115 protein-coding genes and 1 pseudogene (2 of these 116 only partly in view) are annotated in these 111,403 nt (G+C 61.5%); 53 read left to right on the top strand and 63 right to left on the bottom strand.

Annotated features, from left to right (window positions below; all coding sequences use genetic code 11):
• From EEQ99_RS25695 to sdhC, 18 genes are all read right to left on the bottom strand, one after another.
• Positions 1-387: the 5' portion of a cytochrome b gene (locus EEQ99_RS25695; RefSeq protein ID WP_047615571.1), read on the bottom strand. It extends 114 nt beyond the left edge of the window; 387 of the gene's 501 nt are visible here — the first part of the coding sequence; it begins with the start codon at positions 385-387; its stop codon lies off the left edge, out of view.
• Between the two features lie 105 nt (positions 388-492).
• Entirely contained in the window at positions 493-1,899 is a 1,407-nt protein-coding gene (gene lpdA, locus EEQ99_RS25700; protein ID WP_127431283.1) for a dihydrolipoyl dehydrogenase, read from the bottom strand.
• Positions 1,900-1,996: 97 nt separating this feature from the next.
• The gene (locus tag EEQ99_RS25705) at positions 1,997-2,749 is read right to left on the bottom strand and encodes an SDR family oxidoreductase (RefSeq protein ID WP_097543605.1); all 753 of its coding nucleotides are present in this window, start codon (positions 2,747-2,749) and stop codon (positions 1,997-1,999) included.
• Positions 2,746-3,273, bottom strand: a complete 528-nt coding sequence (locus EEQ99_RS25710) for a hypothetical protein (protein ID WP_097543604.1) — start codon at positions 3,271-3,273, stop codon at positions 2,746-2,748. Before EEQ99_RS25710 ends, EEQ99_RS25705 begins: the two co-directional genes overlap by 4 nt.
• The gene (locus EEQ99_RS25715; protein ID WP_097543603.1) at positions 3,270-4,019 is read right to left on the bottom strand and encodes a DUF4241 domain-containing protein; all 750 of its coding nucleotides are present in this window, start codon (positions 4,017-4,019) and stop codon (positions 3,270-3,272) included. Before EEQ99_RS25715 ends, EEQ99_RS25710 begins: the two co-directional genes overlap by 4 nt.
• 13 nt (positions 4,020-4,032) lie before the next feature.
• Positions 4,033-5,295 carry a 2-oxoglutarate dehydrogenase complex dihydrolipoyllysine-residue succinyltransferase gene (gene odhB, locus EEQ99_RS25720; RefSeq protein ID WP_047615577.1) on the bottom strand — a complete coding sequence of 421 codons (1,263 nt, stop codon included), beginning with the start codon at positions 5,293-5,295 and terminating at the stop codon, positions 4,033-4,035.
• Positions 5,296-5,334: 39 nt separating this feature from the next.
• Entirely contained in the window at positions 5,335-5,643 is a 309-nt protein-coding gene (locus tag EEQ99_RS25725; protein WP_047615578.1) for a YciI family protein, read from the bottom strand.
• A 15-nt stretch (positions 5,644-5,658) separates the two neighbouring features.
• Positions 5,659-8,643, bottom strand: coding sequence for a 2-oxoglutarate dehydrogenase E1 component (locus EEQ99_RS25730; RefSeq protein ID WP_063473907.1), 2,985 nt, complete (start codon positions 8,641-8,643; stop codon positions 5,659-5,661).
• A gap of 172 nt (positions 8,644-8,815) precedes the next feature.
• On the bottom strand, positions 8,816-9,718 hold the full coding sequence (sucD, locus tag EEQ99_RS25735; protein ID WP_063473779.1) for a succinate--CoA ligase subunit alpha: 903 nt from the start codon (positions 9,716-9,718) through the stop codon (positions 8,816-8,818).
• Between the two features lie 13 nt (positions 9,719-9,731).
• Complete coding sequence (locus EEQ99_RS25740; protein WP_127431284.1) at positions 9,732-10,223, bottom strand: DUF1579 family protein; 492 nt, start codon at positions 10,221-10,223, stop codon at positions 9,732-9,734.
• A gap of 8 nt (positions 10,224-10,231) precedes the next feature.
• Positions 10,232-11,425 (bottom strand): ADP-forming succinate--CoA ligase subunit beta, encoded by a 1,194-nt coding sequence (gene sucC / locus EEQ99_RS25745; RefSeq protein ID WP_047616019.1) that lies wholly within the window; start codon positions 11,423-11,425, stop codon positions 10,232-10,234.
• A 34-nt stretch (positions 11,426-11,459) separates the two neighbouring features.
• Entirely contained in the window at positions 11,460-12,422 is a 963-nt protein-coding gene (gene mdh / locus EEQ99_RS25750; RefSeq protein WP_007822364.1) for a malate dehydrogenase, read from the bottom strand.
• A gap of 177 nt (positions 12,423-12,599) precedes the next feature.
• Positions 12,600-13,763, bottom strand: coding sequence for a cell division protein ZapE (gene zapE, locus EEQ99_RS25755; RefSeq protein WP_047615585.1), 1,164 nt, complete (start codon positions 13,761-13,763; stop codon positions 12,600-12,602).
• Positions 13,764-13,810: 47 nt separating this feature from the next.
• Positions 13,811-14,329 (bottom strand): protease inhibitor Inh/omp19 family protein, encoded by a 519-nt coding sequence (locus tag EEQ99_RS25760; RefSeq protein ID WP_063473782.1) that lies wholly within the window; start codon positions 14,327-14,329, stop codon positions 13,811-13,813.
• Between the two features lie 383 nt (positions 14,330-14,712).
• Positions 14,713-15,492 carry a succinate dehydrogenase iron-sulfur subunit gene (locus EEQ99_RS25770; RefSeq protein WP_003567268.1) on the bottom strand — a complete coding sequence of 260 codons (780 nt, stop codon included), beginning with the start codon at positions 15,490-15,492 and terminating at the stop codon, positions 14,713-14,715.
• Between the two features lie 18 nt (positions 15,493-15,510).
• A complete protein-coding gene (gene sdhA, locus EEQ99_RS25775) occupies positions 15,511-17,352 on the bottom strand; it encodes a succinate dehydrogenase flavoprotein subunit (RefSeq protein WP_047615587.1) in 1,842 nt (613 codons plus the stop codon).
• A 7-nt stretch (positions 17,353-17,359) separates the two neighbouring features.
• The gene (gene sdhD, locus EEQ99_RS25780) at positions 17,360-17,740 is read right to left on the bottom strand and encodes a succinate dehydrogenase, hydrophobic membrane anchor protein (protein ID WP_047615588.1); all 381 of its coding nucleotides are present in this window, start codon (positions 17,738-17,740) and stop codon (positions 17,360-17,362) included.
• A gap of 10 nt (positions 17,741-17,750) precedes the next feature.
• The gene (sdhC, locus tag EEQ99_RS25785; RefSeq protein WP_047616030.1) at positions 17,751-18,146 is read right to left on the bottom strand and encodes a succinate dehydrogenase, cytochrome b556 subunit; all 396 of its coding nucleotides are present in this window, start codon (positions 18,144-18,146) and stop codon (positions 17,751-17,753) included.
• A 315-nt stretch (positions 18,147-18,461) separates the two neighbouring features.
• Here sdhC and EEQ99_RS25790 point away from each other — a divergent pair, with 315 nt between their 5' ends.
• A complete protein-coding gene (locus EEQ99_RS25790; protein WP_047615589.1) occupies positions 18,462-18,956 on the top strand; it encodes a hypothetical protein in 495 nt (164 codons plus the stop codon).
• A 160-nt stretch (positions 18,957-19,116) separates the two neighbouring features.
• Here EEQ99_RS25790 and EEQ99_RS25795 read toward each other — a convergent pair whose 3' ends face one another.
• From EEQ99_RS25795 to EEQ99_RS25820, 6 genes are all read right to left on the bottom strand, one after another.
• On the bottom strand, positions 19,117-19,470 hold the full coding sequence (locus EEQ99_RS25795; RefSeq protein ID WP_097543624.1) for a RidA family protein: 354 nt from the start codon (positions 19,468-19,470) through the stop codon (positions 19,117-19,119).
• Positions 19,471-19,645: 175 nt separating this feature from the next.
• Positions 19,646-20,515, bottom strand: a complete 870-nt coding sequence (locus EEQ99_RS25800; RefSeq protein WP_174824500.1) for a LysR family transcriptional regulator — start codon at positions 20,513-20,515, stop codon at positions 19,646-19,648.
• Positions 20,516-20,647: 132 nt separating this feature from the next.
• The gene (locus EEQ99_RS25805) at positions 20,648-21,712 is read right to left on the bottom strand and encodes an ABC transporter ATP-binding protein (protein WP_063473783.1); all 1,065 of its coding nucleotides are present in this window, start codon (positions 21,710-21,712) and stop codon (positions 20,648-20,650) included.
• Between the two features lie 10 nt (positions 21,713-21,722).
• A complete protein-coding gene (locus tag EEQ99_RS25810; RefSeq protein WP_047615593.1) occupies positions 21,723-22,562 on the bottom strand; it encodes an ABC transporter permease in 840 nt (279 codons plus the stop codon).
• On the bottom strand, positions 22,559-23,443 hold the full coding sequence (locus EEQ99_RS25815) for an ABC transporter permease (RefSeq protein ID WP_127431285.1): 885 nt from the start codon (positions 23,441-23,443) through the stop codon (positions 22,559-22,561). Before EEQ99_RS25815 ends, EEQ99_RS25810 begins: the two co-directional genes overlap by 4 nt.
• 93 nt (positions 23,444-23,536) lie before the next feature.
• Complete coding sequence (locus EEQ99_RS25820; RefSeq protein WP_027682553.1) at positions 23,537-24,613, bottom strand: extracellular solute-binding protein; 1,077 nt, start codon at positions 24,611-24,613, stop codon at positions 23,537-23,539.
• A gap of 260 nt (positions 24,614-24,873) precedes the next feature.
• On the opposite strand from EEQ99_RS25820, the gene speB reads away from it, so the two are divergent.
• The 5 genes from speB to lhpI all read left to right on the top strand — a co-directional run bounded on the left by speB (position 24,874) and on the right by lhpI (position 29,399).
• On the top strand, positions 24,874-25,935 hold the full coding sequence (gene speB / locus EEQ99_RS25825) for an agmatinase (protein WP_063473786.1): 1,062 nt from the start codon (positions 24,874-24,876) through the stop codon (positions 25,933-25,935).
• An 84-nt stretch (positions 25,936-26,019) separates the two neighbouring features.
• Entirely contained in the window at positions 26,020-26,817 is a 798-nt protein-coding gene (locus EEQ99_RS25830; protein ID WP_047615601.1) for a transporter substrate-binding domain-containing protein, read from the top strand.
• Between the two features lie 140 nt (positions 26,818-26,957).
• Positions 26,958-27,626 carry an amino acid ABC transporter permease gene (locus EEQ99_RS25835; RefSeq protein WP_047615602.1) on the top strand — a complete coding sequence of 223 codons (669 nt, stop codon included), beginning with the start codon at positions 26,958-26,960 and terminating at the stop codon, positions 27,624-27,626.
• Complete coding sequence (locus EEQ99_RS25840) at positions 27,623-28,270, top strand: amino acid ABC transporter permease (protein WP_027682549.1); 648 nt, start codon at positions 27,623-27,625, stop codon at positions 28,268-28,270. Before EEQ99_RS25835 ends, EEQ99_RS25840 begins: the two co-directional genes overlap by 4 nt.
• A gap of 157 nt (positions 28,271-28,427) precedes the next feature.
• A complete protein-coding gene (lhpI, locus tag EEQ99_RS25845) occupies positions 28,428-29,399 on the top strand; it encodes a bifunctional Delta(1)-pyrroline-2-carboxylate/Delta(1)-piperideine-2-carboxylate reductase (protein WP_127431286.1) in 972 nt (323 codons plus the stop codon).
• Between the two features lie 136 nt (positions 29,400-29,535).
• Here lhpI and EEQ99_RS25850 read toward each other — a convergent pair whose 3' ends face one another.
• Positions 29,536-30,219, bottom strand: coding sequence for a GntR family transcriptional regulator (locus tag EEQ99_RS25850; RefSeq protein ID WP_063473790.1), 684 nt, complete (start codon positions 30,217-30,219; stop codon positions 29,536-29,538).
• Between the two features lie 112 nt (positions 30,220-30,331).
• Between EEQ99_RS25850 and EEQ99_RS25855 the strand changes: the two genes are divergently transcribed.
• From EEQ99_RS25855 to EEQ99_RS25900, 10 genes and pseudogenes are all read left to right on the top strand, one after another.
• Positions 30,332-30,985 (top strand): GntR family transcriptional regulator, encoded by a 654-nt coding sequence (locus EEQ99_RS25855; protein ID WP_174824501.1) that lies wholly within the window; start codon positions 30,332-30,334, stop codon positions 30,983-30,985.
• Between the two features lie 115 nt (positions 30,986-31,100).
• A complete protein-coding gene (locus EEQ99_RS25860) occupies positions 31,101-31,937 on the top strand; it encodes an ABC transporter substrate-binding protein (protein WP_127431288.1) in 837 nt (278 codons plus the stop codon).
• Between the two features lie 77 nt (positions 31,938-32,014).
• Positions 32,015-32,707: an amino acid ABC transporter permease gene (locus tag EEQ99_RS25865; RefSeq protein WP_127431289.1), complete on the top strand. Its 693-nt coding sequence runs from the start codon at positions 32,015-32,017 to the stop codon at positions 32,705-32,707.
• A gap of 15 nt (positions 32,708-32,722) precedes the next feature.
• On the top strand, positions 32,723-33,613 hold the full coding sequence (gene dapA / locus EEQ99_RS25870) for a 4-hydroxy-tetrahydrodipicolinate synthase (RefSeq protein WP_063473794.1): 891 nt from the start codon (positions 32,723-32,725) through the stop codon (positions 33,611-33,613).
• On the top strand, positions 33,610-36,558 hold the full coding sequence (locus EEQ99_RS25875) for an FAD-dependent oxidoreductase (protein WP_127431335.1): 2,949 nt from the start codon (positions 33,610-33,612) through the stop codon (positions 36,556-36,558). The genes dapA and EEQ99_RS25875 overlap by 4 nt, the downstream gene beginning before the upstream one ends.
• On the top strand, positions 36,555-37,283 hold the full coding sequence (locus tag EEQ99_RS25880) for an amino acid ABC transporter ATP-binding protein (RefSeq protein ID WP_063473796.1): 729 nt from the start codon (positions 36,555-36,557) through the stop codon (positions 37,281-37,283). Before EEQ99_RS25875 ends, EEQ99_RS25880 begins: the two co-directional genes overlap by 4 nt.
• An 11-nt stretch (positions 37,284-37,294) precedes the next feature.
• Complete coding sequence (hydA, locus tag EEQ99_RS25885) at positions 37,295-38,728, top strand: dihydropyrimidinase (protein ID WP_063473797.1); 1,434 nt, start codon at positions 37,295-37,297, stop codon at positions 38,726-38,728.
• Positions 38,725-39,138: a DUF3830 family protein gene (locus tag EEQ99_RS25890; RefSeq protein WP_063473798.1), complete on the top strand. Its 414-nt coding sequence runs from the start codon at positions 38,725-38,727 to the stop codon at positions 39,136-39,138. The genes hydA and EEQ99_RS25890 overlap by 4 nt, the downstream gene beginning before the upstream one ends.
• Before the next feature lie 476 nt (positions 39,139-39,614).
• Positions 39,615-39,785: pseudogene (locus EEQ99_RS25895) on the top strand (bifunctional Delta(1)-pyrroline-2-carboxylate/Delta(1)-piperideine-2-carboxylate reductase); the annotation flags it as partial.
• A 163-nt stretch (positions 39,786-39,948) separates the two neighbouring features.
• Positions 39,949-41,751, top strand: a complete 1,803-nt coding sequence (locus EEQ99_RS25900) for an adenine deaminase (protein ID WP_127431290.1) — start codon at positions 39,949-39,951, stop codon at positions 41,749-41,751.
• 83 nt (positions 41,752-41,834) lie between these two features.
• On the opposite strand, the gene EEQ99_RS25905 is transcribed toward EEQ99_RS25900, so the two are convergent.
• The 5 genes from EEQ99_RS25905 to tsaD are packed head-to-tail and all read right to left on the bottom strand — an operon-like array spanning position 41,835 to position 45,293.
• Positions 41,835-42,482, bottom strand: coding sequence for a class I SAM-dependent methyltransferase (locus EEQ99_RS25905; RefSeq protein WP_127431291.1), 648 nt, complete (start codon positions 42,480-42,482; stop codon positions 41,835-41,837).
• Complete coding sequence (locus tag EEQ99_RS25910) at positions 42,479-42,910, bottom strand: EVE domain-containing protein (RefSeq protein ID WP_127431292.1); 432 nt, start codon at positions 42,908-42,910, stop codon at positions 42,479-42,481. The genes EEQ99_RS25905 and EEQ99_RS25910 overlap by 4 nt, the downstream gene beginning before the upstream one ends.
• A gap of 2 nt (positions 42,911-42,912) precedes the next feature.
• Complete coding sequence (locus EEQ99_RS25915; protein WP_127431293.1) at positions 42,913-43,206, bottom strand: YciI-like protein; 294 nt, start codon at positions 43,204-43,206, stop codon at positions 42,913-42,915.
• A 9-nt stretch (positions 43,207-43,215) separates the two neighbouring features.
• On the bottom strand, positions 43,216-44,199 hold the full coding sequence (locus EEQ99_RS25920) for an NAD(P)H-dependent glycerol-3-phosphate dehydrogenase (RefSeq protein WP_127431294.1): 984 nt from the start codon (positions 44,197-44,199) through the stop codon (positions 43,216-43,218).
• Positions 44,196-45,293, bottom strand: a complete 1,098-nt coding sequence (gene tsaD / locus EEQ99_RS25925) for a tRNA (adenosine(37)-N6)-threonylcarbamoyltransferase complex transferase subunit TsaD (protein ID WP_127431295.1) — start codon at positions 45,291-45,293, stop codon at positions 44,196-44,198. Before tsaD ends, EEQ99_RS25920 begins: the two co-directional genes overlap by 4 nt.
• Before the next feature lie 72 nt (positions 45,294-45,365).
• Here tsaD and hemC point away from each other — a divergent pair, with 72 nt between their 5' ends.
• The 6 genes from hemC (at position 45,366) to EEQ99_RS25955 (ending at position 51,217) form a co-directional block, all read left to right on the top strand.
• Entirely contained in the window at positions 45,366-46,295 is a 930-nt protein-coding gene (hemC, locus tag EEQ99_RS25930) for a hydroxymethylbilane synthase (RefSeq protein ID WP_127431296.1), read from the top strand.
• Positions 46,296-46,303: 8 nt separating this feature from the next.
• Positions 46,304-47,011 (top strand): uroporphyrinogen-III synthase, encoded by a 708-nt coding sequence (locus EEQ99_RS25935; protein WP_127431297.1) that lies wholly within the window; start codon positions 46,304-46,306, stop codon positions 47,009-47,011.
• Positions 47,012-47,079: 68 nt separating this feature from the next.
• The gene (locus EEQ99_RS25940; protein ID WP_174824502.1) at positions 47,080-48,351 is read left to right on the top strand and encodes a COG4223 family protein; all 1,272 of its coding nucleotides are present in this window, start codon (positions 47,080-47,082) and stop codon (positions 48,349-48,351) included.
• A gap of 4 nt (positions 48,352-48,355) precedes the next feature.
• Positions 48,356-49,972 (top strand): heme biosynthesis protein HemY, encoded by a 1,617-nt coding sequence (locus tag EEQ99_RS25945; RefSeq protein WP_127431298.1) that lies wholly within the window; start codon positions 48,356-48,358, stop codon positions 49,970-49,972.
• A 17-nt stretch (positions 49,973-49,989) separates the two neighbouring features.
• Positions 49,990-50,475, top strand: coding sequence for a tellurite resistance TerB family protein (locus EEQ99_RS25950; protein WP_028757788.1), 486 nt, complete (start codon positions 49,990-49,992; stop codon positions 50,473-50,475).
• The gene (locus EEQ99_RS25955) at positions 50,444-51,217 is read left to right on the top strand and encodes a glutamine amidotransferase (RefSeq protein ID WP_127431299.1); all 774 of its coding nucleotides are present in this window, start codon (positions 50,444-50,446) and stop codon (positions 51,215-51,217) included. The genes EEQ99_RS25950 and EEQ99_RS25955 overlap by 32 nt, the downstream gene beginning before the upstream one ends.
• Before the next feature lie 31 nt (positions 51,218-51,248).
• On the opposite strand, the gene EEQ99_RS25960 is transcribed toward EEQ99_RS25955, so the two are convergent.
• A complete protein-coding gene (locus tag EEQ99_RS25960; RefSeq protein ID WP_127431300.1) occupies positions 51,249-52,484 on the bottom strand; it encodes an MFS transporter in 1,236 nt (411 codons plus the stop codon).
• Between the two features lie 140 nt (positions 52,485-52,624).
• Between EEQ99_RS25960 and EEQ99_RS25965 the strand changes: the two genes are divergently transcribed.
• Together EEQ99_RS25965 and EEQ99_RS25970 are read left to right on the top strand one after the other, a co-directional pair.
• Positions 52,625-52,915, top strand: a complete 291-nt coding sequence (locus tag EEQ99_RS25965; protein WP_028757791.1) for a YggT family protein — start codon at positions 52,625-52,627, stop codon at positions 52,913-52,915.
• Positions 52,912-53,223 (top strand): DUF167 domain-containing protein, encoded by a 312-nt coding sequence (locus EEQ99_RS25970; protein WP_028757792.1) that lies wholly within the window; start codon positions 52,912-52,914, stop codon positions 53,221-53,223. Before EEQ99_RS25965 ends, EEQ99_RS25970 begins: the two co-directional genes overlap by 4 nt.
• Positions 53,224-53,227: 4 nt before the next feature.
• Here the strand turns inward: EEQ99_RS25970 and ppa are convergent, their stop codons facing one another.
• The 4 genes from ppa to EEQ99_RS25990 form a co-directional block, all read right to left on the bottom strand.
• Positions 53,228-53,764, bottom strand: a complete 537-nt coding sequence (gene ppa, locus EEQ99_RS25975; protein ID WP_028757793.1) for an inorganic diphosphatase — start codon at positions 53,762-53,764, stop codon at positions 53,228-53,230.
• 182 nt (positions 53,765-53,946) lie between these two features.
• Positions 53,947-54,453, bottom strand: a complete 507-nt coding sequence (locus EEQ99_RS25980; protein ID WP_127431301.1) for a GNAT family N-acetyltransferase — start codon at positions 54,451-54,453, stop codon at positions 53,947-53,949.
• Between the two features lie 205 nt (positions 54,454-54,658).
• On the bottom strand, positions 54,659-56,479 hold the full coding sequence (typA, locus tag EEQ99_RS25985) for a translational GTPase TypA (protein ID WP_018243938.1): 1,821 nt from the start codon (positions 56,477-56,479) through the stop codon (positions 54,659-54,661).
• 157 nt (positions 56,480-56,636) lie between these two features.
• Positions 56,637-58,724 carry a M3 family metallopeptidase gene (locus tag EEQ99_RS25990; protein WP_127431302.1) on the bottom strand — a complete coding sequence of 696 codons (2,088 nt, stop codon included), beginning with the start codon at positions 58,722-58,724 and terminating at the stop codon, positions 56,637-56,639.
• 229 nt (positions 58,725-58,953) lie between these two features.
• Here EEQ99_RS25990 and EEQ99_RS25995 point away from each other — a divergent pair, with 229 nt between their 5' ends.
• Positions 58,954-59,385, top strand: a complete 432-nt coding sequence (locus EEQ99_RS25995) for a hypothetical protein (protein ID WP_127431303.1) — start codon at positions 58,954-58,956, stop codon at positions 59,383-59,385.
• Positions 59,386-59,411: 26 nt separating this feature from the next.
• Here the strand turns inward: EEQ99_RS25995 and EEQ99_RS26000 are convergent, their stop codons facing one another.
• Positions 59,412-60,053, bottom strand: a complete 642-nt coding sequence (locus tag EEQ99_RS26000) for a LysE family translocator (RefSeq protein WP_028757797.1) — start codon at positions 60,051-60,053, stop codon at positions 59,412-59,414.
• 349 nt (positions 60,054-60,402) lie between these two features.
• Between EEQ99_RS26000 and EEQ99_RS26005 the strand changes: the two genes are divergently transcribed.
• The gene (locus tag EEQ99_RS26005) at positions 60,403-60,903 is read left to right on the top strand and encodes a GFA family protein (protein WP_127431304.1); all 501 of its coding nucleotides are present in this window, start codon (positions 60,403-60,405) and stop codon (positions 60,901-60,903) included.
• Positions 60,904-61,126: 223 nt separating this feature from the next.
• Here the strand turns inward: EEQ99_RS26005 and EEQ99_RS26010 are convergent, their stop codons facing one another.
• The gene (locus EEQ99_RS26010; RefSeq protein ID WP_127431305.1) at positions 61,127-62,350 is read right to left on the bottom strand and encodes an argininosuccinate synthase; all 1,224 of its coding nucleotides are present in this window, start codon (positions 62,348-62,350) and stop codon (positions 61,127-61,129) included.
• A gap of 177 nt (positions 62,351-62,527) precedes the next feature.
• Between EEQ99_RS26010 and EEQ99_RS26015 the strand changes: the two genes are divergently transcribed.
• On the top strand, positions 62,528-63,379 hold the full coding sequence (locus EEQ99_RS26015) for an SDR family NAD(P)-dependent oxidoreductase (protein ID WP_127431306.1): 852 nt from the start codon (positions 62,528-62,530) through the stop codon (positions 63,377-63,379).
• A gap of 85 nt (positions 63,380-63,464) precedes the next feature.
• Complete coding sequence (locus EEQ99_RS26020; RefSeq protein WP_028756603.1) at positions 63,465-64,106, top strand: LysE family translocator; 642 nt, start codon at positions 63,465-63,467, stop codon at positions 64,104-64,106.
• Positions 64,107-64,139: 33 nt separating this feature from the next.
• On the opposite strand, the gene EEQ99_RS26025 is transcribed toward EEQ99_RS26020, so the two are convergent.
• From EEQ99_RS26025 to EEQ99_RS26045, 5 genes are all read right to left on the bottom strand, one after another.
• The gene (locus EEQ99_RS26025) at positions 64,140-64,934 is read right to left on the bottom strand and encodes an ABC transporter ATP-binding protein (RefSeq protein ID WP_028756602.1); all 795 of its coding nucleotides are present in this window, start codon (positions 64,932-64,934) and stop codon (positions 64,140-64,142) included.
• The gene (locus tag EEQ99_RS26030) at positions 64,931-65,809 is read right to left on the bottom strand and encodes an ABC transporter permease (protein WP_127431307.1); all 879 of its coding nucleotides are present in this window, start codon (positions 65,807-65,809) and stop codon (positions 64,931-64,933) included. The genes EEQ99_RS26025 and EEQ99_RS26030 overlap by 4 nt, the downstream gene beginning before the upstream one ends.
• A gap of 121 nt (positions 65,810-65,930) precedes the next feature.
• The gene (locus EEQ99_RS26035) at positions 65,931-66,884 is read right to left on the bottom strand and encodes an ABC transporter substrate-binding protein (protein ID WP_028756600.1); all 954 of its coding nucleotides are present in this window, start codon (positions 66,882-66,884) and stop codon (positions 65,931-65,933) included.
• A gap of 93 nt (positions 66,885-66,977) precedes the next feature.
• The gene (gene rlmN, locus EEQ99_RS26040; RefSeq protein ID WP_097543589.1) at positions 66,978-68,204 is read right to left on the bottom strand and encodes a dual-specificity RNA methyltransferase RlmN; all 1,227 of its coding nucleotides are present in this window, start codon (positions 68,202-68,204) and stop codon (positions 66,978-66,980) included.
• A gap of 348 nt (positions 68,205-68,552) precedes the next feature.
• Complete coding sequence (locus EEQ99_RS26045; protein WP_028756598.1) at positions 68,553-69,062, bottom strand: invasion associated locus B family protein; 510 nt, start codon at positions 69,060-69,062, stop codon at positions 68,553-68,555.
• 336 nt (positions 69,063-69,398) lie between these two features.
• Here EEQ99_RS26045 and EEQ99_RS26050 point away from each other — a divergent pair, with 336 nt between their 5' ends.
• On the top strand, positions 69,399-69,959 hold the full coding sequence (locus tag EEQ99_RS26050) for a sigma-70 family RNA polymerase sigma factor (protein ID WP_097543588.1): 561 nt from the start codon (positions 69,399-69,401) through the stop codon (positions 69,957-69,959).
• Positions 69,960-69,980: 21 nt separating this feature from the next.
• Here EEQ99_RS26050 and EEQ99_RS26055 read toward each other — a convergent pair whose 3' ends face one another.
• Both EEQ99_RS26055 and EEQ99_RS26060 read right to left on the bottom strand, forming a co-directional pair.
• On the bottom strand, positions 69,981-70,373 hold the full coding sequence (locus tag EEQ99_RS26055; protein WP_127431308.1) for a YkvA family protein: 393 nt from the start codon (positions 70,371-70,373) through the stop codon (positions 69,981-69,983).
• A gap of 66 nt (positions 70,374-70,439) precedes the next feature.
• The gene (locus tag EEQ99_RS26060) at positions 70,440-70,745 is read right to left on the bottom strand and encodes a 4a-hydroxytetrahydrobiopterin dehydratase (RefSeq protein WP_028756595.1); all 306 of its coding nucleotides are present in this window, start codon (positions 70,743-70,745) and stop codon (positions 70,440-70,442) included.
• A 35-nt stretch (positions 70,746-70,780) separates the two neighbouring features.
• Between EEQ99_RS26060 and EEQ99_RS26065 the strand changes: the two genes are divergently transcribed.
• On the top strand, positions 70,781-71,281 hold the full coding sequence (locus EEQ99_RS26065; RefSeq protein ID WP_080759901.1) for a low molecular weight protein-tyrosine-phosphatase: 501 nt from the start codon (positions 70,781-70,783) through the stop codon (positions 71,279-71,281).
• Here the strand turns inward: EEQ99_RS26065 and thpR are convergent.
• Both thpR and EEQ99_RS26075 read right to left on the bottom strand, forming a co-directional pair.
• Positions 71,188-71,781, bottom strand: coding sequence for an RNA 2',3'-cyclic phosphodiesterase (thpR, locus tag EEQ99_RS26070; protein WP_028756593.1), 594 nt, complete (start codon positions 71,779-71,781; stop codon positions 71,188-71,190). The two genes, EEQ99_RS26065 and thpR, sit on opposite strands and share 94 nt — an antisense overlap.
• 68 nt (positions 71,782-71,849) lie before the next feature.
• On the bottom strand, positions 71,850-72,494 hold the full coding sequence (locus EEQ99_RS26075) for an arylesterase (RefSeq protein WP_028756592.1): 645 nt from the start codon (positions 72,492-72,494) through the stop codon (positions 71,850-71,852).
• Between the two features lie 72 nt (positions 72,495-72,566).
• On the opposite strand from EEQ99_RS26075, the gene EEQ99_RS26080 reads away from it, so the two are divergent.
• From EEQ99_RS26080 to EEQ99_RS26095, 4 genes are all read left to right on the top strand, one after another.
• Positions 72,567-73,274, top strand: coding sequence for an ABC transporter ATP-binding protein (locus EEQ99_RS26080; protein ID WP_127431309.1), 708 nt, complete (start codon positions 72,567-72,569; stop codon positions 73,272-73,274).
• A complete protein-coding gene (locus EEQ99_RS26085) occupies positions 73,271-75,814 on the top strand; it encodes an ABC transporter permease (RefSeq protein ID WP_127431310.1) in 2,544 nt (847 codons plus the stop codon). The genes EEQ99_RS26080 and EEQ99_RS26085 overlap by 4 nt, the downstream gene beginning before the upstream one ends.
• Before the next feature lie 180 nt (positions 75,815-75,994).
• Complete coding sequence (locus EEQ99_RS26090; RefSeq protein WP_028758043.1) at positions 75,995-76,723, top strand: Bax inhibitor-1/YccA family protein; 729 nt, start codon at positions 75,995-75,997, stop codon at positions 76,721-76,723.
• 107 nt (positions 76,724-76,830) lie between these two features.
• Positions 76,831-77,388: a GNAT family N-acetyltransferase gene (locus EEQ99_RS26095; RefSeq protein ID WP_127431311.1), complete on the top strand. Its 558-nt coding sequence runs from the start codon at positions 76,831-76,833 to the stop codon at positions 77,386-77,388.
• Between the two features lie 6 nt (positions 77,389-77,394).
• Here EEQ99_RS26095 and EEQ99_RS26100 read toward each other — a convergent pair whose 3' ends face one another.
• From EEQ99_RS26100 to acnA, 3 genes are all read right to left on the bottom strand, one after another.
• The gene (locus EEQ99_RS26100; RefSeq protein ID WP_127431312.1) at positions 77,395-77,796 is read right to left on the bottom strand and encodes a DUF2794 domain-containing protein; all 402 of its coding nucleotides are present in this window, start codon (positions 77,794-77,796) and stop codon (positions 77,395-77,397) included.
• Positions 77,797-78,179: 383 nt separating this feature from the next.
• Entirely contained in the window at positions 78,180-78,920 is a 741-nt protein-coding gene (locus EEQ99_RS26105) for a DUF1223 domain-containing protein (RefSeq protein WP_028756587.1), read from the bottom strand.
• 324 nt (positions 78,921-79,244) lie between these two features.
• On the bottom strand, positions 79,245-81,935 hold the full coding sequence (acnA, locus tag EEQ99_RS26110) for an aconitate hydratase AcnA (RefSeq protein WP_028756586.1): 2,691 nt from the start codon (positions 81,933-81,935) through the stop codon (positions 79,245-79,247).
• Between the two features lie 262 nt (positions 81,936-82,197).
• Between acnA and ccmA the strand changes: the two genes are divergently transcribed.
• Genes ccmA through EEQ99_RS26135 form a run of 5 tightly spaced genes read left to right on the top strand, consistent with a single transcriptional unit; the run spans position 82,198 to position 85,143 of the window.
• A complete protein-coding gene (gene ccmA, locus EEQ99_RS26115) occupies positions 82,198-82,845 on the top strand; it encodes a heme ABC exporter ATP-binding protein CcmA (RefSeq protein WP_097543584.1) in 648 nt (215 codons plus the stop codon).
• 52 nt (positions 82,846-82,897) lie between these two features.
• Positions 82,898-83,557 (top strand): heme exporter protein CcmB, encoded by a 660-nt coding sequence (ccmB, locus tag EEQ99_RS26120; RefSeq protein WP_127431313.1) that lies wholly within the window; start codon positions 82,898-82,900, stop codon positions 83,555-83,557.
• Positions 83,558-83,605: 48 nt separating this feature from the next.
• Positions 83,606-84,367 carry a heme ABC transporter permease gene (locus EEQ99_RS26125; protein ID WP_127431314.1) on the top strand — a complete coding sequence of 254 codons (762 nt, stop codon included), beginning with the start codon at positions 83,606-83,608 and terminating at the stop codon, positions 84,365-84,367.
• A gap of 3 nt (positions 84,368-84,370) precedes the next feature.
• Positions 84,371-84,538 (top strand): heme exporter protein CcmD, encoded by a 168-nt coding sequence (gene ccmD, locus EEQ99_RS26130; protein WP_127431315.1) that lies wholly within the window; start codon positions 84,371-84,373, stop codon positions 84,536-84,538.
• Positions 84,535-85,143 carry a DsbE family thiol:disulfide interchange protein gene (locus EEQ99_RS26135; protein WP_127431316.1) on the top strand — a complete coding sequence of 203 codons (609 nt, stop codon included), beginning with the start codon at positions 84,535-84,537 and terminating at the stop codon, positions 85,141-85,143. The genes ccmD and EEQ99_RS26135 overlap by 4 nt, the downstream gene beginning before the upstream one ends.
• 12 nt (positions 85,144-85,155) lie before the next feature.
• Here the strand turns inward: EEQ99_RS26135 and EEQ99_RS26140 are convergent, their stop codons facing one another.
• The 6 genes from EEQ99_RS26140 to EEQ99_RS26165 all read right to left on the bottom strand — a co-directional run bounded on the left by EEQ99_RS26140 (position 85,156) and on the right by EEQ99_RS26165 (position 90,524).
• Positions 85,156-85,743 carry a DUF2585 domain-containing protein gene (locus tag EEQ99_RS26140; protein WP_097631148.1) on the bottom strand — a complete coding sequence of 196 codons (588 nt, stop codon included), beginning with the start codon at positions 85,741-85,743 and terminating at the stop codon, positions 85,156-85,158.
• Positions 85,740-86,384: a septation protein A gene (locus EEQ99_RS26145; protein ID WP_028756579.1), complete on the bottom strand. Its 645-nt coding sequence runs from the start codon at positions 86,382-86,384 to the stop codon at positions 85,740-85,742. Before EEQ99_RS26145 ends, EEQ99_RS26140 begins: the two co-directional genes overlap by 4 nt.
• A 78-nt stretch (positions 86,385-86,462) precedes the next feature.
• Positions 86,463-88,028: a signal recognition particle-docking protein FtsY gene (gene ftsY, locus EEQ99_RS26150; RefSeq protein WP_127431317.1), complete on the bottom strand. Its 1,566-nt coding sequence runs from the start codon at positions 88,026-88,028 to the stop codon at positions 86,463-86,465.
• A 16-nt stretch (positions 88,029-88,044) separates the two neighbouring features.
• The gene (mtaB, locus tag EEQ99_RS26155) at positions 88,045-89,319 is read right to left on the bottom strand and encodes a tRNA (N(6)-L-threonylcarbamoyladenosine(37)-C(2))-methylthiotransferase MtaB (RefSeq protein WP_028758036.1); all 1,275 of its coding nucleotides are present in this window, start codon (positions 89,317-89,319) and stop codon (positions 88,045-88,047) included.
• Positions 89,316-90,221: a diaminopimelate epimerase gene (dapF, locus tag EEQ99_RS26160; protein WP_127431318.1), complete on the bottom strand. Its 906-nt coding sequence runs from the start codon at positions 90,219-90,221 to the stop codon at positions 89,316-89,318. The genes mtaB and dapF overlap by 4 nt, the downstream gene beginning before the upstream one ends.
• A gap of 78 nt (positions 90,222-90,299) precedes the next feature.
• Positions 90,300-90,524 carry a hypothetical protein gene (locus EEQ99_RS26165; protein ID WP_028756611.1) on the bottom strand — a complete coding sequence of 75 codons (225 nt, stop codon included), beginning with the start codon at positions 90,522-90,524 and terminating at the stop codon, positions 90,300-90,302.
• Positions 90,525-91,004: 480 nt separating this feature from the next.
• Here EEQ99_RS26165 and ffh point away from each other — a divergent pair, with 480 nt between their 5' ends.
• The 11 genes from ffh to EEQ99_RS26225 all read left to right on the top strand — a co-directional run bounded on the left by ffh (position 91,005) and on the right by EEQ99_RS26225 (position 99,660).
• A complete protein-coding gene (gene ffh, locus EEQ99_RS26175; protein WP_097631152.1) occupies positions 91,005-92,585 on the top strand; it encodes a signal recognition particle protein in 1,581 nt (526 codons plus the stop codon).
• A 16-nt stretch (positions 92,586-92,601) separates the two neighbouring features.
• Positions 92,602-92,922: a chorismate mutase gene (locus tag EEQ99_RS26180; protein WP_027682490.1), complete on the top strand. Its 321-nt coding sequence runs from the start codon at positions 92,602-92,604 to the stop codon at positions 92,920-92,922.
• A gap of 49 nt (positions 92,923-92,971) precedes the next feature.
• Complete coding sequence (gene rpsP / locus EEQ99_RS26185; protein WP_028756609.1) at positions 92,972-93,343, top strand: 30S ribosomal protein S16; 372 nt, start codon at positions 92,972-92,974, stop codon at positions 93,341-93,343.
• A 115-nt stretch (positions 93,344-93,458) separates the two neighbouring features.
• On the top strand, positions 93,459-94,028 hold the full coding sequence (rimM, locus tag EEQ99_RS26190) for a ribosome maturation factor RimM (protein ID WP_028758033.1): 570 nt from the start codon (positions 93,459-93,461) through the stop codon (positions 94,026-94,028).
• A gap of 4 nt (positions 94,029-94,032) precedes the next feature.
• Positions 94,033-94,734, top strand: coding sequence for a tRNA (guanosine(37)-N1)-methyltransferase TrmD (gene trmD / locus EEQ99_RS26195; protein ID WP_047615647.1), 702 nt, complete (start codon positions 94,033-94,035; stop codon positions 94,732-94,734).
• 214 nt (positions 94,735-94,948) lie between these two features.
• Positions 94,949-95,503 (top strand): 50S ribosomal protein L19, encoded by a 555-nt coding sequence (rplS, locus tag EEQ99_RS26200; protein ID WP_028758031.1) that lies wholly within the window; start codon positions 94,949-94,951, stop codon positions 95,501-95,503.
• Between the two features lie 163 nt (positions 95,504-95,666).
• Positions 95,667-96,464, top strand: a complete 798-nt coding sequence (locus EEQ99_RS26205) for a basic amino acid ABC transporter substrate-binding protein (protein ID WP_063473818.1) — start codon at positions 95,667-95,669, stop codon at positions 96,462-96,464.
• A 21-nt stretch (positions 96,465-96,485) separates the two neighbouring features.
• A complete protein-coding gene (locus EEQ99_RS26210; protein WP_028828302.1) occupies positions 96,486-97,298 on the top strand; it encodes an amino acid ABC transporter permease in 813 nt (270 codons plus the stop codon).
• 46 nt (positions 97,299-97,344) lie between these two features.
• On the top strand, positions 97,345-97,509 hold the full coding sequence (locus tag EEQ99_RS26215) for a hypothetical protein (RefSeq protein WP_164735970.1): 165 nt from the start codon (positions 97,345-97,347) through the stop codon (positions 97,507-97,509).
• Between the two features lie 75 nt (positions 97,510-97,584).
• The gene (leuC, locus tag EEQ99_RS26220) at positions 97,585-98,994 is read left to right on the top strand and encodes a 3-isopropylmalate dehydratase large subunit (RefSeq protein WP_028757783.1); all 1,410 of its coding nucleotides are present in this window, start codon (positions 97,585-97,587) and stop codon (positions 98,992-98,994) included.
• A gap of 312 nt (positions 98,995-99,306) precedes the next feature.
• On the top strand, positions 99,307-99,660 hold the full coding sequence (locus EEQ99_RS26225; RefSeq protein ID WP_127431319.1) for a cell surface protein: 354 nt from the start codon (positions 99,307-99,309) through the stop codon (positions 99,658-99,660).
• Positions 99,661-99,741: 81 nt separating this feature from the next.
• On the opposite strand, the gene EEQ99_RS26230 is transcribed toward EEQ99_RS26225, so the two are convergent.
• Positions 99,742-100,572, bottom strand: a complete 831-nt coding sequence (locus EEQ99_RS26230; protein ID WP_127431320.1) for an aldo/keto reductase — start codon at positions 100,570-100,572, stop codon at positions 99,742-99,744.
• Between the two features lie 131 nt (positions 100,573-100,703).
• Complete coding sequence (locus EEQ99_RS26235; protein WP_127431321.1) at positions 100,704-101,225, bottom strand: L,D-transpeptidase family protein; 522 nt, start codon at positions 101,223-101,225, stop codon at positions 100,704-100,706.
• 166 nt (positions 101,226-101,391) lie between these two features.
• Here EEQ99_RS26235 and EEQ99_RS26240 point away from each other — a divergent pair, with 166 nt between their 5' ends.
• A complete protein-coding gene (locus EEQ99_RS26240; RefSeq protein ID WP_003582964.1) occupies positions 101,392-102,075 on the top strand; it encodes a response regulator transcription factor in 684 nt (227 codons plus the stop codon).
• Between the two features lie 97 nt (positions 102,076-102,172).
• Positions 102,173-102,628: a cyclic nucleotide-binding domain-containing protein gene (locus EEQ99_RS26245; RefSeq protein ID WP_028757779.1), complete on the top strand. Its 456-nt coding sequence runs from the start codon at positions 102,173-102,175 to the stop codon at positions 102,626-102,628.
• 33 nt (positions 102,629-102,661) lie between these two features.
• Here EEQ99_RS26245 and EEQ99_RS26250 read toward each other — a convergent pair whose 3' ends face one another.
• The 6 genes from EEQ99_RS26250 to tesB all read right to left on the bottom strand — a co-directional run bounded on the left by EEQ99_RS26250 (position 102,662) and on the right by tesB (position 110,278).
• A complete protein-coding gene (locus EEQ99_RS26250; protein ID WP_026230959.1) occupies positions 102,662-103,465 on the bottom strand; it encodes an exodeoxyribonuclease III in 804 nt (267 codons plus the stop codon).
• A 133-nt stretch (positions 103,466-103,598) separates the two neighbouring features.
• Positions 103,599-104,267: an outer membrane lipoprotein carrier protein LolA gene (locus tag EEQ99_RS26255; RefSeq protein ID WP_028757777.1), complete on the bottom strand. Its 669-nt coding sequence runs from the start codon at positions 104,265-104,267 to the stop codon at positions 103,599-103,601.
• Positions 104,268-104,406: 139 nt separating this feature from the next.
• Entirely contained in the window at positions 104,407-107,097 is a 2,691-nt protein-coding gene (locus EEQ99_RS26260) for a DNA translocase FtsK (protein WP_127431322.1), read from the bottom strand.
• A gap of 280 nt (positions 107,098-107,377) precedes the next feature.
• Positions 107,378-108,805 carry an ammonium transporter gene (locus tag EEQ99_RS26265; protein WP_028757775.1) on the bottom strand — a complete coding sequence of 476 codons (1,428 nt, stop codon included), beginning with the start codon at positions 108,803-108,805 and terminating at the stop codon, positions 107,378-107,380.
• Positions 108,806-108,832: 27 nt separating this feature from the next.
• Complete coding sequence (locus tag EEQ99_RS26270) at positions 108,833-109,183, bottom strand: P-II family nitrogen regulator (protein ID WP_003543684.1); 351 nt, start codon at positions 109,181-109,183, stop codon at positions 108,833-108,835.
• Positions 109,184-109,393: 210 nt separating this feature from the next.
• The gene (tesB, locus tag EEQ99_RS26275; RefSeq protein WP_127431323.1) at positions 109,394-110,278 is read right to left on the bottom strand and encodes an acyl-CoA thioesterase II; all 885 of its coding nucleotides are present in this window, start codon (positions 110,276-110,278) and stop codon (positions 109,394-109,396) included.
• 84 nt (positions 110,279-110,362) lie between these two features.
• Here tesB and EEQ99_RS26280 point away from each other — a divergent pair, with 84 nt between their 5' ends.
• On the top strand, positions 110,363-111,403 hold the 5' portion of the coding sequence (locus tag EEQ99_RS26280; protein ID WP_127431324.1) for a ubiquinone biosynthesis hydroxylase. The gene runs 174 nt beyond the window's last position; only the first 1,041 of its 1,215 coding nucleotides appear in the window; its start codon is at positions 110,363-110,365; its stop codon lies off the right edge, out of view.

Genomic DNA, 111,403 nt, shown 5'->3' on the forward strand with positions numbered 1-111,403 from the left:
GTGGAACGAACCGGCGGGAACGATGCCGAAGTAGTAGGCGGCGATGCCCGAAAGCGGCATCGCGAAGATCAGGATGTAGAGGCCGGCATGGGCAAGCCTGGCGGCAAGACGGAAGATCGCCGGCTCCTGCGCGACCTCGGCCGGCACGCCCTTGCTAAAACGCAGTCCCAGCCTGAGAACGGCAAGCAGCAGGATGGCGATGCCGACATAGGCGTGGATATTCGCCGACGAAATCTGTTCCGGCGTCGGCACCTCGCCTCTGCGTATCAGCCGACGCCAGGTATTCATGCCATCGGGAAACAGCAGGTTGAAGAAAATCAGCAGCGCGATCGCCCAGTGAAGAAAACGCTGGCTCAGGCTGTAACCCGCAATGGACGGCTGCTCCATTTTTCCTCACCTTCGTCCGATATTTGAATTCTGCAATGCGCAACAATTAAAACAGCCGCCTACCTCACGGCAAGCGGCTGCATGCTTTGTTACGAATATGTAAGATTACATATGGATCGGCTTGAAGAAGGTCGCGAGCGCAGCCTCCTTGACCGCTTCCGACATCGTGGGATGCGCATGGCAGGTCCGGCCGAGATCTTCTGACGAACCGCCGAACTCCATCAGCACGGCAATCTCGTGGATCATCTCGCCGGCGCCGAAGCCGACGATATGGCCGCCGAGCACCCGGTCGGTTTCCTTGTCGGCAAGGATCTTGACGAAGCCGTCGGTTGCCAGCATCGCGCGGGCGCGCCCGTTCGCAGTGAAGGGGAACTTGCCGACCTTATAGGCGACGCCTGCCGCTTTCAGCTCTTCCTCGGTCTTGCCGACGGAAGCGATTTCCGGCTGGGTGTAGACGACGCTCGGAATGACCTCGTAGTTCACATGGCCATGTTGCCCGGCGAGGATTTCGGCAAGCGCCACGCCCTCGTCTTCCGCCTTGTGCGCGAGCATCGGACCCTTGACCACATCGCCGATCGCATAGATGCCGTCGATATTGGTCTTGAAGTGACCGTCGATCTCCACGCGGCCGCGATTGTCGAGCACGACACCGGCCTCTTCCAGCCCGAGACCCGCCGTATAGGGCTTGCGGCCGGTGGCGATCAGCACGACTTCGGCGTCGAGTGTCACCTTGTCGCCGCCCTTGACCGGCTCGAACGTGACCTTGGCGCCCTTGTCGCCCTTTTCGACGCCGGTGACCTTGGCGCTGAGATTGAAATCGATGCCCTGCTTGGCGAGCATGCGCTGGAACTGCTTGGAGACTTCGCCGTCCATGCCGCCGAGGATGTTGTCGAGATATTCGACCACCGTCACCTTGGCGCCGAGGCGCGACCAGACCGAACCGAGCTCGAGGCCGATAACGCCGCCGCCGACGACGATCAGCGTTTCCGGCACCTTCTCCAGCGCGATGCCGCCGGTGGACGAGATGATGGTCTTTTCGTCGATTTCGACCTGCACACCGGGAATGCCGGCGACGTCCGAGCCGGTGGCGATGACGATGTTCTTACCCTCGATCTCCTGCACCTTGCCGTCGTCGGCGGTGACGGAAACCTTGCCGGCCGAAACGACCTTGCCGGTGCCCTGGAAGGCATCGATCTTGTTCTTCTTGAAGAGGAAGGCGACGCCGTCGACATTCGCCTTCACCGTCGCATCCTTGTGGGCCATCATATTGCCGAGGTTGAGCGTCGGCGCCGAGACGTCGATGCCGAGAGCGCCCATCCCGTGGCCGGCTTGATGGAACATTTCGGAGGCATGCAGCAGCGCCTTCGACGGAATGCAGCCGACGTTCAGGCAGGTGCCGCCATAGGTCGCCCGCTTTTCGACGACGGCGACCTTGAGGCCGAGCTGGGCTGCCTTCACAGCGCAGACATAGCCGCCCGGGCCGGTTCCGATAATGATCACATCGTAGGACATTGTTTCTTTCCCTTTGGATTTTTCGTTTAATCGGCCGCGCGCGACGTCAGGCCGAGGAATTCGAGAATATGCTGCATGCTGTTTTCACCCTGTCGCTCTAACGGCCGCCGCTCACATTGAGGATCGCGCCGGTGATATAGGAAGCCGAAGGTGACAGAAGATAGAGGATCGCATCGGCCACCTCCTCGGGCGTGCCCGCCCGCTGCATCGGGATCGACGGCGCCAGCTCGCGCGGGCGATCCGGCAAACCGCCGGAAGCATGGAGGTCGGTTTCGATGACACCCGGCCTTATGGCATTCACGCGGACGCCCTCGGCGGCAACCTCGCGCGCCAGCCCGACGGTGAACGTGTCGATCGCCGCTTTCGAGGCGGCATAATCGACATACTGCGTCGCCGAACCGAGCACCGCCGCCATCGACGAGATATTGACGATCGCGCCGCCCTGGCCGCCATGCCGACTCGACATGCGGCGTATCGCTTCTGCGGCGCAGAGGATGGAGCCGGTCACATTGACGCGCAGCATGCGCTCGATCCGCTCCACCGACATCTCGTCGATCCGCTGGGGATAGTCGACGATGCCGGCATTGTTGACGAGCCCGTCGAGGCGGCCGAAATGCCGGTCGACCGCCGCAAATATCGAGACGATATCCGCGGCCTTGCCGACGTCACCCTGGATCGCCACGGCCTCGCCGCCGGCCCCCGTGATCGAAGCCACGACGGCATCCGCGGCTTGACGGTTGGCGGCGTAATTCACCGCGACACGCCAGCGCTGGCGCGCGGCGAGCCGTGCGGCGGCAGCACCGATACCCCGACTTCCGCCGGTAATGAGAACAACAGGGGCATCGCTCATGTCGCACACTCCTTGAAAATCAGCACGTCCCAGGGGGCCACCATAGCCTTGCCCTCGCCCCAGGCGCTGGATTCGCGAATGGCGGGACCAAGGCCGGGGAGAACGACCTTTTCGGCCGCCGCGGCGCCCTCGGGCTGCAGATTGTCCATCTCGCCCTCGGCATCCATGCCATAGACGGCGCCCTGCCAGACCGTGCAGGCATTAAGATCGGCGCCGGTCGCATCACCCTCTGGGCAGTTGAACATCAGGATGCCGATGGCCCGCACCGGATCCTCCGATGGCATGACATAACCTTCCATCACGACTGACGTCTTGAGCGCGCTGATCTTGAATTGGTTGCTGGCGGCAGCCGACGGAGAATTCAGCGGCGCAAAGCGCAATTCATAGGCGCCGTCGCGATCGACGTAGACGGCTCGTTCCTGCTTGCAGGCGGCAGCAAAGGCGGACACCGGAGCGGCGAAAAACGCTGCGGCTGCGATTGCAGCCACGCCTTTCCCCGCCGTGATCCCGACCTTTCCGCTCATTGCAGCTTCGGCTCCTTCCGCCCGTCGGCATTCTCGACAACGCTGAAATCCGTCAGCAGCACCAGCGCGCGGCCGTCCTTGTCGAGGCCCCAAAAGACCGGATAAAAACCGTCGCCCCAGCCGCTCCAGAACACCGCGACATTGCCCTTCTTGCCGGCAACCGGCCGATGCAGCGCATAGGCGCCCTTGTTGGCATCGAGGTCCGAGGCCAGCACGTCGTCGTAATAATTGACGTCGGCATCGGTTTTTTGCGCCTGCGCCTGCGCTTCGCGCTCTCCGATCAGATCAAGCGTATCGGCATCCATGTAGCAGCCGAGGCCGGCATCGACGGGATAGCCGAAAATCTCTCCGTCCTTCAGCGTCGCCGGATCCTGCCCGGCCAGGACCGCAAGCTCCCAATGATCCGGCTTGCCCTCGGCAAACCGCATGCTGGCGGCAGCGATGCGCCCGAACGCCTGGTAGAGCGTCACCGGATATTCGCCCGGTGCAACCGTTCTGGCGAGCGCCGGACGATCGGGCTGGGCGAGCGGATCGGCCGCGACGATGCGCCCCGACGTCAATTCGACATTGCCCATATGGATCACGCCAATCGATCGGCCGGAGAGTTCGGCATCGGTGAGCGCCACCAGGTCGAAATTGCTGCTTGCCTTGCTGATGTCCCAGCCGGCGGCCGATGCGGAGACCGGGACATGCGCGGCGGCAGCGCAAAGAAGAAGGCGCGCCGCTCGCATGATCCGGTTCCGCATCGAAAGCGCTCCCTTAGAGATCGAGAACCAGACGTTCCGGATCTTCCAGGCTTTCCTTGACGCGCACGAGGAAGGTGACCGCTTCCTTGCCGTCGACGATGCGGTGATCGTAGGACAGCGCCAGATACATCATCGGACGGATGACCACCTGGCCGCCGATCGCGACCGGCCGCTCCTGGATCTTGTGCATGCCGAGAATGCCGGACTGCGGCGCGTTGAGGATCGGCGAAGACATGAGCGAACCGTAGACGCCGCCATTGGTGATGGTGAAGGTGCCGCCCTGCATGTCGGCCATGGAGAGCGAGCCATCACGGGCTGCCTTGGCAAGACGGCCGAGTTCCTTCTCGATTTCGGCGATCGACATCTGGTCGGCGTCGCGGATGACAGGAACGACGAGGCCCTTGTCCGTGCCGACGGCCATGCCGACATGGCAATAGTTCTTGTAGATGACGTCGGTGCCGTCGATCTCGGCATTAACAGCCGGCAGTTCCTTCAGCGCATGCGTCACCGCTTTGGTGAAGAAGCCCATGAAGCCGAGCTTGACGCCGTGCTTCTTCTCGAAAATGTCCTTGTACTTGTTGCGCAGATCCATGACCGCCTTCATGTCCACCTCATTGTAGGTGGTGAGCATGGCGGCAGTGTTCTGCGCGTCCTTGAGGCGCTTGGCGATCGTCTGGCGCAGGCGCGTCATCTTCACGCGTTCTTCGCGCGAGGCATCCTCGACCGTCGACGGGCCGCGTGCAGCAGCAGGGGCGGCGGGTGCGGCCGCCGGAGCGGAAATGCCCTTGGCGACGGCGGCGATGACATCGCCCTTCAGCACCTGGCCGCGCTTGCCGCTGCCGTCGACCTGGTCGGCGGAAAGATTGTTTTCAGCCAGCATCTTCGAAGCCGCCGGGGCCGGCGGCATGGTGGAGACGGAGGCGCTTGCCGACGATGCCGCCGCAGCGGCAACCGGTGCCGGCTGAGCGGGAGCAGCCGGGGCCGGCTGAGCAGGCGCGGCGGCCGGTGCAGCAGCAGCCGGCGCGGCAGCAGCGGCAGCGCCTTCGGCGATCTGGCCGAGCAGTGCGCCGAGACCGACGGTTTCGCCGGCGGCAGCGACGATTTCCGAAAGCGTGCCGGAGGCGGGTGCCGGAACTTCGATGGTCACCTTGTCGGTTTCAAGCTCGAGAATCGGCTCGTCGGCCTTGATGGCGTCGCCGACCTTCTTGAACCAGGTGCCGACGGTTGCCTCGCTGACGGATTCACCGAGAGTTGGAACGCGGATTTCTGTGGCCATTGTTCAAATCCTGATTTCGTGTGTTTTCGTTTATGCGTTTCAGACGGCGGGTGGCCGCGAGATGATCGAGGGCATCGGCAGGATATCGAAACGGAAACCGAAACCGGAAGCGATGATCGGATCGCCGTCGGCGAGGGCCTGTGCCGCCGCCTGATCCTCGACTTCGACGATTGCCATGCCCCAGGCGCCTTCACCCTCGAAGACGGGGCCGACTATAACAGCCGATCCCGCAAGGGCGTGCCGATGCCAGTATTCGACATGGCGTTTCATCGCCGCCATTTCCTCCCCGGTCCCGTCATGCGGGAAAGTGGGGCGCGGCGGCAGCAGTCTCAGAAAGAAATAAGCCATTGCGCCCCCCTAATTTTAGCCGCCCAATGCATCCTCGAGGAATGCGGCGAGCTGCGACAGATGCTTGGACATCAGGCCCGTCGCCGGCGAGGCGGCGGCCGGACGGCCGGTATAACGAACGCGCTGATACTTCGCGTCGATATGGGCGAGCACCCATTCGAGGAAGGGGTCGATGAACGACCATGCGCCCATGTTTTTCGGCTCTTCCTGGCACCAGACCATCTCGGCATTGCGGAAGCGCGACAGCTCGTTGATCAGCGCCTTTGCCGGGAACGGATAGAGCTGCTCGACACGCAGGAGATAGATGTCGTCGATGCCACGCTTCTCACGCTCTTCCAGAAGATCGTAATAGACCTTGCCGGAGCACATGACGACACGACGGATCTTGTTGTCCTTCTGCAGCTTGATCGGGCCGTCTTTGATCACCTCGGCATCATCCCAGAGCAGGCGATGGAAGGCGGATTCGCCGGCCATTTCGGCAAGGGTGGAGACTGCCCGCTTGTGGCGCAGTAGCGACTTCGGCGTCATCAGGATCAGCGGCTTGCGGAAGTCGCGCTTCAGCTGCCGGCGCAGGATGTGGAAGTAGTTCGCCGGCGTCGTGACGTTGGCGACCTGCATGTTGTCTTCGGCGCAAAGCTGTAGGAAACGCTCGAGGCGGGCCGAGGAGTGTTCCGGACCCTGGCCCTCATAGCCGTGCGGCAGCAGGCAGACGAGGCCCGACATGCGCAGCCACTTGCGTTCGCCCGACGAGATGAACTGGTCGAAGACCACCTGCGCGCCGTTGGCGAAATCGCCGAACTGCGCTTCCCAGAGCGTCAGCGCATTCGGGCGGGCGAGCGAATAGCCGTATTCGAAACCGAGCACGGCCTCTTCCGAAAGCATCGAATTGATGACTTCGTAGCGCCCCTGCGTCGGCGAAAGATTGGCGAGCGGGATGTAGCGCTCTTCGGTTTCCTGATCGTAGAGAACCGAGTGGCGCTGCGAGAAGGTGCCGCGTTCGCAATCCTGGCCGGACAGACGGATCTTGCTGCCTTCGACGCAGAGCGCGCCGAAAGACAGCGCTTCGGCCATCGCCCAGTCGATGCCCTCGCCGGTGGCGATCATGTTGGCGCGGTTTTCCATGAAGCGCTGGATCGTCCGGTGCACATTGAAGCCGGCCGGGATCTCGGACAGCTTGCGGCCAATCTCCTTCAGAGTCTTCATCGGCACGGCGGTCTTGCCGCGGCGCTGCTCGTCGGCATTGTCGGCCGTGCGCAGGCCCGACCACTCGCCGTCCAGCCAGTCGGCCTTGTTAGGCTTATACTGCTGGCCAGCCTCGAACTCCTGCTCGAGGTGGAGGCGCCAATCAGCCTTCATCTTCTCGACTTCGCCTTCAGTGAGCAGGCCCTCGGCGACGAGGCGGGCTGCATAGAGCTGCAGCACGGTCTTGTGGGCGCGGATCACCTTGTACATCTTCGGCTGCGTGAAGGACGGTTCGTCGCCTTCATTGTGGCCGTAGCGGCGATAGCAGAACATGTCGAGCACCACAGGCTTGTGGAACTTCATGCGGAATTCGGTGGCGATCTTCGCGGCATAGACCACCGCTTCCGGATCGTCGCCGTTGACGTGCAGGATCGGCGCCTCGATCATCTTGGCGACATCGGACGGATAGGGCGACGAGCGCGAGAAGGCCGGGTTCGTGGTAAAGCCGATCTGGTTGTTGATGATCACATGCATGGTGCCGGCGACGCGGTGGCCGCGCAGACCGGAAAGGCCGAGGATTTCGGCAATGACACCCTGACCGGCAAAAGCCGCGTCGCCGTGGATCAGCAGCGGCAGAACCTTGGCGCGTTCGGAAAGCGGGATGATGTCACCGTCCCAGACCGCGGCATTCATGTCCTGCTTGGCGCGGGCTTTGCCCATGACGACGGGATCGACGATTTCGAGATGCGACGGGTTCGCCGTCAGCGAAACGTGGATCTTGTTGCCGTCGAATTCGCGGTCTGAGGAGGCACCGAGATGGTACTTGACGTCGCCCGAGCCCTCGACCTCGTCGGGAGCGGCCGAGCCGCCCTTGAATTCGTGGAAGATCGCCCGGTGCGGCTTGCCCATGACCTGGGAGAGCACGTTCAGGCGGCCGCGATGGGCCATGCCGAACACGGCTTCCTTGAGGCCGAGATGGCCGCCGCGCTTGAGGATCTGTTCCAGCGCCGGGATCAGCGATTCGCCGCCATCGAGGCCGAAACGCTTCGTGCCCTTGAACTTGACGTCGAGGAACTGCTCGTAGCCTTCGGCTTCGACAAGTTTGGCAAGGATCGCCTTCTTGCCTTCCGGCGTGAAGGCCACGCCCTTGTCCGGTCCTTCGATGCGCTCCTGGATCCAGGCCTTTTCTTCAGGATTGGAGATATGCATGAATTCGACGCCGAGCGTCGAGCAATAGGTGCGCTCGAGGATTTCGATCATCTCACGGATGGTCGCGTATTCCAGGCCGAGCACGTTGTCGATGAAGATCTTGCGGTCGTAATCGGCGGCCGTGAAGCCGTAATTCTCCGCCGACAGCTCGCGATAATCGTCAACCGGAGCGGCGATGCCGAGCGGGTCGAGCTTGGCATGCAGGTGGCCACGCATGCGGTAGGCGCGGATCATCATGATGGCGCGCACGGAATCGCGCGTCGCCTGCAGCACCTCGGTGCTGTCGGCAGGCTTGCCCGCAGCTTCGGCCTTGGCCTTGACCTTGGTCTCAATCACCTTCTCGACGATGCCCCAGTCGCCATCGAGCGCCGAGACGAGATCGCCGCTTGCCTGCAGCGGCCAGTTCTTCTTGCGCCAGGAAGCGCCCTTGGCCGCCTTCTTCACATCGTTCGGATCGTCTTCCAGCGCCTTGAAGAAGGACCGCCACTGATCGTCGACCGAGTTGGGATCGTCTTCATAACGGGCGTAGAGCTGCTCGATATAGGCAGCATTGGCGCCATCCAGAAACGAGGTGATCTGAAATTGCTCGTTGGCTTCTTGCCGTGCCATGGTGATATGCGGACGCTTCCGTCCGCCTCCTGACTTTGATGAATTTGCCGGCTCGATCGCCGGCTGCCGCATTCCGATTGCCGCCTGTCCGCGGCGCATCTGCTGGTCTCGTACCGTCAAGGCCGGGCGGAAGGCGCAGATGCCGTTCCTCCGCCCGGGTCTTTAAGTGGTTTTAGCCTTTGAGGACTTCAACCAGCGTCTTGCCGAGGCGGGCCGGAGACGGCGACACTTTGATGCCTGCCGATTCCATCGCCGCGATCTTCGATTCCGCATCGCCCTTGCCGCCGGAAACCACAGCACCGGCGTGGCCCATGGTGCGGCCCTTCGGCGCCGTACGGCCGGCAATGAAGCCAGCCATCGGCTTTTTGCGGCCCTTCTTGGCTTCGTCCTTGAGGAACTGCGCAGCATCCTCTTCAGCCGAACCGCCGATTTCGCCGATCATGATGATCGACTGGGTGGCTGCGTCGGCCAGGAACATTTCCAGGACGTCGATGAACTCGGTGCCCTTGACCGGGTCGCCGCCGATGCCGACGGCCGTCGTCTGGCCGAGGCCTTCGTTTGACGTCTGGAAGACGGCTTCATAGGTCAGCGTGCCCGAGCGGGAAACGATACCGACCGAACCCTTGCGGAAGATCGAGCCCGGCATGATGCCGATCTTGCACTCTTCCGGCGTCAGGATACCCGGGCAGTTCGGGCCGAGCAGGCGCGACTTGGAGCGGTCGAGGCGCGCCTTGACGCGCACCATGTCCATGACCGGGATACCTTCGGTGATGCAGGTGATGAACGGGATCTCGGCGTCGATCGCCTCGATGATCGCATCGGCAGCACCAGCCGGCGGAACATAGATGACGGTCGCGTCGGCGCCGGTCTTTTCCTTGCCTTCGGCAACGGTTGCGAAGATCGGCAGGCTTTCGCCCTTTGCGCCGGTCCAGGTTTCGCCGCCCTTCTTCGGATGGATGCCGCCGACCATCTGGGTGCCGTAGTAAGCGAGCGCCTGTTCGGTGTGGAACGTGCCGGTCTTGCCGGTTAGGCCCTGAACGAGAACCTTGGTGTCTTTGTTGACGAGAATGGACATGCGAGGCCTTTGTTTAGGAGAGGTTGGAAGACGTGGAGGACGCGCGACGATAGACGCCGCTGACGACCTCCTGCCAAGTATCGCTGCCTGCAGGCGAAAAGCTGACGCCCATCCGGTAGCAGTCTTCATTTTCAAACGTGAATACGGTGCGCTGGCTGCCGCGCGGCGAAGTCTTCATCAGCACAAGCTCACTGCCGTTCCACTCGCCGGACGCCGGTACAGGCGGCGCAAAACCTGCGGAGTCGAACTGGTAGAGTTTGTAGGTCTGGTCCGAAGCATCGAAGCCGAAAATATTTCGCGCCTCGAACGAAACAGCACCATCCCGCGTCTGGCGATAGCGCTGCTCGAGGAAGAATCCGCCGAACAACGCCTCGCCGGAAAACTCAGCACTGGCCTTGCCTTCGCTCGTCCACGCCGACGCCGCGACGCGCTCGTCCCCTTCCCACACGCCGGCGAAGGCGTTGAGGCGGAAATGAGCAGCGGAGGGCGTGGACTGGAAGGCCATGATCGTCCTCAGCCGTTGATCGCCGCGACGATCTTCTTGGCCGCATCGTCCAAGTCGTCAGCCGCCGTGATCGCGAGACCCGACTCGTTCAGGATCTTCTTGCCGAGCTCGACATTGGTGCCCTCAAGGCGCACGACGAGCGGAACCTTGAGACCGACTTCCTTGACCGCGGCAATCACGCCCTCGGCGATGACATCGCATTTCATGATGCCGCCGAAGATGTTGACGAGAATACCTTCAACCTTGGGGTCCGCGGTGATGATCTTGAAAGCCGCTGCCACCTTCTCCTTGCCGGCGCCGCCGCCGACGTCGCAGAAGTTGGCCGGCTCCTTGCCGTAAAGCTTGATGATATCCATGGTCGCCATGGCAAGGCCGGCGCCGTTGACCATGCAGCCGATATTGCCGTCGAGCGCGACATAGGCGAGGTCCCACTTCGAGGCCTCGATTTCCTTGGCATCTTCTTCGGTCTCGTCGCGCAGCGTCTTGACGTCGTCGTGACGGAAAAGCGCGTTGCCATCGAAAGACATCTTGGCATCGAGGACGCGCAGATGGCCATCCTTCATGACGATCAGCGGATTGACTTCCAGGAGAGCCATGTCCTTTTCGCCGAAGGCCTTGTAGAGCGCCGGGAAGAGCGACTTCGCATCTTCGGCGGCAGCGCCGTCAAGCTGAAGCGCCTTGGAGATCGCGGCAACGTCGGCAGCCGTCACGCCGGCTTCCGGATCGATGGCGATCGTCTGGATCTTTTCGGGTGTGTCGTGGGCGACAGCCTCGATGTCCATACCGCCTTCGGTCGATACGACGAAGGCAACCCGGCCGACCGAGCGGTCGACCAGCAGCGAGCAATAGAGCTCGCGGGCGATGTCGGCGCCGTCTTCGATGTAAAGGCGGTTGACTTGCTTGCCGGCTTCGCCGGTCTGCGCGGTCACCAGCGTGTTTCCGAGCATTTCCTTGGCGTGGGAAACGACTTCCTCGATCGACTTGGCGAGGCGAACGCCGCCCTTGGCATCCGGACCGAGTTCCTTGAACTTGCCCTTGCCGCGGCCGCCGGCATGGATCTGGCTCTTGACCACGTAAAGCGGACCGGGAAGCGACTTGGCGGCAGCCTCGGCTTCTTCGACCTTGAGAATGGCCACACCCTCGGCAACCGGCGCGCCATAGCCCTTCAGCAGAGCCTTGGCCTGATATTCATGAATGTTCATGGGTCTATCCCTGTTTCGATTACTTCAGCGCCGATTACTTGAGGGCAGGCGCGATGTTGATGCAGGCCTCGCAGAGACCGGCGACGGCGCCGACGGACTTGTCGAAGGCTTCCTTCTCGGTCTTGTTGAGGTCGATCTCGATGATGCGCTCGACGCCGCCGGCGCCGATGACGGTGGGAACGCCGACATACATGTCCTTGACGCCGTACTGGCCGGTGAGATGGGCCGCGCAGGGCAGAACGCGCTTCTTGTCCTTGAGGTAGGATTCGGCCATCTCGATCGCCGAGGCGGCCGGCGCATAATAGGCCGAGCCGGTCTTCAGCAGGCCGACGATTTCGGCGCCGCCGTCACGGGTGCGCTGGATGATTTCTTCGAGGCGTTCCTTGGTGACCCAGCCCATGGTGACGAGATCGGTGAGCGGAATGCCGCCGACCGTCGAGTAGCGGGCGAGCGGCACCATCGTGTCGCCATGACCACCGAGCACGAAGGCCGTGACATCCTGGACGGAGACGTTGAATTCCTTGGCGAGGAAAAGACGGAAACGCGAGGAGTCGAGAACGCCGGCCATGCCGACGACCTTGTTGGCCGGAAGGCCGGAGAATTTCTGCAGCGCCCAGACCATGGCGTCGAGCGGGTTGGTGATGCAGATCACGAAGGCGTTCGGCGCATACTTCTTGATGCCGGCACCGACCTGCTCCATGACCTTGAGGTTGATGCCGAGAAGGTCGTCGCGGCTCATGCCAGGCTTGCGCGGAACACCGGCGGTGACGATGCAGACGTCAGCGCCCTCAATCGCCGAATAGTCGCTGGCGCCGGTCAGATTGGCATCGAAGCCTTCGACCGGAGAGGACTGTGCGATGTCGAGGCCCTTGCCCTGGGGAATACCGTCCGCGATGTCGAACAGGACGATGTCGCCCAGTTCCTTCAGGCCGGCGAGGTGCGCCAGCGTGCCACCAATCATGCCAGAACCAATGAGTGCGATCTTGTTACGCGCCATTTCGCTGTTTCCTTTGCGATCAAATTCGTCGGACGGACGCAACAAGGCACCGCCCAATGACGCAATCGCATAGACCCAAAGCCAAAAAATGGCAATCCATTAATTTTGATGCAGCGTTTTCAATCGTTTAGATACAAAAATTCTTACGTAAACGTAAAACATTCTGTCACCGGATTGTTACTCGGCGGCGCGTTTCTCATGGTGCAGCGCAAGATATTCAGCACTGCGCATCTCGAAAAGCCGCGACGTCGTGCGGTCGAATTCGAAACCTTCGGTACCCTTGCGGTGCACCAACAGTTCCTCCGGCATCGCCGCTGCGGAGATGTAAAGCCGCACGGCATGATCGTAGAGCGTATCGACCAGAATGATGAACCGTTTGATCTGGTTCCGCTTTTCCGGCCCGAGCAACGGAATGTGATCGACGAAGACCATATCGAAGCGTTCGGCGATTGCCAGAAAGTCGGCTGCTCCGAGCGGCTTGTCACAAAGATCGGCGAAGGAAAACCGCGCCATCCGGTCGACGGCGAGCGGCACATGGATGTGGCGCCCCTTCATCGGGATATCCAGCGGCTGCGCCTTGCGCCCATGCAGCGCCTGCGTCCAGGACGCATCCATCGCCATGTCATTATGCTCGTTGATCGGCACCAGATAGACCGGCTGGCTGTTCAGCTTCTCCATCCGGTAATCGGTGGGCGAATCCAGCGTTACGACATCGACATGCTGCTTGAGTAAGGTGACGAAAGGCAGGAAGAGGCCGCGATTGAGGCCATCCTTATAGAGATTGTCGGGCTCGACGTTCGAGGTCGCGACCAGCACGCATCCGCGTGCGAAAAGCTCGGAGAACAGCCGCGACAGGATCATCGCATCGGCGATATCGGTGACCGTGAACTCGTCGAAGCAGAGAAGCTCGGCTTCCTCGTAAAGCGCGGCGGCGACGGGCGGCATCGGATCGGCCTGCTTCGTCTCGCCGTTCTTGAGCTTCAGCCGGTGCGCGGCGATGCGGTTATGCACATCCGCCATGAATTCGTGGAAATGCGCCCGGCGCTTCTTCCTGCACGGCGCCATCGAGAAGAACATGTCCATCAGCATGGTCTTGCCGCGCCCGACGCTGCCGTGGATGTAAAGCCCCTTGTGGCCGTCGACGGATTTCTTCTTGGCGGCAAACAGCCAGCCAAGCGCGCTCGATTTTGCCGCCGGCCGCCGTTGCTTGAGCCCCGCAAGCACCCGGTCGAGGCTCTTTGCCACGTCCATCTGTGCGGAATCGACCTGAAGTGCCCCCGATGCGGTCAGCGCTTTAAGCTGTTCGCAGACGCTGAGCGCATAATCCGGCATTGGTTGCATGAGGGCATATCCGCCTGTCAGTCGTCGCAGCAGAGCTGCCGGAACATTTACCGGCTGAGGCTGATCGGCTGACCCGTGTTCGTCTGTCCGTCAAAGCGGTTGTCGGCCGTCTTGTAGACGCTGCCGATCTGGTTGCCCGAACGGTCCTTGAGCAGCACCTGCTTGCCGGAAACTTCCCAGGACCCCATTGCCGTCAGCTCGCCGACGCAGCCGCGGGTACCACCGCGCGAACCGCTGCCGAGATTGGTCAGCGTCAGGAACATGTCGCAGCCGCCGTTGACGCGCCAGCTTCCGACCATCGATTCCTTGGTGACATCAAGCGCATTCGCCGCCATTGCGCCAGGCTGAGCGCCCGGCATCGGCGCCGTCGCCGTCGGCGCGGCCGGAAACTGCGAACTTCCGGTCGGTGGCGGAAGCTGCCCCCCCTGTACCGAGGGCACCGGCTGCGCCGTCAGCGGCGCCGGCGTGGCACTGGCGTTGTTGGAGCTGTAATCATATGCCGTACGCTGACAACCGGCTAGCGACAGAACCACCACCAGACCTGTCATCGCATATCGCAACTGCATCATCATACTCCTGAATTCGGCTATCGCCGTAGAGAAACGGGCGTGAGACAAGTCCGATTATCGTAATTCGCTTTGGTTAATCAAGTCGGGCTGCACAAATTGCCCGTGACAACAACTAACCGAAAAACGATACAGTTCAACTGTCCCGCTGCAAAACTTCCTGCACATAGAATTTGTCAGCAAGGTGTTGCGCGCGTTCATCTCTGTCAGGATGCCTGTCGAACTCGCGCAATGTCTCGGAAGAGCGCTCCAGCGAACTCAAGAGAATTGCACCATCACCATGATGCGAATGCCCTGTTCGTGCACAGATGCAAAGCCGCGACCTGATCTCTGTGACGGCTTCGGGATCGAAGCCGTCTATTCCGTCGTGGCATGCATGCTGATCAAACCCGGCGCTCGACCATCATCTTCTTGATTTCGGCGATCGCCTTGGCCGGGTTGAGGCCCTTCGGGCAGGTCTGCGCACAGTTCATGATCGTGTGGCAGCGATAGAGACGGAACGGATCCTCGAGATTGTCGAGGCGTTCGCCGGTCGCCTCGTCTCTGGAATCGATCAGCCAGCGATAGGCCTGCAACAAAACGGCCGGACCGAGATAACGGTCGCCATTCCACCAGTAGCTCGGACAGGAGGTCGAGCAGCAGGCGCAGAGGATGCATTCATACAGGCCGTCGAGCTTCTGCCGGTCCTCGTGGCTCTGCTTCCATTCCTTGGCCGGCGCCGGCGACACCGTCTTCAGCCACGGCTCGATCGAACGATGCTGGGCATAGAAGTTGGTGAGGTCGGGAACCAGATCCTTGACGACGGGTAGATGCGGCAGCGGATAGATCTTCACCGCGCCCTTGATATCGTCGAGGCCCTTGGTGCAGGCGAGCGTGTTGGTGCCGTCGATATTCATCGCGCAGGATCCGCAGATGCCCTCGCGACAGGAACGGCGCAGCGTCAGCGTCGGGTCGATCTTGTTCTTGATGTAGAGCAGACCGTCGAGCACCATCGGCCCGCAATCGTCGACATCGATGTAGAACGTATCGATCGACGGGTTCTGGCCGTCATCCGGGCTCCAGCGATAGACGCGAAACTCGCGGGTGTTCTTGGCACCCGCCGGCTTCGGCCAGACCTTGCCTTCGCGCATCTGAGAATTCTTGGGGAGAGCGAGTTCAACCATAGCGGGTTCCTCTTGAGATCAGTACACGCGAGCCTTCGGCGCGATCTTCTGCGGATCGATGCCTTCGGCGATGAGCTCGGTGTGAACCGGCCGGTAGTCGAGTTTCACGTCGCCGGCCTCGTTGACCCAGGCGAGCGTGTGCTTGCGCCAGTTGACGTCGTCGCGGCCGGCGAATGCACCCTCGGTATAGTCCTCGCGCGCATGCGAACCACGGCTCTCCTTGCGGGCCTCGGCGCCGTAGATCGTCGTGATGGCGTTGGCCATCAGGTTCTGCAGCTCGAGTGTTTCCACGAGATCGGAGTTCCAGATCATCGAACGGTCGGTGACCTTCAGATCGCCCATTTCCTGCCAGATCGCCGAAATGCGCCGGCAACCGGATTCCAGCGATTCCTGCGTGCGGAAGACGGCGGCGTCTTCCTGCATGGCGCGCTGCATCTTCTCGCGCAGTTCCGCCGTCGGCGTGGCGCCGCTGGCGTGGCGCAGACCGTCGAAGCGGTCCATGATCCTGTCGCAGGCTGCGACGTTGAGATGCGGGACCGGCGCTGCGCGGTCGATCACCTCGCCGGCGCGGATCGCAGCGGCGCGGCCGAAGACCACGAGGTCGATCAGCGAGTTGGAGCCGAGGCGGTTGGCGCCGTGCACCGAAGCGCAGCCGGCTTCACCCACGGCCATCAGGCCGGGGATGATCCGTTCCGGATTGGCGCTGTCGGCGTTCAGCACTTCGCCCCAATAATTCGTGGGAATGCCGCCCATATTGTAATGAACGGTCGGCAGAACCGGGATCGGCTCGCGCGTGACGTCGACGCCAGCGAAGATCTTGGCGCTCTCGGAAATCCCCGGCAGGCGTTCATGCAGAACGGCCGGATCGAGATGGTCGAGATGCAGGAAGATGTGGTCCTTGTTCTTGCCGACGCCCCGGCCCTCGCGGATCTCAAGCGTCATGCAGCGCGAAACGACGTCGCGCGAGGCAAGGTCCTTGGCCGAAGGCGCGTAACGCTCCATGAAGCGCTCACCCTCGGAGTTGACGAGGTAACCGCCTTCGCCGCGGGCGCCTTCGGTGATCAGACAGCCCGAACCATAGATGCCGGTCGGGTGGAACTGCACGAATTCCATATCCTGCAGCGGCAGGCCGGCACGCGCCACCATGCCGCCGCCGTCGCCGGTGCAGGTGTGGGCCGAGGTTGCCGAGAAATAGGCGCGGCCGTAACCGCCGGTCGCCAGCACCACCATCTTGGCGGCGAAGCGATGGATCGTGCCGTCGTCGAGGCACCAGGCGACGACGCCGGTGCAGCGGCTGCCGTCTTCCGACATGATCAGGTCGAGCGCGAAATACTCGATGAAGAATTCGGCATTGTTGCGCAGCGACTGACCGTAGAGCGTATGCAGGATGGCGTGGCCGGTACGGTCGGCAACGGCGCAGGTGCGCTGGACCGGCGGGCCTTCGCCGTAATTCTGCATGTGGCCGCCGAACGGGCGCTGGTAGATCTTGCCTTCCTCGTTGCGCGAGAACGGCACGCCGTAATGCTCGAGCTCATAGACCGCCTTCGGCGCTTCCATGGTGAGATACTGCATGGCGTCGACGTCGCCGAGCCAGTCGGAACCCTTGACGGTGTCGTAGAGGTGCCACTGCCAGCTGTCCGGCGTCATGTTGCGCAGCGAGGCGGCGATGCCGCCCTGGGCCGCGACCGTATGCGAGCGGGTCGGGAATACCTTGGTGATGCAGGCGGTGCGGAAGCCCTGCTCGGCCATGCCGAGCGTGGCGCGCAAGCCGGCGCCGCCGGCGCCGACGACGATCACGTCGTAGGAGTGATCGACATACTTGTAGGCCTTGCCATTCTGGGCGGGTGAAGTCGGTGCCATATCAAGCTTATCCTACGAATGCGATTTTCAGAATGGCGAAGAGACAGAGGCCGGCGATCAGGATCGCAAAGAACGTGTTCAGCATCAGCAGCGCGATCTTGCCGAACTCGCCATGCACGTAATCCTCGATGATGACCTGCATGCCGAGTTTCATGTGGATGACGCCGGAGATCACCATCAGCCCCATGACAACAGCGACGAAGGGGTTCGACAGCGCGCGAACCACATCCGCATAAGGCGCGCCGGCATAGACGAGCATGAAGATGAGAAAGAAGAGGATGAGCGGAACATTGGCGACGGCCGTCAGCCGCTGGCGCCAGAAATGGTCCGTGCCGTCCTTGGCGGAGCCGAGCCCGCGAACCTTGCCGAGGGGGGTGCGCATATCCATGAGAGGACCTTCAGAAGCGAATGAGGAAGCCGATCACCCAGACCAGCACGGTCAGACAGAGCGACCCGATGATGTTGGCGATGGCGAGCTTGGTCGAGAATTCCTTCCCGAAACCGTAACCGAGATCCCACATGAAGTGGCGAAAGCCGCCGAGCATGTGGTGCAGCAGCGCCCAGGTGTAACCGAGAAGCACGAGCTTGCCGAGAAGGCTGCCGAGCACCCAGTTGGCCCAGTCATAGGAGCCCTGGCCGCTTGCCGCCGCGATCAGCCACCAAGCGACGAGCAGCGTGCCGACGTAGAGCGCGCCACCGGTAATGCGGTGGACGATGGACATGATCATGGTGGGAATAGGTTTGTAAATCTGCAGATGCGGCGATAGGGGCCGGTTATTTGTCACGTTCGCCATCAGAACCTCGCGGCGGCTTCTCTGCGCTCCCGGATTTCGGAGCATGCTCAGTCAACCACACGAATGACAAAATTCTCTGTGTGCGTTGCATCAATTGCGACGTTTAATCACCGGAAACGCCGACGACAAGCACAATCGCTGTCTGCTTTTAATTTAATCGATTCGCGTTACCGGGAAGTTTGCAGGCTAAAGAAACTGGTCTCTTCCGCTCAAATTTGATGCCGATGCTCGGACCTGAATGGACAAGCTTCGGCTTTTGGCGCAATCTGGCGTTAACGATTTGTTAAGGATCGGAATTCCGGAGGCCGGCCACCCATGTTTCGCAGTTTGTCCGCAGTCACCCTGCTTGCCCTGTCCGCACTTGCCGCCTTGCCCGCCGAAGCCGGCGACCGCCGCAGCGATCATCGCTTTCCCGGCCATCGCCACGCTGTCCACGGCGGATTGTTCCTCGGCGAACGTGTCGGCTGGCGCGATCGCGGCATCCGTTTCGACAATGCCTATCGGTATCGCAACCGCAAAGAGCGGATGCCGTTCCTGAAACAGTTTTCATCGCCGGCGACAAATCGCATCGCCCGCAGCAATCTCATCTTCGTCCTGCCCCAAGCGCAGGGTGGCGACAGCGGCGGCACCTATGCCGGCTCTTCCTATGCCTATCAGGTCGATGGCGGAACCTATGTCGGCGGCGACGGCTATGGTTTCTATCCGGCCCCGCGGCCTGAACAGCTGGCGCCGAAGGCGAAGGTCATCGACGTCGCCGTGCAGGACGATCCCTGCGCCTACGAGGCCAATGTCTGCATCATCCGGCCTTAATGCATGTCGCCCAAAAGTGTACAGCGGTTTTGGGACAACGACATGCATAAAACAATGACTTAAAGCGCGTCGCATGATTCCGATTTGACGCGACGCGCTTTAGAGCCTTTCCCTGGTCAGCTTTGCTGACAGGAATATGAAGATGACGAACGCCGGCGGCTCAAATTTGCCCGGCCCCACTCTTTCGCGACGCGGCTACGTCAATACGGATGGCGCACATCGGCGGGAGATTCTTGTCCTCAAACGTCGCCCGCCGTGGCGTTCCGCTATCCGGCATCCAAGCATCCCAGGCTCTGTTCATTTCCTCGAATGAGGCAAGGTCGCTGAGCCAAATGTTGGCGAGAATGATCTCCGCCTTATCGGTCCCTTCGCGCAGCAGCATGTCATCGATGCGCTCCAGTATTTCGTTGGTTTGCGCCGTCACGCTCGCTCCTCTCGTCAGGTTTGCGACCTGACCGGGCAGATAGGCGGCATCTGCGAGGAGAGTTTCGTCAACTTTGGCTTGCCCCATCATCGTATTCGCGACTTCCATGAATGCTTGAGATTGGGCCGTTCGACCCTTCATTGGAATCACTGTGGGGCTTGGCTGGCCATTCCGGTAGAGGGAATTAAGTTGAGCCGATATAATAGAAGCTGAACGCTCCTAAAGCCTTCCTGGTCAGATTGAAGCATTCTGTTGGCTCAAGGCTTTAGCTGGACAAAATGGCCGTATGCCGCGAAATGAAGTCCACAAGGTAGCGCGCGCCCTCGGCCGTCTCGGACTGAGCATAGAGACCGATCTCGATGCGCACCGGCCCGGGCAGATCCGCCGATTTGTCAAGCGTCCGGCAGCCCTCCGGTTTCGTGTTGAGCATCATCGGTGCGATACCGATACCGACGCGAACCGCGGTCGCCATGGCCACCAGCGTCGATGCGACGCACGCCGTCTTCCACTTGATGTTCCGCTGAGACAGAGCGGCAATCGTCGGGAGCGTCCAGGGACACTCCTCCTCAAACATAATGATGGGAAGCGGTTTTTCCGCATCCGCCACAAAGTCGGATCTGACCGTCCACATCAAATATTCGGTCCAGATCAGGGTCGGTTTTCGCGAGAGGCAGGTGATGTCGCAAACCACGAGATCCAGCTTCCTGTCTTCAAACAGGCTGGCGAGGCGGCGATTCGGCTCGACGATGATATCGATCTCGACCTTCGGGTTCTGGGCTCTGAAGTCGCTAAGAATGTCGATCAGGTGGCCGGCTGCGAAGTCCTCAACGACGCCGAGGCGGATGCGGTCCTCGATCATCTTGCCTGTCAGCCTTTTCTCGACCTCGTCGCTGAGGGCGACCATTTCGCGGGCATAAGCCAGCATGATCTGCCCATGGCTCGTGAGCTCGAGGCCTTTTGACGAACGCGAAAACAGCGTAACGCCGACAAGCTCCTCCAGCTTGCGGATCTGCATGCTCACCGCCGCCTGCGTTCTGTTCAGCTTGGCGGCTGCTCCATTGACGGTGCCGATCTCCGCGACGGTCAGAAATGCACGAAGCAGATAGGAATCAAGATCAAGCATCAGGAGCCGCATTCCATACTTTGTGGCGCTCGAGAGCCGAGGGCCTCTCTGCCGATAAGCAGATATTGGACGAACCATGTTCTTACGGCAACCGGCGATCCTTTGCCCGGGGCGCAGCGCAAGCTGCGTCCCGTCAATGCCAGCTTATCGCGCGAAGAGGACGCATGCCTCCGGCGGAATGGAAACGCTGATCTCCTGCCCGCGAGTAAAGGCTATGTCTGGACGGTTAGGGCAAGCCGAGATTATGCGGTCACCGCTGACGAGGTCCAGAACGATATGCCTGAACGCACCGAGTGTCACAACGTCGGCAACGCGTCCGGGCATGGCCCCGGCTCCCGGAGCGCCGGACGATATCTCGACGCTTTCCGGCCTCACGCAAATCTCGGCGGCACCGGAAAGGCTTCCCGTGGACGCGACCGGAAACTCCCAGCCGGATTCGGAGCGAAATTTGCGCGCCGATCCGCCCGCGGCCAAAATCGAGCCGTGAATCCAATTCGTCCGTCCCATGAAATCCGCGACGAAACGCGAGTCTGGACGCCAATACACATCATCCGGCCTGCCGGATTGCATGATTGCTCCACGGTTCATCACGAATATGCGCTCTCCCAGGCTCATCGCCTCTTCCTGGTCGTGGGTTACCACGATTGCGGTCGAGCCGACCGCGGCGAGCACATCCTTCAATTCGGTGCGCAACTCATGCCGAAGCTTGGCGTCGAGGGCCGACAAGGGCTCATCCAGAAGAACAAGGCTCGGATGGGTGGCAAGCGCCCGCGCCAGCGCAACACGCTGCTGCTGGCCGCCGCTCAACTGGTGCGGCCGCCGCTGTCCGAAACCGACGAGCCGGACGAGCTCAAGCATCTCGGCAATGCGGCGAGGTATTTGCTCCGGCGGATGGTTGCGATGGCGAAGTCCGTAGCCGATGTTCTGTTCGACGGTCATATGCGGGAAAAGAGCGTAATGCTGGAACAGCAGCCCGACATTGCGCTCATAGGGTTTCAATCCGGCCATCGGCTCGCCGTCGATCAAGATCGAGCCTTTGTCGGGCCGCTCGAATCCGGCAATGAGCCGAAGAATGGTGGTCTTGCCGCAGCCGCTTGGTCCGAGCAGTGCGATTGTTTCACCTGGATTCACCGAGAAGGAGATATTACCGAGGGCGACGGTTTCGCCAAAGCGCTTGCTGACCCCTTGAAATTCCACGGCAGAAATCATCGTATTGTCCTCAAGAACGAAACAAACCCTGGCCGACGACAGTGTCGAAGCCGACGACCCGGTCCAGCACGACGATCAGCAACGCGGTGACGGCAATCAGGACCACGGCCGCCGCAGCGATCGTCAGGTCGAAAGCCGCCCGCATGTTGCTGACCAGCGTAACAGGCAAGGTCGTTGCGGACGGATCGCTCAGAAAGAGACTGATCGATACGTCATCTATTGAAATGGCGAAGGCGAAGATCGCCCCGGTGACGACGCCCGTCCGCATGAGCGGCAGGGTAATGGTCCAGAAGGCCTGGCGCTCGGTGGCGCCGAGAACCATTGCGGCTTCCGTCAATCGTTGATCGCTGCCGAGAAGGCTGGCGAGACTGGTCCTTATGCAATAGGGCAACGTCACGATCACGTGGCCGAGGAGCAGGCGCGCCATACCATTCGTGATGCCGGCCTTGGAAAGAAAAAGCAGCAGGCCGAATCCAATGACGACGGGCGGGACGATGAGTGGCGAGAGAAAGGCCGAAGTCAGCGCCGCCTTTCCTGGAAAATTGCCACGGGCAAGGCCAACAGCCGCCGCAGTTCCAATCGTGACGGACAGAACCGTCGTGAGTACCGCCAAGATGAGGCTGGTGCGTAGGCTGGTAAGGATATCCGCCTGGGAAACCAGCCGTTCGAACCAGTGAAGCGACAAGGCAGGTGGCGGCATTGGACCAAGGTAGGTCCTGGCGTCAAAAGCCATGATGCATGTTATCACCAACGGGATGGCGAGGAACGCCAATCCAAGGCCGATGACACCGTAGGCAAGGGAAACGGCGATCCGGTCTCCGGTTCGCGCTGCAAGAGACTGTCTGCTCATCGGGAAACCTTCCAGGCCTGCGCAAACGTTATGACAGCGACCACCGCCAACGCCGCCGCAAGCATGACGAGCGAGATCGCCGCGCCGCTCGGATAGTTGGCGATATCGCTGAACCGGGTGTAGATGACGTTCGATATGAAAAGCACCCGGCCCCTCCCGAGCACCATGGGAATGACGAAGGCGCTGATCGCGAAAGTCAGCGAGACAAGCGTGCTTGAGATCAGAGCCGGGAAGCTCAGGGGAAGCGTGATCGACAGATGGGCTTTCCATCCCGGCGCGCCGAGCGACTGGGCTGCATCGAGCAGACGCGGATCGATCGATTGCATCGCGCCAATCAGCGTCAGCGTTGCGACCGGTATGATCGAGTGAACCAGACCCGCAGTCACGACGATATTGATATATTCGCGGCTGTTTGGCGAAAGGCCAAGTGTCAAGAGGAAGGGGCGGAAGATGCCGACCGACCCGAAGGTCAGTTCGATCGCATAGGTCTTGATCAGGACGCTGGAGAGAACAAGCGTAATCAAAAAGCCGAGAGTGAGCGCCCGCATCCGCGGGGGAATGCGCCGTACGATGAAGTAGGCCAGCGGGAATGCCACGAGCTGGCCGATGATCGCGGCAGCTCCACCGATCCAGAAAGTCGTCAGCAGGACGCTCGCAAACGCCTGGTTTGCAAGCTCGTAGTAGTTTTGAACTGTCGCCGCGGCATTTTCAACGGAACCGACGCGCCCCGGCGTAAACTCCTTGAAGCTTTCGATTGCCAGATTGACCAATGGCGACAGAAAACCGAAGGCGAATACCAGGAGGGCTGGTCCGAGCGTCAGGGCGACATCTCGGCGATCAGGAATAGAAATGGCAACGGGTTGCCGCATTGCTTTGGTCATGGTGGAACAGCCTTTTCCTCGCCCTTGCGGGGCATGAGAAAGGGAGGTTATCGAAGCCCGCGCCGCGCCTTCGATAACCTGCCCGGAGGTGCTTTAGAGCAACGGGGCGATGTCCTGTTCCCAGCGTTTGGACCAGGCATCCTGCTGTTCGAGAACGACATTGTAGTCCGGCACATAGACGAAGCTCGAAAACTCGTCCGACGTGAAGGACAGATGCTTGAGATTGTCGGGCGTGACAGCTTTGCTGTTCAACGGCGCTTCGCCCGCCACCTTGGCGTAGAGCGAGTTCATGTCCGGGCTGATCGCGAAGTTGACGAAATCGAGCGTTGCCTTGGTGTTCGGCCTATTCTTCAGCACGCCGAAACCGCTCTGGTAGAGGAAGGCCTTGAAGTTGCTGTCCTTGGTGAAACGCGTAACCGGGAAGTTCTTCGCCACGGCCGCCCAGCCGGGCTCAGCGAAGAAGCCGACGGAGGTCTCGCCCGACGTCAACGAATTGGTGAAATCGATATCGGTGATGGCGACGCGGCCGATATTGCCGGATTTCGCCAGTTCCGTCATGAGCTTCCACCCGGGTTCCATATTCGTTTCACTGCCGCCGGCGTGAAGGGCGAGCGCGACGATCTGGAGCATCATGCTCTGTGTCGGGCCTGGCCAGCAGATCGCCCCCTTAAGATCGGGGCTCAGCAGATCATCGATGGTCTTCACAGCGATCGGAGCCGTGTCGGTTCGGGCGCCGAAATACATGCCGCCAACGGCGCGTGGGACCGCTTTGATATTCCCCTTGCCGTCCCGAATGATGATTTTCTCGGGAATATTCGCAAGGTTGGGAACATCGGCAGGATTGATGGTCTCGAGCCAATCCTCCTTCACCATGCTGTTGAATGAGCCCTCCCAGCCGGCGACGTAGTCGTAGTCGACATTCGGCCAGACGGCCTTGATCTTTGGCAGGATCGCGCCCGCGCCGCCCTGATGGAGAACCCAGTTGAACGTCGCCGCATTCTGGTCGGCGGCAATCTGCTTCATGGCCTCGACGACATCGCCGCCCCATTCAACGGCGGTCAGATTGCCGCTGCCGGCTGCGGCGGATCTCGCAAACCCGGTCATCGTGCCGGCAATCCCCGCGGCAGCGGCGGATCCGAGGAAGCGGCGGCGTGTCATATCGTGCAACATGGTAGGTTCCCTTTGTTGTCGGCCCTCTGCCGGACCGTTCGTATCGGAGACTGCTGGGAGGTTGCCGACCGCGGTAGTGGGAAAATTCTCGCCGGGTTATAAAGTTTTCTGAACATACCGATGAATGCACAACCCGCATCGCGGCGCCTCGGCGGATCCGAGCTATCAGCAATCGTTATATCCCCTCTCGAATTTTCGCGGTTCCAAGAGAAGCGTGCGGCGCTGATGATGACGGCTGCATCAATACGTGGGAGCCTGCCTTGACCATTGATCGGGATTTTCTGGAAAACTTGAGAAAGCGCTTCGGCAGCGCCGCAGGCGGGGAGATGGAAGATCCGCACTTCCGCGCCGTGGCGGCGAGCGTGTTCAAGGACGGCGACAGCCGCAAATGGCCCTTTGCCGATCCTGCGACCTTTCTGGACGCCCGTTTCATCGAGAACGGCTTGCGGCCCGAGGTGCTTGAGGCGCTTGACGTGGCTCTGATCGGCGTGCCGATGGACCTCGGCGTCACCAATCGCGCCGGCGCGCGGCTGGGGCCGCGGGCCGTCCGGGCGATCGAGCGTGTCGGCCCCTACGAGCATGTTCTGCGTGTCGCGCCGATGGGAGGGTTGAAAGTCGCCGATGTCGGCGACGTGCCGATGCGCAGCCGGTTCGGCCTGGCCGAATGCCATGCCGATATCGAGGCCTGCTACCGGATGATCGCGGCAACCGGGGTTATTCCGCTGTCGGTCGGCGGCGACCATTCGATCTCCGGCGCCATTCTCAAGGGCCTGGCGGCCAGCCGGCCGGTAGGCATGATCCACATCGACGCTCATTGCGACACCGCAGGTCCCTATGAGGGCTCCAAGTTCCATCACGGCGCGCCGTTCCGCGAGGCGGTTCTGGCGGGCGTGCTCGATCCGAAGCGGACGATCCAGATCGGCATCCGCGGCGGCGGCGAATATCTCTGGGAGTTCTCCTTTGCCTCCGGCATGACCGTCATCCACGCAGAAGAGGTGGCGGAGATGGGTCTCAAGGCCGTGATCGCAAAGGCTCTGGAGGTTGTCGGCGCCGGTCCGACCTATCTCAGTTTCGACGTGGACAGCCTTGATCCGGCCTTCGCTCCGGGAACCGGCACGCCAGAAGTGGGCGGGCTTCAGCCGAGGGAGGCCTTGACCCTGCTGCGCGGCTTCAAAGGCATCAACCTCATCGGCGGCGACGTCGTGGAAATCGCGCCGCAATACGACAACACCACCAACACCGCGCAGATCGCCGCGCAGGTCCTGTTCGAACTCCTGTGCCTCGCGATGTTCAGTCCCGCGGCCAGGACAAACGTGACCTGAGAACCAGCTTCACACCGGCAGCGTGCCTCGTGTCCGCTGCCATCCATCACCTGTCGCACAAGACGTCTCAAAAAGGGGAACGACATGACTGCTCTTATGAAATTGCGCTACGCCGCCACCGCAGCAATTGCCGTGTTCGGCATCCTGGCAGGGGCCGCACAGGCCGACGAACTTGCCGATATCAAAGCTGCAGGCGAGATCAACATCGGCATCTTCTCCGATTTCCCGCCCTTCTCTTCGGCAAGCGCCGATATGAGCATCAAAGGCTATGACGTCGACGTCGCCCAGAAGATCGCCGACGGGCTCGGCGTGAAACTCAATCTCGTGAGCGTGACTGGTCAGAACAGGATCGCCTACCTGAACGACGACCGCGTCGATCTGCTGATGAGCGTCGGCTATTCGAAGGAGCGTGCCGAGGTTATCGATTTTGCCGCCCCGTACGCCCCCTACTATATCGCCGTCATCGGTCCGGCTGCGCTGAAGGTGAGCGGCAAGGAAGACCTTGCCGACAAGACCGTCGCCGTCAATCGCGGGACGCTCGAAGACACCTCGCTGACCGCCGCCGCCCCCGGCTCGGCTGCGATCCAGCGTTTCGAGAACTACAATTCGGTCATCCAGGCCTTCATATCCGGCCAGACCCAGTTGATGGTCGTTGGCAACGATGTCGGTGCGCAGGTTCTGGCACGACAGGACGAACTGAAGCCGGAGCAGAAATTCCAGCTCCTCAGCTCTCCCTCGCACATCGCGCTCCGCAAGGGCGAGGAGGGCCTGAAGAAGGCCGTCAATGATAGCGTCGCCGCAATGATTGCCGATGGTTCACTCGACGCAAGCTCGAAGAGCTGGCTGAAAGCACCGCTCAACCCTGAAAACCTGAAGGACTGAGGTCGGCCTCCCCTCACCAGAGCATGATGTCGAAAACCGCAAGCGATTCCGGTGGCATCATGCTCCAATTCTTTGGTTGAGAGGCGGATCGAGATTTCGGGCCGACCCAGCCCAGGTCATCCGGCTCCAAAGGACAAGCGATGAGATACAGCCTGGATTTCAATTGGCTTTGGGACGGAATGGGCGCTCTGGCTTATGGCGCAGGCACGACGCTTGCACTGACGGCCTCCACATCGGTCCTCGGCATCGTTCTCAGCGTTCTCGGCGCGGCGGCGCGCCGGGGACCTTATCCATGGTTGCGCAAGGCCGTCGGCCTGTATGTGGAAGTCATGCGCAATACGCCATTCCTGGTGCAGCTGTTCTTCATCTTCTTCGGCTTGCCCAGCCTCGGCATTCGCCTTGATCCGATCTCTGCCGCAGTTCTTGCCATGACACTCAACATGGCGGCCTACACGATCGAGGTGGTCGGGGCCGGGCTCGATGCCATACCGAGAGGCCAGAAAGAGGCGGCGCAGGCACTCGGCCTCAGGCCTCGGCTGGTGTTCTTCAAGATCATCCTGCCGCAAGCGCTCGCCATCATTTTTCCGGCGCTGACGAGCCAGATCATCATCATGATGCTGGAATCGGCGGTGGTTTCGCAAATATCCGTCCGCGAGCTGGCGCAGGAGGCCGATCTGCTTCAGTCGCGCACCTTCCGCTCCTTCGAGACCTATCTGGTGGCGACGTTGATCTACCTTTTGATGTCCGCCGCTCTTCGCCGGCTCCTTTTCGCCGGGAAACGCCGTTTTCTGGGAGCCGGTCTGGCATGATTGAGTTCACCTTCTGGGACATTCTGCGCAATCTTGTCTTCGCAACACGCTGGACCCTGTTGCTTTCGCTCGCAGCCTTTGCCGGCGGCGCCATCGTTGGCCTGGCGATCCTCTCTGCACGAATATCGAAAACGCGCTGGCCGCGCAGCTTCGCGTCCGGCTACATTGCCCTGTTTCAGGGAACACCGCTCCTCATGCAGCTCTTTTTGATGTTCTTCGGCCTGCCGATGCTCGGTTTCCGCATCGAGTCATGGACTGCCGCCGTCTGCGGCCTGACGTTCTATGCCAGCGCCTATCTGGCCGAAATCTGGCGGAGCGGCGTCGAGGCGGTGCCGCGCGGGCAATGGGACGCCGCAGCCAGCCTGGGTTTGCACCGTCTCCTCGAACTTCGCCTTGTCATCCTGCCGCAGGCTTTCCGGATCACGCGCGCGCCGACCGTCGGGTTCTTGGTTCAGTTGATCAAGAGCACCGCACTGGCCTCGATCCTCGGCTTCGAAGAACTGCTGAAGACCGCAAACGCCATCAACAACGCGACCTTCGAACCGTTCAAGGTCTACGGTCTCGTCGCCGTGATCTTCTTCGCCCTGTGCTATCCGCTGACGCAATACGCCAGAATTCTGGAGAAGAAGGCGGCGTTTGGCTGAGCGGTGCCGCGTTGCCCCGCATTCCGATCGCAACGGAATGTCCAAAGGGCCGATGCCGGTTGAAAAGCTGGTGCGCCGCGCAGCGGCGACGCGGCCTCGTTCAATCACACAGAACTCGCTTTATCCAGCAGTCAGAACTCACTGAGAGATCGCTTCAATGACCGACTCACAAATCCGTATTCTCGATGCCCGGACAACGGGCGAGCTTCTCCCTTTCGACGCGCTGGTTGCGACTTTGCGGCAAGCATTTGCCGAAGGCTGTGTTGTGCCGGTACGGCATCACCACACGATAGCCAATAGCGGCGAGCCGGATGCGACCCTGCTTCTCATGCCGGCCTGGCACGAAACGCACCGGTCGGAGCGCTACCTTGGCATCAAGATCGTTACTGTCTTTCCCGGCAACACGGCGCGCGGCATTCCCGGTTTGACCTCGACCTATATGCTCTATGATGGCCGGACCGGGATGCAGCTTGCGCTCCTTGACGGTAACACGATCACGGCGCGCCGTACGGTGGCGGCATCGGCCCTTGCCGCGGACTATCTCGCTCGAAAGGACGCGCACCGTCTGCTGGTGATCGGCGCAGGCCGCGTCGCGAGCCTCATACCCGATGCCTACCGCGCCGTCCGGCCGATCGCGCATGTCGATATCTGGGATATCGATCCCGCCAGCGCGGAACGGCTGGCGCAGAGCCTCCGGCAACGCGGCCTCCAGGCCACCGCCGTCACGGATCTGGAAGCCGCGACGCGGCAAGCCGATATCGTCAGCGCAGCGACGCTGGCGACCGCACCGCTTATCCGAGGCGAATGGCTGAAGCCGGGCACCCATGTCGATCTGATCGGCGGCTTCACGCCGGCGATGCGCGAGGCCGATGACGAAGCGCTTCGGCGCTCCTCGGTCTATATCGACACGCACGAAGCCCTTCACGAAGCAGGCGATCTGGTTCAGCCGATCAGGGCTGGCGTCATGTCTACAGATGCAGTGCGTGCGACCCTTGATGAGCTGTGCCGCCGGGATATTCCGGTGCGGACGTCCAACGACGAGATCACTCTCTACAAGGCAGTCGGAACGGCGTTGGCTGATCTTGCCGCCGCGACGATGGTGTATGAAGCCGCCTTGATCGCCGGCTGACGTCTTTTGGTCCGGGCGATGCCCAGCGAAAAGAAGATGGCTGATCGAGGCATCGAGGACTTTGACTCGAACAAAAGCCTCTGATTGAGGCTCCATCATCGTTTCACCGGGCTTGCTCCTACGGTCCACTCGATCGCTAGAGGTCAGCGACGTGTAGATGCATCCGGGTAAATGCGATTAAGCTTTCGATGTGGTGGGCGACAGCTCGGCGAGTTTCCTCGACGTCGCCCCGGTCGATCGCCTCGATGATAACGAGGTGTTCCGTGGAGTCCGGCTTCAGGCGATCTTTCAGGCGGTCGATTTCGAAGAGACGCGTGGTCGCCCGAAGCTCCCGCAATACCTTGGCCATTACCGCGTTGCCGCAATGATCGATGATCATATTATGGAGATTGTCGTCCGAGAACCAGTGCGCGTCTGTGTGATACGCCGTGGCGTCCAGAAGGTCGTGGATTTCCTGCCGGACGCTCATCAAAAGTCGTCGCGGAATAGCGTTTATCGACAGTACTGCTGCTTCAGGTTCGATCAACAACCTCAGTTTCAAGCTTTGAAGATACTCGCCGACATCCACCTGTCGCACGACGTAGTTTCGGCCGTCGCCCTTGCGAACCAGGCCTTCGCCCTCCAACCTCTGCAGCGCTTCCCGCAGCGGCGTCCTCGAAATCCCAAGTGTCTCGGCAAGCCTTGCCTCAACGATGACATGCCCGCCTTTCAGCCGGCGATGCCGGATCATGTCGGACACGGCCTTGTAGGTCAGCGATGCAAGATTATGCTGCCCTTTCTCCGCAATTTTCCGACCCGAGGCCTCTAAGGCGTCTGTCACCGTTTGCCATTTCCTTGTTCTTTAGGTCGTTGGCCGCTCGACGCGGCATCGTGCTTTCCTTACGCGATCACTTGTTACATATGATAGCCGATTTGGAAAAGGACTGGAACGAGTGCAGATGGACGATGGTCTGAATGAAGTTGGCGACTCCAGCCTTGCTGACGAAACCTACCGTTCCCTGCTGGCCGATATTCTATCAGCCAGGCTCGCGGGGGGATCGGTCGTCCAGCAACGTCGCCTGGCGACCAAACATGCTGTTTCGCGTTCTCCTATGCGTCACGCGCTGGGACGTCTCGAAGGGGAAGGACTTCTTGTCAGAAACGAAAAAGGCGTTCTCTCGGTCAGGGTCATCAGTCTCAAGGACTACCTTGACAGCCTCACCATGAGGATGCTGCTCGAACCAACTGCGGCCGCGCTCGCCAGTCCCCACGTTTCGCGACTTGAACTGGACGCTTTGACAAGGATGCTTGACGAGATCGAGGACGACCCCGAACCTGACCCTGAGGCAGTCTGGGCGTTTGACGATGCGCTTCACAACTATATCGCAAGCGAGAGCCGCAACCCCTTTATGGCAACCACGATCGCGGAGATGCGGCGCTACACAACGATCTTCGAGCGACAGCTGCCTGTCGTACGCGCGAAGCCGGGCGTGCGAGAACATCGAGCGATCCTGCTTGCCTTGGCCTCCAGCGATGCCGAGGCGGCTCGCCAAGCCATGACCGATCATCTCGAAGTCGTACGTCAGGGCGTCCTAGCAAACTACTGAATCGATGAATTGAGAATGCACTTGCATCAACGGTGAACTTTTGTATAAAAGTGGGATCCCACTTGAATGCAAGGTTGGGATCCAACGATAAAGAACCGAACTCCAGAGGCTCTCCATGCTCCGTTCACACTTCTCTCGCAGCATTCTTTCCGCGTCCTTCCTGTCGATCACAGCGTCTTTTGCCTTCGCTCAATCCTGCGAACCAAAAGTGGCGGCAGGCGAGTTGATCAAGCCCGGCACGCTCGTCATGTCGACCAATCCAACGCTTCCGCCGCTCCAATTCATCGACTCCACGGGTGATCTGAAGGGCATGCGCATCGACCTCGGCAAAGAGATCGCCAAGCGCCTTTGCCTTGAGCCCGAATATGTCCGCATCGAATTCTCCGCGATGGTTCCGGGCCTGCAGGCTCGCCGCTGGGACATGATCAATACGGGCATTTTCTTCACCGAAGAACGCGCCAAGATCATGCAGATGATCCCCTATGAAGATCAGGCCATCAGCATCTCCGTGGCACCAGATTCGAAGAAAAACGTCGCCGCAAAAGATGATCTGGCCGGCATGACGATCGGTGTCGAAATTGGTGGTTTCGAGGAAACAAAGACACGCCTTCTCGACAAGGAACTGCGTGACGCTGGCAAAGAAGGCTTGACCATCCAGACGTTCGATAATTTCGCCCTGGCCTACCAGGCTCTGCGGGCGGGCCAGGTGCAGGGTGTCGTGTCGATCGACGCCGTCGCCAAGGAGTACGATTCTCGCGGGGACTTCAAACGGGCAATCAGTGGCCTCTACCCCGCTCCGGTTTCTGTCGCATTCAAAAGCCCGGCTTTGGCTGATGCCGTGTCTGCGACTTTGAAAGACATGAAGGCGGATGGATCTCTGAAGGCGCTCTTTGACAAATACGGTCTGCCGATGGTCGCGGGTGACTATTCGGTCAAAGGCCCCGGTCGCTGAACTGATTTCAAAGATCGTTTAGAGATGAGGCGGGACGCGACCACGTCGCGCCAAACCTCTCGCAGAAAGTCGTCTTCATGTCGCTTTGGAACTGGTCTGGTTTTTTCGGGTATCTGTTCAACCCCTTTATACTTGGCGGGGTGTTCACGACCGTTTGGCTCACCATCGTCTCGTTGGTTGCGGGGCTTATTCTGGGCTTTGCTCTTGCATTGATGCGGCGATCGTCGCGGCGGGTGCCATACTACATTGCCAAGGCGTATATCTGGCTTTTTCGCGGCACGCCGCTTCTCGTACAGTTGATTGCGATCTATACGGCGCTTCCGCTGTTCGGCATCAAGTTCACCGTCATAGAAGCGGCGTTGCTCGGATTGGCTCTCAACGAGGCAGCTTATCTCGCGGAGATCATTCGCGCCGGTATCGAAGCCGTGCCGGAAGGCCAGACCAGGGCAGCGCGCGCGCTCGGCATGACGGAGCGTCAGATCATGCGCTACATCGTGATGCCGCAAGCCTTCAAAGTGATTGTTCCGCCTCTCGGCAATTCGGTGAACGGTCTCTTGAAAACGACTTCTGTCACCTCCGTCATCTCGGTCGAAGAACTCCTTCGCCGGACTCAGGTTCTCATCCAGGAGCGGTTCATGGTGCTCGAACTGTTTGCTGTCGCGGCGATTTATTACCTCCTCCTCACAACACTCTGGGACTTCTTCCAGAGCCACATCGAAAAGCGTCTCGGTCAAGCCGGATCTCGGCTTTCCATTAACGAGAAGCGCTAGAACCAGGATTTTCAAATGCAGAAGACGTTCCGCGGTGTCTACACCGTGATGATTACGCCCTTGGATCCCAGCGGCGCGGTAGATCTGAAGGGGCTGGCTGCCTTTACCGACTGGCAGGTCAAGGAAGGTATCCATGGCCTGATCCCTCTTGGATCGACGGGTGAGTTTCTATCGCTCAGCGAGGATGAGCGCGATAGTGTGGCGAGGATCGTCATAGAAACTGTCGCGGGACGAGTGCCTGTTCTGATCGGCACGGGAGCGGAAGATACGCGGGAGTCCATTCGCCTTAGCGTCAAGGCCGAGGCAATGGGAGCTGACGGTGTCATGATTATTCCGCCGTTCTATTCCACCCCAACGGATGACGAACTCGTTCATCACTACAAGAGCATTGCGTCTGCCGTGGCCATCCCGATTATGGTCTACAACAATCCCGCGACCGCAAACGTCGACCTGACGCCGGAGTTGGTCAAGCGCATCGCCGAAATCGACGGCTGCGACTATATCAAGGAGTCCACCCTCGAAGTGACACGCGTGCGCGATATCATCCGGCTGGCTGGCGACGATATGACTGTGTTTGGCGGTATTCTCGGGTTTGAGTCTTTCGTTATGGGTGCGCAGGGCTGGGTGGCAGTGGCTTCAAATGTTGCGCCAGGACCGATGGCGCGGATCTTCGAACTTGTTGCAAATGAGAAAAAGTTCGATGAGGCAAGAGAGCTTTACCTCAAATGGTTGCCCGTCATTCAGGCGGTCGGCGGCCAGGCCTATGTCGCAGGAACGAAGTCACTGCTGACCCACATGGGATTTGGCGCAGGCCTGCCGCGGCCGCCGCGCCTACCGTTGCCGCCCGCGCAGGACGCCGCCATGAAGACGCTGGTGGCCGATTTCGGTCTGACGTTCGGCGCCTGAGGAATTCCATGATGCCCGTCGCTTCCATAAACCAGAGCTTGAGACCCGACGATGCGCGGGTCAGGCTCTCGGTCGACGGTCTGCAGATATTTGCCGAAAAGGGCATGTCTGTTGCCGCTGCCATCGAGGCGACGGGGCGGCATGAATTTTCCCGAGGCATCAAAGGCGAAGGCCGTGGCCTCTTCTGCGGAATGGGTGTCTGTCACGATTGCCTCGTGACGATCGACGGGAAAGTCAGCCAGCGGGCCTGCATGACCATCGTCGGCGAGGACATGCAGGTCCTGCGTCCTGCTGCGCGGCCCGACCTTGCCACTGGTCAGATTGCCGATCTCTGCAGTGTGCCGCATTCCTTAGCGACAAGGACGATGGACGTTCTCATTGTCGGAGCGGGGCCTGCGGGACTGGCCGCAGCTAAGGTCCTTGCTGCGGCCGGCGCCAAGGTGACTGTCATTGATGAACGGCCGTCTGCCGGCGGGCAGTATTTCAAGCAACCCTCGACACGCAGCGCCGCCGAGCGATTGAGTGGCGACGAGCAGGCTTTATCCGGCGCAGCACTTATAGGGGAAGTGCGCGACCATGGCGTGACATTTCTAACCGCTACAGTGGTGTGGGGTGCCGCACGTGACGACGACGGTTCGCCTATTATCGCCTGCTATGGGTCCGGCCATGCGTTTTACTGCAAGCCGAAAATACTCATCATCGCGACGGGGGCCTACGAACGCCCAACGCCAGTGAGGGGTTGGACACTTCCTGGTGCGATGACAACAGGGGCCGCCCAGACGTTGCTGAGGAGCTATGGAACCGTTCCCGGCCGAAGGATCATCATCGCCGGAAACGGTCCTTTGAATATGCAGGTCGCAAACGAACTTCGAAAGGCGGGAGCCTCCATAGTCGCTTTGCTGGAAGCAGCACCGCCACCGTGGTCTCGGCCTGTCGCAGCCCTCGGCCTTCTGACAACGGATCCCGCTCTCGCCCGTCACGGATTGCGCCAGATATCAACGCTCAGGTCCGCGGGCGTCAAGATAGGCTGGAATAGCGTGCTTGCCTCGATCAACGGTTCTCAGTGTGTGGAGAGCGTCACCTTCGCCGGACCAAGCGGTGAGACCAATCTCGAAGCTGACACGGTCCTTATCGGCGGCAATTTCGCATCCTCCAATGAGCTGTCCCGGCTGCTCGGCTGCGGCCATGAGGTCGTCGGCGGCGATCTGCGGGCAGTGCGAGATCTCGACGGTCAGACAACGCTTGCAAACGTGCATGTTGTCGGTGAAGCGGCGCATTTCGGCGGCGCGCATGTTGCGATGGCAGAAGGGCAGATCGCCGCCGCGGCGATTGCGCGAAAACTGGGCCTCCTTGTCCAAACTGACGAAAGCGTGGTGAAAAGGCTTGCCCGCCATCGACGGTTTCAAGAAGCCCTTTGGCAGGTCTTTGCGCCGAAGGACGATGCAGGGACAAAGACGGCAATTCTGCCAGACGATGCATTGATCTGCCGTTGCGAAGGGGTGACTTACGGTGTCTTGAGGACGCTCAGCGCAAATAGTGCGCAGGACATTTCGACATTAAAGCGCCTGTCGCGTGCGGGCATGGGGCGATGTCAGAGCCGCTACTGCGGCAAAGCGATCGCTGACGTCACGAAAGAACGGCACCTCACTGGCGAAACAGGCGGTTTTCTGGCTCCGCAAATGCCACTTCGACCTATTCCGCTGGCGGCGCTTGCGATCGAAAAGCCGGAATGGGGCGGCCACAAGCGCGCACTTTTGCCGGAAAAACCCCCAGTGGCGAATTCTCAAGCTTTGCCGGTGACGGAAACGTCCACGCTGGTAATCGGCGCAGGCATTGCGGGCCTTTCGACGGCGCTCTTCCTTGCCAGGGAAGGCGAGGACGTTGTGGTGGTGGAGCGCGCTTTTGCGAACTCGCTGGCATCTGGAGGTAATGCAGGAAGCCTTCATGCCCAGTTGCTTTCCTTCGACCACGGTGCCCGTGCCGAAGGTGGCGGCGGAGCGGCCGCTCAAACACTTCCCCTCCAGCGTGATTCAATCGCTCTTTGGGCCGCGCTGCAAAGCGAGCTCGGACAGGATTTCGAGATGAAGGTTACAGGCGGCCTCATGGTGGCCGAAACCAATGACCACATGCGTTTTCTGGCGGAAAAGGTCAGGGTGGAGTGCGCGGCCGGGATCGATTGCCGCTTGATCGGGCAAGAGGAACTGCGCTGCCTGGAGCCTGCTCTGTCTTCTCATTTCGTCGGCGCTGCCTACTGCTCCCAGGAGGGCAAGATCAATCCTCTCGTCGCTACGCAATATATATTGGAGGCGGCACGGCGAGACGGCGCGCAAGTCTTCGAAAATTGCGAGGTCACCGGAATAAGAACCTCGGACGACGGGTTCGAGGTCAAGACATCGAGGGGCATCTTGCGGACAAGACGCATCGTCAATGCAGCCGGAGCCTTCGCTTCAAGGATCGGCGCGATGCTCGGTGTCGACGTGCCGGTCTTTGGTGCTCCGCTGCAGATGGTGGTTACCGAGGCCGCAGCACCTTTGATCTCGTGTCTCGTCGCCCATGCCGACCGCCATTTGACCCTGAAGCAGGCGGCAAACGGGAACTTCATCATCGGCGGTGGCTGGACCGCAGGCCTCGATCCCGTCCATCAACATCCACGCCCGCTGCTGTCGAGCCTTGAGGGGAACCTTTGGGTTGCCCAGCACGTCGTTCCTGCTCTGCGCAAACTTCACGTCATCCGAAGCTGGGCGGCGATGAACATCAACATCGACGGTGCGCCGATCCTCGGCGAACATCCGTCAATGCCGGGGTTCTTCAACGCCGTCACTTCAAACGGCTATACGCTCGGCCCGATCGTCGGCCAGTTAACATCTCGGCTCGTTCTCGGTCGCGAGACCGATAGAGCCTTGCAACCCTTTTCCATCGCGCGTTTCCAGAAAGGCCGGGCATGATTGAGATCACTGGCGTTACCAAATATTATGGACAGTTCGCTGTCCTTAAGAACTGCTCGGTGAACGTCGAACGCGGTGAGGTCGTGGTTGTCTGCGGTCCCTCGGGGTCGGGCAAATCGACATTGATCAAATGCGTCAATGGGCTCGAGCAGTTTCAGGAAGGTTCGATCCGGGTGCATGGTATCGAAGTCGGCGACCCGAAGACCGACCTGCCGAACCTTCGCACGCGGGTAGGTATGGTCTTCCAGAACTTCGAGTTGTTTCCTCATCTGACGATCATCGACAATATCATGCTGGCGCAGAAGATTGTCATTGGCCGCAGCGAAACGGCAGCTCACACCAAGGCCATGGCGCTTCTTGATCGCGTCGGGCTGACGGACCACGCGAAAAAATATCCAAGTCAACTCTCCGGCGGGCAGCAGCAGCGCGTGGCGATCGCGCGGGCGCTCGCGATGGATCCGCTCGCCATGCTCTTCGACGAGCCGACCTCCGCGCTTGATCCAGAGATGATTTCCGAAGTGCTCGACGTCATGACCGGACTGGCAAAGGACGGCATGACGATGATGGTCGTCACCCATGAGATGGGATTTGCCCGCCGGGTGGCGACACGCGTGATTTTCATCGATCAGGGCGAGATCGTCGAGGATCGTCCGAGCGAGGAGTTTTTCGCGGGAAAACACAACCCACGAACCGAAGCCTTCCTTGGCAAAATCCTGCAACACTGAAGGTCAGGCTTGTGAGCAACTACGATCTCATCATTCAGAACGGCACGGTGGCGACTGCTGCGGATGTTTTCCAGGCGGATATCGGCATTAAAGACGGCAAGATTGTCCAGATCGGGCAAAGCCTGTCGGGTGCTGCGCACACGATCGACGCCTCGGGCAAATATGTCCTTCCAGGCGGCATCGACAGCCATGTCCATATCTCCCAGCCTTCGGGCGACGGGATCGAGATGGCGGACGACTTCGAGAGCGGAACGCTGTCGGCGGTGTTCGGCGGCAATACGACCGTCATGCCGTTCTGCCTTCAGGAAAAGGGCAAGTCGCTGCGAGAGGTGCTAACGGCCTATCATGCGCTCGCAGAGGGCCAGTGTTATACCGACGTCAGTTTTCATCTGATCATATCCGACCCGAGCGACGCCGTGCTGGGGCAGGAGCTGCCAGCGCTTGTGGCCGACGGCTATCCGTCGCTGAAGGTTTTCATGACCTATGAGAGCCTGCGCCTTGATGACGCACAGATCCTGAAGACGCTCGATGTCGCGCGACGGACGGGCGCCACCGTCATGGTCCATTGTGAAAACGAGGACGCAATCAGGTTCCTGATCGAAAAACACGAGCTGGCGGGCGACGTTGCCCCACGCGCTCATGCCTCCACCCGTCCGGTCGCCGTCGAACGCGAAGCTACGCACCGCGCCCTGACGCTGGCCGAAATCGTGGACGTTCCCGTTGTCATTGTGCATGTCTCGAACGGCGAGGCCATGGAAGAGATCGCTCGCGCAAGGATGAGAGGCGTCAAAGTCGTCGGGGAAACCTGCCCGCAATATCTGACGCTCACCGCCAAGGACCTCGACGGCATGGATTGGGAGGGCGCCAAACTTGTCTGCTCTCCGCCGCCGCGCGATGAAGATGCTCAGAAGGAATGCTGGCGCGGGATCGAGACCGGGGCATTCGAACTCTTTTCATCCGATCATTGTCCATTCCGTTACGACGACCAGCACGGGAAGCTTAATCCCAAAGGTCGCATGAATTTCAGGCACATCCCCAATGGCATTCCAGGCGTCGAAACCCGCCTTCCCATCCTATTTTCGCAAGGGTTCATGGCCGGGCGCATCGATCTGCCGCGCTTTGTCGCCCTGACATCAACGAACCATGCAAAGACCTATGGCCTCTATCCACAAAAGGGAACGATTGCCGTAGGGGCGGATGCAGACATCGCGATCTGGGATCCAACCATCGAGCGGACCATCCGTCATGCGGAACTGCATGATGGCGCAGACTATTCGCCCTACGAGGGGATCGAGATCACCGGCTGGCCGATAACGACAATTGTCGCCGGAAAGCCTGTCGTCGAAAACGGCGTCCTAGTGGGTACTAAGGGCCACGGGCAATATCGGAAAGCCGCGGCGAGACAAATCAACAAACGGTCAAATCTAACAAGAGCGACATCATGAAACTGAAAATTACAGCAGGGCCATTCATCTTCGACGCTGTCCTGGAAACTGCCAGAGCGCCCAAAACCTGTGACGCATTCATCAAGCAGATGCCGTTCGATGGTAAAATCGTGCACGTTCGCTGGTCTGGCGAGGGCGTTTGGATTCCGCTTGGCGACCATGATTTCGGCGTCGGTTATGAGAACCATACGAGCCATCCGGCCCCCGGTCATATCATCCTTTACCCAGGAGGCATTAGCGAAACGGAAATCCTGCTTGCCTATGGAGGTGTCGATTTTTCATCGAAAATGGGCCAACTGGCTGGCAATCATTTCATCACAATCACATCCAATCTCGACCAACTCGCCGAAATAGGGCGCCTCACGCTGTGGGAAGGCGCGCAATCCATTCGATTTGAGGCCGTATCCTAGAGCATGATGCCGAAAAGTGTGGGCGGTTTTCGGATGACATCATGCTCTAACTATCTAATTTAGAACAGGATTCAGATTTTAGGCCGACGCGGCCTAAAATCATCCTGTTCTAGGCGCAATAGCGCGAGACGACAGGGTTGACGCCGGCGTGCCAGCACCGCCTAACGTAGCGGTTGGCACGTTTCCTGCATTCTAGTCTTCGAGATTTCCAAATGGTGGACGAGGCCCGAAATGTCTTTTGATTTTGACTTCGAACTTGCGAAAAGAGCGGCGCAAGAACTGCCTCCGCCGCAGAAGCAGCCAAAACCGCGTAAGATGTCTCTTCTACAGAGACTCATGGCTTCGCCGCCAAGTCCTCCTCGTCCGTCTCTCAGTATTCCGCGCCCATATAGAGGTGGTGATGCGCGATGACGCTGTGATACCCCTGTTGAGCAGATAAGGCGGTGCTGTGCACACGGTTCTATTCCCGTCAAGGCGGTGTCCTTTCCACAGATGTGGTGCGTGCAACACTTGACGAGCTGTGTCGCCGGGATGTTCCAGCGCGGACGTCCAACGACGAGATCACTCTCTACAAGGCAGTCGGAACGGCGTTGGCTGATCTTGCCGCCGCGACGATGGTCTATGAAGCCGCCTTGATCGCAGACTGACGCCTTCTGGCCCGGGCGATCGCGCATGATCGGAACGCGGCTGTTGCCCGGTTCCAGCAGCCAGGGACCCGCGCCAGAAGCAAGAACTATTCGTGCTTCCCTCCCCCGACGGCGTTCCCTACACTCTGGCCTGTCCTCCCCGAGTCCTGGAAATGAGGTTTTCATGAGCACGCTTACCCGCTTCTCCGTTCAGCCGCTCTCGACCATGACCCGCCGTCTTGCGGATGTCGCCTCAGCTCGTCGCGAACCCGACCTGGTCATCCAGGGCGCGCGCGTCCTGTCTACCTATTCGGAGCGCTTTCTCGACGGACGCGAAATCTGGATTTCGGGGGGCCGCATTGCAGCCGTCAAGCCGGCCGGCAGCTACAGAGGCGGGAGCGCCAAGCTCTACGACGCCAGAGGCGGCATCATCGCCCCCGGCCTGGTCGATCCGCATATCCATATCGAATCCTCGATGGTCACGGCCTGCGCCTATGCGGAAGCGGCACTCCTCAACGGCACGACGACGATCTTCTGCGACAGCCACGAGATCGGCAACGTCATGGACGTCGCCGGCGTCGAGGCCATGCTCGAGGATGCGCGGCAGGCGCCGCTGTCGATCTTCCTGACCGTGCCGAGCACCGTGCCGGCGACGACGCCGGACCTGGAAACAGCCGGCGGCGACCTGACGCCGGACAAGATCGCCGCCCTGTTCGACAAATGGCCGGAAGCCGTGGCTCTCGGTGAGAAGATGGATTTCGTCCCCGTTGCGATGGGCGACGAGCGCAGCCATGCGATCCTGGCTGCAGCACTCGAGCGCGGCAGGCCGGTGTCGGGCCATGTCTACGGACGAGAGTTCGTTGCCGCCTATGCCGCATCCGGCGTTACCGACACGCATGAAGCCATCGACCGCGATATTGCCGACGACCTGCTGGAAGCCGGCGTGTGGATCTTCCTGCGCGGCGGCCCGCCGACGACTCCCTGGCATTCGCTGCCGCAGGCGATCAAGACGATCACCGAGCTCGGCGCCTCCCACAAGCGCGTCGCCGTCTGCACCGACGACCGTGATGCGGAAGATCTGCTCGCCTTCGGCCTGGACTGGGTAACGCGCGAAGCCGTGAAATACGGCATGAGGCCGGAAGAGGCCTGGGCGATGGGTTCGCTGCACGGCGCGACGCGGTTCGGCATGGAAGGCGAAATCGGCGGTCTGGGCGGCGGGCGCCGGGCCGATCTGGTGCTTCTCAGCGACGACCTTACGCCGGTCAGCACCTGGTATGGTGGCGAACTCGTCGTCGACGGCAAGAAGATCACGCCGATCCTCGACGAAGCTCTGTCGAAACCGTACCGCTATCCGGATGCCGCCTACCACACGGTCAAGCTGCCCAAAAATCTCAAGCTGACACCGGACCTGCCGACGGAGACGGTCGTCGCTCATACGATCAAGACGGAGCTGCCCGGCATTACCCTCGGCCACGTCACCGTCACGCTGGAGCCGGCCAATGACTGGCAGGCGCATTTCGACAGGCACGACCTCTGCTTCGTGACGGTGGTGGAGCGCCACGGCAAGTCAGCCGGCAATGTCGCCCACGGACTGCTCAACGGCTTCGGGCTCAGACAAGGCGCGGTCGCATCCTCGGTCGGCCACGACAGCCACAACATCATCGTCGCCGGCACCAATGCCGCCGACATGCAGGTGGCGCTGGACGCGATCGAAGAAAGGCAGGGTGGCGTCTGTGTCGTCATGGACGGCAAGGTGACGGCCATGGTGCCGCTGCCGATCGCCGGGCTCTTGTCCGACCAGCGCGTGCACCAGGTCGCGGACGAAGTAAAGGCCTTGAAGCTCGAATGGGAAAAGGCAGGCTGCACCATCGCCTATATGGGCTTCAACCTCATCCCGTTGTCGGTCATCCCGGAAATCCGGATAACCGACAAGGGCCTGGTGCTGGTGCCGGACATGGTGATCTCGCCGCTCTTCGAAAAGGCTTGACCGGCAAAAACCAGCCGGCGAGTGCTTGCTGGAATGCCAACATAGAATAGCCCGCGTGATCGAAACCTGAATGTCGGCCCGACCTAGGGAGCGAAACGCCACACCGTCGTCCTCTTGATTTCGCTGTCCTCTAGCGCCCGCGTCACCGGCACCTCGTAAACCGCGCAAAATTCCAGCCGATCCCGCGGCAGGTAACTGCGTCCGGGATCGCCGACCAGCACCGCCTTGCCCTCGGCCGCCAGCATCGCGAACCAGGGAACGAGCGCATCGGCGAAAGCGCGGTCGTAGAAGACGTCGCCGGCAAGCACGATATCCGCATCGACGGCCTGGCCGATCAGATCGGCGCCGGTAAATCCGAGCAAAACGCGATTGGCCTCGGCATTCATCCGGACTGCGGCTTGCGCCCAGGGATCGATATCGCAGGCGGTGACCTTGCGGGCACCGGCCATCACAGCCGCAATGCCGACAAGGCCGGAACCGCTGGCGAAATCGAGCACGCGCTTGCTGCGCACCGTTTCCGGTTGGTCGAGGATGTAGCGCGCCAGTCCCTGACCGCCCGCCCAGGCAAAAGCCCAGAAGGGTGGCGGCAGACCGATCGCCTCCAGCTCCTCCTCCGTCTTCAGCCAGAGTTCATGCGCCTCGCTCGCCAGATAGAGCGAAATCTCCGGCACATGCGGCGGCGGCATCAGGCTGGTATTGGCGCGGATGAAGGCTTCGGGATCGGTCTTCAATGCGGCGGATTGTCCAGCCCGCCCATGCGGCAGACTTCGAGATATTCTTCTTCCGTCACCGGCTGCACCGACAGCCGCATCGAGGTGACGAGCGCCATCTTGGCAAGCTTCTCGCTCGCCTTGACATCCTTCAGCGTCACCGGCTTCGGCATGTCCATGACGGCGCGGATATCGACGCAATCCCACTTCGGATCGCCCTTGGCGGAAGAATCGGGATGGGAGAGGGCGCAGACTTCGACGATGCCGACAATCTCCAGCCCGTCATTGGAATGATAGAAGAAGCCTTTGTCGCCGATCTGCATCGCTCGCATATTGTTGCGCGCCAGATAGTTGCGGACGCCGGTCCATTCCGTGCCCTTTTCGCCGGCAGCCTTCTGCTGCTCCCAGGACCAGGAGGCGGGTTCGGATTTATAGAGCCAGTGCGCCATGCTCACGCCTCCGGTTTGTTGAAGACCCAGTTGTAGGCCTGGACCTCGACGCTTTCGAACAGTCCGGCCTTGGCGTAAGGGTCGGCATCGGCAAGCGCCCGCGCCGCCTCTTTCGATTCCGCCTCGACGATGATCAGGCTGCCGCAGGGCTTGCCGTCATCGTCGAGAAACGGGCCGGCGATCTTCAGCGTGCCCTCGGCATTCAGCTTGTTCAGATGCTCGACATGCGTCGGACGCGTATCCATGCGCACGTTCAGATGTCCCGGTTTGTCCTTGCAGAGAAGGGCGAAAAGCATGTCTGTCTCCTATTCGGTGGTGATCGGACGCGTCATCAGCTGCTCGATCGCCTCTGATATATCGAGCCTGCCGTCGATGATGGCGGAAACGGCATCGGTGATCGGCATGCTGACCTTCAATTCCGCCGCAAGCCGCGAGGCGACGGAGGCGGCAAACGCGCCTTCCACCAGCGCACCATGCAGGGGATCGGTTTTGTCGCCGCGCCCGAGTGCGATGCCGAAGCGCAGGTTGCGCGATTGATGGCTGGTCGCCGTCAGCACCAGATCGCCGAGGCCGGAAAGCCCGCGCACCGTATCCGCCTGCCCGCCCTTGGCGACGACGAAACGCGACATTTCCGCAAGCCCGCGCGCAATCAGCGCCGCACGCGCGGAATCGCCGATGCCGCGGCCTTCGACGATGCCGCAGGCGATCGCCAGCACGTTCTTGAGCGCGCCGCCGAGCTGCACGCCGATCCGGTCGCTGGAGGCATAGAGCCGGAAGGTCCGGCCTGATATCGCCTGCGCCAGCCGCTCCGCCGTCTCCATGTCGGCTGCCGCAATCGCCATCGCCGTCGGCAGGCCCTTGGCGATATCGGCGGCAAAACCCGGGCCTGAGAGCACGGCGACGGAATGGTCCGGCAGTTCCCGTTCCAGCATGTCGGTCAGAAGATTGCCCGTCGCCCGCTCGATGCCCTTGGCGCAGGTGACGACGACGGCATCTTTGGCAAGATAGGGGCCATATTGCCGCGCCGCATCGGCCTGCGCCTGCGATGGCATCGCAAAAAGCACAATGGAGGCGCCGGTGATTGCATCCGCCTCGGCGGAAAATTCCAGCGTGTCAGGCAGAGAAATGCCGGGCAGCACCGCATCATGCAGCCGCTCGCTCTTCAGATCTTCCATCAGCGCCGGATTGCGCCCGACAAGCGTCACCGCACTGCGCCCGGCAAGGGCGATGACGGCGGCAAGCGCCGTGCCGAAAGCCCCCGATCCAACGACGGCGATGGTCTCGCTCATGCCTTGGCTCCTCTTTTTCCGAAACCGACCAGCCTTTCCGCGTTGGAATCGAGCGGCCAGCGCGACCGCGGCTGTACGTCGAGCGCATCCGGCGCGGCACCCGCTGCCATCCGCTCCAGTCCCGCCCAGGCGATCATCACGGCATTGTCGGTGCAGAGGTGCAGCGGCGGTGCAATAAAACGGAAGCCATTCTTGTCGCACAGCGCCTGCAGCGTGCCGCGCAGTTCGAGATTGGCGGCGACGCCGCCGGCAACGACGAGCGCCGGCTTTTCGCTTGCAGCAGGGAATTCCGTCTTGAACCGCTGCAGGCCGCGGCCGATGCGATCCTTCAGCGTCCGCGAAATCGCCTTCTGGAACGAGGCGCAGATATCCGCCACGTCCTGATCGCTGAGCGGCGCGATATCCTGTGCCGCCTGCCGCACGGCCGTCTTCAAACCGGAGAAGGAGAAATCGAGCCTTGCCTCACCGACCAGCGGCCGCGGAAAATTGAAACGATCGGGATTGCCGTCCCGCGCCATGCGCTCCACCGCCGGTCCGCCGGGATAGGACAGGCCGAGCAGCTTTGCCGTCTTGTCGAAGGCTTCGCCGAGCGCATCGTCGATCGTCGTGCCCCAGCGCTCGTATTGCCCGACGCCGCGCACCAGGATGAGCTGGGTATGGCCGCCGGAGACGAGCAGCATCAGATAGGGAAAGGTGAGCCCGTCCGTCAGCCGCGCCGTCAGCGCATGGCCTTCGAGATGGTTGACCGCATAGAGCGGCTTGCCGGCGGCTCTGGCGATCGCCTTGCCGGTCATCAGCCCCACAAGCAGCCCGCCGATCAGCCCCGGCCCCGAGGTGGCGGCAATGGCGTCGACATCGCCCAGCGACACATTGGCGCGCTTCAGCGCCTCTTCGATCAGCTCGTCCAGCGCCTCGACATGGGCGCGCGCGGCGATCTCCGGCACCACGCCGCCATAGGCGCTGTGCTCGTCGAGCTGCGACAGCACCACGTCCGACAGCACGTTGGAATGCCCCTCCGCATCGCGCTCGACGACGGCGGCGGCGGTCTCGTCGCAGCTTGTTTCGATGCCAAGGATGCGTAGAAAGGGAACCATGAAGCCTGTTCGTTGATTGCGATGGGATGGAAACCCGTTTACGAGAACTCCGGTAACAACGGAATTGAGCGGATGCAAACAAAACCTTTCCGGATCGGCACGCGGGGTAGCCCGCTGGCGCTTGCCCAAGCGCATGAGGCCCGCGACAGGCTGATGGCGGCGCATCATCTGCCCGAAGAAATGTTCGAGATCGTCGTGCTGACGACCAAGGGCGACCGCATCACCGACCGGTCGCTTTCCGAGATTGGCGGCAAGGGCCTCTTCACCGAAGAGCTCGAACAGAAGCTTGCCGCTGGCGAGCTGGATTTCGCCGTGCACTCCGCCAAGGACATGCCGACGCACCTGCCCGAGGGCCTTCATCTTTCCGCCTATCTGCCGCGCGAGGATATCCGCGACGCCGTCATCGGTCGCACCGCGCGCAAACTGATCGACCTGCCGCATGGCGCCACCGTTGGTTCCTCGTCGCTGCGCCGCCAGGCGCTGATCCGCCGCATGCGGCCTGATATCAACGTCATCACCTTCCGCGGCTTGGTGGAAACGCGCCTGCGCAAGCTCGAGGAGGGCCAGGTGGACGCGACCCTGCTGGCGCTGGCCGGCCTGAAGCGTCTCGGCAAGGTCGATGTGGTGACCGATATCCTCGATCCCGACACCTTCCCGCCGGCGCCGGCGCAGGGGGCGATCTGCATCGAAAGCCGCATCGGCGATGCCAGGGTCGACGATCTGCTGGCACCGGTCAACGATATCACGACTTTCGACACTGTCTCCTGCGAACGCGCCTTCCTCGCCGCACTCGACGGCTCCTGCCGCACGCCGATCGGCGGTTATGCCGTCTGCGAAGGCGACCTGATCCGCTTCTCCGGCCTCATCATCACCCCCGACGGCCGCAGCCAGCATGCCGTGACGACCGACGGCCACCGCCGCGACGCGGCAGCACTCGGCACCCGCGCCGGCCAGGACGTGCGCGCAAGGGCAGGCAGCGCCTTTTTCGACGATTGGCACTGAGGCGGCTGATGCGCGTGCTCGTCACCCGCCCCGCCCATTCGGCGACGAGAACCGCACAACGTTTGCGCGATATGGGCCACGAGCCCTTGCTGCTGCCGCTGCGTCAGCCGCTGCACGACAGCGCCGCCGCCGCAGCGGCCCTGGCGACCACCAGCGGCGCAATCGCGGTGACCAGCGCCGAAGCGATCAGGGTCGTTTCCGCCCTCGGTGAGCAGCTTCGTGCGCATCTTACCCGCCCGTTTTTCGCGGTCGGAGAGACGACGGCGGGAGAGGCGCGCAGCCTTGGCTTCCGATATGTCGCCGCATCCGCGGGCAACGGCCGCGATCTTGCCGATCTCATCGCGGCGCAGGGAGCCGACGGGTTGCTCTATCTTGCCGGCACCCCGCGTGCCGAAACTTTCGAAGGAAGATTGCGCGAACTTGGCATCCAATTTTCCGTCGCCGAATGTTATCGCATGCAATCGGCCGTCCCCGATTCTGCCGAGGTCGACGCGATCTTCGCTGACGGTGGCCCGGACGTCATCCTCTTCTATTCCCGCCAGACGGCTGAGGATTTCTTTCGTCTGCCGGAGCCGCGGTCCGCCCTACCGAAGCGCAGCACAATTCGCCTCCTTTGCCTGAGCGAGGCGGTGGCGGGGGCCGTTCCGGCAGTACTCCGAAAAAACGTGACGATTGCGCCAATGCCGGATGAGAGAAGCCTTTTGTCGCTGCTTTGAAGGCTCTAACTGCCCAAATTTGATCTAACCTCTTCCCTTAACTGGGATCACTGTCTAGTTTCGTTGCAATGCAGGATAAAGAGGACCTCATGGTATCGGGAAACCCGCCACGCCATTCGAAGAGCGCCGACGAGCCGGTCACGATCGACCTCGATGCACAGGAATTCGCCTCCGCAGCCGATACCGAAAAGCCGGTAGAGAGCCCAGCCGGTGATGCCGACACTACCGCCGCCACGGACGACGGCCTGACGCCCGAAACCGAAGCTGCCTCGCATGCCGAATATGAAGAAAAGCCTGCGGCGGAGGCGCTTGAGGAGGAACCGGTAGCTTCGGAACCGTCCTACACCCCTCCTCCCGAACAGCCCGCGCCGAAGAGCGCCGGCACCTCCGGTCTCATTGCCGCCGGCATCTTCGGCGGCCTCGTGGCGCTGCTCGGCGCCGGCGCCATCCAGTATGCCGGTTACCTCCCGAGCTCGTCTGCGCCACAGGCGACCTCGCCGGAGACCGCCGAGCTTTCCGGCGAGATCGACGGCCTGAAACAGGCCGTCGCCAACCTTGCCGCCAACCCGGCGAGCACGGATGACGGCGCGCTCGAGAAGCGCGTCGCTGCGCTGGAATCGGCGGCGAAGGCTCCCGCAGCCGGTGCACCGGCCGATTCGGCAAATGTCGAGGCGCTCAACCAGAAGATTGCGGAACTGACCGGCCAGGTCGATCAGCTGCGCGCCACACTTGCCCAGTCTTCCGAACAGCAGACGACGAACGGCGCCGATATATCCAAGCGCCTCGAAGAGGCCGAAAAGAAGCTGAACGAGCCGCGCGAGGACGTCGCCGTCGCCCGGGCGATCGCGGCCGCCGCCCTTAAGGCGGCGATCGATCGCGGCGGTCCGTTTGTGGCCGAACTCGACACTTTCGCCGGCGTCGCGCCCGACGATCCTGCTGTCGCCGACCTCCGCGCCTTTGCCGAGACCGGCATTCCCTCACGCGCCGAACTGGTGGCAGCGGTTCCCGATGTCGCCACCGCGATCGTCGAAGCCGTCAACCAGCCGGATCCGAACCAGAGCTGGTCGGACCGGCTGATGTCGAGCGCCAAGTCGCTGGTGAGCGTTCGCCCCGTCGGCAATATAGAGGGTGAAAGCGTCGAAGCCATTGCTGCCCGCATGGAGGACAAAGTGAAGAGCGGTGACCTGCCCGGCGCTTCCGCCGAATGGAACAATCTGCCCGCCCTCGGCAAGCAGGCGTCGACCGCCTTCAAGCAATCACTCGAAGCGCGCATCCGCGTCGAGGAACTGGTCGGGGGCGCGCTGTCGAAAGCCGTTTCCGGCACCGGCAAGGAAGGATAAGGCCATGCTGATCCGCCTTGTCGCCTTCGCCCTCTTCGTGCTGCTTCTCGCCTATGGCTTCTCCTGGCTTGCCGATCGCCCCGGCGATCTCTCGCTGATCTGGGAGGGCCAGATCTACCAGACGAAGCTGATCGTTGCCGCCAGCGCCATCATCGCTCTCATCGCCGCCGTGATGATCGCATGGTGGTTCGTCCGCCTGGTCTGGACTTCGCCGCATTCGGTGACGCGATATTTCCGCGCCCGCAAGCGCGACCGCGGTTATCAGGCGCTGTCCACCGGCCTGATCGCCGCCGGCGCCGGCAATGCCCTGCTTGCCCGCAAGATGGCCGCCCGCTCGCGCGGCCTCATCCGCGCCGATCAGGAACCGCTGATCAACCTGCTCGAAGCTCAGGCCGCCCTGATCGAGGGCCGCCATGACGAGGCGCGCGCCAAGTTCGAGGCCATGGCCAACGATCCCGAGACGCGCGAACTCGGCCTGCGCGGCCTTTATCTCGAAGCCCGCCGTCTCGGGGCCAACGAGGCGGCCCGCCAATATGCTGAAAAGGCGGCCGACAACGCGCCCTATCTGCCTTGGGCCGCCCAGGCGACGCTCGAATATCGCAGCCAGGCCGGCCGCTGGGACGATGCGATCCGCCTGCTCGAACAGCAGAAGGCTGCCCGCGTCGTCGAAAAGGCCGAAGCCAACCGTTTGCACGCCGTCCTGCTGACGGCGCGCGCCGGCGAGAAGCTGGAAAGCAACCCGGCCGGTGCCCGCGACGACGCCCAGCAGGCGCTGAAGCTCGCCGCCGATTTCATTCCGGCAGCTCTCGTCGCTGCAAAGGCGCTGTTCCGCGAAGGCGGCGTGCGCAAAGCCGCCTCGATCCTCGAACAGGCATGGAAATCGGCACCGCATCCGGAGATCGGCCAGGCCTATGTCAGGGCTCGCAGCGGCGATTCCACGCTCGACCGGCTGAAGCGTGCCGAACGGCTGGAAGGGCTGCGCCCGAACAATGTCGAATCCCTTCTCGTCGTCGCGCAGGCGGCACTCGACGCGCAGGAATTCGCCAAGGCGCGCGCCAAGGCGGAAGCGGCGGCACGCATGCAGCCGCGTGAAGCCGCCTTCCTGCTCTTGGCCGACATCGAAGAGGCCGAGACCGGCGACCAGGGCCGCGTGCGCCACTGGCTGGCCCAGGCGCTCAAGGCGCCGCGCGATCCGGCCTGGGTGGCGGATGGTTTCGTCTCCGACAAATGGCTGCCGATATCGCCGGTGACCGGCCGTCTCGACGCCTTCGAATGGAAGGCGCCTTTCGGCCAGATCGAAGGTTCGCTCGAAGACGGTTCGACGCCGGCCTCGATCGAAACAGCTCTGAAGACGCTGCCGCCGCTGCGTGACGTCAGGCCGGAAAGCCCCGTCAACGACCATCGCATCATCGAGCTGGAACGCGCTGCGACGATTGCCGAGGCTGTGCGCCCCACGCCGGCACCAGCGCCGGCAAAATCGAAACCCGTCGAACCGGCCGTGAGCGATAAAGCGCCGGCGCCGAATGAGGCAAAACCTTTCTTTGGCGGGTTGCCGGATGATCCCGGCGTTCGCGATCCCAGGGTGGAACCGGAACCCAAGACACGGCTCCGCCTTTTCTGAAATGGAACGAAAACCGCATGTTCGAACGCTTTCAGGCATTCTTCCAAAAGCTCACCGCCGACCACCCGAAGAAAGGATTTGCCCCTGATGATCCGCGCATCGCAGTGGCAGCGCTCTGCATGCAGGTCATGGAGGCCGACGGTCAGATCAAAGCCAGCGAGAAAAAGCGGCTGCGCAAGCTCCTGAAGGAGCAGTATGCCCTCGACGGCAAGCAGCTCGATGCTCTGATGGCCGCTGGTCTGGAGGCGGAAAGCACCGCCGTCGACTATTATCGCTTCACCGCCGACCTGAAACGCCATCTCAATACCGAGCAACGGCTGGAGCTGATCGGCATCCTCTGGGACATCGTCTATGCCGATGGCGAACGCAGCGAGATGGAAGACCATGTGATCTGGCGTATCGCCGATCTGCTCGGCGTCTCCTCGCGCGAGCGCATCCAGAAGCGGCAAGAGGCCGCCGCCAGGGTGACCGATGTCCAGGTTGCGCAAGATGATGCCGACTGAGCAGAGTCCGAACCGCGACGGGCGCCCGATCTTGATCGTCCTGCATCAGGAACGATCGAGCCCCGGCCGCGTCGGCCAATTGCTCGTCGAAAAGGGCTACCGTCTCGATATCCGTCGCCCGGTTCTCGGCGAGGCGCTTCCGACGACGCTCGAAGACCATGCCGGCGCCGTCGTCTTCGGCGGACCGATGAGCGCCAACGAACCCGATGACTTCGTCAAGAAGGAGATCGACTGGATCGACATTCCCCTGCGGGAGAAGCGCCCTTACCTCGGCATCTGCCTGGGGGCGCAGATGCTGGTGCGTCATCTCGGCGGCAAGGTGCAGCCGAATGCCGACGGCTCGACGGAGATCGGCTGGTATCCGCTGCACCCGACCGAGAAGGGCCGCCTGCTGATGCACTGGCCGAAGATGGTCTATCATTTCCATCGCGAGGGTTTCGAGCTGCCGCGCGGCGCCGAGCTACTGGCCGAAGGCGATGCCTATCCGAACCAGGCCTTCCGCTATGGCGGCAACGCCTGGGGCCTGCAGTACCATGCCGAACTCACCCGGGTGATGATGCATCGCTGGGTCGTGCATGGCGCCCATCGCTTCATCCTGCCGAACGCTCAGCAGGGCCGCGAACATCTCGAGGGACGCATGCTGTTCGACGCGCCGCTGAAAGCCTGGCTGACCGAGTTCCTCGACATCGTCTTCGAGGGAAAGACGGCGAAAGCCGCTTCCCCGATCACGCTTCCCGCATAAAGCGTCGTTCGGCAGGACCGCTCTGTCGCGGTTATGTGCTGGGCGCGTCGAGCGTATCGATCTGCCGCAATTTCGGGAAACGCGAAGCCCAGATCGCTGCCACGGCAAGCGTTCCGATCCCGCCGATAACAACCGCCGGCACCGCGCCGAAGATCGACGCCATGGTGCCTGCCCTGAATTCCCCGAGTTCGTTCGAAGCGCCGACGAAGACCATGTTGACCGCATTGACCCGGCCGCGCAGATGATCCGGCGTCCAGAGCGCAATCAGGCTCTCGCGCACATAGACCGACACCATGTCGGCCGCCCCCATCAGCGCCAGCGCCGCGATCGAGACCTCGGTGTTGGTCGAGATGCCGAAGATGATCGTTCCGACGCCGAACAGGGCGACGCCGATGAACATGTAGATGCCGGCGCGGTGTTTGAGCGGATAGGCGGCAAGGAAGATCGCCATGACGATGGCGCCAAGGCCGGGTGCGGCGCGCAGCAGTCCGAGCCCCCAGGGACCGAGTGTCAGGATATCGCGCGCGAAGATCGGCATCAGCGCCGTCGCGCCGCCGAGCAATACGGCGAAGAGATCGAGTGAGATCGCCCCGAGCACCACCCTTTCGGCGCGGATGAAGCTGAAGCCGCCGAGGATCATCGCCCAGCTCTTGGTCTCGCCCGTCGTCTTCTGCTCCGGCTTCGGGATCATGTAGAGAAGGGCCGCACCGAGCACGGAAAAAATGACCGCCACACTATAGGCGGTCGTCGCGCTGACGCCGTAGAGCAGGCCGCCGAGCACCGGCCCGGTGATCGCCGCGAGCTGCCAGGACGACGAATTCCAGGCGATCGCATTGGAAAGAGCGTGCTCCGGCACGAGATTGGGCGCCAGCGATTGCACCGCCGGCGACATGAAGGCGCGTTCGATGCCGAAGATCAAAAGGACGGCGAAAACAGGCAGGGGCGTGAAGGTGCCCATCACAGTCATGACCAGCAGCGCCAGCGTGCAGAGCGCGCTCACCAGCGAGCAGAGAGCCGCGATCGCCCGGCGATTGTACCGGTCGGCCACCGAACCGGTGACGAGCATGAGCAGCAGCGACGGCAGGAACTGCACGAGACCGATCAGGCCGAGATAGATCGCCTTGCCCGTCTGGTCGTACATCTGCCAGCCGACGGCAACGCTGACGATCTGCTGCGAGAAGGAAAGCAGGAAGCGCGCGAAGAAGAACCGCGTGTAGGACGAATGCCGAAACGCGGCAAAACGGTCTCCGGTGGGCGCAAACGACATGGATGTTTTCCGAGGAGACGGGCGCCGCAATAGCTGCAGAGCCGCCCGTTAAACATGATTCACCGCGCGTCTCCACACGGCACTTGCTCGTTTAGTCGCCAATGTCTACATGTCTGTCAACAACGAATTTGGAGATGACGATGTTTGCGCTGTTTCAAACCATTGATTTGGCTTTGAATATTTACACCTGGATCCTGATTGGCAGTGCCATTTTTTCCTGGCTCTATGCCTTTAACGTCATCAACTCCAGCAATCAGTTCGTCAATTCGGTCGGCACTTTTCTCTATAACGTCACCGAACCGGCGCTGAAGCCGATCCGCCGCTTTCTGCCGAACCTTGGCGGCATCGACATTTCGCCGATCATCCTGCTGCTGATCATCTTCTTCCTGCGCACCTTGCTGTGGACCACGCTGTACCCGCTGGTCGCTTGAGCCGTCCCTGGCGCCTTTTCGATGACCATCTGCGCCTCGCCGTCCGGCTGACGCCGAATGGCGGGCGTGACGCAATCGATGGCATCGAGGCCGACGGCGAGGGTGAAGCCCTCCTGAAGGCGCGCGTCACATCGGTCCCGGAAAAGGGCAAGGCAAACAAGGCCCTCATCCTGCTGATCGCGCAATCGCTGCGCATTCCCAAATCCAGCGTCAGCTTTGTCTCCGGCGAGACCGCACGCAAAAAAATCCTCCGGATCGACGGCGACCCGGAGGATTTGGCAAGAAAGCTCGAAGCGTTTCTTCGCTGAACGATCAGCCCTTCGTCGTCTTGGCGCGCTCGACGGCTTCGAGGATCAGTTCGCCGGCTTCCTTGGAGTCGCCCCAGCCGAAGATTTTCACCCACTTGCCGGGCTCCAGATCCTTGTAGTGCTCGAAGAAGTGCTCGATCTGCTTCAGCGTGATCTCGGGAAGATCGGTGTAGTCCTTCACCTTCTCGTAGCGCAGCGTCAGCTTCGGCGACGGCACGGCGATGATCTTCTCGTCCTTGCCGGAATTGTCTTCCATCTTCAGGACGCCGATCGGGCGGACATTGATGACGCAGCCGGGAACCAGCGGGCGGGTGCTGGCGATCAGCACATCGATCGGGTCGCCGTCTTCCGACAGTGTGTGCGGCACGAAACCATAATTGCCGGGATAGGTCATCGGCGTATAGAGGAAACGATCGACCACCAGCGTGCCGGCTTCCTTGTCCATCTCATACTTGATGGGATGACCGCCGACCGGAACCTCGACGATAACGTTGACGTCCTCAGGTGGATTATTACCGATGGAAATAGCGTCGATGCGCATAGGAAACTCCCGCGAGGTTGAATTTGTTCGCAGCCAGATAATCAGTTTCATGTGGCAACGCAACATCGCACAGCGCCAATGCTTGACTGCAGCGGCGCACATTCACATCAAAAACTTCCGGTAGGAGATAGGCGAAGGCCGACTCTAGCGCCGTGCGTCTTTTCAGACACGCTAGGGATCGATCAGCTCCAGATGAAGCCGATCTTCTTCAATTGCCTGTGGTCGAAACTTTCCATGCCTTCGCAGAAATCGACACCGCCGTGATGGCGGTAGAAGCGGCTGGCAGTCTCGTTTTCCTCGAGGCACCAGACCACCAGCCCGTTGCAGCCCAGCGACTTTAACAGCCGGCGCGCCTCGCCGAACAGCATCCTGCCGAGGCCGATGCCCTGATATTCGGGCCGAAGGTAAAGCTCGTAGATTTCGCCTTCCTGCGGTAAAGCGCGGGCGCGGTTCAGGCCAAGCGTCGCATAGCCGGCGACGGTGCCGGCAACATCGAGAACCAGCAGCGTTGCCGGCCCGCGCGTCGCCTTGCGCCACCAGCTTTCGCCGCGCCGCTCGATCATCTGCGTCAGCGCACGATGCGGAATGATACCCGCATAGGTATGCTGCCAGGCGAGCCTGTGTGTTTCCGATATAGCGCGGGCATCATGCGGCTCGGCCCGCCGGACATCGATCGACAACGTCTTCATAACGTTTACTCTGGTCCCGCCAGAGGCAATTAACCATATGCGATACCGCATTCCGGTCCATTGCCCACAGACTTAACATGTGGACGATGGTCAAAAGTTAACGCTTTTTTAACGATTGTCACAAGATGGAATCGACGCGGCGCACAACAAAAACCCCGGCGCGAGGGCCGGGGTTTTAAGGACTTCTCTAAACTGCGCCAGGCTCTCAGAGGGCCGCCTTCGACTTTTCGAAACGCTTGCGATCGTTTGCGTCGAGATACATCTTGCGCAGACGAATATTCTTCGGCGTCACTTCCATCAGCTCGTCGTCCTGGATCCAGGAGAGTGCGCGATCAAGCGTCATGCGGATCGGCGGCGTCAGCTTCACCGCTTCGTCCTTGCCGGCGGCGCGGATGTTGGTGAGCTGCTTGCCCTTCAGGACGTTGACTTCAAGGTCGTTGTCGCGCGAATGGATGCCGATGATCATGCCGGCATAGACCTTTTCGCCCGGCTCGATGATCATCGGGCCGCGATCTTCCAGGTTGAACATCGCATAGGCGACGGCTTCGCCGGGAGCGTTGGCGAGCAGCACGCCGTTGACGCGGCCACCGATCACACCCTTGTAGGGCTGGTAGTCGTGGAACAGGCGGTTCATGATCGCCGTGCCGCGCGTATCCGTCAGCAGCTCCGACTGGTAGCCGATCAGGCCGCGGGTCGGTGCGTAGAAACGCAGGCGGAGACGGTTGCCGCCCGACGGACGCAACTCGACCATTTCGGCCTTGCGCTCGGACATCTTCTGCACGACGACGCCGGAATGTTCTTCGTCGACGTCGATGACGACCTCTTCGACCGGCTCCAGAAGCTGGCCGCTTTCATCCTTGTGCATCACGACACGCGGACGCGACACGGCAAGCTCGAAGCCTTCGCGACGCATGGTTTCGATGAGGACGGCGAGCTGAAGTTCGCCGCGGCCGGACACGTAGAACGAATCCTTGCCTTCGGCTTCTTCGATCTTCAGGGCGACGTTGCCCTCTGCTTCCTTGAAGAGGCGGTCGCGGATGACGCGGCTCGTGACCTTGTCGCCTTCGGTGCCCGCCAGCGGGCTATCGTTGACGATGAAGGACATGGTGACGGTCGGCGGATCGATCGGCTGCGCCGGCAGCGGTGCTGTGATCGAAGGATCGCAGAAGGTGTCGGCGACCGTGCCCTTGGAAAGGCCGGCGATCGCAATGATGTCACCTTGATGCGCTTCTTCGATCGGCTGGCGTTCGATGCCGCGGAAGGCGAGGATCTTGGAAATGCGGCCGGTTTCAATCGTCTTGCCGTCGGCGTGGAGAACCTTCACCGCCTGGTTCGGCTTTATGGAACCGGAATTGATGCGGCCGGTGATGATGCGACCGAGGAAGGGGTTGGCTTCGAGGATCGTGCCGATCATCGTAAACGGACCTTCGTGGACGGTCGGCTCCGGAACATGCTTGAGCACCAGGTCGAGAAGCGGGGTAAGACCCTGATCCTTCGGACCTTCTGGATTGACGTTCATCCAGCCGTCGCGGCCCGAACCGTAGAGGATCGGAAAGTCGAGCTGCTCGTCGGTCGCGTCGAGGTTTGCAAAGAGGTCGAAGACTTCGTTGATGACTTCTTCGTGGCGACCGTCCGGACGGTCGATCTTGTTGATCGCGACGATCGGGCGAAGGCCAACCTTCAGCGCCTTGCCGACGACGAATTTCGTCTGCGGCATCGGGCCTTCCGAGGCATCAACGAGAACGATCGCGCCATCCACCATCGAGAGAATGCGCTCGACTTCACCGCCGAAGTCGGCGTGGCCGGGGGTGTCGACGATGTTGATGCGGACACCCTTCCATTCCACCGAGGTCGCCTTGGCGAGAATGGTGATGCCGCGTTCTTTTTCGAGATCGTTCGAGTCCATCACGCGTTCAGCGACACGCTGATTTTCGCGGAACGAGCCGGACTGCTTGAGAAGCTCATCCACCAGGGTCGTTTTGCCATGGTCAACGTGCGCGATGATCGCGATATTGCGAAGTGCCATATGTGAAATCTCTGAGGCTGGGGCGCACGCTCTAGAGGACGCGCCTATTAGTTTGGGGCGTCCATACAGTTTTTTTTGCGTTTGCGAAAGGGGGGAACGCGCAAAAGCTGCGGCAAGGCTTTCGCCCCGCCGCATCACAGCGTGTCATCAAATTGTCTTAGGCGTCGCTGCCTGTCAATTCCTCGAAGGTCGAAAGTCCTTTTTTGACGAGCATCGCATCCGGGCTCGGCAGCTTGCCGCGGAAGGCCTTATAGGCGTCCTCCGGATCGATCGAGCCGCCGATGGAATAGATATTCTCCTTAAGCTTGCGCGCCATCTCGCCATTGAAGGCGTCGCCCGTCTCCTCGAAGGCGGCGAAGGCGTCGGCGTCGAGCACCTCCGACCACATGTAGGAGTAATAGCCGGCCGAATACCCGCCGGAGAAGATGTGCTGGAAGTGCGGCGTCGCGTGGCGCATGACGATAGACTTCGGCATGCCGATCTCGGCCAGCACCTCCGCCTGCACCGCCATCGGGTCCTCGACGGTCGTTCTCGTGTGAAACGCCATATCGACCAACGCCGACGAGGTGAATTCCACGGTATTGAAACCGGCATTGAAGGTTCGCGCGGCCAGCACCTTGTCGAGCAAGGCCTGCGGCATCGGCTCGGCGGTCTCGAAATGCACGGCGTAGCGCTTCAGGATAGCGGGCACCGTCAGCCAGTGCTCATAAAGCTGCGACGGCAGCTCGACGAAATCGCGCGAAACACTGGTGCCGGAAACGGAAGGGTAGGTAACATTCGACAGCATGCCGTGCAGCGCGTGGCCGAATTCGTGGAACAGTGTGCGCGCGTCGTCGAGCGACAACAGCGCCGGCTTGCCTTCCGCCGGCTTGGCGAAGTTGCAGACATTATAGATGATTGGCAATTCGCCGTGGCGGCCGTTCTTCAGCTCAAGCCGGTGCTGCGATTGCAATGAGCTCATCCAGGCGCCGGAACGTTTCGAGCTGCGGGCGAAATAATCGCCGAGGAACAGGGCGACCAGCCGGTCCTCGCGGTCCCTGATTTCGAACACCCTGACGTCAGGATGATAGGCGGCCACACCCTTCTTCTCGACGGCGCGGATGCCGAACAGCCGCCCGGCCACATCGAAGCAGGCCTCGATGATCTTCTCGAGCTGCAGATAGGGCTTGAGTTCGGCCTCGGAGAAATCGAACTTTTGCGTCCGGATCTTTTCGGCATAGTGGCGCCAGTCCCAGGGCATCACCTCATGGTTCCGGCCCTCGTCTGATATCAGCGCCGCGATATCGGCCTCCTCCTCGCCGGCGCGTTTCACCGCCCGCGCCCAGACGGCTTTGAGCAGGCCGTTCACCGCCTCCGCCGTCTTCGCCATCGTGTTGTCGAGCTTCAGCTCGGCGAAATTGCCGTAGCCGAGCAGCGTCGCTACCTGATGGCGCAGCGCCAGCGTTTCCTTGATGACGGCGCGGTTGTCCGTCTCCCCGTCATTTTCGCCGCGCGCCACCCACGCCTTGAAAGCCTGCTCGCGCAGATCGCGGCGCTCCGAAAAGGTGAGGAACGGCTCGATGATCGAGCGTGACAGCGTCACCGCATATTTGCCCTCTTCGCCGCGTTCGCGCGCGGCCGCCGCCATCGCGTCGCGAAGGAATTCCGGCAGCCCGGCGAGCTCGGCGCCGTCGGAAAGCAGCAGTGCCCAGGCCTTCTCGTCGGCCAGCACGTTCTGGCCGAATTGCGTCCCGAGGCCGGCAAGCTTTTCGTTGATCGCGGCGAGCTTCTCCTGCTCGGCCTTGTCAAGCTTGGCGCCCGACTTGACGAAGCCTTTCCAATGGCGTTCCAGCACGCGCGTCTGTTCGAGCGTCAGGCCAAGGCTCTCGCGTCTCTCCCAGAGCGTATCGATGCGGGCAAAAAGCGCAGCATTCATCCCGATCTTGGAATAGTGGCGCGACATTTTCGGCGAGATCTCCCGCTCCAGCGCCTGGATCACATCATTGGTATGGGCGCCCGCCTTGTTCCAGAACAGCGCCGAAACGCGCGACAGTGCGTCGCCGGCAATCTCCAGCGCCACGACTGTATTGTCGAATGTCGGCGCATCGCCGTTTCCGGCGATCTCGTCGATCTCCCTTTCATGCGCAGCAAGGGCGGCTTCGAAGGCGGCGGCAAAGTCGCCGTCATCAACGGCATCGAAGCGCGGCAGGCCGTGAAGACCGTCCCAGCTTACCAGCGCCGGATTGAAATCATGTGGAGAAGGCATTGGAAAATTCCTTTTTGGCATGCAGGTGGATCGTCAATATAGGAGAGCAACCATGGAATTGGTATGTTGGCGGGGAAGACCTTTTGCCTCGTCCACCAAATCTGGCGAACGCCTGCCAAATCCGGTGGACAAAAGTTGACGCGTGACAATTAACCAATCGTTAACGATTGACGCGAATCACGCGCAAGCGCTAGTTTTCAGGTGTTCTTCTTGTAAGGGGACATGCGCCATGGAAATTTTTTCTGTGCGGTCTTCTCAGAGTTTGCTATTTAACAACAATCCTAATAACGCAAAAAGTTCGAAGACCTCTGATATTCAAATCGAGACCAAAGCTCCGGCCCCGGCCTCGTTCCAGATCGAAGACAATGTTGACGAAGGGCCTGATTTTACCGCGGTCAGCCCTGGAGAGCTGCGCAATTACGCGCGCCAGAGTTTCGACAGCGGCCTGATCGATCAGAACACCTATGCCGCGATCTCCGAGCCGCTGCCGATGCATGCGATCGATCCGCATGGCAACGTCATCGACCTCTCCAGCGTCACCGACGGCACCAGCTTCAATTTCCTCGATTATTACAAGAACCAGCTCCAGGTCGCCATGTCGATCGGTGACCCCGACGAGGTCCAGACACTGAAATCGATCGTCAACTTCCTGGACGGCTGATCAGAACAGGATGCGCCCTCTTCTGATCAAGCCTTGCGCCAGCCGAGCAGGCCGGGTGTGGCATGCCAGAGCGCCTGGGCGGCAAACCCCATGAAGAGTACGCCGGAGCAGCGCACGATCAGCCGCTCATGGGCGCGGTAGAAGCGGCGGACCGCGCCCGCGCCGATGACGCCGATCAGGATGATATCGGCAGTGACGAAACCGACGAACGACACGCCGAGAAGCACCGGCAACGCCTCGAAATCGAGCGCGCCGGCCGAGCCCGCGACCAGCGCCGTGAAGGTCGCGAGCGCCACCGGATAACCCTTCGGATTGGTGACGCCGAAAATCAGGCCGCGACGAAACGGCCGCTCGACCACGACAAGCGCCTGCCCTTCGGCTTTCGGCTTGGCATTGACGGCACTCCAGCCGATCCAGGCGAGATAGAAACCGCAGGCAAGGCCGAGCAGATCGAAGACGAAGGTTCCGATCGTCTTCGCGCCGACGATCGCGATCAGCGCTAGCGACGACCAGATGATATCTCCGACCAGATGCCCCATCATGAAGAAGGCGCCGGCCTTGCGGCCCTGCCCGGCGCCGATGCCGAGCAGTTGCAGGAAGGCGGGGCCTGGAATGAGCACATAGAAGAGCGCCGCCAGAAAGGCGCCGAAGAGCAAGGACTGCGTCATGGAAATGCTCCGGAGGATGATGACGGCAGACTAAGCGATCACAGCCATCCGTCAAGGGTGGTGCACCGCCATGAAAAATGGATCAGGTAGCAAAGGCGACCAGAGGCAGACTTCGCGGCTGCGGACCCACCCAACACTCTCTGCGAGCTTCGGCTACCGCTTAACCGGCGGTTGAAGCGGAAGTTATGGGCTGACGGCAGAGGGGCTTGATCGGGGCCATTCTTCTGGGCCGGCAAACCACGCCCACTGGCACCAGAATTGAACCCGCCGCTTGGGAGGCTGGACGATCAAAAGACGAAAACCTAAAAGAGATTAAGCCCAAACCCCGCCTCTTGAAGGACGAGAAAAAATGAAACGCATCGAGATGGAAGTGAGCGGCGGCTGCCAGTGCGGTGCCGTGCGCTACCACGCAACCGCTATGCTGGACAATTCACAGCTCTGCCATTGCCGCATGTGCCAGAAAGCCTCGGGCAACATCTTTGCCGCGCTCGTCGCCGCGCCTGACGATGCGCTCAACTGGACACGCAGCAAGCCGAGCATCTGGAAGAGCTCGGAGCTCGTCGAGCGCGGCTTCTGCGCCAATTGCGGCACGCCATTGTTCTTCCATCACCTCGAAAACGGTCGCACCAACCTTATGATCGGTTCGCTTGACGATCCGCACGCCTTCTCGCCGCTGGCCAATACCTGCACAGAGAACATGGTGACATGGTTCGATACGATCACGGGCATCGAAAATACCGGTGCGACCGAAAACAACGGCGCCGACTGGGCCGCGGCGATCAGGGAGAGCAACAACCAGCATCCCGATCACGATACCACCTCATGGGCGGTGAGGAGGCGTGATGGCTGAGTCCGATCCGGCGGTTGCCAGTGCCGCGATGTCCGTTGCCGCTATTCCGAAAAGCCGAGAATGCAGCAGGGTGCCGCAAGATGAGTGGCAATGTCCGCTGTCGGCGCAATCCGACCATCCAGAACATTCCAAGGGTGTTGGTGGCGCCTTGCTACCTCACTCCACGAAAAAGCCCGCGCGACAAGGCCGGCGGGCTCGTATCCGGCTCGAAAATGAACCTCGATCACTTCATGAGATTGCGCTTGCCGAGCGTGCGCAGGCGCAGCGCATTGAGCTTGATGAAACCGGCCGCATCCTTCTGGTCGTAGGCACCCTGATCGTCCTCGAACGTGACAAGCTTGTCGGAATAGAGCGACTTCGGGCTCTCGCGGCCGATGACCATGACATTGCCCTTGTAGAGCTTCAGCGTCACTTCGCCTTCGACATGCTCCTGGCTCTTGTCGATCAGCGCCTGCAGCATTTCGCGCTCCGGCGAGAACCAGAAGCCGTAATAGATCAGCTCGGCGTAGCGCGGCATGATCTCGTCCTTGAGATGGGCAGCACCCCGGTCGAGCGTGATCGATTCGATGGCGCGATGCGCCGAGAGCAGGATCGTGCCACCTGGCGTTTCGTAGACGCCGCGCGACTTCATGCCGACGAAGCGGTTCTCGACGAGGTCGAGACGGCCGATGCCGTTGTCGCGGCCGTAATTGTTGAGCGTCGCGAGCAGCGTTGCCGGCGACATCTCGACACCGTTGATCGAGACCGCATCGCCCTTGCGGAATCCGACCTTGATGGTGGTCGCCTTGTCGGGCGCAGCCTCAGGCGAGATCGTGCGCATATGCACATATTCCGGCGCCTCCTGGGCGGGGTCCTCGAGAACCTTGCCCTCGGAAGAGGAATGCAGAAGGTTGGCGTCGACGGAGAACGGCGCTTCGCCCTTCTTGTCCTTGGCAACCGGGATCTGATGCTGTTCGGCAAAGGCCAGCAGGTCGGTGCGGCTCTTGAAGGCCCAGTCGCGCCACGGCGCGATGATCTTGATGTCGGGGTTCAGGGCATAGGCGGACAGTTCGAAACGAACCTGGTCGTTGCCCTTGCCGGTGGCGCCGTGGGCGATCGCATCCGCGCCCGTCTTGCGGGCGATGTCGATCAGATGCTTGGAAATCAAAGGACGGGCGATCGAGGTGCCGAGCAGATAGACGCCCTCATAGACGGCATTGGCGCGGAACATCGGGAAGACGAAATCGCGCACGAATTCCTCGCGCACGTCCTCGATGTAGATCTCCTTGATGCCGAGCATCTCGGCCTTCTTGCGCGCCGGCTCCAGCTCTTCGCCCTGGCCGAGATCGGCGGTGAAGGTGACGACTTCGGCGCCGAGTTCCGTCTGCAGCCACTTCAGGATGATCGAGGTGTCGAGGCCGCCGGAATAGGCGAGCACGACTTTCTTCACGTCTTTGTATGATGCCATGATGATGAGGTCCGTTGCATAATAGGCCGGCGAAAACCCGGTGTCGCGGCACTTTTAGCGAGATTGGCGCGTGACGCAAGGCCAAGTGCGACAGCGACCGTGCCGATACCGTTTGACAGCGCGAAAGCGGAGCCCATATTCGCCAGCGTCCGCAAATGCTCGAGGAGAGGCTGCCCCGTGACGAATATTCAAGACATTTTCAAGAAGTCCAATGTTGCCGTCATCACCGGCGGCGCTTCCGGCATCGGCCTTGCCGCGGCGAAATATTTCGCCGCACGCGGCATGAGCGTCGCCATCGCCGATCTCGGCGGCGACCGGCTGGCCGCGGCCGCCGACGAACTCAAGGCCATTGCCGGCGAGGAAAATGTGATGGCGGTCGAGACCGACGTCGCCGTCAAGGAATCCCTGGAAGCGCTCGAACGCGCCGTGCTCCAGCGTTTCGGCCGTGTGCACGTGCTGATGAACAATGCCGGCATCGGCCCGGAAACCTCAATCTTCAGCCCGCAGGCGAACTGGGACCATATCTTCGCCGTCAACCTGATGGGCGTGATCAACGGTACGCGCACCTTCGGCCCGAAGATGCTGTCGCATGGCGAGCCCGGCCTCATCATCAACACCGGCTCCAAGCAGGGCATCACCACGCCGCCCGGCAACCCCGCCTACAATATCTCCAAGGCGGGTGTGAAGGTCTTCACCGAAGCCTTGCAGCATGAGCTTCGCAATACCGAAGGCGGAAAGATCTCCGCCCATCTTCTGATCCCCGGCTTCGTCTTCACCGGCCTCACCAAGGGCGACCGCGCGGAAAAACCGGCCGCCGCCTGGACACCAGAGCAGACGGTCGATTTCATGGTCGAAAGCCTCGAACGCGGTGATTTCTATATTCTCTGCCCCGACAATGACGTGGCGCGTCCGGTCGACGAACGCCGGATGGCCTGGGCCGCCGGCGACATCATCGAGAACCGTCCGCCGCTGTCGCGCTGGCACAAGGACTACGCCGACAAATTCAAAGCCTTCCTCGAACAGAAGTGATCGGCGCCATCATCAGGTTTGATTGGTAATTTTCCGAAAGCCGGGTAAGAGATCGTCAGGTCTTTCCCGGCTTTCAGAGAGTGCCATGGATTTCCTGCCCAGCCTACCGACCCTTCTCGCCTTTGCCGCCGCGACGCTGCTGCTCGCGGCGACCCCAGGCCCCGACATGACGCTGTCGATCAGCCGTGCGCTCGCCCAGGGCAAGAAGGCAGCCCTCTTCGTCGTCGTCGGCACCAGCCTCGGCATCGTCGTCCACACCATGCTGGTCGCTTTCGGCATTTCGGCGCTGATCACCGCCTCGCCGACCGCTTTCCTGATCCTGAAGACCGGCGGCGCCGCCTATCTGTTCTGGCTGGCGGTGCAGGCGATCCGCTTCGGCTCCAAGCTTACGGTCGCCAAGGTCGAGGAGCAGAAGGGCACGGCACTTTCCAACATCTCGTCGGGCTTCTGGGTCAATCTCCTGAACCCCAAGGTCATCATCTTCTTCATGACCTTCCTGCCGCAATTCGTCAGCGCCGGCGATCCGGCCGTCACGCACAAGCTGCTTTTCCTCGGGCTTTGCTTCATCCTGATCGGCATGCCGGTCAATGCCAGCGTGGTCTTTGCCGCCGACTGGCTGGCCTCATGGCTGCAGAGCAACAAGAAAGTGCTGCGTGGCATGGACTATACCTTCGCGGGCGTCTTCTCGATCTTCGCCGCGAAGATCCTGCTCACCCAGGCGAAATAATCAGCGGTCGGGTACCGAACCGCCGCTGTCGCCTCAGCCGATCAGCAGCGCATCGTCATCCAACGTCTGGCCGCGCATCTTGCGGAACATGGCGATCAGGTCCTCGACCTGCAGGTTCTTCCTGTTGTCGCCCGCGACATCGAGAACGATCTCGCCGCCATGCAGCATGATCGTGCGGTGGCCGTAATCCAGCGCCTGGCGCATGGAATGCGTCACCATCATCGTCGTCAGCTTGCGTTCGGCGACGATCTTCTGCGTGAGGTTCATCACGAACTCAGCCATGCCGGGGTCGAGTGCCGCCGTATGTTCGTCGAGCAGCAGCACTTCCGATCCCGCAAGCGTCGCCATGACGAGCGAAACGGCCTGCCGTTGGCCACCGGAGAGAAGATCCATGCGGTCCTTCAGCCGGTTCTCCAGCCCAAGATTGAGCTCGGCGATCCGTTCCTTGAAATAGTCGCGCCTGTTTCCGCCGAGCGCCGATGCCAGCCCGCGCTTCTCGCCGCGCCGGGCAGCCAGAGCAAGGTTCTCCTCGATCGACAATGCGCCGCAGCTTCCCGTCAGCGGATCCTGGAAGACACGCGCCACAAGGCCGGCGCGCGCCGCCGTCGACTTGCGCGTCACGTCGCTCTTGCCGATCAGCACCTGCCCTTCGCTCGGAATGACGTCGCCGGCGAGCACGCCGAGCAGCGTCGATTTGCCGGCGCCGTTCGAACCGATGACGGTGACGAAGGAGCCTTGCTCGATGGTCAGGCTGACGCCGTTCAGCGCCTGTTTCTGCAGCGGCGTGCCGCGTCCGAAAACGACTTTGATGTCCTTGACGCTGATCACGATGCGGTACCTCCGCGAAGACGGGGAAGGATGAGCGCCACGGTCACCAGCACGGCGGTCACGAAATTGAGGTCGGACGCCTGCAGACCGATGACGTCACTGGAAAGCGCCAGCTGGATCGCGATGCGATAGAGGATCGAACCGAGCACGCAGCCGACGAGCGCGATCAGCAACCCGCGCCGCCCAAGCAGCGTCTCGCCGATGATGACCGCGGCAAGCCCGACGACGATCGTGCCGACGCCCGAGGTGACGTCGGCAAAGCCGTTCGTCTGGGCAAACAGCGCGCCGCCGAGCGCCACCAGCGCATTGGAGATCGCCATGCCGAGATAGATCTGTCGGCTGGTATCGACGCCCTGGGCGCGGGCCATCCGCGCATTGGCGCCGGTCGCCCGCATGGCAAGCCCGGCATCGCTTTCCAGGAAACGCCAGACCAGGATAAGAGCGACGACGACCAAAACCCCGACAAAGAGCGGCCGCACGTAGAAATCGCGAAGGCCATGGCCGAAGAACGGGCTGATCATCGTATCGGCATTGATGAGCGCGACATTGGGTTTGCCCATCACCCTCAGATTGACGGAAAACAGCGCGATCATCGTCAGGATCGAGGCCAGCAGGTTGAGGATCTTGAAGCGCACATTGAGCAGCGCCGTCACCATGCCCGCCGCGGCCCCGGCCGCCATGGCGATCAGCGCCGCAAGCCAGGCATTGACGCCGGCAATGATCAGCACGGCCGTGACCGCCGCGCCAAGCGGAAAGGAGCCATCGACCGTCAGGTCGGGAAAGTCGAGAACGCGAAAGGCGAGATAGACGCCGAGAGCGACGAAAGAATAGACCAGGCCGAGCTCGACGGCCCCCCAGAATGCGATTTGGCTCAAGGCTTTCAGCCCCTTTTGATTTCTGTTTCGCCCGTCGCGAAACCGCAGCTTTTAATACGAAGAGCCGCCCCCGTGCAAACAGGAGCGGCTGTATCCAACTAAACGTTGAAGGGACGGCCGATTATTCAATGACCTTGTTGGCGCGGGAAAGCACGCTCTCAGGCAGGGTGACGCCCATCTTCTGAGCCGCGGCCTTGTTGACGACGAGATCACTGCCGGCAGCCGTCTTGACGGCGATATCGCCAGGGTTTTCGCCCTTCAGCACGCGCACGACGATCTCGCCGGTCTGCTTGCCGACATCGTAATAGTTGAAGCCGAGAGCAGCGATCGAGCCGCGCGAAACCGAATCCGTATCGGCGGTGAAGAGCGGCAGCTTACTCTCTTCGGCCACCGCGACGGCGCCTTCTAGCGCGGAGATGATAGTGTTGTCGGTCGGAATATAGATCGCATCGGCGCGGCCGACGAGGGCGCGCGCCGCACCCTGAACCTCGGCCGACTTGGTGGCGGCTGATTCCACCACCTTCAGGCCGGCCTTTTCGGCCTCGGCCTGCAGGACGGCGAGCAGCGAAACGGAATTCGCCTCGCCGGAATTGTAGAGATAGCCGATGGTTTTCACATCAGGCAGGATTTCCTTGATCAGCGCCAGATGCTCGGCGACCGGCGACATGTCGGAAAGACCGGTGACATTGCCGCCGGGCTTGTCCATGTTCTTGACGAGTTGGGCGCCAAGCGGATCGGAGACAGCCGTGAAGACGACGGGAATGTCACGCGTCGAAGAGACGACCGCCTGGGCCGAGGGCGTCGAAATCGGAACGATGACATTGGGCTCGTCGCCGGCAAACTGGCGGGCGATCTGGGCTGCCGTCGCCGGATTGCCCTGCGCCGATTCGAACACGAATTTCAGGTTCTCGCCCTCTTTATAGCCCGCGGCCGTCAGCGCATCGAGAACGCCCTTGCGCGCTGCATCCAGCGCCGGATGTTCGACGATCGCCGTCACGGCGACGGTCACGTCATCAGCCTTTGCGGGCAGGGAAAGCGCCAAACTGGCGGCGAGAGCGAGCAGAACCGAACGCATGGGTATCCTCCTGAATGATTTTGGCGGCACTATTAGGAAAAGCGCATGCTTAAATCAATGCAGGAGAATTGTAGCGAGGATCAAACTTGCTGATCAGTCGTCGGCGCCGTGGTTGGCGATCATCATCGCTTCGAAGGCTAGGCGTTCGGTCTTGCGCATGCGTTCGGATTCCGATTTCAGCTGGCCGCAGGCGGCAAGAATGTCGCGGCCGCGCGGCGTGCGGATCGGCGAAGCATAACCTGCCGAGTTGATGAAATCGGCGAATTTCTCGATCTGCTCCCAGTCCGAACACTGGTAATTGGTGCCGGGCCAGGGATTGAACGGGATGAGGTTGATCTTTGCCGGCACGCCTTTCAAGAGCTTGATCAGCCCCTTGGCGTCTTCCAGGCTATCGTTGACGTCCTTCAGCATCACATATTCGAAGGTGATGCGCCGTGCGTTCGAAAGACCGGGATAGGCCCGGCAGGCTTCGATCAGTTCCTTCAGCGGGTACTTCTTGTTGATCGGCACCAGAATGTCGCGCAGGTCGTCGCGCACCGCATGCAGCGAGATTGCCAGCATGACGCCAATTTCTTCGCCGGTGCGGAAGATCTCCGGCACGACGCCGGAGGTGGACAAGGTCACGCGGCGCCTGGACAGCGACAGGCCGTCGCCATCCGTGGCGATCAGCAATGCCTGCTTGACGGCATCGAAGTTATAGAGCGGCTCGCCCATGCCCATCATGACGATGTTGCTGACCTTGCGGCCCTCGGCAGGCATGATCGTACCCTGCGGCGCTTCACGATCCGGGAAGTCTCCAAGCCGGTCGCGGGCAAGCAGCAGCTGGGAAAGAATTTCCTCCGCCGTCAGGTTGCGCACCAGACGCTGCGTGCCGGTATGACAGAAGGAACAGGTGAGCGTGCAGCCGACCTGGCTGGAGATACAGAGCGTGCCGCGGCCCTCTTCCGGAATGTAGACGGCCTCGATCTCGACGGGACGTCCGGCGCCGCGGGCGGGAAAGCGCAGCAGCCATTTGCGCGTGCCGTCGTTGGAGACCTGCTCCTCGACGATCTCGGGACGTGCGATGGTGAAATGCTGCTTCAGCATCTCGCGCATGTCCTTGGCGACATTGGTCATATGGTCGAAATCGGAGACGCCGCGCACATAGATCCAGTTCCAGAGCTGCGAGACGCGCATCTTGATCTGCTTCTCGGCCACCCCTTTTTCCCGCAGTGCCGCCGCCATCTCTTCGCGCGACAGCCCGATCAAGGACGGCTTCTCGAGGCTGGCGGAGGTGCGCGCCTGCGGCTTGGTCACATCTATCGCATCCATGACGGACATAGGCATTCATCCCGAATTCGAACACGTAACCGCCCCGCAAGCCCTGCGAACTTCAGGGCAAAGCCGGAAGACTGGCGGGTGCATGACGGCACATTGGCAGAAATTGAATGGCGGAACGGCGACTGAAATCGCGATCTGTCCGCTGTTGCGCGGCCTTTAGCATCATTTTGCCCGCGCGTCACTATCAAGCATGTCGCGCAAAACTGTGCAGCGGTTTTGCGACGACGACATGCTGAAATCAAAGACCTAAAGCGCGGCAGGCAGATCTGAAAGATCGCCGCGCTTTGGATGGAAACGACGAAGGCCGGCGCAAGGCCGGCCCTGGAAGCTCTGCGAACAAAAAAACGCTTATTTGCAGGTTTCGATCTGCTTCAGCGCAGCCGAGATACCCGAGAGCGAATAGCTGTAGGAGGTGCCGGTGCCCTTGCGCGAAACGGCATTCACCGTCATCGAATGACCCGTTTTCATCGCCGCGACGAGGGCTGGCTCCTGGGCAGCATTCTCGACCCAGCCGGCCTTGTCCTTGGTGAACATCACGAAGGTCTTGTTGTCGATGACCACGTTGATCTTTGAATTTTCCTTCACCGTATAGCCCATCATGGCCTGCGGCTCATAGGAGATGTTCTGGCCGGGGCGCTGCGAGACGATGAAGAAATTGTCACCGTGATCGACGCTTGCCGGCTGCTTTGCCGTCGGAACGGACAACACGTAGCACACGGTGCTCTTGCCCGACTTGTAGGAATAGGCGCCCCATGCCTGGAACTGCTGGATGCGGTTCGGCGCGGCCTGCTGCGCTTCCGCAACTCCGGCCATGGTCAGGGTGAGTGCGAGAGCGGATACGATACTTTTTACAAACATGGATTCCTGCCGGTTCTTGCGATTCAAGGCCCGAAGCGATCATAGCGGGCGCCGCATAATCACGATCTGCTTTATTTTGACTTAATTCAGGTTACCAAATGGTCAACAATAGCTGCGATTTGTATCTGCCTGTGTCATTTCAGCTCGAGTGTCAATTTTCGCACCTTTGACGGTATAGGCCGCGACATCGTGCCCCGATGGCACTGGCCGTCCGTTCGGGTGAATTTAAGACACAAAGATTCAGGCAAGAGTTTGACCTTTCCCAAATCCGTTGTACCTCATTAAGACTTGGAAATCCGGGACGAAATTATTGCCGCAGGGGGCTTGTGAGGAGACATGGATGCCGAGGAAAGACAGCGTTTCGCTGCCCTCGCCAAGGCCGTCGCGGACAATCGCGACCAGCAGGCCTTTTCCATCCTGTTCGACTATTTCGCACCCCGCCTGAAGGCCTGGCTGATGCGCCAGAAGATGACACCAGGCGAGGCCGAGGAACTGGTCCAGGAGATCATGATCGTGCTCTGGCACAAGGCGGATCTCTATGATGCCACGCGATCTTCGCTCTCAACCTGGCTTTTCCGCATTGCCCGCAACCGCCGCATCGACATGCAACGCCGCGCCAATACCCGCATCTTCGACGAGACCGACCCGGCCCTGCAGCCGCCCGCCGATATCGGCGCGGAGGAAATTATCGCCAATGACGATCGCGACGCCAGGATACGCGCCGCCGTCGGGCAGTTGCCGGAGGAACAGCGCGACATGCTGCGCGCCGCCTTCTTCCTCGGCCAATCGCATTCGGAGATCGCCGAATCAACCGGGCTGCCGCTCGGTACGGTGAAGTCGCGCATCCGGCTTGCCTTTGGCAAGCTCCGCAAGGTGCTGGAACGCGAAATCGCCTGACTCTTTAATTTAGAACGGGATTCAGATCGTCTTCATCGCTTCTTCCGGCCGGTCGGCAAGAACGCGGTCGGCCGCTTCGTAATGGCCCGGCCTTATATGGCCACGCACCATAGCGAAGGCGGCCGAAAGCAAGGCGATGTCGTCGGAAAAGCCGATGACGGCGAAAACATCCGGGATCATGTCGATCGGCATGACAAAATACGCGAGCGCCGCGAGCAGCACGCCGCGCACCTTCGTCGGCGTCTGCGGATCGAGCGCGCAATAGAAACCGGCAACCACATCGCGCGAGAACGGGATCTGCCGCACGGCCCGCCGGAAGGTCGGCCAGAATTTCTGCCTTACGGTCTTCTCGCGCCGGCTCTGGGTGTCCTCGTCGCCCGGCAACAGGATTTCCCCGAATTTAACCTCGTCCATCCCTGCATCCCTTTCGTCCAAGCGAACATATGGTGATGGCGGACCGGCTTTCAATCGGCCCCGCTGTCAAACGATACGGCGCGCCGCAGCCTTCTCCATGGCTTTGGCGAGCTTGAAATCCAGCTCCGTCAGTCCGCCGGCATCATGTGTGTTCAGCGTCACCTCCACCCTAGAATAGACGTTGAACCATTCGGGATGATGATTGAGCTTCTCGGCCGCAAGTGCTGCCTCCGTCATGAACCCGAAAGCCTCGATGAAATTTGCGAACTTGTACGTCTTCGAGATCGAAGAACCTGCATCATTGAGCGCCCAGCCTGCAAGTCCGGCCAGTTGCGCCTCGGCCGCCGTCCGTTCCAGTCTTTCCATTTTCATGCCATGGTCCTCTTCTCTGTCCGACAGGTTTACCGATGAAACGCATCAGCATCCTCTTCGTTTGCATGGGCAATATATGCCGTTCTCCGCTCGCGGAAGGAATTTTTGGCCATCTCGTCGCCGAAGCGGGTTTGACCGGCGATTTTACCATCGATTCCGCCGGCACCGGCGGCTGGCATGAAGGCGAGCCACCCGACCGGCGTTCGATCGCCGCTGCGAAAAACCACGGCATCGACATATCGGGGCAACGCGCCCGCCGCATCCAATCGAGGGATTTCAGGGATTTCGATCTGATCCTCGCCATGGACCGCGACAATGTGGCGGCGCTCGAAAAAAGCGCGCCGCATGGGGCGAATATCCGCCTTTTCGGGGATGCCGCGCTCGGAACCGGAGAGGATATCCCCGATCCCTATTATGGCGGCCCGGGCGGCTTCGAGCTGGTCTACACCAGGCTCTTGGCCGGCTGCAGCAGCCTGCTCGATACGCTGGGCGTCGAGCGGGCCTCGTGCAGCGGGAACACTTCCTCGGTGAGGTAGGGCCCGCCGCCGACCGATTCGCGCGACGAAAGCAGCACGAAGCGCGGCGCGGTGAAGGTTGCGGTGTGGAAGTTGCCGCGTCCCGCCAGATATTGCACGACATCGTCGAGCCGCGAGGATTTGAGCCGCGCCAGCGTCACATGCGGCATGAACTTGCGGGGATCGGGCGGCAGGCCGATGCGCTGGCAGATGCGCTCGATCTCGCCCTGCAGGGCATACATTTCAGGCGATTGCGAAACGCCGGCCCAGACCGAATGCGGTTTCTTCGAGCCGAAGGAACCGATTCCTTCGAGCCGGAACTGGAATTCCGGCCGATCGATCCGGTCGAGGCGTTCAACGATTTCATCGGCCGTGCGGCCGTCGACATCACCGATGAAACGCAGGGTGATGTGGTAATTCTCCACATCGATCCATCGTGCTCCGGGGAGGCCACCGCGCAGCAATGAAAGGCTCATCGCCGCATTGCGCGGAATTTCGAGGGCGGTAAACAGTCTCGGCATCACGAGCACTCCCCGAATCTTTTGCAGGTGCTCACACGGAATCACGCAATCAACAACCGCGCAAGCCCCTATTTCTTCACAGAAGAAATCGTTTCGACGAAATTTGTGACAGCAGGCGCCATCTTTTCGACCATGACGTCGATGCCTTTCGCATTTGGATGCATGCCGTCTTCAAGCTTCAACCCGGGCTCCAGCGCGACGCCGTCGAGAAAGAAGGCATAGAGCGGAAGCCCATGTTTTTCCGAAAGTTTCTGATAGATCGGGTTGAATCGTGCGGCATAGTCCGCCCCCATGTTCGGCGGCGCCATCATGCCGGCGAGCAGCACGGCAATCCCGCGCTCCTTTAGCCGGATAATCATCTGATCGAGATTCTTCTCGCTCTCCTCGGGCGGGATGCCGCGCAGCGCATCATTGGCGCCGAGCTCCAGAATGACGCCGTCGGTGCCGTCGGGCACCGACCAGTCGATGCGCGCAAGGCCCGCTGCCGTCGTATCGCCGGAGACCCCGGCATTGGCGACGGTGACGTCGAGCCCCTTCGCCTTCAGGGCTGCCTGCAGCTTTTCCGGAAAGCCGTTGCCGGCCGGCAACTGATAGCCCGCCATCAAACTGTCCCCAAAACCGACCAGATTGATCGTCCGGGCATTGGCCGCAGCGGCAAAGATCAGCGAGACGGCAATGACGGTGAATTGAAGGGCGGCAACTTTAAATCTCATTCTGGCTTCCCTAGATTGGCGAAGTGCCGTTATGCGGCCATTCTGTTGGGGATTTATATAGGGCGATTTCTGTTGGCAAAAACCATTATCGAGTTGAAGAGCGCCGATCTGACCCTTGGCAGCGCAGCCGCCTCCGTCCACGTGCTGAAGGGCATCGATCTCGATGTCGCGGCCGGCGAATCCGTCGGCATCGTCGGCCCTTCCGGCTCCGGCAAATCCACCCTGCTGATGGTGCTTGCCGGGCTGGAGAAACTCGACAGCGGCGAGATCAATATCAACGACACGCCGCTCCATAGCCTCAGCGAGGATGAGGTCGCCGATTTCCGCGGCCGCAACATCGGCATCGTCTTCCAGTCCTTCCACCTGATCGCCAACATGACGGCGCTGGAAAACGTCGCCGTGCCGCTCGAGCTCGCCAATGTCCGCAACGCCTTCGAGATCGCCCATCGCGAGCTGAAATCGGTCGGCCTCGGTGAACGGCTGAACCACTATCCCGGCCAGCTTTCCGGCGGCGAGCAGCAGCGCGTGGCGATCGCCAGGGCGCTCGCCCCCTCGCCCGCCCTGCTGATCGCCGACGAACCCACAGGCAATCTCGACACCGAGACCGGCCGCCAGATCGCCGACCTTCTGTTCTCCAAGCAGGCCGAACGCGGCATGACCCTGCTTCTCGTCACCCACGACGTCGCCCTGGCAAACCGCTGCTCACGCCAGATCCGCGTCCGCTCCGGCAGGATCGAGGGCGACAGCGCCGCCCGCCACAGCGAGGCGGCGATCGCATGAGAATGATCACCCCGCGCGTCTCGCTTGCTTTTCGCCTGGCGCTCCGCGAGTTGCGCGGCGGCATCCGCGGCTTCTACATTTTTCTTGCCTGCATTGCGCTCGGCACCGGCGCAATTGCAGCCGTCAATTCCGTCTCGCAGTCGATCACCGACACGATCGCCTCGCAGGGGCAGGAACTGCTGGCCGGCGACGTCCGCTTCGAACTCAACAACCGCGAAGCCACGCCTCAGGAGTTGGGCTTCCTCGAAAGCCTCGGCACGGTTTCGGTTTCAACGGGCCTGCGCTCGATGGCCCGCAAGCCTGACGGCTCCGATCAGGCGCTGGTCGAGGTCAAGGCCGTCGACGACGGCTACCCGCTCTACGGCAGATTCGTGGCCGAACCGGACTATCCGCTTGCAGCGCTGCTTTCGGGCCAAGGCGGCACCTATGGTGCGGTGGCAGCGCCCCTGCTTCTCGATCGTCTCGAGCTTGCCGTCGGCGACGAACTGCTGCTCGGCAACGTCAAGCTCAGCATCACCGGCACGGTGAAAACCGAGCCGGATGCGCTGTCGGAAGGCTTCGGTTTCGCGCCGCGCCTGCTGGTCAGCCGCCAGGCGCTCCAGGCCTCCGGGCTGATCCAGACGGGAAGCCTGGTCGAACATGCCTACAAGATCCGGCTGGAAGACAAGGGCGCGATGTCGGGCATCCAGGCGCGCGCCTCCAAGGAATTCCCTTCCGCCGGCTGGGCGGTCCGCACCAGCGATCGCGCAGCGCCCTCGCTCACCGAAAACATTACCCGCTTCTCGCAGTTCCTGACGCTGGTCGGTCTCACCGCGCTGATCGTCGGCGGCGTCGGCGTGGCCAATGCCGTGCGCGCCTTCCTCGATGCCAAGCGCACGACCATCGCCACCTTCAAATGTCTCGGCGCCCCGGCCCAGGTCGTCGTCCTGATCTATCTTTTCCAGATCGCCATTATCGCCCTCGGCGGCATCCTCATCGGCCTCGTCATCGGCGCGTTGTCGCCGATCTTCGCCGCGCAGTTCCTGGCGCAATTCCTGCCGGTCTCCACGACGCCGACCCTCTATCCCGGCGCCCTGCTGCTCGCCACGCTCTTCGGTATCCTGACGACGCTGGCCTTCGCCATCCTGCCGCTCGGCCATGCCCGCGAAGTGCCGGCGACCGCCCTCTTCCGCGAGCAGGGCTTCGAGGCCCGCCGCCTGCCCTCCTGGCCCTATATCCTGCTTGCCACGCTCTTCATGGCCGCCCTTGCCGGCCTTGCCATCCTGACCGCCTATGACCGTTTCATCGCCGTCGTCTTCGTCGGTGCGATCGTCTTCGCCTTCGTCGTCCTGCGCCTCGTCGCAGCAGCGATCGCCTGGCTCGCGCGCCGCAGCCCCCGCGTCAATTCACCGGCCTTGCGGCTGGCGATCGGCAATATCCACCGCCCCGGCGCACTGACGCCCTCGGTCGTGCTGTCGCTCGGCCTCGGACTGGCATTGCTGGTGACGCTGACCCTGATCGACGGCAACCTGCGCCAGCAGCTGACCGGCCGCATGAACGAGGGCGCACCGAACTTTTTCTTCGTCGATATCCAGAGCGCCGAGGTCGGCGCATTCCGCGATCTCGTCCAGGCGCAGGCGCCTCAGGGAAAGCTCGTCGAAGTGCCGATGTTGCGCGGCCGGATCGTCGCCTTCAACGGCGAGGACGTCAGCAAACTGACCGTGCCGGCGGCCGGTCGCTGGGTGCTGAACGGCGATCGCGGCATCACCTATGCCGAGACCCTGCCGGAGAACGCCGCCCTCACCGAAGGCAGCTGGTGGGACAAGGATTACGGCGGCCAGCCGCTCGTTTCCTTCTCCTCGGAAGAGGCGCATGAGCTCGGCCTGAAGATCGGCGATACCGTCACCGTCAACGTGCTCGGCCGCAACATCACGGCGAAGATCGCCAATCTGCGCCGCGTCGAGTGGGAATCGCTGTCGATCAATTTCGTCATGGTCTTCTCGCCGAACACATTTCGCGGCGCTCCGCATGCCTGGCTGGCGACGCTGACCGATCCCTCGTCGACGCCCGCCGAAGATGCGGCAATCCTAAAATCCGTCACCAACACCTATCCGACGATCACCAGCGTGCGGGTCAAGGACGCGATCGATATCGTCAACCAGCTGGTCGCGCAGCTGGCGACCGCGATCCGCGCCGCCGCCTCTGTCGCCCTCATCGCCTCGATCCTCGTCCTTGCCGGGGCGCTTGCTGCCGGAAACCGGGCGCGCACCCACGACGCGGTGGTGCTGAAGACGCTCGGCGCCACGCGCGCCATGCTGATCCGCGCCTTCAGCTACGAATATCTGATCCTTGGGCTTGCGACCGCGATCTTCGCGCTGATCGCCGGCAGCGTCGCCGCCTGGTTCATCGTCGCCCGCATCATGCGTCTGCCGTCGACCTTTCTGCCCGACGTGGCGGGGCTGACGCTTGTGACCGCGCTCGTCCTGACCGTCGGCATCGGCCTGATCGGCACCTGGCGCATCCTTGGGCAAAAGGCGGCCCCCGTTTTGCGCGAGCTTTGACCGGGCAGCGGCACTCAAACCCTTCACCTTACGGCGATTTAACCGGCCGAGCCTTTGCAAGCCTCTTGTTTGCAATGGGCGAAAGCCTCATATTATCCGCAGGCATGCTGGAGCTCCGCAGCGGCGCCCGGGTCGAAAACCCCGACACCGTATTTCCATCGGAGCTTGTAAGAGGAAACTATGGCTGATCTCCGTAACTATCAAAGCCGCGCTCAGACCGGCGAGATGATTGATCAAGGCCTGCGCGCTTATATGCTCAAGGTCTACAACCTGATGGCGCTGGGTCTGGCGATCACCGGTGTGGCCGCATATCTGTCGTTCCAATTCGCTTTCGCCAATGGCGAGCTGACCGCTTTCGGTCAGGCGATCTATGTGAGCCCCTTGAAGTGGGTGGTCATTCTGGCGCCGCTGGCTCTGGTGTTCTTCCTGAGCTTCCGGATTCATACCATGACGGTGGCCGCCGCCCAGACGACCTTTGCGGTCTACGCCGCGCTCGTCGGCCTGTCGCTCTCGTCGATCTTCCTGATCTACACCGGCCAGAGCGTCGTTCAGACCTTCTTCGTCACCGCCGCCTCCTTCGGCGCGCTGTCGCTTTACGGCTACACGACGAAGCGTGACCTGTCGGCGATGGGCTCGTTCCTGATCATGGGTCTGTTCGGCCTGATCATCGCTTCGCTTGTTAACATCTTCCTGGCTTCGTCGGCTGTGCAGTTCGCGATCTCCGTTCTCGGTGTTCTGATCTTCGCAGGCCTCACCGCCTACGATACGCAGCGGATCAAGGAACTGTACCTGGAAGCCGATGACGTTGCCGTGGCCGGCCGCAAGGCGATCATGGGTGCGCTGACGCTCTATCTCGACTTCATCAACCTCTTCATGTTCCTGCTGCAGTTCATGGGCAACCGTAAATAAGCAGGGCAGACTGAGTTCGAAAAGGCGGCTTCGGCCGCCTTTTTTGTTGCGCAGGCTTTCGCGGAGTGGTCTTAGGAAACCTTACTTTTCCCGATGGATGCCGCCGAATGTCATTCCGCCTGCGCGATGCCTCCCAAGCCGATATCCCCGCCATTGCCGATATCTATCGCGAATCCGTCCTCAACGGCGTCGCGAGCTACGAGATCGTGCCGCCTTCCGAGGCCGAGATGGCGCTGCGCTTTTCGACGATCATCAGCCAGCAATATCCCTACATCGCGGCCATCGGCACGGACGGAACCCTGCTCGGCTACGCCTATGCTTCCGCCTTTCGCACGCGTCCGGCCTATCGCTGGATGGTCGAGGACTCGATCTATCTCGTGCCTGAGGCCCGCGGCCGGGGCATCGGCAAGGCGTTGCTTGCCGAGCTGATTGAGCGCTGCACCGGCCTCGGCTTTCGGCAGATGACGGCCGTCATCGGCGGCGCCAGCCCCGCCTCGATCGCGCTTCACAGGAAGGCCGGCTTCGAGGAGGTCGGTCTGATGCGGGGCACCGGCTACAAGCACGGCCGCTGGCTGGATACGATGTTGATGCAGCGTGGCCTCGGCGAGGGGATGACGACCGATCCGGATCCGTCCGCCTATCCCGGCACGCTGTTTACCGGTTGATGCGGCTTATTTGTCGACCAGCTTCAGGGCCTTGTCGAACACCTTCAGCACCTGGTTCAGCTCGTGACCGCGCTTCAGGATCGTGCCGTGGACGTTGATGACGGAATAGGCGCCCTGCTTGGCGGCGAGCTTCGGGTTTTTCTCGATGCGGAAGAGCGGCATTTCGCCGGAACGCTTGAAGACGGAAAAGACCGCCCTGTCCTTCAGGTGATCAATGGCGTAGTCGCGCCATTCACCGTCACCGACCATGCGGCCGTAGATCCAGAGGATCGCGTCCAGTTCGCGCCGGTGGAAGGTCACCGGAATCGGGTCCTTGCTTTGCTTGTATTCCCTGAGATCGACGACGACTGAGGAACTATTGTCGACGGAGCGGCTTTCGCCGTGTCGCAAATCCGGCTGATCTGTCATCAGTCTCCCAAGGCCTCCGCATGTGACAGGAGAGTGACAGTTTGCCCGAGCCGCCGCAAATTGCAAGAGCGCCAGCCGTCACATTCGGCCGCACCACAGCGCCGCGCGTCTCTCGCGCAAAGACGCTGCAGCACTTTGAATCTGCGCATCATGCCTTCTAAAAGTTGGGTCCGAATTCGGAAAGCATGATGTCCTGGATAGGCTCACGCTTTCTCCGCAGCGCCGCATTTCAGTCAAAACAGCGCCTCATTTGCAGGAGATTTATGAATTCCAGTTTGGCGCCAGCGCGCCAAAGGGCCCGGCGGAGCGTATCGACCTTAACCCCAGCCCCGAATACGCTCGGCCGGGCCGCCCCAGCACTTCATCCACAACCGGATGAAATCTCAGATATTTTTGCCAGCCATGACAACGGTCGCGCCGAGGATCGCAGCCGGATCGCCGTCTGCGGTCGCCGATTGCAGCAGGATCGCGCAGCCCTCGAGCTGCGGCCGCTGCAACACGCTGGCCGGCAGCGTCAGACTGGTTGCCTTGCCGTCCCACATGCCGATGGTTTCGACATTGGTGACGCTGTGCAGGTAGGAAAGCTTCCGGCCGCTGTTCTCGCCCTTTTCGACGTCGATGGTCTTTTCCTTGTCGAAATAGACCATCACGACATTGGCCTTGCCCTGTCCCGCACCGATCTTGATCTCCAGCTCGTCGCCGCGCATCGCGGCGTTGATCGGAACGGTCAGCCCGTTGCCTTCGCTGCTGTAGGTGTCGATCTTGCTGTTGATGCCGTTGAGATCGGCGCCGGCCAGATGGCCGCGTCCGTTGACGATCGCCTGCGGCGTGTAGACGTTGCTGCGGCCCATCGTTCTGGCATAGCCATATTGCCGTTCGGTGTTTTCCTTGGAGCTCAGCGTATCGGCCCAGCCGAGATAATTCCAGTAATCGACATGATAGGCGAGCGCGATGACATCGCCCTGATTCACCAGCGTGCGGAAAGCCGCATCAGCCGGAGGACAGGAGGAGCAGCCCTGCGCCGTGAAGAGTTCAACGACACCTTTCGGCGTGCCGTCTTCGGCCTGCAGCGGGCCTGACAGAACAACGCCAGCGATCAGCGGAATCAAAAAACGGGGGGACATTCACCTGCACCTCTTTTTCAGCGCCGACAGCGTGTTGGAACCGCAGGCCCTGACATATGAACGTACGAATAATCCTTCCGGGTCCAAACGAAAAGTCACGAACGGGTGAGACGGAGCTCCACGGGAACTTGCGGAAAACAAATCATCGTGAGCCCGTCCGAATACTGTCGCCACACAGAAAAGCCGCCGGAAACTGCTCTCCGGCGGCCATTATCAATCAAGTCTCCTAAATCCGGATGAATCTGAATCCGGATTTACATCAAAGAAGAAGAGCATGATGTCGTCCGAAAACCGCTCACACTTTTCGGCATCATGCTCTGAAAATCAGGCAGCGAGATCGCGCAGAACCGTCTGCAGGATGCCGCCATTGTTGAGGTAGATCACTTCGTCGAGCGTATCGACGCGCGACAGCAGCGGAACCTCCTTCACGGTGCCGTCGCCATAGGTGATCTTGGCGATCTTCTTCTCGCGCGGCTTGATCTTTTCCAGACCTTCGATGGTGACGAGTTCATCACCCTTGAGGCCGAGGCTCTGCCAGGTCGTGCCCTCTTCGAAGACAAAGGGAATGATGCCCATGCCGACCAGGTTCGAGCGATGGATGCGCTCGAAGGACTGGGCGACCACCGCCTTGACGCCGAGCAGGTTGGTGCCCTTGGCAGCCCAGTCGCGCGAAGAGCCGTTGCCGTATTCGACGCCGGCGAAGATGACCAGCGGCACGCCTTCCTGCTTGTACTGCATCGCCGCGTCGTAGATCGAGGTTTCTTCCTTCGACGGATAGTGGATGGTGTAACCGCCTTCCTTGCCGTTCGGGCCGAGCATGTGGTTGCGGATGCGGATATTGGCGAAGGTGCCGCGCATCATCACTTCATGGTTGCCGCGGCGCGTGCCGTACTGATTGAAGTCGGCAACGGCGACGTCGTGACCGAGCAGGTAGGCGCCTGCCGGCGATGCCGCCTTGATCGAACCGGCCGGCGAGATGTGGTCGGTGGTGATCTTGTCGCCGAACAGGCCAAGCACGCGAGCGCCCTTGATGTCGGAAACGCCGGTGCCCTTCTTGCCCATGCCGACGAAGTAAGGCGGGTTCTGGACATAGGTCGAATTGTCGTCCCAGGCATAGGTCTGGCCCGGCGGAACCTGGACGGCTTGCCAGTTGACGTCGCCCTTGAAGACGTCGGCATATTTGCTTTCGTAGAGTTCGCGCGTCACGTATTTCAGGATGAACTCCTGGACCTCCTTCGAGGTCGGCCAGATGTCCTTCAGGTAAACGGGATTACCGTTCTGGTCCTCGCCGATCGGCTCCTTGGTCAGATCCTTCTGCACCGTACCGGCCAGCGCATAAGCGACGACGAGCGGCGGAGAGGCCAGATAGTTCGCCTGTACGTCGGGCGAGATACGGCCTTCGAAGTTGCGGTTGCCGGAGAGAACGCCGGAAACGATGAGGCCCTTGTCGTTGATCGTCTTCGAGATCGGCGCCGGCAGCGGACCGGAATTGCCGATGCAGGTGGTGCAGCCGAAGCCGACGAGGTTGAAGCCGAGCTTGTCGAGGTCGGCCTGCAGGCCCGACTTGGCGAGATATTCGCCGACGACCTGGCTTCCCGGTGCCAACGAGGTCTTCACCCACGGCTTCGTCTTCAGGCCCTTGGCAACAGCGTTGCGGGCAAGCAGGCCGGCAGCGATCAGGACCGACGGATTGGAGGTGTTGGTGCAGGAGGTGATGGCAGCGATCGCCACGTCGCCATGGCCGAGATCGAAATCCGTGCCTTCGACGGCATAGCGGTTCGAAAGCTGACCGGGCTTCTTGTAGTCCGTGTCCATCGAGCCGGCGAAACCGGAAGCGATGTTCTCCAGCGAAATGCGGCCTTCCGGACGCTTCGGGCCGGCCATCGATGGCACGACGTCACCGAGATCGAGTTCCAGCGTGTCGGTGAAGACGAGCTCGGAGCCATCGCCCTCACGCCACATGCCCTGCGCCTTCGAATAGGCTTCGACGAGCGCGATACGGTCCTTGGTGCGGCCGGACATGTTGAGATAGTTGATCGTTTCGCCGTCGACCGGGAAGAAGCCGCAGGTGGCGCCGTATTCCGGGCCCATATTGCCGATCGTCGCACGGTCGGCGAGCGGCATGTTGTCCATGCCGGGGCCGAAGAATTCGACGAACTTCGAAACGACGCCCTTCTTGCGCAGCATCTGCACGACGGTGAGAACGAGGTCGGTCGCGGTGACGCCTTCCTTGAGCTTGCCGGTCAGCTTGAAGCCGATGACCTCAGGCAGCAGCATCGAGACCGGCTGGCCGAGCATCGCCGCTTCCGCTTCGATACCGCCAACACCCCAGCCGAGAACGCCGAGACCGTTGATCATCGTCGTATGGCTGTCTGTGCCGACGCAAGTATCGGGATAGGCGATCGTCTCGCCGTCCTCTTCCTTGGTCCAGACGGTCTGACCGAGATATTCGAGATTGACCTGATGACAGATACCGGTGCCGGGAGGCACGACGCGGAAGTTCTTGAAGGCCTGCTGGCCCCACTTCAGGAAGCGGTAGCGCTCGCCGTTGCGCTGGTATTCCAGCTCGACGTTACGGGCGAAAGCCTGCGGCGTGCCGAATTCGTCGACGATGACGGAGTGGTCGATGACGAGATCGACGGGAACGAGCGGGTTGATCTTCTCGGGATCGCCGCCGAGCGACACCATCGCGTCGCGCATCGCGGCAAGATCGACGACGGCGGGAACACCGGTGAAGTCCTGCATCAGCACGCGCGCCGGGCGATAGGCGATTTCGTTTTCGACCGCACCCTTGTTGTTCAGCCATTCGGCGACGGCCAGGATGTGCTGCTTGGTGACCGACTGGCCGTCTTCGAAGCGCAGCAGGTTTTCGAGCAGCACTTTCATCGAATAGGGAAGCTTCGACACGCCGGCCAGACCGTTTGCCTCAGCCTTGGGCAGGCTGTAATAGACATAGTCCTTCCCGTTCACGGAAAGCGTGGAACGACAATTGAAACTGTCAAGAGATTTAGACACGAGAGACCCCGTTTCTGATAGCCAACACAGTCGTGCGAACGCCTATGCACTTAATGCACATCAGGATGCGGGTACGGCCATTTCCGCTGTCCGCACGTGGAACAGACGCTCCAAGTTCGGCGCAAGGATGAAATTCACGCCGACCGCTGGCGTGGTTGCAGGTCTTATAGATAATTTCCTAAAAACTTGCCATACCCGAAAACAGTCAAAATCGGACATTTTTTGACGCCGCCGCAAGCCGAAACCAAGAAAGAGCCGACGCATGCATTTCACCGCCGAAAATCTGGCTGCAAGGCGCGGTGAGGATCTGATTTTCGTAAACATTTCCTTTCACTTGGCGGCCGGCGAGGCGCTTGTCCTCACGGGAAAAAACGGATCGGGAAAATCCACATTGCTGCGCGTCGCCGCCGGCCTCCTGAGGCCGGAAAAAGGCACTGTCATCTTCCGCGACGAAAAGGGCGGGGAAGACCGCCATCCGGGCGAGGTAAGTCACTACCTTGGTCATCGAAACGCAATGAAGAATGAACTTACGGTTGCAGAAAACCTCGACTTCTGGCGCGCCTTTCTCGGCAATCCAGGCGGTGCTGCCGGCCTCTCCGTCGAGGACGCCGCCGACGCCGTCGGCCTTTCGGGAATCACCCATCTTCCCTTCGGTTATCTCTCCGCCGGCCAGCAGCGCCGGATGGCCTTCGCCAAGCTGCTCGTCGCCCACCGCCCCATCTGGATCCTCGACGAACCCACAGCGGCGCTCGATGCCAGCGCCGACCGGCTGTTTGCCGAATTGATTGCCGCACATCTGACCAAGGGCGGCATCGTGCTGGCGGCAACACATCAGCCGCTGGGGGTGGAGAATGCGCGGGAATTGAAGATGACGGGCTTTGCCGGCGTGGATGCGGGGGTATGGGGGTGATGTTTCTCGACGTGGGTGCCTCATCCATCGCACATGCAGAAAGCCGCCGCGCATGACCGCTCTCTTCCTCCGCGACCTGAAACTTTCCATCCGCGCCGGCGGCGGTGCGCTGATCGGCGTGCTGTTCTTCCTGACCATCGTCGCCGTCATCCCCTTCGGCGTCGGTCCCGATCTCAAGCTGCTGTCGCGAATCGGCCCCGCCATCGTCTGGATCGGCGCACTGCTTGCCGCCCTGCTCGGCCTCGACCGCCTGTTTCAGGCCGAGCGCGATGACGGATCGCTCGACCTGATGCTGATGCAGGAAACGCCGCTTGTCCTCACCGTGCTGGTCAAATGCGTCGCCCACTGGACGGCCACCAGCCTGCCGCTCGTCATCGCCTCGCCGCTGCTCGGCCTCTTCATGAATATGGACGAGACTGCGATTGCTGCCACCATGCTGACGCTGCTCGTCGGATCGCCCGCCATCACCTTCATCGGCGCCGTCGGCGCCGCCGTCGCCGTGGCGCTGCCCCGCGGCGGCCTGCTGGTCTCGATCCTCGTGCTGCCGCTGACCATTCCGGTGCTGATCTTCGGCGTCAGCGCCGCCTATGCCGCGGTCGAGGATCCCGCCCCGTTCCTGCCGCCCTTCCTCATCCTGATTGCGCTGACGTTCTTCTTCGCCGTCATCGGTCCGGCGGCGGCCGCCCTGGCGCTGCGAAACACAGCGGATTGATGGGCCATTCGATTGCGGGAAAAGCCGGATCAAGGTATGGAAGCGGACATGAGCGAAACGAGCCTTGCCATCAGCAAATTCAGCGATCTCGCCAACCCGACGCGGTTTCTGGCGCTGGCGGCGCGCGCCATTCCATGGCTGGCCGGCATCACCGCCCTCTGTTTTATCGTCGGCCTCTATCTGAGCTTCGCCACCGAAGGCGACTACCAGCAGGGCGAGACCGTCCGCATCATGTATGTGCATGTGCCCTCGGCCTGGCTTTCGATGATGTGCTATACGATCATGAGCGTCTCGGCGATCGGCACGCTGGTCTGGCGCCATCCGCTGGCCGATGTCTCTGCCAAGGCTGCAGCCCCGCTCGGCGCCACCTTCACCCTGCTCGCCCTCGTCACCGGCTCGCTGTGGGGCAAGCCGATGTGGGGGACCTGGTGGGTCTGGGATGCTCGGCTGACCTCCGTCTTCGTTCTCTTCCTGATGTATCTCGGGCTGATTGCGCTCGGGCGCGCCATCGACGACCCGTCGAAGGCCGCACGCGTCAGCGCCGTGCTCATCCTCGTCGGCTTCGTCAACATCCCGATCATCAAATTCTCGGTCGAGTGGTGGAACACCTTGCACCAGTCGGCAAGCGTGCTGCGCCTCGACGGCCCGGCGATCGATCCGGAATTCCTGCGGCCGCTCTTCATCATGGCGATCGCTTTCACGCTGCTCTTCTTCACGCTGCACATCATGGCGATGAGGAACGAGATCTGGCGCCGCCGCATCGCCGCCCAGCGCCGCCTTGCCGCCCGCATGGCCAGCCGGGAGGAATAGACCGTGACGCATGCCTTCTACGTCTACGCCTCCTATTGCTTCGCAGCTCTGGTGACGGTCGCCGTCACGGCCTGGACCTGGGCCGACGGTCGCGCCCGCCGCCGGGAACTTGCTGCCCTCGAGGCCGCCGGTATCCGCCGCCGCTCGGCGCGTGTAAGGGATGGCGAATGAGCGACGCGCCGGAAAAGACGACCGACAAGCCACGGGCGCTTGGTCGCTACACCTTGGCGCTTCTGCCGCTGATCGTCTTCGGCGGCATTGCGGCCACCGCCGCCAAGATGCTCTACGACCAGGATTTCCATGGCAAGAACATCACCGAAATCCCCTCCGCCCTGATCGGCACCAAGGCACCGGCGCTGAACCTTCCGCCGCTCGACGGCGCCAACCTGCCGGCGCTGACCGATGCCGCCATCAAGGGCAAGCTGACCCTCGTCAACGTCTTCGCCTCCTGGTGCCTCCCCTGCCGGGACGAACACCCCGTCTTGAAAGAACTGGCGAAGGACGGACGGCTGAACATCGTCGCCATCAACTACAAGGATCAGAGCGACAACGCCCTGCGTTTCCTCGGCGAGCTCGGCAACCCCTACCAGGCAATCGGCATCGATCCGAACGGCAAGGCGGCGATCGACTGGGGCGTCTACGGCATTCCGGAAAGCTATCTGGTCGGCCCCGACGGCACGATCCTCTACAAGCGTGTCGGCCCCTTCGACGATACCAGCCTGAAGGAAGGGCTGTTTCCAGCGATGGAGAAGGCGCTCGGCAAGCCCGCTTCGTAGCGGGGTCTATCCTTACACCCCGCCTTGCCAGACCTTGATCGCCTCGACCGGCCAGATCAGCATGACAACGTTGAGCGTCAGGTTGTCGCGGATCATGTAGCCGGTGAAAATCTCGAAGAAGATGGCGATCGCCACCGTCAGCGCCACCGGCGCGCGCCGCGCGAAGAAGAAACCGACGCACATGAAGATGGTGTCCATCGCCGAATTCAGGATGCTGTCGCCGTAATAGTCGAGCGCGATCGTCGCGGTGCGGTAGCGGTCGATGATGAGCGGCGAATTCTCGAGCAGCTCCCAGCCGGATTCGATCAACAGCGCCAGCAGCAGCCTTGCCGCCAGCGGCTTGCCGCGCAGCAGGAGATGCGCGAGCCCGTAGAACAGGAAGCCGTGGATGATATGCGACGGTGTGTACCAATCCGACAGATGCTGCGAATTGCCGCTGGTATTGACCCCGCCCTCCCAGAGCTTGACGTAACCGCAGGCGCAGATCGGCACGCGGCCCATCATATATTCAGCGGCGATCTGAATGATCAGCACCGCAAGGCAGGCGACAAACCAGAAGGTCTGGTGCTTTACGCGATATTCGGCCTCTGCAGCGCTCACTTTTCGCCGTCCGTTTCCAGGTTGACGCTATGCTTCAGCACCAGCGGCATCTGCGCCAGCGTGAAGATGATGGTGATCGGCATCGTGCCCCAGACCTTGAAGGCGACCCAAGTATCGTCCGAAAAATTGCGCCAGACGACTTCGTTCAGCACGGCGAGGAAGAGAAAGAAGATGCCCCACCGGATGGTCAGCTTGCGCCAGCCTTCGGCATCGAGCTGGAAGGCGGCGTTGAAGACATAACCGAGCAGCGACCTGCCGAAGGCCAGCCCGCCGAGCAGCGCCACTCCGAAAAGCGCGTTGACGATGGTCGGCTTCATCTTGATGAAGGTCTCGTTCTGCAGCCAGATCGACAGCGAGCCGAAGATGACGACGACGATGCCGGATACGAAGGGCATGATCGGCAGATGGCCGAGCACGATCTTCGAAACGATCAGCGAGAGGATCGTCGCCGCCATGAAGAGCCCGGTCGCGACGAACAGCGGTCCGCCGAGTTCGGAAAGAGCGGGAAACTTCTCCACCAGCCACTGGCCGCGCAGATTGGCGAAGAAGAAGATCATCAGCGGCCCGAGTTCCAGCGCCAGTTTCAGCAGCGGATGATGCCGGTCGGCGGCGCTCGGGGTGATATCGCTCTCTGTGCTCATGCGTTCTTCAAACCTGTTTTTCCTGGGAATCTGTTTCCCGGCCGTGCCCTGCAGGCTTTCGGCGGCATATCTGTGGCATCATTGCCCAAGTCCGGCAATGGCATGGGCAAAATCCTCGGCCTCGAACGGCTCCAGATCCTCGACACCCTCGCCGACGCCGATGAAATAGACCGGCAGCTTATGCTTGGCGGAGATGGCGACGAGAATGCCGCCGCGCGCCGTGCCGTCGAGCTTGGTCATGATCAGCCCGTTGACGCCGGCGACGTTGCGGAAGATCTCGACCTGGCTGAGCGCATTCTGCCCCGTCGTGGCGTCCAGCGTCTGCAGCACGGTGTGCGGCGCATCGGGATCGAGCTTGCCGAGCACGCGCACGATCTTCTCGAGCTCAGCCATCAGCTCGGCCTTGTTCTGCAGGCGGCCGGCGGTATCGACGATCAGCACGTCGCATTTTTTTGCCTTTGCCTGTTCGAAGGCGTCATAGGCGAGGCCTGCGGCATCGGCGCCGAGCTTGGTGCCGATGAATTCGGATTTCGTCCGGTCGGCCCAGATTTTCAGCTGCTCGATCGCCGCCGCACGGAAAGTATCGCCGGCAGCCAGCATCACCTTCAGCCCGGCGCCGGAAAGTTTCGCCGCGAGCTTGCCGATCGTCGTCGTCTTGCCGGTGCCGTTGACGCCGACAACGAGGATGACATGCGGCTTGTGCGAAAGGTCGAGCTGCAGCGGCTTGGCGACCGGCTTCAGGACCTTGGCAATTTCGGACGCCATGATGCGGCTGACATCCTCACCGGTGACATCCTTGCCATAACGCTCGGAAGCGAGCGTATCGGTGACGCGCATCGCGGTCTCGACGCCGAGATCGGCCTGGATCAGCAGGTCTTCGAGATCCTGCAGCGTCTCGTCATCGAGCTTGCGCTTCGTGAAGAGCGCAGTGATCTGGCTGGACAGCTGCGAGGAGGTGCGCGCAAGACCGTTGCGCAGGCGCTGGAACCAGCTGAGCCTCGGTTGCGGGACAATCGGCTCCGGCTCGACGACCTTCGGACCCGTGGCAAAGCCTTTTGGGAGGATGGGAGAGCCGGTCTCCGGTTCTGCCGCGGGGTTTTCCCCTTCTGTCCTGCCGGGAATCTCCCCCACAGGGGAGGAGATAGGCTGAACGGAGATGTCTTGCTCTACGTCGGTCTCAGGTGAAATCTCTTCGGGAAGCACTTCGGCGATCTCTTCGATCGAAGCCGGCGCGTCAGTCTCCGGATGATCTCCTCCCTTGTCGGGGAGATATCCCCAAGGGACAGAGGGGGGGGCTTCCGCAACGTTGCCGGCGGCCGGCCGGGTTTCCATCTCCGCTTCCGCGGCCGCCTCGGCTTCCAGCAATGACAGCGGCACGACGCCCATATCGCTCAATTGGTCGGCCGCGGGCAGGATTGCGGATTCGTCATCATCTTCAGCAACCGGCGCATCCACTGCGCCCTCGTCGATATCGGCAGCCGGCCCGCCGGCCGTATCCATTTCCTCGGGTAGAACAGGATCATCCGCGATTGGCAGATCTTCGTCGCGCGAACGCGGCTCCAGCTCCCTTTCCACGGCCGCAGGCACAGCTTCTTCAGCCGGCTTGCCGAAGGTGAAGACCTTTTTGATGAAACTGAGCGCCATGGGGATTCCGTGAAAGTCAGGCCGCAGCGGCGGCCGTCAATTGCATGTCGAGATGCTTGCCATTGTGGCCGGTGATCGTGACCGGCACAAGTTCGCCGGGACGAAGGCCGGGCGCGGCAACCAGCGTGAAGTTCTCCGTATGCGCCAGGCCGTTGTTTTCAACAAGCAGCCATTGCCGGGTTCCGATCATCCGATCGAGATGGGACTGATGCAGCATATGTCCAGCGGCGCGCAGCCTGGCGGCGCGATCCTTGACCAGCGAGCGGTCGAGCTGCGGCATGCGGGCGGCCGGCGTGCCGGGACGCGGGCTGTAGGGGAAGACGTGCAGATGGGCGATATCAGCCTCTTCAGCCAGTCGCACGGCATTGTCGAACATCTCTTCGGTTTCGGTGGGAAAACCGGCGATCATATCGGCGCCGAAGCTCATCTCGGGTCGGAGACGGCGCGCATCCTCGATGAAACGCAGCGCGTCGGCGCGTAAATGCCGCCGCTTCATGCGCTTCAGGATCATGTCGTCGCCATGCTGCAGCGACAGATGCAGATGCGGCATGAAACGCGGCTCGTCGGCAATCAGATCCATCAGGTGGGCATCGGCCTCGATGCTGTCGATCGAGGAAAGCCTGAGGCGGCGGATATCGGGGAGCTGCTTCAGCAGTGTCTTGGCCAGGAGGCCGAGCGTCGGGGCGCCGGGCAGATCGCCGCCATAGCTGGTGGCGTCGACACCGGTCAGCACGATCTCGCGATAACCACCGGCGACGAGATTGCGGGCCTGGTCGACGACGGCGCCCATCGGCACGGAGCGGGAATTGCCGCGACCATAGGGAATGATGCAGAAGGTGCAGCGGTGATCGCAGCCGTTCTGCACCTGGATGAAAGCGCGCACATGGCCGTCGATATGCCTGACCATCTGCGGCGCCGTCGCCTTGACGCTCATGATGTCGTTGACGCGGAGCTTCTCTTCGGCCGAGACGCCGAAATCCGGCAGGCTGCGATAGGAGGCGCTGGTCAGCTTCTCCTCATTGCCGAGCACGGCATCGACCTCTGCCATTTCGGCAAAGGCCTGCTTTTCCGTCTGCGCGGCGCAGCCGGTGACGATGATGCGGGCATGCGGATTGTCGCGCCGCGCCCGGCGGATCGCCTGGCGGGCCTGGCGCACGGCCTCGCCGGTGACGGCACAGGTATTGACCAGGATGGCATTGTTGAGCCCGGCCTTTTCAGCCTGCGCCTTCATCACTTCGGATTCATATGTGTTGAGGCGGCAGCCGAAGGTAATGACCTCGATACCGCTCACTGCGCCTCCGCCTCTCGGGTACCATCGCGCGACCAGAGACCCGTCGAAGGATCGAGTCTGCCCGACCATTCCCATTCGGCCGGGCCGGTCATGATGACGTGATCGTCGCGCTCGCGCCATTCGATGGAAAGTGCGGCCGGCGGCTTGGCGCTTGCCACATTGATCGTCACCTTGCGGCCGGTGCGGCCGGTGCGCGCAGCGCTGACGGCAGCCGAACAGGCGGCCGAGCCGCAGGCGAGCGTCAGTCCCGCGCCCCGCTCCCAGGTGCGCGTCGTCAGGGATGTCGGCGAGGTCACCTGCGCCAGCGTGATATTGGCGCGCTCGGGAAACATCGGATGATTTTCGAGCAGCGGTCCGAAACGGGCAAGATCATAGGACATCACGTCCCTGTCGACCCAGAAGATCGCATGCGGATTGCCCATCGACATCGCCGATGGCGAATGCAGCACCGGATTGTCGATCGGGCCGATCTGCAGTTCGATGCGGCTGGTGTCGTGGAATTCTTCCGCCAGCGGAATCCTGTCCCAATCAAAGACCGGCCGGCCCATATCGACCGAGATCGTCCCGTCCTCGTGCTCGACGGCATTGAGGATGCCGGCCACCGTCTGGAAGGTGAAGACCTTCCGGCCGGTTTCGGCGGCAAGCGCCTGCACGACGCAACGTGTACCGTTGCCGCAGGCCTGCGCCTTCGAACCATCGGAATTCAGGATATCGATGAAGGCATCGGTGCCCTCGGCCTTCGGATCATGGATCGCCATGATCTGGTCGAACTCGGTTTGTGGATCCGCATTGAGCGCGACCGCTGCCGCCGGCGTCACCTTCTCCGGCCGGCCGCGCATGTCGACGACCAGGATCTTGTTGCCAAGTCCGTTCATCCTCGCGAATTCGACCGTTGCACTCATGGTATCGTTCCGTCTGTCTTTCCGGTGTATATGGCGGAAATGCGCGGGAATTACCAGTGGGTGAGTGCCGGGCAGGCGTTACCGCTGCACACCGTCGCGATCGAAGGACGCAGCATGGGCTTCGACGATCGCTGCGGTGATGACCTTCCTCAACTCGTAGACCAGCGAGCGGGACCGTTTGCGATCCAGATCCTGTGCCGCCTTCGCAAGATTCAAGCCTTCGTTCAGAACAATATGATGAGCCCGCGCCAGCGCCCAGCTCTCAATATCAGGATCTATCATTCGATATCTCCGCCGATTCATTCGGCATCAAGGATATTCACGAATCATTTTACAGGAGGCACTTAAGTAGAAAATAGAATCATAAGCGGAATATTTTGCAACTGGCCCGCCCAGGGAATTCAGGCCGACAAGAGGAATTTTTGCCGGCAAAATCGGAAGAACCGGGCGGAATGTGCAATCCTATACATAAGTCGACTTGAACATGTACTTTCATGCCCTATCCGCCGCACCCACCTCAAACGGCTTTTGAAAAGCGTCCATACGGTCATTTACCCGCATTCGCCTTGACTTTCGCGCGGGTTTCCTGTTTATCGCGCCCAATCCGCGACGAGCCGCATGACTCCGAGCCGCCGACCGGGACTTTGAGATCCCGGAGGTCAACACCCGACAGCGCGAAGCGCCCTCGGGTGCTTTTTGGCTTTGCGTCTTGTTTTCGTCAAGGAAAAGCACGACGTTTCCGGGCATATCCCAACCCGCCCTAAACGTATCAAGGAAGAGCCGATGTTTGAAAACCTCCAGGACCGTCTTGGATCCATTCTGAATGGACTGACAGGCCGTGGCGCGCTTTCGGAAACCGATGTTTCCGCAGCGTTGCGCGAGGTTCGCCGTGCGTTGCTGGAGGCCGACGTCGCGCTCGACGTCGTGCGTTCCTTCACCGACCGCGTGCGTGAAAAGGCCGTCGGCGCCGAGATCCTGAAGTCGATCAAGCCCGGCCAGATGGTCGTCAAGATCGTCCATGACGAACTGATCGAGATGCTGGGCGGCGAAGGGGTCGGCATCGACCTGCATGCGCCCGCCCCCGTCGTCGTCATGATGGTCGGTCTGCAGGGCTCCGGCAAGACAACGACGACGGCGAAGATCGCCAATCGCCTGTCGACGCGCGAGAAGAAGAAGGTGCTGATGGCGTCGCTCGACACGCGCCGTCCGGCAGCCCAGGAGCAGCTTCGCCAGCTCGGCGCCCAGGCCAATATCGATACGCTGCCCATCATTTCAGGCCAGTCGCCGACGGATATCGCCGCGCGCGCCGTGCAGGCGGCCAAGCTCGGCGGCCATGACGTCGTCATCCTCGATACCGCCGGCCGCACGCATATCGACGAGCCCTTGATGGTCGAGATGGCCGACATCAAGAAGCGCTCGAACCCGCATGAAATCCTGCTGGTCGCCGACAGCCTCACCGGCCAGGACGCCGTCAACCTCGCCCGCAATTTCGACGAACGCGTCGGCATCACCGGTCTGGTGCTGACCCGTATGGACGGCGACGGCCGCGGTGGTGCGGCCCTTTCGATGCGCGCCGTCACCGGCAAGCCGATCAAGCTGATCGGCGTCGGCGAGAAGATGAGCGAGCTGGAGGAATTTCATCCCCGCCGCATCGCCGACCGCATCCTCGGCATGGGCGACATCGTCTCGCTCGTCGAGCGCGCGGCCGAGAATATCGACGCCGAGAAGGCGGCCGCCATGGCCGCCAAGATGGCCAAGGGCAAGTTCGACCTCGACGACCTCGCCGATCAGCTGCGCCAGATGCAGAAGATGGGTGGCATGGGCGGCATCATGGGCATGATGCCCGGCATGGCCGGCATGAAGGACAAGATGGCTGCGGCCGGCCTCGACGACAAGCTGTTCGGCCGCCAGATCGCCATCATCCAGTCGATGACCAAGGCCGAGCGCGCCAATCCCGACCTGCTCAAGCATTCGCGCAAGAAGCGCATCGCCGCCGGTTCCGGCACCGATGCCGCCGCCATCAACAAGCTTCTGAAGATGCACCGCCAGATGGCGGACATGATGAAGATGATGGGCGGCAAGGGCAAAGGCGGCATGATGAAGCAGATGATGGGCGGCCTTGCCGGCAAGATGGGGCTGGGCGGCCTAGGCGGCATGGGCGGCATGCCCGATCTCTCGAATATTGATCCCCGGCAGCTCGAGGCCTTGCAGAAGCAGGCGGAAGCGGCGGGGCTTGGAAAACCGGGTGGGGGTATGCCCGGTCTCGGCGGTCTGCCGGGTGGTTTGCCAGGCCTGGGCGGCGCCAAGCTGCCGGGCCTTGGCGGTGGTTTCCCGGGATTGCCCGGATTGCCGAAGAAGAAGTGAAAGGATCGCTTGCCCCATGATTGATCCAAACGTCAAAGCCCAGCTCGCGAGCTACCGTCAGTCGATCGACAATATCGATGCCGCTCTCGTGCACATGCTGGCCGAACGCTTCCGCTGCACCAAAGAGGTCGGCGTGCTGAAGGCCAAATATAATCTGCCGCCGGCCGACCCGGCGCGCGAGGAATACCAGATCGAACGCCTTCGCCAGCTGGCGAAAACCGCCAATCTGGATCCGGATTTCGCTGAGAAGTTCCTGAACTTCGTCATCAAGGAAGTCATCCGGCATCATGAGCAGATCGCTGCAGATCACGCTGAACAGAGCGCTGCAGCCCGATAACCCGTACCACCGAACCAGGTGGTCAAGAAAAGCCTAAGGAGTAAAGAACATGGCACTGAAAATTCGTCTCGCCCGCGGTGGCTCCAAGAAGCGCCCGTACTACCACGTCGTTCTCGCCGATGCGCGCAGCCCGCGTGACGGCCGCTTCCTGGAAAACCTCGGTTCCTGGAACCCGATGCTTGCCAAGGACGACGAGAAGCGCGTTCAGCTGAACGCCGAGCGCATCAAGCACTGGATCGAAAATGGCGCCCAGCCGACCGACCGTGTTCTGCGCTTCCTCGATGAAGCCGGCGTTGCCAAGCGCGAAACCAAGAATAACCCGATCAAGGCAAAGCCGGGCAAGCGCGCCCAGGAGCGCGCCGCCGAAAAGGCTCAGAAGGTTGCCGACGCAGCCGCTGCTGCTGCCGACGCCGCGGAATAATCGGGACTTCCCTCGATCGAGCGGGCGGCATGGCGACATGCCGCCCGTTTTCGTTTCCAATCCTGCGCACTTCGTTTATGAGAAACCTGTCTTTCGGCTTCACATGAAGGAACCCATGACAAAGCTTGAAAACCCCGTTCTGATGGCGACGATCGGTGGCGCGCAAGGCCTCCGGGGCGAGGTGCGCGCCAAGGCCTATACGGCCGATCCCAGCGCGCTTGGCGACTACGGCCATCTGCACAGCATGGACGGCCGCAGTTTCGAAGTCCTCGAAATCCGCGAGACCAAGAATGTCGTCGTCGTCCGTTTCCGCGGCGTCAACGACCGCAATGCCGCCGAGGCGCTGAACGGACTTGAACTCTATATCGAACGCGACAACCTGCCGGACGAGGAGCTGGAGGACGACGAGTTCTACTATGCCGATCTCGAAGGGCTTGAAGCACTAGATGACAAGGGTGTCAGCTACGGCACGGTCACCGGCGTCTTCGATTTCGGCGCCGGCGATCTCCTGGAGCTCAAAGGCCCGGGCAAGCGCCCGGTGCTGATCCCCTTCTCCGAAGCCTCGGTGCTGGAGATCGATCTCGAGGCCGGCACGCTGCTGATCGATCCGCTGGCGGCGGGACTGGTCGACGATCCGGAGGAGCTTTCGAAATTCACCGCGGACAAGCCGAAAAAGAAGAAATGACGCCATGGCTTTCCGGGCGAGCGTGCTGACACTTTATCCGGAAATGTTTCCGGGACATCTGGGCTTCTCGCTCGCCGGCAAGGCGATGGAGCGCGGGCAATGGTCGCTGGACGCGGTGCAGATCCGCGATTTCGCCACCGACAAACACCGCAGCGTCGACGACACCCCGGCCGGCGGTGGCGCCGGCATGGTGCTGAAACCCGACGTTCTCGCCCGTGCGATCGACAGCACCTCGGAAAACGATACCCGTCCGCGGCTGCTGATGAGCCCGCGCGGCCGGCCGCTGACTCAGGAGCGCGTGCGCGCGCTCGCGGCAGGCGACGGCGTCATCATCGTCTGCGGCCGTTTCGAGGGCGTCGACCAACGGGTGATCGAGGCGCGCGGACTGGAAGAGGTCTCGATCGGCGACTATGTGCTGTCGGGCGGCGAGCCGGCCGCATTGATCGTCCTCGATGCGATCATCCGCATCCTGCCCGGTGTCATGGGCAACGATCTTTCCGGCCTGCACGAAAGCTTCGAAGGCGGACTGCTGGAACATCCCCATTATACCCGGCCGCAGGAGTGGGAAGGCCGCGAAATTCCCTCCGTCCTCACTTCGGGCAACCACGGCGCCATCGAGAAATGGCGGCGCGAGCAGGCCGTCCAGCTGACGCGGGAGCGGCGGCCGGATCTGCTCGAAACGGCCAGAAACGAGAAAAACGGCTGATTTCGCAGCCCTTTTCACAAAAATGCCGTCCAAGGGATGACAAGCCCTGACCTTTCGTGTATTGGCGCACGCGGAAATGGGGTTTATCCCCGTCTGCCAGCAAACAAAGAATGGCGAATCCGCTCCCGCCCTAGACGGGCAAAGTCCTGAGGACAATTCCGAAGGATCAGTGTCGAGCGCTCTGGCTGTTTCAGAAGAACCAAAGGTTAAGACGATGAACATCATTCAGCAGCTTGAGGCCGAACAGGCCGCCAAGATCGAAGCCAAGCGCACGCTTCCCGAATTTTCCCCGGGCGACACCGTCCGCGTCAACGTCAAGGTCACGGAAGGCAACCGTACCCGCGTTCAGGCCTATGAAGGCGTCTGCATCGCCCGCTCCGGCGGCGGCCTGCAGGAAAACTTCACGGTCCGCAAGATCTCCTACGGCGAAGGCGTCGAGCGCGTATTCCCGGTCTACTCGCCGATGATCGAAAGCGTCGACGTCGTTCGCCGCGGCAAGGTCCGTCGCGCCAAGCTCTATTACCTGCGCGACCGTCGCGGCAAGTCTGCCCGTATCGTTGAAGACACCGGCGTCCGCGCCCGCAAGCTCAACGACGCCGAGCGCGCCGCCATTGCCGAGGAAAAGGCACGCATCGAAGCTGAAAAGGTTGCAGCAGCCCAGGCGCTCGCCGCCGAGAAGGCAGCAGCAGAAGCTGCGGAAGCCAAGGCCGCAGCTGAAAAGGCCGCCGCAGAAGCAGCAGCCGCTGCAGCGGAACCGGCAGCAGAATAAGATCTGGCCACGCAAAATTCTTTGCTTGAAGCAAAATTCTTCGCTTGGAAAGGCGGCCTTCGGGTCGCCTTTTCTATTTTTTGTTTGGTCACGCAGCCGGCGGCCTTGCCTCGGGCCTATCTTCCGTGACAGTTTTTGCCGTTCAATTTTTAGGAACCATTCAATGTTGTTTCGTCGTACCGTTCTTGCGAGCTTCGCCGCCCTTGCTCTTGCCCCCTTGGCCGCATCGGCCGCCGAACTGCCTGATCTCGGCGGCAAGAGTGTCGTCGTCGTGACCGAGAATGCCTATCCGCCGCTGCAATTCGTCGATCCGAAATCGGGCAAGGCGATCGGCTGGGAATATGATGCGATGAACGAGATCGCCAAGCGGCTGAATTTCAAGGTCGAATACCAGAACACCAGCTGGGACGCGATGATCCAGGCAGTGTCCGACGGCCAGTACAACATCGGCATGACCGGCATCACCATCAAGGAAGACCGCAAGCAGAAGGTGGATTTCTCCGACCCCTATATGCGCTCGCAGCAGTTCATGCTGGTGCGCGGCGACGAGAAGCGTTTCACCGATGCCAAGTCCTTCGGCGAATTCAAGGATGGCCTGGTCGGCGCGCAGCCCGGCACCACGCCCTTCTACACCGCTGTCTATGAAGTGCTGGATGGCAACGAGCAGAACCCGCGCATCAAGCTCTTCGAAACCTTCGGCGCCACCGTCCAGGCATTGAAGGCCGGCGACGTCGACGTCGTGCTGACCGATGGCACCGCCGGCAAAGGATATGTCGATGCTTCAGGCGGCGCCCTGAAGCTGATCGGCGAGCCGCTCGGCACCGAGGATTTCGGCTTCATCTTCCCGAAGGGGTCCGATCTCGTCGCCCCCGTCAACGCCGCCATTTCGGCACTCAAGGCCGACGGCACGCTGGATGGGCTGAACAAGAAGTGGTTCCTCGACTACAAGATGGGCGAATGATGCCGAGCAGCCGCTAGACGAATGGCCCTGCAAACATCTTCCCACAGACCCGTCAAGGACGACTATCCCTGGTGGCTGGTCGCGCTCGTCGCGATCGGCATCGTCCTTGCCGTTGTCATCATCACCAACGATATCTATGCCCAGGTCTTTCGCACCGTCGTCAACGGTGTCGGCATCACCGTCTTCGTGACGCTGGTCGCCTTCGTGCTCGCCACCGTGCTCGGCCTCGGCATCTGCCTGCTCGGCATGGCCGACAGCCCGGTGTTGCGCCAGATCGCACGGTTCTACATCGAGATCATCCGCGGCATCCCAATCCTCGTGCTGCTGTTCTATGTCGCCTTCGTCGGTGCGCCGGCACTGGTCGCAGCCTATAATTTCCTGATTTCGCCGCTGGTGACGTCAGGCATGGCCGAGCCCATCCTGGTGCGCGATCTCTCACTGATGTGGCGGGCGGTCATCGCGCTGACGATCGGTTATTCCTCCTTCATCGCCGAGATCTTTCGGGCCGGTTTCCAGTCGGTCGATATCGGCCAGATCGAGGCGGCCAAGGCGCTCGGTCTCTCGCGCTACCGGCGTTTCCGCTCCGTCGTCTTTCCGCAGGCGATCCGGGTGATCTTCCCGCCGCTCTCCAACGATTTCGTTTCGATGGTCAAGGACAGCTCGCTCGTCTCCGTGCTCGGCGTCGCCGACATCACCCAGATGGGCAAGGTCTATGCCGCCGGCTCCTTCCGCTTCTTCGAGACCTATTCGATCGTCACCTATATCTACCTGATCCTGACGATCGGCCTGTCGCTGGCGCTGCGGCGGACGGAGAAGTGGCTGAAATCGCGGTGAATGCTTCAACAGCGGCCACAGCGCGGAGAGGCTCAGAGCGCCTCCTGTGATGATTCAAATTGAAGCCGCCGCGAAAAATCGCTATATGCAGGCGATGGAATCCAAGTTCAGATGCATTGGCGCGCATATTTTCGTGCTGCAGGACCATTATCGCCTGCCGGCGCGGTTTTTTGCCTGCGTGTCCGGTGCGCTCAACAGCCGACTTCGTTGATCGAATGACGGCCGGCGGAGCCTGATCTGCCATTTCTCGATTTTCCAAAAGCTTTAGAAAAACGGACTTAACGCCATGAGCGCACCGCGTACCCTCTACGACAAGATCTGGGACGATCATCTGGTCGACGAACAGGCAGACGGCACCTGTCTTCTCTACATCGACCGCCACCTGGTCCACGAAGTGACCTCGCCGCAGGCGTTCGAAGGCCTGCGCATGACCGGCCGCAAGGTGCGCGCGCCGGAAAAGACGCTCGCCGTCGTCGACCATAACGTTCCGACCTCGCCCGATCGCCATCTCGGCATCAAGAACGAGGAAAGCCGCATCCAGGTGGAGGCGCTCGCCACCAACGCCGCCGAATTCGGCGTCGAATATTATTCGGCAAGCGACAAGCGCCAGGGCATCGTCCACATCGTCGGCCCGGAACAGGGCTTCACCCTGCCCGGCATGACCATCGTCTGCGGCGACAGCCACACCTCGACGCACGGCGCCTTCGGTGCGCTGGCGCACGGCATCGGCACCTCCGAGGTCGAGCATGTTCTGGCGACCCAGACGCTGATCCAGAAGAAGGCAAAGAACATGCTGGTGCGTGTCGACGGCCTGCTTCCGCCGCACGTCACCGCCAAGGACATCATCCTCGCCATCATCGGCGAGATCGGCACTGCCGGCGGCACCGGCCACGTCATCGAATTTGCCGGCGAAGCGATCCGCGCGCTGTCGATGGAAGGCCGCATGACCATCTGCAACATGACGATCGAAGGCGGCGCCCGCGCCGGCCTCATCGCGCCTGACGAAAAGACCTTCGAATACATCAAGGGCAAGCCGCGCGCGCCGAAGGGCGAGGCGCTGGAACAGGCGATCGCTTATTGGAAGACGCTGCAGACCGACGAAGGCGCTCACTATGACCGCGTCGTCGTGCTCGACGCCGCCAGCCTGCCACCGATCGTCTCCTGGGGCTCCTCGCCCGAGGACGTCATCTCCGTCCAGGGCATCGTTCCAAACCCCGACGATATCCAGGACGAAACCAAACGCACCTCCAAGTGGCGCGCGCTCGACTATATGGGCCTGAAGCCGGGCACGAAGATGACCGACATCACGCTCGACCGCGTCTTCATCGGCTCCTGCACCAACGGCCGTATCGAGGATCTGCGCGAAGTCGCCAAGGTCGTCGAAGGCAAGACGGTTGCCCCGACCGTCGACGCGATGATCGTTCCGGGCTCAGGCCTCGTCAAGGAACAGGCGGAAGCCGAAGGTCTCGACAAGATCTTCAAGGCCGCCGGTTTCGACTGGCGCGAGCCGGGCTGCTCCATGTGCCTTGCCATGAACGACGACCGTCTGAAGCCGGGCGAGCGCTGCGCTTCGACCTCGAACCGCAACTTCGAAGGCCGTCAAGGCTTCAAAGGCCGCACGCATCTCGTCTCGCCGGCAATGGCAGCGGCCGCCGCGATCGCCGGGCACTTCGTCGATATCCGCGAGTGGAACTGATCCGTCAAAACGGATGACAGTCCGAAGCCCCCGATGCCTCCTGAAGGCATCGGGGGCTTCGCATTTTATGGTACCCTGTCTCATCAGGCGATGCCCCATATCCGTGTCAGTGCATGACCCGAGTTCCCGATTTCACCCGTTCGGGCAATCGACATCGAAGAATGCCTGTGGCTTCATCGACATGGCGCTTTCAGGCGCAACTCGCGCGACGTTCGACAGGCACCGCTTTCGGGCGTCCGTTACCGGCCTCGGCGATCAACTGGCCTGGCTGCACCAGGAAAGCTCCGCGTTGTGTGATCTGGGAGAATAGCCATGAGACCGAAAATGGCAGGACGCCTGCCGCGAACCATCCTGGGCGTATTCGTATCGCTGGCATCGATCGATGTCGCTGCTACCGCGCCGATCCATCCGACACCGCCGCCGGTGATCTCTTCCGCCCTGCTGCAACAGGTCGCGCAAAGCAAGATACCGTCCCTCAACGGGTATCGCGGCTACAGCAGCGCCCGGGCTGGCTATATCAGGAGCTCGAACGGCTACTGGTATCCCGCGCGCGCTTTCAATGCTTCGGACGAATATACCGGCTCGATCGGACGGCCGCAGCGCCTGAACAATGCCTGCAACTTCGGTTTTACCCCAACCAACGGCTCGTCCAAATGTAATTATTGATGCGACCGCCATACAAAGGCCGCCGCGGGCGATCTCTCCCGGGGCGGCCGCTGATTGGCTTAGCAATGATTGGGACGGCGATCAGAAGGTTGCTGTGTGCGGATCCGGTCCCATGCGGGCGTCGGCGCTGTCCAGCTTGGCGATCGCCGCCATGTCATCGGCATCGAGCTTGAAGTCGAACACCTTAAAATTCTCCTCGATGCGCGATGGCGTCACCGATTTCGGGATGACGACGAGGCCGGTGTCGATGTGCCAGCGGATGATCACCTGGGCCGGCGTCTTCTGATGCTTTTTGGCGATCTCGCCGATCACGGCGTTCGAGATGAACTTGCCCTGGCCGAGTGGGCTCCAGGATTCGGTGACGATGTTAAGTTTCTGATGAGCCTCCTGCGCCGCCTTCTGCTGGAAGTCGGGGTGCAGCTCGATCTGGTTGATGACGGGAACGACGCCGGTTTCGCCGATGATGCGCTCCAGATGTTCGGGATAGAAATTCGACACGCCGATCGAACGGGCGCGGCCCTCTTCCCGGATGCGCACGAAAGCTTTCCAGGTCTCGGTATAAAGACCGCGATGCGGCGACGGCCAGTGGATGAGATAGAGATCGACATACTCCGAACCGAGCTTCTTCAGGCTGCCGTCGAAGGCGCGCAGCGCATTGTCGTAGCCCTGGTCGGTATTCCTGAGCTTGGTGGTGACGAAGATGTCCTTGCGGTCGAGGCCGGAGGAGCGAATGCCTTCGCCGACGCCCTCTTCATTGTCGTAGCCGGAAGCAGTATCGATATGGCGGTAGCCTGCGGCGATCGCCGTCCGCACCGTCTGAGCGGCGATCTCCTGCGGCGTCTGCCAGACACCGAGGCCGACCTGGGGAATGGAATGTCCGTCATGGAAAGTGATGATGGGTTGAGCGGTCACACTATATCTCCGGGAGTTTGAAGAATTGGACGAGGCATGAATTGCGTCCGCACCTGCGGGCGTCCCGGAACGCATTTCAGCCGGAGCGTTCGGTCACCGAAAACATATAGGCGGCCGCATCCGGAAGACAATCAGACGACCCGGACAATCGTTCCCTTTCGAAGGTGCGGCAGCAGGCGGCGCATGTCGCGCAGGCTCACCGCGACGCAGCCGGCCGTCGGCTCGTAGCCTGGCCGGATCAGATGGAAGAAGATCGCCGAGCCGCGATTGCGCGCACGCGAGGAAATGTTCCAGTCCATCACCAGGCAGATATCGTAGAGCCCGTCGCTGCGCCGCATCTCTTCATGACTTGCGCCGAACGGCGCCTTGACGAGACGGTTGTAGCTGGCATTGCCGGACTGATCGCACCAGAGCATGTCGGCACGGATGCGGCGGATGGGAAGCGGCGTGACGAGCCGGCCGTTCCGCTCGCCCCGCCGGAAGCCTGATATCAGCCTCATCGAGGCGATCGGCGTGGCGCCGTCGCCCTCGCGTTTCATCACGGTACGCCCCGAGCGGCCGATCGCGGCAGGCACAGTGATCGCGCCAAGCCGGACGATCGCCCGGCTCTTACGCCCCGGCGCAGGGCGCACCACGATCGTCGATGGCGTCATGCCCCGTCCCTGCCTTGTTTTTTCCATTTTTCTCGCATGTCTTGCATTGTCTGGGGCTTTGATTGAAATCATATGAAAACCTGCGCGGCAACAGCCTGCGCCCGATCCTTGCCAAACCAGGAATTTGGCGTAGGACTAGGGGACTTAACATGAGGAAAGCAAGGGCATGACCGCACGCACCATTCTTCTGGTGGATGACGACGATGACCTTCGTCAGACCCTGACGGAGCAATTGTCGCTGTATGAGGAATTTTCGGTTTTGCAGGAAGCCAACGCCGGCAAGGGTGTTGCGACCGCCCGCTCAACACCGGTCGATCTGCTGATCATGGATGTCGGCCTGCCCGATATGGACGGCCGCGAGGCGGTGAAACTGCTGCGCAAGGGCGGCTTCAAGGCGCCGATCATCATGCTGACCGGCCACGATACCGATTCGGACACGATCCTCGGCCTCGAAGCCGGCGCCAACGACTATGTCACCAAGCCCTTCCGTTTCGCCGTTCTGCTCGCGCGTATCCGGGTGCAACTGCGCCAGCACGAGCAGAGCGAGGATGCGACCTTCACCGTCGGCCCCTACCTCTTCAAGCCGAGCCAGAAGTTGCTCACCACCGACAATGGTCAGAAGATCCGGCTGACGGAAAAGGAAGCGGCGATCATCCGCTATCTCTACCGTGCCGAACAGAAGGTGGTCACCCGCGACGTGCTTCTCGAGGAAGTCTGGGGCTATAATTCCGGCGTAACGACGCATACGCTGGAAACCCACGTCTACCGCCTGCGCCAGAAGATCGAGCGCGACCCCTCCAATGCCGAAATCCTCGTCACGGAAAACGGCGGCTACAAGATCATACCCTAGAGCATTTCCGTTTTCTCCGAATCACCGAAATGCTCTATCTCTGCGTTTCACGCAATTCCGGACGCAAGATCGCTCCGTACTAAGGCGAAAAGCCCGCATGGCGCTGACCGACGATATCAACCTGCTCGCGCAGCTTCCTCTGTTCAAGGACATGAACGAGGATCAGCTGCGGTTGATCGCCTTCGGCGCCGACCGGCGCATGATCGCCGCCGGCCAGATGCTGTTTCGCCAGGGCTCGCCCGCCGAGAGCGCCTACGTCATCCTCAGCGGTAGCCTGGAACTGAGCGCGACGAGCAGCGACGGCATGCAGAGGACAGAGGGGGTCGCCGGTCCCGGAACGCTGGTTTCCGAGCTGGCGCTGGTCACCTTGGTGGAGCGCAAGTTCACGGCCATCGCGCGCGAGGACACCAGCATCATCCGCATCACCCGTGCCCTCTTCCACCGGCTGATCGAGGAATATCCGGACGCAGCCCGACTGATCGAGAACCGCATCCGCGACAATCTCGCCGAACTTGCGGCAAAGGCCGCAAGCCAGTTCTACCGCTTCAGCTAAGACTGATAGAGACAGCGCGTCCGAAAGGACGCGCTAGAAATCGAAATGCGCCGTCACCGGCACGTGGTCGGAGGGCCGGTCCCAGCCACGCGCCTCCTTCAGGATCTCGATCCGCTTCAGATGCGGGCCGAGATCCGATGACGACCAGATATGGTCGAGACGGCGGCCGCGATCGGCGGCCTCCCAGTCCTTGGCGCGGTAGCTCCACCAGGTGTAGAGCTTCTCGTTTTCAGGCACATGCTGGCGCATGAGATCGAGCCAGGCGCCGCGCTTCATCACCTCGAGCAGCCCCTCGGTTTCGACCGGCGTATGGCTGACGATCTTCAGAAGCTGCTTGTGCGACCAGACGTCGTGCTCCAGCGGCGCGATATTCAGGTCGCCGACGAGGATGGCCGAGGTGTTGGCCTCGCCATTGGCTTTCAGCAGCTTCATCTCCTCGATGAAATCGAGCTTGTGGCCGAATTTCGGATTGATCGTCCGATCGGGCTCGTCGCCGCCGGCCGGGACGTAGAAATTGTGCAGCCGGACGCGGCGATTGCCGTGCTCGAAGATCGCCGAGATGTGGCGGGCATCGCCGACGCCGCAATAATCCTGGCGGTGATCCTCGGTCAGCGGAATGCGCGAAGCGATCGCCACGCCGTGATAGCCCTTCTGACCGTGGATGATGATGTGGTTATAGCCCATCGCCCGCAGCGGTGCCGCCGGAAACAGCTCGTTCGTCACCTTGGTTTCCTGCAGGCACAGGATATCAGGCCTGTGCTTGAGGACGAGTTGCTCGACGATCGGCATGCGCAGCCGCACCGAGTTGATGTTCCAGGTGGTGATCGAAAAACCCATGCCCGATGCCCTCTCGCGTCCAATGCCCGCGTGTCGGCCGAGCTGCAGCTCGACGCGACGCGCTTTCATGAAAGGGCTTTAGAATAAACGCGGACGCGAGGGAACCGGCCGCGTGCGAAAGCAACCGAAAAGCTCAGTCGCGCGACTGAGGCGTGCCTGGGATGCTCTCATACGGCACGCGGAAGACGCGATCATCGAACTGCATGCCCGTCTTGACGTTGAAGATCATCACCGAGGTGTCCTTGCCCTGATTGTCGGTGATCGTCCATTGACGCAGGTCGTAGGTCTTCGGGTCGAACATCATGGTGATGGTCGAGTTTCCAAACACCGTATTGTTGCCGAGCGCAATCGTCGTCAGGTCCGACTCTTCCTTCACGCCCTTCACCATGCCGGCCGACAGGTCGATGCGCTGCGCCAGGAGCAGGCTGAGCGGGGTCTTGGAGAGCGGATAGAGATCCCAGGTCTTGAGCTTCGTATTGCCGATGGCGACGTTCTTGCCGTCGGCGATCACCCGCATCGGCGACGGGTCGTCATAGTTGAAGCGCAGCTTGCCTGGGCGCTGGATGAAGAACTTCCCGCCGGTCTGCTCGCCGCGCGGGCCGAACTGCACGAATTCGCCCTGCATCGTCGTGACGCCGGAAAAATGGTCGGCGATCGCCTGCGCGGTGCCGGAGGCGGGAGCCGCCGCCTGAGCGTAAGCGCCGAGGGGAATGGCGCTCGCCACCGCAGCGACGGCAAAGGCGCCGAGCAGATCGCGGCGCGTTACCGTCAGGCCGGAGAGGAAGGTATCGGAGTGACTCATCTAAATCTCCTTTATGCGATCTGCATGCTGCCGAAAGGCGGCGTCTTCAAGGCATTGCGATCGGCCTGCGAGAGGTAACGGCTTCGATGCTGTCAGGTTTCCGCAAAAGCGGCTGCATCGGAAATATATGGCTGTTCTGTCAGCGGTCGAGGATGTCGCCTTCGGTGGGAACGAGAATCTCGCGTTTGCCGGCATGGTTGGCCGGTCCGATGATGCCTTCCTTCTCCATGCGCTCGACGAGCGAGGCGGCGCGGTTGTAGCCGATGCCGAGTCGGCGCTGGACGTAGGAGGTCGAGGCCTTGCCGTCGCGTAGCACGATGGCGACCGCCTGGTCGTAGGGATCTTCCGAATCGGACAGGTTGGAGGTGCCGGCCGGACCGCCGCCACCGCCGCCGTAATCGCCGTCGTCATCGTCATCGGCAGTGATCGCGTCGAGATATTGCGGCGAGCCCTGGGTCTTCAAGTAGGAGACGATCTCTTCCACCTCGACATCCGAAACGAACGGGCCGTGCACGCGCTGGATCCGCCCGCCGCCCGCCATATAAAGCATGTCGCCCATGCCGAGCAGCTGCTCGGCGCCCTGTTCGCCGAGAATGGTGCGGCTGTCGATCTTCGAGGTCACCTGGAAGGAAATGCGGGTCGGGAAGTTTGCCTTGATCGTGCCCGTGATGACATCGACCGATGGGCGCTGTGTGGCCATGATCACGTGGATGCCGGCGGCGCGCGCCATCTGCGCCAGCCGCTGCACGGCGCCTTCGATGTCCTTGCCGGCGACCATCATCAGGTCAGCCATCTCGTCGATGATGACGACGATATAGGGCATCGGCCTGAGATCGAATTCTTCGGTCTCGTACATCGCCTCGCCGGTATGGCGATCGAAGCCGGTCTGCACCGTGCGCGAGATCGCCTCGCCCTTCGACAGCGCCTGCTCGACGCGCGTGTTGAAGCCGTCGATGTTGCGCACGCCGATCTTCGACATCTTCTTGTAGCGCTCTTCCATCTCGCGCACGGTCCATTTGAGCGCGACGACGGCCTTCTTCGGATCGGTGACGACAGGCGAAAGCAGATGCGGGATGCCGTCATAGACGGACAGTTCGAGCATCTTCGGGTCGATCATGATCAGCCGGCATTGTTCCGGCGTCATGCGGTAGAGCAGGGACAGGATCATCGTATTGATGGCGACCGACTTGCCCGAGCCGGTGGTGCCGGCAACAAGCAGATGCGGCATCTTGGCGAGGTCGGCGATGACGGCTTCGCCGCCGATCGTCTTGCCCAGCGCCATGGCGAGCTTCGCCTTGCTGCCTTCGAAATCCCGGGAGGCGATGAGTTCGCGCAGATAGACGGTCTCGCGCGTCTGGTTGGGCAATTCGATGCCGATCGCGTTGCGGCCGGGCACGACGGCGACACGGGCGGCAATGGCGCTCATCGAGCGGGCGATATCGTCGGCAAGGCCGATGACCCGCGACGACTTGATGCCGGGCGCCGGCTCCAGTTCGTAGAGTGTTACGACAGGGCCGGGGCGGACATGGATGATGTCGCCCTTGACGCCGAAATCTTCGAGCACGCCTTCGAGCATGCGGGCATTCTGCTCCAGCGCGTCGGCCGAGAGCGTGGAATCGCGCACGACATTCTTGGGTTCGGCGAGCAGATGCATCGAGGGAAGCTGGAAACCCTCGGGACGGATGAACGAGCCCTGTGCCTCGCGCTCGATGCGGGCGCTGGGCTTCGGACGCGCCACCACGGGAACGACGCGCGGTTCCGGCTTGCCGGCGGGTTTTGCCGGGGCGCGGATCATCCAGTCGTCGTCATCGTCGTCGGGCAGGATATCGGCCGGGCGCGGCGGCATGTCGGCATCGAAGGGCAGATCGTGGTCATCATCGTCGTCATCGATGGAGAGCGACGGCGCAGAGACGATGCGGCGCGGTGATGCCGCCCTTGCCCCCATCGATGGCTCCATCGACGGTTCCATACGCTCGCCGCGGACGGTTGGCGCCTTGGCGCGCACGGGTTCGTTCAGCGTGCCGAACTCGTCATCGTTGAAATCATAGGGTGATTCGTAATCACCCTGGCGCCGCTTGCGCGGCCCCATGCCGAAGAGCCGGCGCAGCCGGCCCTGGCTCATGTACCAGGCATGCGTCATGGCGCCGCTGAAAGCCACCCAGCGGGACTCGTCGTCCTCCTCGTCCTCGTCTCCGACGACGCGGGCCTTGCTACGCGTTTCGACGTAATCCTCCTCGATTTCCTCGTCGACGTCGCTGCGGCCGACAAGGCCCGATGCAAAGAGCATCAGCCAGGCGGTCGGCGCGGCGAAGATGCAGCCGACGACCATGGCGAAGGTGCCTGTGGGATAGGTGCCGACGAAAAGTGCGGGAAAACGCAGGATCATATCGCCGACGACACCGCCGATGCCGTTCGGGATCGGCCAGGTAAGCGGCGGCGGAAAACAGCCGAGGACGGCGCAGGAAAGCACCGAACCGCCGAACCAGGCGCCGGCACGGGCGGGAATACGGCTGAAGCGACGGCCCGAGATCAGCGTCAGCGCCCAGGCGACGATCGGCAGCATCGAAACGACGCTGGCAAGGCCGAGGAACTGCATGACGATATCGGCAAAGGCCGCACCGCTATAACCGAGAATATTCGTCGGCAGGTTGGCGGTCGCGTAGGAATAGCTCGGATCCGCGACATTCCATGTCGCCAGCGCCGCGACGCAGAACGCCAGCAGCAGAAAGATCGCAAAGCCGATGAGCGCCTGGATCTGCCGCAGCATGAATGCCGAGAAGGAGAACCGATCCGGACGGCCATCCATTGCCGGCGACGTGCTTCTTGCCATGTGTCTAACCCGTCCAATGCCTGAGGACACGCGAATCGCTGAAGCTTCGTCGTGCCAAAATGCGTCCGCTCTACCTAATCAGAGCCGGGTTAAAGCGATGTTAACCATGCATGCCTGGACGACAATTCCGGACAGGGAAATGAAAAAGACCCGAACCTTGGAAGGTTCGGGCCAAATGCGGTCTATGGCAGCTTTTCCGGGTCTAACCCGGAAAAGCTCTAGATAGGCCGCGACGGGCCATGCAGCGGCGCCCTTTTGCCGGGCGCCGCAAACCCTGTGATCAGGAAGAGTGGTAGGCGGCTTCGCCGTGGGTCGAAAGGTCGAGACCTTCGCGCTCGGCTTCGACGGTGACGCGCAGGCCGATGACGACGTCAACGATCTTGTAGAGGATCGCCGAACCGATACCCGACCACAGCAGCGTCGTCAGCACGCCCTTGGCCTGGTTCAAGACCTGGGTTGCCGTACCGGCATAGGAGGCTGCGAAATCGGCTGTCGAATAATCGACGATGCCTGCACCGCCGAGCGCCGGGTTGACGAGGATACCGGTGCCGAGAGCGCCGATGATGCCGCCGACGCAATGGACGCCGAAGACATCGAGGCTGTCATCGTAGTTGAACTTGTTCTTTACGACGTCAACGAAGAAGTAGCAGACCGGCGAAACGATGAGGCCGAGAACGATCGAACCCATCGGGCCGGCAAAGCCTGCCGCCGGGGTGATGGCGACGAGACCGGCGACGGCGCCGGAAGCACCACCGAGCATGGAGGCCTTGCCGCGGGTGAGGGTTTCGACGATGCACCAGGACACAGCGGCGGCAGCCGTTGCGACGAAGGTGTTGATAAAGGCAAGCGAGGCATAGGAATTGGCTTCGAGGTTGGAGCCGGCATTGAAGCCGAACCAGCCGACCCAGAGCAGCGAGGCGCCGACCATGGTCAGCGTCATCGAATGCGGAGCCATGATTTCCTTCTTATAGCCCGTGCGCTTGCCGAGCATGATGGCGCCGACGAGGCCCGCGATACCGGCATTGATGTGAACGACCGTGCCGCCGGCAAAGTCGATTGCGCCATAGGAGAAGATCAGGCCGGCTGGCGACGTGTAGGAGCTCGGACCGCCCCAGAACCAGACCATGTGCGCCATCGGGAAGTAGATGAAGGTGACCCAAAGCACGACGAAGAGCATGACGGCCGAGAACTTGATGCGCTCGGCGAATGCGCCGACGATCAGGCCGGGCGTGATGCAGGCGAAGGTCATCTGGAATACGATGAAGGTGTATTCCGGAATGGCGACGCCCTTCGAGAAGGTTTCGACGAGCGACGTGGTGTTGACGCCGGCCAGGAACGCCTTGGAGAAGCCGCCGACGAAGCTGTTCAGCGAGCCGCCATCGGTGAAGGCGAGCGAATAGCCGTAGGTCACCCAGATCAGCGCCACGACGGCGGTGATCATGAAGACCTGCATCAGCACGGAGAGCATGTTCTTGGCGCGGACGAGACCGCCGTAGAAAAGCGCAAGGCCGGGGATGGTCATCAGCAGGACGAGCGCCGAGGAGACGAGCATCCAGGTATTGTCACCCTTGTCCATGGTGAGAGCAGGAGCGGCAGCAGCGGCAGCGGCTGGCGCAGCCTCCTGCGCAAAAGCCACAGCCGGCGCCAGAAGGGCAGCCGTTGCTGCGCAAGTCAGCGCAAAGGCGGAAGAAAACTTCGAAAGTGACATTGGAAAAAGCTCCTTGATCTGCCGTTCTTACAGCGCTTCTGAATCGGTTTCGCCCGTACGGATGCGCACGGCATGGTCGATCGAATAGACGAAAATCTTGCCGTCGCCGATCTGACCGGTCTTGGCCGATGCCGCGATGGCTTCGACCGCCCTGTCGACGAGTTCCGATGCAACGGCGATTTCGATCTTGAGCTTCGGCAGGAAGCTGACCGCATATTCGGTGCCGCGATAGATTTCGGTATGTCCCTTCTGGCGCCCGTAGCCCTTCACTTCGGTCACGGTCAGCCCCTGAATACCGATCGCCGTAAGAGCTTCGCGGACCTCATCGAGCTTGAACGGCTTGATAATGGCCATCACAATTTTCATCTGGTTTCCCATCCTTCGTTATCCTCGGCGCGGAGCCGACTCTCCTTGCCGCTGACGTTCCTGAACAGCGACCGGCGATATACATTCAAGGGGCGTGCCAGATTCGAGGCAACTTATAAGTTATTGAAAAATAAAGATTATAATAAGGAATGCCAATAAACAGGCAATTGATCGGCCAATAAGCGCACAAATAATGCGCAAATTTACAAATATGCACATTATTTATTCATTTGCCTTTTTCCGAATCAGACCTTCCTGCGCAACGGAGGCGATCAGCTCACCCGTTCGGGTAAACAGGCAGCCCCGGGTCAACCCCCTGGCGCCCGAGGCCGACGGGCTATCCTGCGTATAGAGCAGCCAGTCGTCGAGCTTGCAGGGTCGGTGGAACCACATGGAATGATCGAGGCTCGCCACCTGCAGGCTCTGGTCGAAGATGGAAGTGCCGTGGGCATAGAGCGACGTATCGAGCAGAGTCATATCCGAAAGATAGGCAAGCACCGCCGCCTGATAGAGTCGGTCGTCGGGAACCGGGCCGGTGGCGCGCACCCAGACGTCCTGCCTCGGATCGAGCTTCTTGTCGGAAAAATAATGCGTCAGCGAGACCGGGCGGATCTCGATCGGCCGCTCGCGCTGCCAGTATTTTCGGATCGCCTCCGGCGCATGCGCAAGATATTCTTCCTTGATCTGCTGTTCGCCGAGCAGCGCTTCGGGCATTTCGACCTCGGGCATTGCGATCTGGTGCTCGAAGCCCGGCTCCTCCACCTGGAAGGAGGCCGACAGCGCAAAGATCGCCTTGCCGTGCTGGATGGCGACGACACGCCGCGTGTTGAAGCTCGATCCGTCGCGGATGCGCTCCGCCTGGTAGACGATCGGCACCGAGGGATCGCCGGGGCGCATGAAATAGGCATGCAGCGAATGGACGAAACGCTCGCCTTCGATGGTGCGCTGCGCCGCCATCAGCGCCTGGCCGATCACCTGCCCCCCGAAGACCCGCTGCCAGCCGACCTTGGGACTGCGACCGCGGAAGATATCGACCTCGATCGGCTCAAGGTTGAGCGTCGAAAGCAACGTCTCCATCGCCGAAGGTCCTGATGTCTCGCGCGTCATTTTCTATGTCTCCCGGCGGTAGGAAGTGAAGTTGCGATGATCTATATAGATCACATCTGAGGCACAAGGTACGGGAGCGGCGCGATGCTGGACATGCTGGTTGTGGGCGGGGGTTATGTCGGCCTGTCCGCTGCTGTCGCGGTCAAACAGGCAGCACCCCATCTGAATGTCGCGGTCGTCGAGGCGGCTCCCGCGCATGTCTGGAAAAACGATACGCGCGCCTCCGCTATCATCGCGGCGGCGGCAAAGATGCTCGAGGTCTTCGGCATCTGGGACGAGATCGAGCCGGAGGCCCAGCCGATCACCAAAATGATCGTCACCGACTCCAGGACTTCTGATCCGGTGCGCCCGGTTTTTCTGACCTTCGACGGCGAAGTCGCCGAAGGCCGGCCCTTCGCCCACATGATCCCGAATGTCGCAATGGTCGCAGCGCTGCGCGCCGCCTGCGAGCGGCTCGGCATCGACATCCGCCACGGGCTCGGCGCCACCGAGCTGAAGACCCACGACACCCATGCCACCGTCACGCTTTCGGACGGCAGCGCGCTGGAGACCCGGCTGCTGGTTGCCTGCGACGGCGTGCGCTCGACGTTGCGCGATCTTGCCGGCATCAGGACCGTCACCTGGGACTACGGCCAGTCCGGCATCGTCGCGACCGTCGAACACGAGCGGCCGCATGACGGATGCGCCGAGGAGCATTTTCTGCCGGCCGGCCCCTTCGCCATCCTGCCGCTGAAGAACAACCGCTCCTCGCTCGTCTGGACGGAGCGGACGCCGGATGCCAACCGGCTGGTGGCCGCCGACGATCTGATCTTCGAGGAAGAGCTCGAACGCCGCTTCGGCCACAAACTTGGGAGCTTGAAAGTCATCGGCGACAAGCGTGCCTTCCCGCTCGGCCTCACCCTGGCGCGCTCCTTCGTCGCGCCGCGTTTCGCGCTGGCCGGCGACGCCGCCCACGGCATCCATCCGATCTCGGGCCAGGGCCTCAATCTCGGCTTCAAGGATGTGGCGGCGCTTGCCGAAACCATTGTCGACGCCGATCGCCTCGGCCTCGACATCGGCTCGATCAACATCCTCGAACGCTACCAGACCTGGCGGCGCTTCGACACGTTCCGCATGGGCGTGACC

The organism is Rhizobium anhuiense (genome assembly GCF_003985145.1).
GTDB lineage: Bacteria > Pseudomonadota > Alphaproteobacteria > Rhizobiales > Rhizobiaceae > Rhizobium > Rhizobium anhuiense.

Excerpts from the sequence above, each read along its gene's own strand:
- EEQ99_RS25980 (WP_127431301.1), bottom strand. The coding sequence starts at position 54,453 with ATGAAGACGTTGTCGATCGATGTCCGGCGGGCCGAGCCGCATGATGCC.
- EEQ99_RS25705 (WP_097543605.1), bottom strand. The coding sequence starts at position 2,749 with ATGAGCGATGCCCCTGTTGTTCTCATTACCGGCGGAAGTCGGGGTATC.
- typA (WP_018243938.1), bottom strand. The coding sequence starts at position 56,479 with ATGGCACTTCGCAATATCGCGATCATCGCGCACGTTGACCATGGCAAA.
- EEQ99_RS25950 (WP_028757788.1), top strand. The coding sequence starts at position 49,990 with ATGTTCGAACGCTTTCAGGCATTCTTCCAAAAGCTCACCGCCGACCAC.
- ftsY (WP_127431317.1), bottom strand. The coding sequence starts at position 88,028 with ATGGCGCTCAGTTTCATCAAAAAGGTCTTCACCTTCGGCAAGCCGGCT.
- rpsP (WP_028756609.1), top strand. The coding sequence starts at position 92,972 with ATGGCACTGAAAATTCGTCTCGCCCGCGGTGGCTCCAAGAAGCGCCCG.
- EEQ99_RS26055 (WP_127431308.1), bottom strand. The coding sequence starts at position 70,373 with ATGGACGAGGTTAAATTCGGGGAAATCCTGTTGCCGGGCGACGAGGAC.
- leuC (WP_028757783.1), top strand. The coding sequence starts at position 97,585 with ATGAGCGCACCGCGTACCCTCTACGACAAGATCTGGGACGATCATCTG.
- lhpI (WP_127431286.1), top strand. The coding sequence starts at position 28,428 with ATGACCGACTCACAAATCCGTATTCTCGATGCCCGGACAACGGGCGAG.
- EEQ99_RS25880 (WP_063473796.1), top strand. The coding sequence starts at position 36,555 with ATGATTGAGATCACTGGCGTTACCAAATATTATGGACAGTTCGCTGTC.
- zapE (WP_047615585.1), bottom strand. The coding sequence starts at position 13,763 with ATGCAACCAATGCCGGATTATGCGCTCAGCGTCTGCGAACAGCTTAAA.
- EEQ99_RS25960 (WP_127431300.1), bottom strand. The coding sequence starts at position 52,484 with ATGTCGTTTGCGCCCACCGGAGACCGTTTTGCCGCGTTTCGGCATTCG.
- ppa (WP_028757793.1), bottom strand. The coding sequence starts at position 53,764 with ATGCGCATCGACGCTATTTCCATCGGTAATAATCCACCTGAGGACGTC.
- EEQ99_RS25990 (WP_127431302.1), bottom strand. The coding sequence starts at position 58,724 with ATGCCTTCTCCACATGATTTCAATCCGGCGCTGGTAAGCTGGGACGGT.
- EEQ99_RS26255 (WP_028757777.1), bottom strand. The coding sequence starts at position 104,267 with ATGAGTCACTCCGATACCTTCCTCTCCGGCCTGACGGTAACGCGCCGC.
- EEQ99_RS26045 (WP_028756598.1), bottom strand. The coding sequence starts at position 69,062 with ATGTTTGTAAAAAGTATCGTATCCGCTCTCGCACTCACCCTGACCATG.
- EEQ99_RS26005 (WP_127431304.1), top strand. The coding sequence starts at position 60,403 with ATGAAACGCATCGAGATGGAAGTGAGCGGCGGCTGCCAGTGCGGTGCC.
- EEQ99_RS26035 (WP_028756600.1), bottom strand. The coding sequence starts at position 66,884 with ATGCGTTCGGTTCTGCTCGCTCTCGCCGCCAGTTTGGCGCTTTCCCTG.
- dapF (WP_127431318.1), bottom strand. The coding sequence starts at position 90,221 with ATGAGTGCAACGGTCGAATTCGCGAGGATGAACGGACTTGGCAACAAG.
- rimM (WP_028758033.1), top strand. The coding sequence starts at position 93,459 with ATGACAAAGCTTGAAAACCCCGTTCTGATGGCGACGATCGGTGGCGCG.
- EEQ99_RS26090 (WP_028758043.1), top strand. The coding sequence starts at position 75,995 with ATGGCTGATCTCCGTAACTATCAAAGCCGCGCTCAGACCGGCGAGATG.
- tsaD (WP_127431295.1), bottom strand. The coding sequence starts at position 45,293 with ATGGTTCCCTTTCTACGCATCCTTGGCATCGAAACAAGCTGCGACGAG.
- EEQ99_RS25965 (WP_028757791.1), top strand. The coding sequence starts at position 52,625 with ATGTTTGCGCTGTTTCAAACCATTGATTTGGCTTTGAATATTTACACC.
- EEQ99_RS26265 (WP_028757775.1), bottom strand. The coding sequence starts at position 108,805 with ATGTCACTTTCGAAGTTTTCTTCCGCCTTTGCGCTGACTTGCGCAGCA.
- EEQ99_RS25820 (WP_027682553.1), bottom strand. The coding sequence starts at position 24,613 with ATGTTGCACGATATGACACGCCGCCGCTTCCTCGGATCCGCCGCTGCC.
- EEQ99_RS25810 (WP_047615593.1), bottom strand. The coding sequence starts at position 22,562 with ATGAGCAGACAGTCTCTTGCAGCGCGAACCGGAGACCGGATCGCCGTT.
- EEQ99_RS26075 (WP_028756592.1), bottom strand. The coding sequence starts at position 72,494 with ATGAGATTTAAAGTTGCCGCCCTTCAATTCACCGTCATTGCCGTCTCG.
- EEQ99_RS26125 (WP_127431314.1), top strand. The coding sequence starts at position 83,606 with ATGAGCGAAACGAGCCTTGCCATCAGCAAATTCAGCGATCTCGCCAAC.
- EEQ99_RS25840 (WP_027682549.1), top strand. The coding sequence starts at position 27,623 with ATGATTGAGTTCACCTTCTGGGACATTCTGCGCAATCTTGTCTTCGCA.
- sdhA (WP_047615587.1), bottom strand. The coding sequence starts at position 17,352 with ATGGCACCGACTTCACCCGCCCAGAATGGCAAGGCCTACAAGTATGTC.
- EEQ99_RS25865 (WP_127431289.1), top strand. The coding sequence starts at position 32,015 with ATGTCGCTTTGGAACTGGTCTGGTTTTTTCGGGTATCTGTTCAACCCC.
- EEQ99_RS25890 (WP_063473798.1), top strand. The coding sequence starts at position 38,725 with ATGAAACTGAAAATTACAGCAGGGCCATTCATCTTCGACGCTGTCCTG.
- EEQ99_RS25945 (WP_127431298.1), top strand. The coding sequence starts at position 48,356 with ATGCTGATCCGCCTTGTCGCCTTCGCCCTCTTCGTGCTGCTTCTCGCC.
- EEQ99_RS26180 (WP_027682490.1), top strand. The coding sequence starts at position 92,602 with ATGATTGATCCAAACGTCAAAGCCCAGCTCGCGAGCTACCGTCAGTCG.
- EEQ99_RS26105 (WP_028756587.1), bottom strand. The coding sequence starts at position 78,920 with ATGTCCCCCCGTTTTTTGATTCCGCTGATCGCTGGCGTTGTTCTGTCA.
- EEQ99_RS25995 (WP_127431303.1), top strand. The coding sequence starts at position 58,954 with ATGGAAATTTTTTCTGTGCGGTCTTCTCAGAGTTTGCTATTTAACAAC.
- sucC (WP_047616019.1), bottom strand. The coding sequence starts at position 11,425 with ATGAACATTCATGAATATCAGGCCAAGGCTCTGCTGAAGGGCTATGGC.
- EEQ99_RS25955 (WP_127431299.1), top strand. The coding sequence starts at position 50,444 with ATGTCCAGGTTGCGCAAGATGATGCCGACTGAGCAGAGTCCGAACCGC.
- EEQ99_RS25710 (WP_097543604.1), bottom strand. The coding sequence starts at position 3,273 with ATGAGCGGAAAGGTCGGGATCACGGCGGGGAAAGGCGTGGCTGCAATC.
- EEQ99_RS25805 (WP_063473783.1), bottom strand. The coding sequence starts at position 21,712 with ATGATTTCTGCCGTGGAATTTCAAGGGGTCAGCAAGCGCTTTGGCGAA.
- EEQ99_RS26260 (WP_127431322.1), bottom strand. The coding sequence starts at position 107,097 with ATGGCAAGAAGCACGTCGCCGGCAATGGATGGCCGTCCGGATCGGTTC.
- EEQ99_RS25770 (WP_003567268.1), bottom strand. The coding sequence starts at position 15,492 with ATGGTTGAACTCGCTCTCCCCAAGAATTCTCAGATGCGCGAAGGCAAG.
- EEQ99_RS26270 (WP_003543684.1), bottom strand. The coding sequence starts at position 109,183 with ATGGGAAACCAGATGAAAATTGTGATGGCCATTATCAAGCCGTTCAAG.
- EEQ99_RS26050 (WP_097543588.1), top strand. The coding sequence starts at position 69,399 with ATGGATGCCGAGGAAAGACAGCGTTTCGCTGCCCTCGCCAAGGCCGTC.
- EEQ99_RS25940 (WP_174824502.1), top strand. The coding sequence starts at position 47,080 with ATGCAGGATAAAGAGGACCTCATGGTATCGGGAAACCCGCCACGCCAT.
- sucD (WP_063473779.1), bottom strand. The coding sequence starts at position 9,718 with ATGTCCATTCTCGTCAACAAAGACACCAAGGTTCTCGTTCAGGGCCTA.
- trmD (WP_047615647.1), top strand. The coding sequence starts at position 94,033 with ATGGCTTTCCGGGCGAGCGTGCTGACACTTTATCCGGAAATGTTTCCG.
- odhB (WP_047615577.1), bottom strand. The coding sequence starts at position 5,295 with ATGGCCACAGAAATCCGCGTTCCAACTCTCGGTGAATCCGTCAGCGAG.
- EEQ99_RS25830 (WP_047615601.1), top strand. The coding sequence starts at position 26,020 with ATGACTGCTCTTATGAAATTGCGCTACGCCGCCACCGCAGCAATTGCC.
- EEQ99_RS26235 (WP_127431321.1), bottom strand. The coding sequence starts at position 101,225 with ATGACGCCATCGACGATCGTGGTGCGCCCTGCGCCGGGGCGTAAGAGC.
- dapA (WP_063473794.1), top strand. The coding sequence starts at position 32,723 with ATGCAGAAGACGTTCCGCGGTGTCTACACCGTGATGATTACGCCCTTG.
- EEQ99_RS26145 (WP_028756579.1), bottom strand. The coding sequence starts at position 86,384 with ATGAGCACAGAGAGCGATATCACCCCGAGCGCCGCCGACCGGCATCAT.
- EEQ99_RS26095 (WP_127431311.1), top strand. The coding sequence starts at position 76,831 with ATGTCATTCCGCCTGCGCGATGCCTCCCAAGCCGATATCCCCGCCATT.
- EEQ99_RS26000 (WP_028757797.1), bottom strand. The coding sequence starts at position 60,053 with ATGACGCAGTCCTTGCTCTTCGGCGCCTTTCTGGCGGCGCTCTTCTAT.
- EEQ99_RS25730 (WP_063473907.1), bottom strand. The coding sequence starts at position 8,643 with ATGGCACGGCAAGAAGCCAACGAGCAATTTCAGATCACCTCGTTTCTG.
- EEQ99_RS25915 (WP_127431293.1), bottom strand. The coding sequence starts at position 43,206 with ATGCTTTTCGCCCTTCTCTGCAAGGACAAACCGGGACATCTGAACGTG.
- EEQ99_RS25860 (WP_127431288.1), top strand. The coding sequence starts at position 31,101 with ATGCTCCGTTCACACTTCTCTCGCAGCATTCTTTCCGCGTCCTTCCTG.
- EEQ99_RS25740 (WP_127431284.1), bottom strand. The coding sequence starts at position 10,223 with ATGGCCTTCCAGTCCACGCCCTCCGCTGCTCATTTCCGCCTCAACGCC.
- EEQ99_RS25900 (WP_127431290.1), top strand. The coding sequence starts at position 39,949 with ATGAGCACGCTTACCCGCTTCTCCGTTCAGCCGCTCTCGACCATGACC.
- sdhD (WP_047615588.1), bottom strand. The coding sequence starts at position 17,740 with ATGGATATGCGCACCCCCCTCGGCAAGGTTCGCGGGCTCGGCTCCGCC.
- EEQ99_RS25835 (WP_047615602.1), top strand. The coding sequence starts at position 26,958 with ATGAGATACAGCCTGGATTTCAATTGGCTTTGGGACGGAATGGGCGCT.
- EEQ99_RS25790 (WP_047615589.1), top strand. The coding sequence starts at position 18,462 with ATGTTTCGCAGTTTGTCCGCAGTCACCCTGCTTGCCCTGTCCGCACTT.
- EEQ99_RS25725 (WP_047615578.1), bottom strand. The coding sequence starts at position 5,643 with ATGGCTTATTTCTTTCTGAGACTGCTGCCGCCGCGCCCCACTTTCCCG.
- EEQ99_RS26085 (WP_127431310.1), top strand. The coding sequence starts at position 73,271 with ATGAGAATGATCACCCCGCGCGTCTCGCTTGCTTTTCGCCTGGCGCTC.
- thpR (WP_028756593.1), bottom strand. The coding sequence starts at position 71,781 with ATGCCGAGACTGTTTACCGCCCTCGAAATTCCGCGCAATGCGGCGATG.
- EEQ99_RS26010 (WP_127431305.1), bottom strand. The coding sequence starts at position 62,350 with ATGGCATCATACAAAGACGTGAAGAAAGTCGTGCTCGCCTATTCCGGC.
- EEQ99_RS26245 (WP_028757779.1), top strand. The coding sequence starts at position 102,173 with ATGGCGCTGACCGACGATATCAACCTGCTCGCGCAGCTTCCTCTGTTC.
- lpdA (WP_127431283.1), bottom strand. The coding sequence starts at position 1,899 with ATGTCCTACGATGTGATCATTATCGGAACCGGCCCGGGCGGCTATGTC.
- rplS (WP_028758031.1), top strand. The coding sequence starts at position 94,949 with ATGAACATCATTCAGCAGCTTGAGGCCGAACAGGCCGCCAAGATCGAA.
- EEQ99_RS26165 (WP_028756611.1), bottom strand. The coding sequence starts at position 90,524 with ATGAATCGGCGGAGATATCGAATGATAGATCCTGATATTGAGAGCTGG.
- EEQ99_RS26250 (WP_026230959.1), bottom strand. The coding sequence starts at position 103,465 with ATGGGTTTTTCGATCACCACCTGGAACATCAACTCGGTGCGGCTGCGC.
- ccmB (WP_127431313.1), top strand. The coding sequence starts at position 82,898 with ATGACCGCTCTCTTCCTCCGCGACCTGAAACTTTCCATCCGCGCCGGC.
- EEQ99_RS26210 (WP_028828302.1), top strand. The coding sequence starts at position 96,486 with ATGGCCCTGCAAACATCTTCCCACAGACCCGTCAAGGACGACTATCCC.
- EEQ99_RS26060 (WP_028756595.1), bottom strand. The coding sequence starts at position 70,745 with ATGAAAATGGAAAGACTGGAACGGACGGCGGCCGAGGCGCAACTGGCC.
- ccmA (WP_097543584.1), top strand. The coding sequence starts at position 82,198 with ATGCATTTCACCGCCGAAAATCTGGCTGCAAGGCGCGGTGAGGATCTG.
- mdh (WP_007822364.1), bottom strand. The coding sequence starts at position 12,422 with ATGGCGCGTAACAAGATCGCACTCATTGGTTCTGGCATGATTGGTGGC.
- sdhC (WP_047616030.1), bottom strand. The coding sequence starts at position 18,146 with ATGGCGAACGTGACAAATAACCGGCCCCTATCGCCGCATCTGCAGATT.
- EEQ99_RS25760 (WP_063473782.1), bottom strand. The coding sequence starts at position 14,329 with ATGCAGTTGCGATATGCGATGACAGGTCTGGTGGTGGTTCTGTCGCTA.
- EEQ99_RS26135 (WP_127431316.1), top strand. The coding sequence starts at position 84,535 with ATGAGCGACGCGCCGGAAAAGACGACCGACAAGCCACGGGCGCTTGGT.
- EEQ99_RS25910 (WP_127431292.1), bottom strand. The coding sequence starts at position 42,910 with ATGGCGCACTGGCTCTATAAATCCGAACCCGCCTCCTGGTCCTGGGAG.
- EEQ99_RS25800 (WP_174824500.1), bottom strand. The coding sequence starts at position 20,515 with ATGCGGCTCCTGATGCTTGATCTTGATTCCTATCTGCTTCGTGCATTT.
- tesB (WP_127431323.1), bottom strand. The coding sequence starts at position 110,278 with ATGACGCGCGAGACATCAGGACCTTCGGCGATGGAGACGTTGCTTTCG.
- EEQ99_RS26240 (WP_003582964.1), top strand. The coding sequence starts at position 101,392 with ATGACCGCACGCACCATTCTTCTGGTGGATGACGACGATGACCTTCGT.
- ffh (WP_097631152.1), top strand. The coding sequence starts at position 91,005 with ATGTTTGAAAACCTCCAGGACCGTCTTGGATCCATTCTGAATGGACTG.
- hemC (WP_127431296.1), top strand. The coding sequence starts at position 45,366 with ATGCAAACAAAACCTTTCCGGATCGGCACGCGGGGTAGCCCGCTGGCG.
- EEQ99_RS26205 (WP_063473818.1), top strand. The coding sequence starts at position 95,667 with ATGTTGTTTCGTCGTACCGTTCTTGCGAGCTTCGCCGCCCTTGCTCTT.
- EEQ99_RS25935 (WP_127431297.1), top strand. The coding sequence starts at position 46,304 with ATGCGCGTGCTCGTCACCCGCCCCGCCCATTCGGCGACGAGAACCGCA.
- EEQ99_RS25795 (WP_097543624.1), bottom strand. The coding sequence starts at position 19,470 with ATGATGGGGCAAGCCAAAGTTGACGAAACTCTCCTCGCAGATGCCGCC.
- EEQ99_RS25920 (WP_127431294.1), bottom strand. The coding sequence starts at position 44,199 with ATGAGCGAGACCATCGCCGTCGTTGGATCGGGGGCTTTCGGCACGGCG.
- EEQ99_RS26225 (WP_127431319.1), top strand. The coding sequence starts at position 99,307 with ATGAGACCGAAAATGGCAGGACGCCTGCCGCGAACCATCCTGGGCGTA.
- rlmN (WP_097543589.1), bottom strand. The coding sequence starts at position 68,204 with ATGTCCGTCATGGATGCGATAGATGTGACCAAGCCGCAGGCGCGCACC.
- EEQ99_RS26020 (WP_028756603.1), top strand. The coding sequence starts at position 63,465 with ATGGATTTCCTGCCCAGCCTACCGACCCTTCTCGCCTTTGCCGCCGCG.
- EEQ99_RS25715 (WP_097543603.1), bottom strand. The coding sequence starts at position 4,019 with ATGCGGAACCGGATCATGCGAGCGGCGCGCCTTCTTCTTTGCGCTGCC.
- EEQ99_RS25815 (WP_127431285.1), bottom strand. The coding sequence starts at position 23,443 with ATGACCAAAGCAATGCGGCAACCCGTTGCCATTTCTATTCCTGATCGC.
- EEQ99_RS26100 (WP_127431312.1), bottom strand. The coding sequence starts at position 77,796 with ATGACAGATCAGCCGGATTTGCGACACGGCGAAAGCCGCTCCGTCGAC.
- EEQ99_RS26065 (WP_080759901.1), top strand. The coding sequence starts at position 70,781 with ATGAAACGCATCAGCATCCTCTTCGTTTGCATGGGCAATATATGCCGT.